We start from the raw sequence: 110585 nt of genomic DNA on the forward strand, positions 1-110585 counted from the left end.
CGCCAGACGCGGGCGGGCGCCTTCAGGTTCTCGGCGACGACGGTCTCCAGGAAGCCGCGGCCGACCGGCGCGGCCGTCAGTCCGGTCGCGAACTCCTCGGCGAAGGCGCGGTCCACGGGGCCCTCGCCGAAGCCCCGCACGGTCTCCCACAGCCCGGTGACGGCCGGTTTGTCGGCGAGCGTCACCGGCACGCCGAGCAGGACGAGTCCGGTCACCCGGTCGGGATACCGCCCGGCGACGATCCGGGCCTGCACGCCGCCGCTGGATCCGCCGACGAGCACGGCCCGTTCGATGCCGACCCCGTCGAGGAAGGCGACCAGGTCGGCGGCGAGTTCCTCGGGGAGATAGCCGTCCGGGGTTTTCTCGGCGTCGCCGTGACCGCGTTGGGTGGGCGCGTAGGCGTGCACGGTGGCGGGCAGAGCGCGAAGGAGCGGTTCGAAGGTCCACCAGGAATCGACGTAGCCGTGGACCAGGACGACCGCCGGGGCGTCGGGCGCGCCGGTATCCGCGTACGGGATCAGCGGCCCGTCCGGCAGTCGTACCGTGCGTACCGCAATGGCACTGGTCATGCCACCGGCCCTCCTTCCGGACGGTCACGTCGGCGTCAGGCTCAGCTCCAGCTTCCAGATCCAGATCCAGATCCAGCCTAGGGAGGGGCGCGGGGTGCCGCAGTCCGGCGGCGGGGCGGTGGTCACCGCGCGGGGCGCCCGGCCGGGGGTCGCCAGCCTCGGTCGAGGATGTCGAAGACTCCCTCGATGACGCCGCCGCGGTCCTGACGGCCGCGGGCGAGGGCCGGGATGTCGAGGACGAACCGGGCGAGGGCCGCGCAGGCCAGGTCGTCGTGGTCGACGCCGAACTCGTCGGCGATGGCCGCGCCGAGACCGGCGGCATGACGGGTCCACATGCGTTCGGCGTACTCGCGCAGCGCCGGCGTGGACTCCACGAGGTGCGTGAACTCCGTGGCCTGCGGGTGCTCCTCGACCGAGGAGCGGAGATCGAGGAAGTGCTGCCGGAGCGCGTCGACGACGCTCTGCCCGGCGGTCCGCTGCCGCACGGCGGCGATCAACTCGGCCTCCCTGTCCTGGTCCTGGTCGAAGACCAGGGCTTCCTTGCCGCTGAAGTGCTTGAAGACGGTGGCGGTCGACACATCGGCGGCGTCGGCGATGTCGCGGATGCCGACGTCGTCGTAGCCGTGTGCCAGGAAGAGCCGCAGGGCGGCGTCGGCGATCGCCTGCCGGGTGACGGCCTTCTTGCGGTCGCGGCGGCTGACGGGAGGCGTGGTCATGAGGGGAGCGTATCCGACAGCCGAACAGATCGCTAAGTAGAACCGTTGTACTTTTATAGCTGTTCTGCTTCCATGGTGACCATGGGCACCAGTGCGACGCACGCCTCCGCCCTTCCGCGCCGACCGACAGGACGGACGACCATGACCTCCCCCACACCCACCTCCCACGCCACCATCAGCGTCATCGGCGCCGGTCCCGGCGGACTGACCTGCGCCCGGATCCTCCAGCGGCACGGCATCGCGGTCAGCGTGTACGACCGCGACCCCGGCCCCCACGCCCGCAACCAGGGCGGCACCCTCGACCTGCACGCCGACAACGGCCAGCTCGCCCTGCGGGAAGCCGGACTGCTCGACGAGTTCTTCGCCCTGGCCCGCCCCGAGGGCCAGGAGATGCGACTCCTCGACCCTGACGCGACGCTCCTCTCCCACCAACTCCCGGCGCCCGACGAGCTGTTCAAACCGGAGATCGACCGCGGCCAGCTCCGCGACCTGCTGCTCGGCTCCCTCCTGCCGGGCACCGTGCACTGGGGCCGCGCGCTCGACTCCATTAGCGGTCCGGCCGCCGGGCCACGGCGCCTGCACTTCACCGACGGCACCAGCATCGGGACGGATCTGGTCATCGGTGCCGACGGCGCCTTCTCCCGGGTACGCCCAGCCCTGTCCCCCGCCACCCCCGCGCACACCGGGATCAGCTTCCTCGAAGCCCGGTTCTCCGATGTCGAGGACCGGCACCCCGAACTCGCCGAACTCGTCGGCGCGGGAAGCGCGCACGCGGCCGACGGCGAGCGCGCCCTGTTCGCCCAGCGCAACAGCGGGAACCACATCCGCGTCTACATCATCCGGCGGGTGCCCGCCGACTGGCTCCGCACCGAGGGCCTGGCCATCGAGGACACCGACGGCATCCGCGCCCTGCTGCGCGACGAGTTCGCCCACTGGTCGCCCCGCCTGCAACAGATGATCTTCAACAACGAAGGCACCTACATCGACCGGCCGATCCTCGCCCTCCCGGCCCCCCACACCTGGACCCCCGACCCGACCGTCACGCTGCTCGGCGACGCCGCCCACCTCATGCCGCCGCTCGGCGTCGGCGTCAACCTCGCGATGCTCGACGCCGCCGAACTCGCCCTGGCCCTGGCGAACTCCGCCACCGTCGCCGACGCCGTCCGCAGCTACGAGACGACCATGCTTCCCCGCTCCACCGAGACGGCGAAGGCCCTCGCGAACGGCGCCGCACACCTGCTGTCCACCGCCCTGGCGGACTTCGACAGCGACAGCGACAAGAACAGTATCGGCGCGAGCAGCAACCGCGTCGGCGGAGAAGGTGTTTGACGGCCCGCACCCGGACGCGTCCGGCGCCACCCGTACGATGACGCGGTGACGAATCGCCGCTCCCTTGGCGCAGGGCCGCAGGACCTCGCGGGTGTCCGCGCCGCCCAGGCCGATCTGCTCGCCGAACTCCCTGGGGTACGTCTCCCCGACATCGACGATCTGCGGACGCGCGGGGTGCTCGGAGCGCACCGCACCGACCGGATCGCCGGGCGCCGCGCCCTCGGCGACGGAGTCGCCCGTACAGCAGCGAACACCACCGGCCCCGAGGATCCCAACAACCGCTGATCCAACGCCCGTTCGGCGGGCCGGACAGCCATGGACGGACGGGTGGACCCCCGGCACGGGGGAGCCGGGGGTCCGATCAGAGCGTAGCGCTGCGCGGCGCCGCGTATCCGGTGGGTGACCGAATCCGTCAGGTTGATTGCCCGGATCCCGGCGGTGCGGCCTCGGCCGCCGCCGTCAGCTGGGTGAGGTCGACCGAGCCCGCGCCGGGCTGCGGGCGCGGCAGCAGGAACCAGAGCGCGGCGAGGGCGACGACGGTGGCGAGGAAGGCCACCGCGCCGGTACGGCCGTGGGCCCAGCGGGCGTGGAACCGGACCGGGTCCTCGATGAGGACCTTCGAGAGCCAGGCCGAGGCCACGGCGACGGCGAGGAGCACGGCGGTCCTGCTCCAGCCGGAGAGCCCGAGACGCTCCTCGGTGAGCAGCAGACAGACCGGCCAGTGCCAGAGATAGAGGCTGTACGAGATCCGGCCGAGGCCGCGCAGCGGGGGGACGCCGAGGGCGCGGCCGAGCGGGGTGTGCGGGGCGCGGGCCAGGGTGGCGATGAGGAGCGTGGCGGCGAGGGCGTGCAGGAAGAGCCCGCCCTGGAACAGGCCAGGGGTGCGCTGTCCTTCGGCGAGGAGCCAGAAGGCGGCGATGGCCGCGGCGCACAGCAGTCCGCAGAGGCCCGCGGCCCGTTCGCCGACCCTGCCCAGGAGGCGGGTGGCGGGGGCGGTGGCCATCAGGGCGCCGAGGAGCAGGGAGAAGGCGCGGGTGTCGGTGCCTTCGTACACCCGGGTGGAGTCGACCGGGTCGGCGAGGGCGATCATCAGGGCGAGCGAGCCCGCCGCACCGGCCGCCGCCACCACCGCCACCCACCGCTCCGCCGAGCCCGTACGGCCGCCCCGGCCGCCCCGCCCACCCCGGCCGGTCCGGCGGCTCCGCCCGGCTGGCAGCGTGATGGCGCCGATGACCAGGGGCCAGAGCAGATAGAACTGCTCCTCGACGGCGATGCTCCACAGGTGGCTGAACACCTGGGTGTCGGACGCCTGCCAGTACCCGGCCTGGTCGGCGATGAAGTGCCAGTTCGCCAGGTTGGCGACCACCCAGGGGGCGTCGTCGAGCGCCTGCCGCAGCAGGGTCGGGGTGCAGAACGCCCAGGCGAGCAGCAGGGTTCCGGCGATCATCGCGGCGAGCGCGGGTACGAGGCGGCGGGCCCGGCGGCCCCAGAAGGCGACGAGGGCGATCTGGCCGTCGTGCGCCCCGGCCTCCTTCAGGAGCAGCCCGGTGATGAGGAAGCCGGACAGGACGAAGAACAGGTCGACGCCGAGGAAGCCGCCGCCGAAGTGGCCGGCGTGAAAGAGCAGCACGCCGAGCACCGCGAGCCCGCGCAGCCCGTCGAGGGCGGCGATGTGACCGGCGCGGGTCGCCGTGGCGGCAGGGGCGGGAGCGAGGGCGAGCGTGGCACCGCTGCCGTTGCGGCGGTGGCGGTGGGCGCGGCGGGAGCGGTGCGGGCTGGTGGTCGGTGTCGGCGTGGCCAAGGGGTCGCCTCGTACTCGTGGGGTGGGGCGGGCGGCGGGAGGGACGGGAGAGGGGATCGGAGGGCCGGGGCCCGACCGGGTGGTGGCCGGGGCCCCTGGCGGACGGCGGTTGCGTGCGGGCGGTCGGCCACGGGGCGGGGCCTTGGGGCCGCGGCGGCTACGAGCAGCCGAGCTGGTTGTAGACCTTCTCGCCGGTCCACGCGCCCTCGGCCCACTTGTCCGCGGGCGCCGGGGTGAAGCCGTACCGCTTGTTCAGCTCCTTGCCGAACCAGTTGGCGAAGGCGGCCGAGCCCTGCTGGCAGGAGTGGATGCCGTCCTTGCTGCGCTGGGCCTTGGCGGCGGAGCTGTCGGTGCCCCAGAGGTCGGCGGCGTCGAGGTAGTGGACGGTCTCCGGGTGCTTGTCGGCGACCGCCTTGGCCGAGGCGGGGGCGCTCTTGATCGCGGCCTGGTTCTTCTTGTAGAAGTCGTCGATCTTGAACGGCGGGGCGGGGACGAGCAGCAGCTCGGCGCCGGTGTCGTTGACGGTCTTGGCCAGGCGTTCGTACCCGGCCTGCTGCTCCTCGGCGGCGCCCCAGTCGTAGGTGGTGATCTGGTAGGCGACCACGTCGGGCTTGAACGTGGCGAGTTTCTTGGGGAGTTCGTCCCAGGTCGGGGCGGCGATCTCGCCGATGACACCGCCGCCGCCCGCGGCGGCCATCGACTGGAACTCGGTGCCGCCCGCCTTGATCGCGGCGCCGAGGGCCGGGGCCTGGGCCTCGGCGATGGAGTCGCCCATCCACAGCAGCTTGCGCGGCTCGCCGGTGCCGGGCTGCGCGCTGCCGTCCTGGGTCCCGGACCCCTTGGCGGCGGCGTCCCCGGCGGCGACGTCCTTCGTGCCGGCGTCCTGGGCGCCGGAGCCGCCGCCCTGGCAGGCGGCGAGGCCGAGCACGGCGACGGCGGCGACGCAGCCGATGCGGGTGGTGCGGATGTTGGAGATGTTGCGGATGCGTCGGATGCCGTGGTTGCCGCGAGGGGTGTTCGTGAGGTTCATGTGGTCCAGTGGAATCGCTCCACCGGGCCTTCGGGAGGCTCGTCACCGGTTCGTCACACGCTCCGAGAGGAGCGGTCATGAAGGACGAACGGCCTGGTCACGCCGGTGCGAGCGGGGGAAGACGAGCTCGGACTCCCGGGGCCACAGCTCGGCGATCTCGCGGGGCAGCGGTCCGCGTTCGGCGGCCTCCAGGGTGGCGACGGCCGCGTCCCGGCTCTCGTCGGTGACGGCGGACGCGTCGCCGTACGCCTGCTCGGCGGTCGCCGTCAGGGTACGGGCCATGGCCGACCGGGCCTTGCTGAGGCGGCTGCGTACCGTCCCCACCGGTATGTCGCACGCCTCGGCGATCTCCTGGTAGGAGGTGATGCCGCTGAAGTGGCGCAGCATCAGCACCAGGCGCAGCTGCGGGGGCAGTTGCTCGATGCCCTGCCAGATCCAGTCGCGCAGGGCGTGCCGCTCGACGATCTGCTCGGGCCGGGCGGGGGCGGCGGCCCCGACGCGGAGTGCCTGGTCGAGACCGGTCAGGCCGGGCGTCTCGCGCGCGGCGGCGCGCAGCCGCATCCGGGCGTTGTTGCGGACGATGGCGCGCAGCCAGGCCCCGACGGCCTCGGGGTCCCGTACGTCGCCGATCCGGCGCAGTGCGGTGAGCACGGCGTCCTGCACGGCGTCGTCGGCGTCCGGTCCCTGGCCGAACAGGCTGAGGGCGACCGCGCGCATGGGCGCCTGATGGCGGGCGAGCAGCAGGCCGAGCGCACCGGCCTCACCGGCCTGGGCACGGCGGGTGAGTGCGGCGTCGGTGAGGAGCGGGAAGGGCGGCATCGTGGTCCGCCTCCGTGGCGGTCGTCGGGACGGGGAGGCCCGGGGCAGGGGACGGGGGCGCAGAAGGTACGGGGCGGGCCGGACGTCCACGGTAGGGGCCGGGCGGAGCGGGCGCCAGGGAGGCAACTCCCGGGCGCCCGGCACCTGTTGCCGTGCGGGGCGGGCGTCTGAAGGGTGGCGCCCGCCCGGCACGGGGGTCGTCAGTCGTCGGCGCGGGTGCCCGTCGCGGCGGCGGCCCGCTCGATGAGCGCGGCGACCTCGGCGGGCCGGGAGACGTAGACGGCGTGGCTGCCGCCGGTCTCCACGACCGTCGCACCGGCCCGCTCGGCCATGGCGCGCTGGGCCGGGGGCGGGATCATCAGGTCGTCACCGGCGACGAGGTAGAAGCTGGGCTTCGCGCGCCAGGCGGGATCCCCGACGGTGCCGCCGAGCGCGTCCAGGCCCCAGGGGACCTGGGAGTCGGCGAGGAAGCGGGCCTCGTCAGCCGGAAGGTCGGCGGCGAAGGAGGCGGCGAACTTCTCCCGGTCGAGGAAGAGGTAGCCGTCGACGGGCGGCAGGATCGGCGGGACGGGGGCGCCGGGCGGCGGGTCGGCGATGAGGGTGTTGACGGACTCGCCCTTGTCGGGGGCGAAGGCGGCGACGTACACGAGCGCGGAGACGAGCGGATGACCCCCGGCCTCGGTGATCACCGCGCCACCGTAGGAGTGGCCGACGAGCACGGTCGGACAGGGCTCGCGGAAGTTCGCTCGGGAGGATGTGACGTGCGTCACGACCACGGGTCGGCAGGCTGGTCCGCTCTCACGCGTCTCGTGTCGTGCGCCCACATCGCGATCTCGACGCGGTTGCGCGCGCCGAGCTTCGCCATCAACGCCGCGACGTGCGTCTTGACCGTGCTCAGGCTGACGAAGAGCTCGGTGGCGATCTCTGCGTTGGTCCGGCCCCGTGCCACCCGCGCGAGCACCTCCTCCTCGCGCTCGGTGAGCGGGTTGACCGGCTGGACCGGTAGCACCGGCTCCCGGTCGGCGAAGGCCGCCAGCAGTCGGCGGGTGACGTTGGGGGCGATCAGCGCGTCCCCGTCGGCCGCCGCGTGGATGGCCTGCACGAGGAGTTCCGGCCCGGCGTTCTTGAGCAGGAAGCCGCGGGCTCCGGCGCGCAGGGCGCCGAGGACGTACTCGTCGAGGTCGAAGGTGGTGATCACGACGACCGCCATCGGGTCCGTGATCTCCGGCCCGGCCAGGCGCCGCGTCACCTCGATGCCGTCGAGCCCGGGCATCCGGATGTCGACGAGGAGGACATCGGGACGCAGCCGGGTCGCCAGGTCGAGCGCCGAGAGCCCGTCCGCCGCCTCCCCCACGACCTCGATGCCGGGTTGCGCGCCGAGGATCATCACCAGACCGGTCCTGACCAGATCCTGGTCGTCGGCCACGACCACCCGGACGCTCATGCCGATGCCGCCACGGGCAGCACGGCCTCGACCACCCAGCCGCCGTCGGGCCCCGGGCCCGCGGAGAGCGAGCCGCCGAGGAGCTGGGCGCGTTCAGCCATGCCCAGCAGGCCGAACCCGGGTTCCGGGGCAGGTCCTGGGCCGGTCCGTCCGTCGTCGCTGACCCGCAGCCGGACGGCGTCGCCCTCCCGGCGTACGTCGATCGCGACGCGGGTCGCGCTCCGAGCGTGCCGTACGGCGTTGGTCAGCGACTCCTGCGCGAGCCGGTAGAGCGCGGTGTCCACGGGGCGTGCCAGCCGGGCGAACGAACCGTCCAGCGAGACCTCGACGGTGGGCGCCGGGTGGGCGCGCGCCAGAGCGGGCAGGTCGGCGAGACCCGGCTGCGGTGCGTACGCGACGGCTTCCTCCTCTTCCTCCTCACGCAGCACCCGGACCATGGATCTCATCTCCTCAAGGGTTCGGGAGGCTTCGGACTCGATCGCGGCCAGGACCTCGGCGGCCTTCTCGGGGTGACTGCCGGCGACCACGCCACCGGCCTGCGCCTGCACCGCGATGGCCGAGACGTGGTGGGCCACGGTGTCGTGCAGCTCCCGTGCGAGCGCCACCCGTTCCTGGTTGCGGATCTCGCGCTGCCGGCGCCGCCAGAGGTCCGCGCGGTAGCGGAAGACCACCGCGAGGGCGACGAGCAGCAGCAGGAGGACGCTCCCGCCGAAGGCATCGGCCCGGCCCGCGGAGGTGGCGTACATCCCGAGCACGGCGACGACGGTCACGAACGCCGTCCCCAGGACGATCTCCCGTCCCGAGCCCCACCGCACCAGGGAGTAGAGCAGGATCAGGGTGGCCATCATGGCGTGGAGGCCGAGGTCGCCGGGGTGCGCGGTCAGCTGGAGGACCGAGAGCAGCCCGGCGGCCCCCCAGCCGGTCAGGACGGCGACGAGGGGGCGGGCCCGCCGCCAGAGCAGGGCGGGCAGCAGCGCCAGGGCGAGCACCGTCACCAGGGGCCGCCAGGCCAGACCCGGCCGCAGGATCCCCTCGACCAGGACGGCGACCGTGAACACGCCCACCAGCATCCAGTCGGGACGACCGACGGGTGGGACGTCAGGAGGCCGCGGCTCATGCCGGAGGGAGCGCCGGAAAGTGGGCACGGGACCAGCCTAGGCATGGTCGCACCCCGGCGTATCGGCCGAAAGAACGAGAGGAGGATCATGCCGTCGGCCGGGCGAACCGGAGCCTCCGGGCCGAGGCGCGCCGCCGCCGGGCTCGGCGATCGTGGACCTGCCGGTCCTCACCGCGACATCGGAGCCCACGATGAGAACACGTCAACCCACCACCACCGCCGCCGCACTGGAAGACCAGCGGATCCCGCTGCGGGCCAAGCTCGCCGCCGCGTGGACGGCCTTCATGTTCCTCTACGCCTACGTGGACATCCTCAACTTCTTCACGCCCGGCGTCGTGAGGGACATCCTCGACGGCAAGGTCTTCGAGTTCGGCCTCTCCCAGACCTTCTCAACCTCGGCGCTGGTCCTCATGGCCGTCCCCATCTTCATGATCGTCCTGTCGACGACGCTGCCCGCCCGGGCGAACCGCGTCACGAACCTCGTCGTGGCCGCACTGTACGTCCCGGTCACGGCGTTCAATGTGGTGGGCGCTTCCTGGCTGTGGTTCTACGGCCTCGGCGTCGCACTGGAACTGATCCTTCTCGCGCTGATCGTGCGGTACGCGTGGACCTGGCCCCGGGTCGTCGCCGAGCACGTCGACCACACCCATCACGCCCATCACGGCGACCACGGCGACCGTCCTGCCCGGTGAGACCCTTTCGCGCGGGCGACGGCACCCCTGGTCAGCGGACGCGGCCCCGGGACTTCAGGTGGACTGCGGGCACCTCCGGGGCCGCCAGGCGGTCGCCGTCGTAGCCGACGACCTCGCCGAAGCGGTCGGACGTCATCCACTGCTCGCGCGCCTCGCGGACCTCCTCGTCCGTACGGCCCACGAAGTTCCACCACATGACGATCTCCTCCTCGAACGGCTCGCCGCCGAGCAGCATCAGGCCCGCGTCGGAGCTCGCCCGCAGCGGGAGTTCGGTGCGGCCGCAGCCCAGGTAGAGCATCGAGCCGGGGAGCACCGGCACGTCGTCGACGTGGACCTCGCCGGACATGGCGAGGACGGCGTACTCGAAGTCCGGGTCGAGCGGCAGCCGGGTCTCGGTTCCGGCGGTGAGCGCGAGGTCGGCGCCGACCAGGGGGCTGTACGTGGTGCCGGGCGAGGCGGCGTCGTCGAGGGTGCCCAGGATGACGGTGGCGGTGAGGCCGGGCGCGGTGACCCGGGGCAGCTCGGCGTGGTGCTGGAAGTGCGGGGCGACGTTCCGGTGGGCGTCGGGCAGGGCGACCCAGAGCTGGGCGCCGTGGAGGTAGCGGGCGTGGGACTTCGGGCTCTCCTCGGAGTGCGAGATGCCCCGGCCCGAGGTCATCAGGCCGAGTTCGCGGGGGCGGACGGCCTGCAGGCTGCCGGTGGAGTCGCGGTGCAGCACCTCGCCCTCGTGGAGCCAGCTGACCGTCTGCAGGCCCATGTGCGGGTGCGGCGGGACCTGCATGCCGGGTTCGTCGGCGATGTCGTCGGGGCCGTAGTGGTCGACGAACACCCAGGCGCCGACCATGCGGCGGCCGAGGTTCGGCAGCAGTCTGCGGACCTCGGTCGATTCGCCGAGCTGGACGTGGCGGGGGCTGAGGAGCTCGCGCACCGGTTCGGCGACGACGAATCCGCGGCCTCCGCAGACCTGGAGGGTGGCCTGGCGGTCGAGATTGCTCATGGCGCTCAACCTATTCCCGTCGGCGCGCGGAGGGGCGCGGACCCACGCCGGAATATTGGTGGAATGTTCAACCACCTGGTGGTGTTGTGAGGACCGTAGGAGCCGGGACCGGGTACGGGAGCGCCGGGGACCGGCCGGATCACGAGTACGGAGAGAGTGGACAGTGAGCGACGAGACGTACTACGAGTTCGGCACGCCGGCCGACCGCTGGGGCCGCGCGCAGCTGTTCTTCGAGGCGAAGGAGTACCTGACCGCGGCGCGGATCCTGCGCGGTCTGGTGGCCGAGCACCCGGACCAGACGGCCCAGCGTCTGCTGCTCGCCCGCTCGTACTACCACTCGGCCCAGCTGTCCAAGGCCGAGGAGGAGCTGCGGGCGGTCCTGGAGCGCGACCCGGTCGAGCACTACGCGCGGCTGATGCTGGGCCGGACCCTGGAGCGCCAGGGCCGGGCGGACGAGGCCGTCCCGCACCTGCGGCTCGCGGCGGCGATGTCCGGCGAGGCCGTCGAGTAGCGCCGTCGAACAGCCGCCGATGAGCCGTCGATGAGCCGTCAAACGGCCGCCGGACCGGCCCGGGCCCCGCAAGGACGAGGCCCGGGCCGGTTCTGTGGGCGGGGCCCGGACCTGTCACGGGACTGGCGGACGTACGCCATCGGGGTGGACACCGGACCCGGGGTTGGGTACCCACGTGGGGTATTCGGTAGGGTCGGGGCGAGCCCCGGTGACGACCGCCGGGCGCGGACTGATCGAGCAGACTTGATCAAGCGGACTTGATCGAGCGGGCGGACGAGCGGGAGGAGGTGTCGGTGGCGTGACCTCACGTCAGGACCGGCTCCTCCGGCGCGTCCGCGCGGGCGGCGCGCTCGCGCATCTGCTGCTCGTCGTGGTGCTCGCGATGGGCGTCTTCGTGATGCACGCGGTCGGCCACCCGGAGGGCTCGGGCGACGGTGCGCACTCCGGCGCCGGTACGGAGGGGATGAGCCACGCGGCCATGGCCGGGCCGGGAACGGCGGACGCCGCACCCGGTGCACGGCCCGGCGCGGACTCCCCCGCCACCGGGTCCGAGGCCCGGCACGCTCCCGCGCCCGCCTCGTCGCACGAGAACGGCACCGGGATGGACATGACCACGCTGTGCGTGGCGGTCCTCGGGGGCTGGCTGCTCGCCGCGCTCGTCCGGGCCGCGCTGCGCCGCCACCGTGACCTGCTCGTCCCGCCGCTCGTCCGGCTCCTCGGCGCCCTGGCCCCGCACGCGCCGCCGCCCCGCCCACCGGACCTCGCTGCTCTGTCGATCCTCCGGGTCTAGGCCGTACCGCCGTCGCGGACGGGCGCCTCGCGCTGCCCGCCGCACCGCCGTACGACCACCCTTCAGGAACGACATCACACGAGGTGTGACCACTCATGCGTGTTTCCACGAACCCCCGCGCCCGCAAGGCCGCCCGCGGGCTCGCCCTGACCGCCGCCGTCGGCGCGGCCGGTCTGCTGCTCGCCGCCTGCGGCGGCTCGGACGGCGACGCCACGAACGGCATGGACCACGGCGCGAAGAACCCCGCCGCGTCGGCATCCGCGTCGGCATCCGGATCCGCGTCCGGATCCGCGTCCGCCGGGACGTTCAACGACGCGGACGTGATGTTCGCGCAGATGATGATCCCGCACCACGAGCAGGCCCTGGAGATGGCGAAGCTCGCCGCCGGGCGGGCCGAGGACGCCGAGGTGAAGCGGCTTGTCGCGGACATCGAGAAGGCCCAGGACCCGGAGATCAGGAAGATGCGGTCCTGGCTGACCGCCTGGGGCGAGCCGGAGGCCCCGACCGGGGGCCACGGCGGGCACGCGATGGCCGGAATGATGTCCGACGCGGACCTGAAGGGCCTCGCCGCCGTCAAGGGCCGGGCCTTCGACCGGAAGTTCGCCGAGCTGATGATCGCGCACCACGAGGGCGCGGTGGAGATGGCCCGGCAGGAGCAGCGGGACGGCGCCGATCCGGCGGCGAAGCGGGTCGCCGACGACGTCGTGCGCACCCAGGCGGCGGAGATCGCCGCGCTGCGGAAGATCCTCGACCGGCTCTGAGCCGAGCCCGCCCCGGCCGTACGGCGGCTCCGCGCACTCCGCGCGGGGCCGCCGCCTTCCCCGTACCCCTGGAACGACAGCCATGACGAAGCCCCGCACCACCCGACCCCGCACCACCCGACCTCTCATCACCCGACCGCGCGCCGCCACGGCGGCCCTCGCCCTCGCGCTCTCCCTCGCCGTCACCCTCACCCTCACCGCCTGCGGCTCCGGCTCAGGTCGCGAGCGGTCGTCGGCGGATGACGGGCACGGCAGCCCGCTCGCCCACATCCACGGCGTCGGCGAGTCCGGCGGAAAGCTCTATGTCGCCACCCACGACGGCCTGTACACGCCGGACGCCGACGGGCGGCCGGTCCGCGTCGGGGAGCGGCGCGACGACTTCATGGGGTTCACCGTGGCCCCCGACGGTCGTTTTCTGGCCAGCGGCCATCCGGCGCCCGGCAGCGGCGGCCCGGCCGACCTCGGGCTCGTCGAGTCCACCGACGGCGGGGTCAGCTGGACCACCCGGTCGCTCGCCGGTGAGGTCGACTTCCACGCCCTCGACACCTCCGCCGACGGCACCGTCCTCGGCTACGACGCCACGAACGCGAAGCTGCGGGTGAGCCGGGACGGTGTCCGGTGGGAGGAGCGGGCCACGCTCAAGGCCCTGGACGTCGCGGTCGCGCCCACCCCCGCCCGTACCGGAGCCCGAGCCGGATCCCGTACCGACTCACCGGCCGGAGCGGCCACCGTCCTCGCCACCACCGACCGGGGCGTGGTGCGCAGCACCGACGGCGGGCGGAACTTCGGCCGTCCCTTGTCGCCGCAGGTGATCGCGTACGTCGACTGGGCCGCCCCGGACGCCCTGTTCGGGGTGGACCCGGACGGGGTGCTGCTGCGCGGCGCGGACGGCGGCGCGCGCTGGACGCGGGTGGGCGTGCTGCCCGGTGGCGCGCCGCAGGCCCTGACGGTCCTGGACGGCCGCCGGATCCTGGCGGCCACCCGGGACGGGGTGTACGCCTCGGCCGACGGCGGCCGGACCTTCACGCTGCGGATGGCGACCGGCGGCGCGCCGGCCGCTTCGTGAGGCCGGGGCTCAGTAGCCGATCCGGACGGCGGTGACGGCGTGGCGGTCGGTGCGGCCGCCGGTCGCCGCGCCGAAGCCGACGAGGACGTTCTTCGGCAGGGTCACCGCCACGTCGATCACCCGGGTGCCGTCGACGCTGATCTGGAGCCGCCCGGTGGTGGTGACGACGGCGTCGACGGTGTGGCTGCCGGAGCGCAGGTTGGGCACCTTGGTGCTGGTGGCCGCGTAGCGGAGGGTGCCGCCGCTGCCGCTGGTGGCGACGGCGACGAAGTTGGCGGAGGGGTCGGCGGCGCCGTTGTCGTAGGTGTCCAGGGTGACGGCGACGCCCGGGAGTCCGCTGTAGCCGAGGCCGCCGCCGCCCGCGCCGAGGGATTTGGGGGTGGCGCGGGCCGCGTCGAGGAGCAGCAGGGCGAGTCCGTCGGCGCCGGTGCCGCCGCCGATGGTGGCGGTGAAGCGGGCCTTGAGGCGGGCGGACGGGATCGCGGTGCCCTGGATCGCGGTGCCGCGCTGGGCGGTGGCGAGGGTGTTGAGCTGGAGGGTGGTGCCGGAGAGGGCGGCGCCGCCGTTGTACGTCCAGCCGTTGGGTCCCGGTGGCGGCACCGCGTAGCCGGGGGAGGTCGCGGTGACCCGGCGGACGGCGTGGATGTCGGTGCTGCCGCCGCTGGCGCCGGTGAAGGCGAGCAGGGCGGTCGGCGGCAGGGCGGCGACGGAGGTGCTGAGCCGCTGGGTGCCGTCGATCGAGACGGTGAGGGTGCGGCCGGTGACGGCGAGGCTCACCGTGTGGCTGCCGGTGCGCAGTTGCGGGATGTTCGTGGTGGTGGCGGCGTAGGTGAGGGCGTCGGCGGTGCCTCCGGTGGCGATGCCGAGGAAGTTGGCGGAGGGGTCCTTGGCGCCGTTGTCGTAGGTGTCGAAGGTGACGGCGACGCCGGGCAGGCCGCTGTAGCCGAGGCCGCCGCCGCCCGCGCCGAGGGCGGCGGGGGTGGTCCGCGCGGGGTCGAGCAGGGCGAAGGAGAGTCCGTCGGCGCCGGTGCCGCCGCCGATGACGGTGGTGAAGGTGGCTTTGAGGCCGTCGGTGAGGACGGGGACGGGCCAGACGGCGGTGCCGCGCTGGTCCGCGGTGGCCTGGGTGAGCTGGAGGTCGCCGCCGGAGATCTGGGCGGTGCCGTTGAGCCGCCAGCCGCCCGCGTCGGGGCCGGGGATCGTGACGCCGGTGCCCGCCGCGCCGGTGCCGGTCAGGGTCTCGTCCTGCGGGCCGTGGCCGTCGTCGGAGGTGAGCTGGTAGGCGGATCTGACGGTGCCGAGGGCGGTGGGAGCGAAGGTGACGGCCTGGTGGACGACGTCCTCGGGGCCGATGACCTGGCCCTCGCTGAGCGGGTTGGAGACCTGGAAGGGCGCGGCGGGCGCCTTGGCCTTGGTGATGGTGAGGGGGATGTTGCCGGTGTTGCTGATGTCGAAGGTCTTGGTGACGGACCGGCCGACCTTGACGGTGCCGAAGTCGGTGGAGGTCGGGGTGACGGTGAGCCGGGCCTCGCCGGTGACGGCGGTGCCCTTGAGGGCGACGGTGGCGGTGCCGTGCTGCCCCGTCACGGTGAGGCTCGCGGTGTCGTCGCCGTTCGCGGTGGGCGCGTAGGCGATCTGTACGGAGACGGACTGCTGGGGCTGGACGACGGTACCGGCGGCGGGCAGCCCGGTGGCGGTGAAGGGGGCGGCGGGCGGGCCGGTCGCGGAGATGGTCTCGGGTTCGGTGCCGGTGTTGGTGAAGGTGGCGCCGAGGGACTTCTCGGTGCTGGTGGCGACGGTCTCGAAGTCGAGTTCGGTGGGGGCGGCGAGCAGTCCTGGCCGGGTGCCGTAGCCGTTCATGCCGACGGCGCTGTCGCCGAGGTCGGTGGTGAAGGTGAGCACGGAGCTGTCGGGTCCCGGCGCGGTCGGCGCGAAGCCGACCGGCACGGTGTAGGTGTCGCCGGTGCGCAGGGTGCGCGGCAGTCCGGTGGGCCGGGCGGTGAAGGCGCTGTCGGCGGGGGTGCGTACGGCGGTGAGGGTGAGGTCGCGGGTGGCGGTGACGGTGGCCTCGGCGCTGCCGGAGGCGCCGACGGCGACCTTGCCGAAGTCGACGGGGCTGCTGGTGAGGGCGGCGTTGGCGGGGCGGCCGAAGCCGATGACGTGGCCGTCGCGGGTGCCGACGTAGATCCGGCCGCCGTCGGTCGCGGGGACGGTGAACTTGGCGGCGGTGCCGATCGGGGCGGACCAGCGCAGCCGCAGGGTGCCGTCGACGGGGACCGGGTCGTACGCGCGGAGCTGGCCGTTGGCGCCGTTGGCGCCGTCCGACGCGATCGCCCAGACGAGGGCGGAGCCGGGGTTGGTGCCGGTGGAGGTGACGACCGGCGAGCCCGAGGTGTAGCCGAACTTCTCGACGCTGCCGCCGGTGTTGCTGAGGGTGGGCCTGCCGTCGCCGGTCAGGCCGTACGCGAAGGCGCGCAGCGGACCGCGCGAGCCGATCGTGTACACATAGCCGCCCTGGCCGCCGTACGCGGCGGGGTGGCCCCAGACCCCTTCGTACGGGCCGAAGGTGCCGAGCACCTGGTCGGTGCCGCCGGGGCCCTGGGCGCGGCCGCCGAGGGCGTCGCGGTCGAGCAGGAAGAGCCGGCCGTCCTTGCCGATCTGGACCAGGAGCTTGGGGTGGGCGCTGGTGCCGAAGGGCGTGGCGGGCAGCGCGACAGGGCCGCCGGAGCCGAGGTCGGTGTCGTTGAGGTCGAGCTGGTTGGCGTTGGCGGGGCTGAAGAAGTCCTGGGCGGAGAGGGTGCCGTCGCTGTTGACGCCGAGCCGGACGACGGACTGGGAGAGCTGGCCGGGCGGCCGGGTGCCGGGTCCTGGGGCGGGGGTGACGCCGTTGCCGGTGGTGACGATGATCCGGCCCGGGCCGTCGGAGACCGGGCCGCCGCCGCTCATCCAGATGCCGGCCATGCCGTTGGCGGAGGAGTCCTCGGTGGCCCACAGGGTGGTGCGGCGGGTGGTGGTGTTGACGCCGAGGACGTAGCCGACGTAGGGGCCGCGGTCGCAGTGCGAGGCGAAGGCCGCGTACACCGAGCCGCCCATCAGGAGCAGGCCGGGGCGCTGGGCGGCGGTCTGCGGGTTGAAGGCGCGGGAGGGGTCGTTGGCCGGGGCCCCGGCGACCTTGACGGGCCAGCCGGAGCGTTCGGCGCCGGTGGCCGGGTCGAGGGCGTGGACGTACCAGCCGGGGTGCTGGGGGTCGGGGCCGTCGTTCACCTTGGCGGTGAGGTAGAGGGTGTCGGTGGCGGGGTCGTGGACGGGGGTGGAGGTGATGCCGATGTTCGGGACCAGGTCGCCGCAGTCGACGGTGGCGGCGGGCCAGGGGGCGCCCATGCTCCGGGTCCAGCGGACCGCCCCGGTGGCCGCGTCCAGCCCGTACACCTTGTTGTTCTCGGTGGCGGCGATCAGGGTGGAGCAGACGACGAGCGGCTGGGCGTAGACCTGGCCGTCGACGGTGGTGGTGAACTGGCGGCCGAAGTCGGAGCTGGACACCTGGTCGGGGGCGAGGCCGGGCTCGTCCTGGTCCCAGCCGGTGCGCAGGGTGTCGTGCGAGACGGTGGGGACGTCGACGGCGGTACGGCGCTCGGCGCGCGGGTCGGCCCCCGAAGCGGCACGCGGGGCGGCCGGGGTCGGGTCGGCGTGCGCGGGCGGCAACAGGCCGCCCAGGGCCAGGAACAGACTGAGCGTCAGACTTCCGAAGAGCGTTCTTCGACTTCCGGCCACCGGGGTCCGCCTTACGTCCGCGCGCGGGGGCGGAGACCTGGTCGGGTCCGCCGAGGCCATGGTGGGGTGACCGGAGCGCCGTTGACCAGGGGTGGTGAGGTGGCGGACACGCGCTTCACTCCCCCGGGTGGCGGGCGGACCTCTGGACGGCGGGATCCGGCACGGGATCGTGTACGAGCCCCGGTACGGGACCTGGCGCGGGTCCCGTACCGGACGCGGTCAGCCCCAGGTGCGGGAGCAGAGGACCAGGCGGTAGCCGTCCGGGTCGGCGACGGTCACCCCGTGCTCGTCCCAGTAGGGGTTGTGCGCGGGCACGCGGCGGCCGCCGTGCGCGACGAGCCGTTCGACCAGGGACTCGTCGACCGGGTGGCCCAGATAGACGACGAACAGGTCGTCGACGGTCGGGGCCGGTTCGACCGGCCGGTCGGCGGCCGGGTCGCGGGTCAGCTCGAAGTGCCAGCCGCCGCCCGCGGGACCGACCATCAGGAGCTGGTGCTCCCCGGGCGCCGGTGCGGTCACGCGCCACTGGACGTCGAGGCCGAGGCCGTCGGCGTAGAAGCGCTCGGCGGCGACGAGATCGCGCGACGGACGGGCGATCCGGATGTGGGCGGCGGCGTCGATCATCGGGCCGTCGCCGTCACTTGGCGGCTTCGAGCGCGGCGCGCCAGACCGGGCTGTCGACGTAGTGGTTGTCGTACTTCTCGGCGGAGGCGGCGATCTCCTTGGGGTCGGTCTCGCCGCGCATCACGCTGCCGAGCAGCCGGAGGTAGTCGAAGCGGCCCATGCCGGGGGTGAAGACGAACAGCACGTCCGCCTCGCTGCCGGGGGCGGCGGCGAAGGCGTGCGGGGTGTGCGGCGGCACGGCGAGGAAGTCGCCCGCCTCGAGGATCTTGATCTCGTCGTTCACGAGCACCTGGAGGGCGCCGCTGATGACGAAGAAGAGCTCGCTCGCCTTGGTGTGGAAGTGGGCGGGCGCGCCGACGGCTCCCTTGGCGAAGGTGGAGCGGTAGCTGGTGAAGCCGTCGGCGGTGCCGTCGGAGTCGGCGAGGAGGGTCATGACGCTGCTGGGGTCGGCGCAGGTCTCGGCCTCGGCGTGCCGGGTGAGCACGGGTGCGTAAGGAGCTTTGGTGGCCTGATCGTTCTGCTGTTCGGTCATGTCGGCGACTTTACGATCTTGGAAGTGAGGCCACCAGTCCATTTGCGCGGCCCGGGTGAAGGACCGTCAGCCGGTGACGGTGTGCACCACTTCGCCGCCGACGACGACGGTCTCGGCGACCGTTCCGGGGATGTCGTCGGGGTCGGCCCGCAGGATGTCACGGGAGAGTACGACGAGGTCGGCGAGCTTTCCGACGGTGAGCGAACCCCGCTCGTGCTCCAGGAAGTTGGCCCGCGCGGAGCCCATGGTGTAGCCCTCGACGGCGGTGGCGACGTCGAGGGTCTCCTCCGGCGTCCAGGCCGGTCCGCCGCCGGGCGCGCGGCGGGTGACGGCGGCGTGGATGCCGATCATGGGGTCCATCTCGGCCACGTTCCAGTCGCTGGAGAGCGCGAGCAGCGCCCCGGCCCGGTGCAGGCTGCGCAACGGCCATGCCTTGTGCCAGCGTTCGGGGCCGATGTTCTCGGCCCAGTCCTGGCCGGGGCCCGCGATGTCGGGTGCGGCGTGCCGGGGCTGCATGCAGGCGGTGACGCCGAGTCGGGCGAACCGGGGGGTGTCGGCGGGGTCGAGGCATTCGACGTGGACGACCTGATGGCGGGCGTCGCGCGGCCCGTTGACGGCGCGGGCGTGGGCGACGGCGTCGAGGACGGTGCGGATGCCCCGGTCGCCGGTGGCGTGCACGAAGCACTGGAAGCCGCGGGCGTCGAGCCGGGCGAGCAGCGCGGCGAACTCCTCGGGCGGGTAGAAGGTGTCGCCGCGGTGGTGGCGGCAGCCCGCGTAGGGTTCGAGGAGGGCTGCGGTGCGCGGTTCGACGACGTCGTCGATGTAGAGCTTGAGCGGTCCGACCCGGAGCCGGTCGTCGGCGAACTCGACGGCCGCCGCGGCGAATTCGTCGAGGTCGGCGTCGGTGGTGCCGCGCGGGTGGAACAGCGCGGCGACGATCCGGGAGCGCAGCCTGCCCTCGGCGCGGGCGCGCCGGAACAGCGCGAGGTCGTCGAGCGAGTTCTGCGGTTCGACGACGGTGGTGATGCCGTAACCGATGGCGTCGTCCAGGCTCTTGGCGAGCCGCCCGTACTGCCGGTCCGGCGACGCCCAGGGCACGCCGAGCGCGGCGAGCGCGCGATGGCCGTCCCTGGAGAGCCCCTTGACGGCGAAGTCCTTGACGAATCCGGTGGGTTGACCGGTCTCGGGGTCGGTGACGGCGGTGCCGAAGGGCAGGTCGGTGCGGTCGGCGCGGACGTCGAGCAGGCGGAGGGCGGCGGTGTTGAGCCAGGCGGTGTGGACGTCGTACGACAGGACGAGGGCGGGGGTGTCGCCGGTGGCGGGGTCGAGATCGGCGGCGGTGGGCATCCGGCCGCCCGGGACGGCCGAGTAGTCGAACGCCTCGGCCTCGATCCAGCCGGCGTCCGGATGATCGGCGCGCCAGGCGCGGATCCGGGCGTGGATCTCGTCGAGGTCGCGGGCGCCCGCGAGTTGGACGCAGGCGTCGTCGGAGCCGAGCCGGACGTGGTTGTGGGCGTCGATGAAACCGGGGAGCACCAGCCTGCCCCGGGCGTCGAGGACGGTGGTGGCGGGCCCCGCCCAGCGCGCGGCCTCGGCGTCGGCGCCGACCCAGACGATCCGGCCGTCGCGGACGGCGAGCGCCTCCGCCTCCCGGAGGGCGGGGTCGACGGTGTGGAGGCGGCCGTGGACGAGGAGGAGGTCGGCGGGGGTGGGGGTGGGGGCGGCGACGGGGGCCGCTGCGGGGTGGGTCATGGGGTGGTGCTCCTGGTGCGTGGGGTGCGGGTGTCGGGGTACGGGGGGCGGGGTACGGGGGTTGGGGTACGGGGCCGGGCGTGGGCTCAGGCGGTGAGGGGGCGGACGGTGCGGCGGGCCAGCAGGAGGTGGACGGCGGCGGCGACCACGGCGCCGAGCAGCGAGAGGTCCGCGCCGCCGAGCGGGGCGACCAGCGGTCCGGTCCACAGCGCGGAGTCGCAGGTGAGGGCGGCGAACACCATTCCGGCGAGGAGCGCGGCGAGCCCGGCGGGGTGCCAGCCGCGCCGGTAGCCGTAGGCGCCCTCGGGCCCGGCGTGCAGGGCGGCGGCGTCGTACGTACAGCGGCGCAGCCACATGTCGGCGAGGAAGACGCCGCCCCAGGGGGCGAACACGATGATCAGGAGGGAGAGGAAGGAGAGCAGCGAGGTGGTGAAGTCGACGAGGAACAGCGCGCCGAGCGACCCGGCCGCGGTGACCGCCCCGCTGACCAGGATGGCGCGGGCGCGGCTCCAGGGGATGCCGAGGACCTGGAGGTTCAGGCTGGACGAGTAGAGCGTGATGATCGAGTTGGTGACGGAGCCGCCGAGCACGAGGGCGAGGAACAGCGGCCGGAACCAGCCGGGCAGCAGTCCTTCGGCGCCCGCGACGGCGTCGGTCATGTCGGCCTGGGTCGCGGCGGCGGCGCCCGCGACGCCGAGTACCACCGAGGAGACCAGGCCGCCGAGGCCGCCGCTCCAGGTGAGGGCCTTGAGGCTGGTGGTACGGGGCAGGTAGCGGGTGTAGTCCGCGGGCATCGGGACGTACGAGAAGGGGCCCGCGAACATCACGACCAGGGCGAGGCTCCAGCCGGCCGCCCCGGGCCCGGTGGCGGGCGCCGCGGTGTCGGCGCCGGGCAGCAGGAAGGCGATCAGGGCGGCGAAGCCGACGGCGAGGACGTAGGCCATCCAGCGCTCGGCCCACTGGACGGTGGCGTGGCCCCACAGGGCGACCGCGAAGGTCAGGGCGAGGGTCACGGCGAGCGCGAGGGCGCGCGGGAGGGGCCCGCCGGGCAGGCCGAGGTCGGTGAGGAAGGCTTCGAGGGCGAGGGTGCCGACGACCGTGTTGACCACCGTGTAGCCGATGCCGACCACCCAGTTGAGCAGTCCGGCGGGCCAGTTGCCGCGCACGCCGAAGGCGGCGCGGGAGATGACCAGGGTGGCGGTGCCGGTGCGGACGCCGCTGAGCCCGGCGGCGCTGATGACGAAGAAGGACAGGCCGCCGAGCACGACGGCGGCGGTGGCCTGCCAGAAGGACAGGCCGAAGGAGACGGCGAGGGCGCCGTTGATGACGTAGGTGAAGGTCAGGTTCGAGCCGAACCACAGCCAGAAGAGGTCCTTGGCGCCGCCGTGGCGTTCGGCGTCGGGGATGGGGTCGATGCCGTGGCCCTCGACCTGGAAGACCTGGTCGCGGGCGGTGGGGGCGGCGGCCGTGGGGGCGGCGACTGCGGCCGTGGGGGCGGCGGCGGGATCGGCGGGCGCGGCCGCTTCGGGCGCCGTGTCGGGTCCTGGCACCTCGCACCTCATCTCGGGAGTCGGAGGGGGAGATCCGGAGGGAGAGATCGCTCCGGGCTCGCGTGGCATGCGTGAACGACACCTCTCGGACGGCGCCCGTGGGGCGACCTTCCTTGAATGACGTTCTAACTCTTTGAACGGCATTCAAGATGGGGGCTGGGTTCAGGCCACGTCAAGACCCCGGACGATTGCGGTTAGGGTCGACCCGTGCGCGGACGGCCGCGGCACGCGGGCGGACAGGCGCACAGGCGGAGAGGACGGGGGCGGGACCGGTGGCAGCTGCGGCGCGTACGGGACGGCGGCGGGACGGCAGCATCACGCGGGAGCGGATGCTGGACGAGGCCATGTCCGCGATCGCCGAGGACGGCCTCGCCGCCCTCACCATGTCGGCGCTCGCCGACCGGCTCGGCACCAGCGGCGGGCACATCCTGTACTACTTCGGCAGCAAGGACCTGCTGCTGCTCGCCGCGCTGCGCTGGAGCGAGGCCGCGCTGGCCGAGGAGCGCCGCGCGCTGCTCGCCCGCAGGGCCGGGGCGCCGCGCCGCCTCGACCTGTTCCTCCAGCTCTATCTGCCGCGCGGCCCGCGCGATCCGCGCTGGACCCTGTGGATCGAACTGTGGGCGCGCATCCCGGCCAACGACGAACTGCGCGCCGCGCAGCGCGAGCTCGACCAGGGCTGGCAGCGGGATCTTGAGGCGCTGCTCACGGCGGGCGTCGACCGGGGCCAGTTCGCCCCCACCGACGTCCCCGCCCGCGCCTCCGAACTCCTCGCTCTCCTCGACGGCTTGAGCACCCGAGTGGTGCTCGGCGCCCCGGCGGGCGGCGACGAGGTGGCACGCGGCGCGCTCGCGACGGCCCGCACGGCGGCGGAACTGCTGGTGCCGCGCGCCTGACTCAGCCGGTCGGCGGGCCGGGCTGGGCCGTGTCTTTGGGGTCAGGCCGGGTCAGTGAGCGGGGTCCGGTGCGTGCGCTCGCAAGGCGGAGGTGGGGGTACCTCCCGCGCCGAAGGCGGCGGGGGAGGAGTCAACGCGGTGGGGGTACCCCGCGCCCGAAGGGCTGCGGGGGCCGTTGGTGAGTGACGACAACGCGGCTGGGGGTACCTCCCGTGCCCGAAGGGCTACGGGGGAGTGCGTGCCGGGCGCCGCGAGCCCGGCATGATCCAAAAGACACGGCCTAGGGCTGCGGTGGCTCCCAGGCGCGCGGCTCGACCGGGTCGAACGGCCAGCCGGGCGCGTCCGGGTGACGGGCCGTCTGCTCCGCGTACCAGAGGATCTGCTCGGTGTGCAGGGCGGGCCGGGACAGCTTGGCGAGCGCGGGGTGGCGCGCGGCGATCGTGCGGGCGAGAGCGAGCGCCGCGGCAGCGTCGTCGGCGGGATCGCCGGGGTGCTCGTGCGGGACGCCGTACCAGGCGGCTACCGCGCGCAGCGAACGGCTGCCCGGGCGATAGCGGTCGGCGTGCCGGTCCAGGACGAGCGGGTCGCAGATCGGGGCGACCCCGGCGGGCAGCCGCTCGGAGAGCGGAGCGAGGCCGTGCCTGCGGAGTTCGGCGTGCAGGGTGCCGAGGACGTGCGGCGCGAACCAGACGACCAGCAAGTGCTTGGCGGCGAGGTGGGCGGCGACGAGACCGGCGAGTTCGTCGAGGGCCTCGATGGGTGGCCTGGGCGGCGGGGATGACGGGGGTGGGGATGGTGGGGGCGGTGGGAGAGGCGGGTGGATCCTGGATCCCATCGTCGGCGCCGGGCCGGCGGCGGGCTGGATACCGGATCCAGTATTCGGATGTTGGATCCGAGATCCAGTATTCGGATCCAGGATGTCGGATCCGGTACGCGGATCTTGGATGTTGGATCCGGTACGCGGATCCTGGACGTCGGATCCAGTACTCGCACCCCGGATGTTGGATCCAACATCCGAATACTGGATCTCGGATCCGATATCCAACATCCAGTCCACAGCCGTCCCGTCGCTCCCCCGCAGCGCCGCCGATCGGATCCGGTCGATCCCCGGCCGATGCCCGGTGGATCCAATGTCCAATGACAGCAACAGCCGCCGGTGCCAGCCCTGATGATCACCCGGCGGGGGCGGACCAGGAGTGGGAGCGTGCGCGAGGTGGAAGACCTCCCAGCCGTGCGCGCCGTGCCGCAGCAGCCCCGTCCCCGCCGGGACCGGGCCGCCGCAGCGGGCGCAGAAGGCGTCGTACTCGTTGGCACGCTCCCCGGGGGTCATCCCTGGCCCGCGCCGTCCCGGTACGCCTCAAGAAGCCGCAGCCACGCCTCGCTCAGCGTCGGATAGGCGGGCACGGCGTGCCAGAGCCGGGCGACCGGGACCTCGCCGGTGACCGCGACGGTCGCCGAGTGCAGCAGTTCGCCGATGCCGGGGCCGACGAAGGTGGCGCCGAGCAGGACCTCGCGGTCGAGGTCGACCACGATCCTGGCCCGGCCCCGGTAGCCGGGGCTGTGCAGCCCGGCCCCGGCGACCGCCTTCATGTCGACGTCGACGGCCCGCACCCGGTGCCCGGCGGCCTCCGCCTCGGCGAGCGAGAGCCCGACGGCCGCCGCCTCCGGGTCGGTGAACACGACCTGCGGGACGGCCGCGTGGTCGGCGGTCGCCCGGTACGGGCCCCACGGCGCGCCGTCGGCCGCCGCCTCGCCGTCCGTGGCCCGGGCCGCGATCGCCGCGCCCGCGATCCGCGCCTGGTACTTGCCCTGGTGGGTGAGGAGCGCCCGGCGGTTGACGTCGCCGACCGCGTACAGCCAGTCGAAGCCGTCGACCCGCAGGCTGTCGTCGACGCTGAACCACGAGCCGGGCTTCAGGCCGACCGTCTCCAGGCCGATGTCCTCCGTGCGCGGCCTGCGCCCGGTGGCGAACAGCACCTCGTCGCCCTCGACATGGTCGCCGCCGTCCAGGACGACGGTGACGGGGCCGGTGCCGCCGTCCCGTACGACGGCGGTGACGTTGACCCCGGTACGGATGTCGGCGCCTCGCTCCTTCAGGGCGGCGGCGACGTGCTCGCCGGCGAACGGTTCCATCCGGTCGAGGATGCCGCCGCCGCGCACCAGCAGGGTGACGCGGGAGCCGAGGGCCTGCCAGGCAGTGGCCATCTCGACGCCGACCACTCCCCCGCCGACCACGATCAGCCGCTCCGGGACCGCCTCGGAGCTGGTGGCCTCGCGGCTGGTCCACGGCCGGGCGCCGTCGAGGCCCGGCAGGTCGGGAAGGACGGCGCCGGTGCCGGTGCAGACGGCGACGGCGTGCCGGGCGGTCAGGACGTGCCGGTCCCCCTCCGGGCCCTCGACGACGACAGTGCGCTCACCGGCCAGGCGGCCCTGGCCGCGGTAGAGGTCGGCGCCGGTGGAGCGGATCCAGTCGACCTGGCCGTCGTCCTTCCAGTCGCCGACGACCCAGTCGCGGTGGGCGAGCACCTCGGCCGCGTCGAGCGGGGCCTCGGCCCGCGCGCGCAGGCCGGGCATCGAGCGGGCCTCGGAACGCACGATGCCGGGCCGGAGCAGCGACTTGCTGGGCATGCAGGCCCAGTACGAGCATTCCCCGCCGACCAGTTCGGCCTCCACCACCGCGGCGGTCAGCCCGGCGGCCCTGACCCGGTCCACCACGTTCTCGCCCACCGGTCCCGCGCCCAGGACCACCACGTCGTACGCGCGCTCGTGCGTCCGCTGATTCTCCACCGCTCGTGTCATGGGGACCAGTCTGCGGGGGTACGCGCCGATCGGCACGGCACACCGTGGAATAGCGCGGCTCGTTCCACCGTTGTGCGGGACGAGTCCCCAGGGGACCGTGAGGCAACCGCCAGGAGACCGAAGGGTAGGAAGCATGAGCACCGTAGAGCTCACCAAGGACAACTTCGACCAGATCGTGGACGAGAACGAGTTCGTTCTCATCGACTTCTGGGCCTCCTGGTGCGGTCCCTGCCGTCAGTTCGGCCCGGTTTTCGAGGCCGCGTCCGAGCGTCACGAGGACCTGGTGTTCGCCAAGGTCGACACCGAGGCGCAGCAGGAGCTGGCGGCGGCGTTCGAGATCCGCTCGATCCCGACGCTGATGATCGTCCGCGACAAGGTCGCGATCTTCGCCCAGCCCGGCGCGCTGCCGGAGGCGGCTCTTGAGGACGTGATCGGCCAGGCCCGCGCGCTCGACATGGACGAGGTCCGCAAGTCGGTCGCCGAGGCGCAGGCGGGCCAGAGCAAGGAGCAGTGACCCCGGGACCACCCCGTACAGATGCGCCGATGGGCAGATGCCCCGATGGGCGTCCTGTCGTCAGGGTGAGTCCGTGGGTGTACGGGCGGTCCGCCGGGTCGGCGGGCCGCCCTCTCGCGTACCGGCGGCCCCGCACGGGGCTTTCCGTATGGGACGGGCCGGGCGGCGCCGGGCCGCGTTCAGCGCTCCAGGACCAGCGCGAGGCCCTGGCCGACGCCGATGCAGAGGGCGGCGAGGCCGGTGCCGGAGCCCGCGGCGGCGAGCTGGTGGGCGACCGCGCCCGCGATCCGGGCGCCGGAGGCGCCCAGCGGGTGGCCGATGGCGATGGCGCCGCCGCGCGGGTTGACCACCTCGGGGTCGAGTTCCGGCCACTCGGCGAGGCAGCCGAGGGCCTGTGCGGCGAAGGCTTCGTTGAGTTCGAAGGTGGTCAGGTCGGCGAAGCCGCGGTCCGCCTTGCCGAGCGCCTTCCGGACGGCCGCCACCGGGCCGAGTCCGAAGAGCTGCGGCTCGATGCCGCTGACGGCGGAGGCCCGGATCCGGGCCAGCGGTTCGCGGCCGGTCTCGCGCAGGCCCGCCTCGTCGACCAGGAGCAGCGCCGCGGCCCCGTCGTTGAGCGGGGAGGCGTTGCCCGCGGTGACGGTGCCGCCGTCGGGGCGGAACGCGGGCTTCAGCTTGGCCAGGGCCTCGATCGAGGTGGTGTCCCTGACGCACTCGTCGCGGGCGAGCTCGATCCCCGGGTACGGCACGATCTCGCCGTCGTACAGGCCCTTGGCCCACGCCTCGGCGGCCTTGCGGTGGCTGGCCAGGGCGAAGGCGTCCTGGTCCGCCCGGCTGAGGGCGTGCTTGTCGGCGACCTGCTCGGCGCCCTCGCCGAGGGCGACGGTCCACTCGGCGGGCATCCGCGGGTTGGTCATCCGCCAGCCGAGGGTGGTGGAGTGCAGCTGCTGGTGTCCGGCGGGGAAGGCCCGCTCGGGCTTCTGCAGCACCCAGGGCGCGCGGGACATCGACTCGACGCCGCCGGCCAGGACCACCGAGGCGTCGCCGACGGCGATCGCGCGGGCGGCCTGGATGACGGCCTCCATGCCCGAGCCGCAGAGCCGGTTGACGGTCACGCCCGGCACCGAGGTGGGCAGTCCGGCGAGCAGCACGGCCATCCGCGCCACGTCGCGGTTGTCCTCGCCCGCGCCGTTGGCGTCGCCGAAGTAGACGTCGTCGACCAGGGCCGGGTCGAGCGCCGGGGTGCGCGCGACGAGCGAGCGCACCACGTGCGCGGCGAGGTCGTCGGGGCGGACGGAGGAGAGCGCACCGCCGAACTTGCCGATCGGGGTGCGGACGGCGTCGACGATGTAGACGTCGCGGATGCTCATCGGTTCTCTCCCACGTGACCTGTGTCGGAACGGTCGGACGGAGAGGCTTGTTCGCCTGGTGAAGAAATCTTCATCCCCGCCGCCACCGAGTCTCCGCCCGCCCCGCGCCTCCTGTCAACGCCCCATGTCAACGCCCCCGGGGTCCCACGGCCCCTCGGACGGCACCGCTCAGGCCGGCCGCGGCTGCCGGGTCAGCGCCGTCAGGCCGTAGTCCAGCTCGCGCCCGTCGACGAGCAGCGCCTCCACCGTCCCGGAGTCGGGGTCGATGTCGGCCATCAGGCCGTGCCCCTCGTAGATCGGGTAGCCGGACTCGCCGGTGCGGCCGGTCGCCTCGACGACCGCCGAGCGGACGGCGCTGTCCGCGACGGAGGCGTCGCCGCGGTTCTCCACGTGCGCCGGGACCAGCAGGATCTCGAACCGCTTCGGGTGTGTGCTCATGCCCCGACGCTAAGCCGACCGGCCGCACCGCGCTCAGCTGGACTCGCGGTGGACCACGGCGGAGGCGAGGAGTTCATGGCGCTCCGGCGCCGCGTCCGGGTCCCGCACCACCCGGTCGACCAGCTCGGCGAGTTCCTTGCCGCCGACCATGTCGATCCGCACGGTGCTGAGCCGGGGCCGCAGCAGCCGCCCGATGACCAGGTCGTCGGAGCCGACGACGGCGGTCTCGCCGGGCACGTCGATCCCGGCGTCCTGGAGCGCGCGCATCAGCAGCATCGCGTACTCGTCGTTGTAGGCGAACACCCCGTCGAGGGCGAGATCACGCCACTTCTCGGCGAGTGCGGCGGCGGGCTCCTCCTCGTACCCGAGCGGCAGCGGTACGACCCTGACGCCGGCGGCACCGGCGGCCTCCCGTACGCCCTCGAGGCGCGGTACGGAGAACATCTCCAGGCCCGGCTCCTCGGGCATCACCACCCCGACGGCGCGGCAGCCGCGCTCCACCAGATGGGCGCCGGCGGCCCGGCCGACCTGGGTCTGGTCCATCACCAGGGCGTGGGTGCCCGCGACCTCCTGCGGGCCGACCGTGATCACCGCGCGGGCGCCGGAGCGGCGCAGCAGTTCGACGCCGGGCGGGGTCAGTTCCACCTGGCCGAGCGAGACCACCGCGACCGGGCGCAGCTCGGCCCAGGCCCGGGCCGCCTCCTCGGCGTCGAGGCCGATGCTGCCGTACTGCACCACCGTGTAGTCGAGCCGTCGCAGCGCCCACTGGAGCTCGTTGAAGAAGCGGCTGTAGAGCGGGCCGATCGGCACGTGCGCGGTGGGCATCAGCACCATCCGGCTGTGGCCGGCGCGCAGGCTGCGGGCCGCCGCGTGGGGCACGTAACCGAGCTCCTCGGCGGCCTCCCGGACCTTGCGGCGGGTGGGCTCGCTGATGCGCACGGCGGCGGTGTTGTTCAGGACGTAGCTCACGGTGGCCCGGGAGACCCCCGCGAGCCGCGCCACGTCGGCGCTGGTGGGGACGGAGTGTCCGGCGGACTGCTTGGGTGACTGGCTCATCGATCCGGCATCTTTCCAGAACGATCCGGCTCAGGGTCTGGCGGATGGCCGGATTCGAGTGCTACACAAGGTTCACACACCTTGCTGACACGTGTCACCACACGTTCACGTCGCTCGTCTCGTACGTCTCGTACGTTTCGGCGCTTTTAGTTCCTTTCGTTCATTTCGCTCCTTTCGCAGTTCTTGCTCCTTTCGCAGTTCTCGTTCATCTTCCGCTCTCGCCCGCCGCATCGGGCGATCACCCCAGGAGGGCACCGTGGCCCTTTCCTCCCCCGGCACGTCTCCCGGCACCACGCCGGACAGCGACGGCTCCGCCTCCCCCGCGGCGGGCCGGCCCACGCGGGGACTGCTCCCGCTGCTGCTGGCCGGAAACACCGCCATGTACGCGCTCTACATCGGCGTCCCCGGACTGCTGCTCGCGCTGCAGATCGAGGACATCGACCCGGCGAACAAGGTGGCCAACTTCGGCCTGATCTCCGGTGTCTCGGCGATCTTCGCGACGGTCTTCAACCCGGTGGCGGGCGCGCTCTCCGACCGCTCGGGGCGCCGCAACCCGTGGATCCTGGCGGGCGGCCTGCTCGCCATACCCGTGATGTTCCTGCTCGGCAGCGTGCACACGGTGCTGCTCGTGATGATCGCCTGGTGTCTCGGCCAGGCCGTGATGAACGTCTACCAGGCCGCCATCACCTCGGTGGTGCCCGACCGGGTGCCGGTCGCCTCGCGCGGCAAGGCGTCCGCCGCCGTCGGCCTCGGCCTGCCCATCGGCTCCACCATCGGCGCCCTGGTCGGCGCCGCCTTCTCGGACCACTACCGCACCGGCTACCTGGTCTTCGGCGTCATCGTGGCCGCCACCGCCGTCCTCTTCACCACCTGCGCCCGTGAGACGCCGATGCCCCCGAAGGCACCGCTGCCGGTCAAGGCGCAGCTGGCCGCCTTCGGCAGCGCCCTGAAGAGCCATGACTTCCGCTGGGCCTTCATCGGCCGTGCGCTGCTCGTGCTCGGCTACTTCGCGGTGGCCGGATTCCAGCTGTACATCCTGAAGGACCACACCGACCTGCCCGCCGGCCTCTCGCCGGAGGAGGCGGTGGCCCTCCTGACGCCGATCAACGGCCTCGCCATGGTGGTCTCCACGGTCCTCGGCGGCTGGCTCTCCGACCGCTACGACCGCCGCAAGCTGTTCGTCGGCGCCTCCGCCGCGCTCGCCGCGGTGGCGCTCCTGATCCCGGCCCTTTCCTCCAGCTGGCCCGCGATGATCGCGTTCTCCGCCGTCAACGGCCTCGGTTTCGGCTGCTACATGGCGGTGGACACGGCGCTTGTGACCATGGTGCTCCCGAAGGCCGAGGACGCCGCCCGTGACATGGGTGTGCTGAACATCGCCAACGCCGGTCCGCAGATCGTGGCGCCGTTCGTCGCCTCGGTGATCGTCTCGATCAGCGGCGGCTACACCGCGCTGTTCCTGGTGGCCGCGGTGCTCTCGGTGCTCGGCGCGCTCGCCGTGCGGCCCATCCGCAGCGTGCGCTGATCCCAACGGCCGTAGCCCGTACGGTACGGCCCCGGGCGGCGGCACTCCGAACGGTACGACAGGCCCCGGGACAGCGGGTTCTGACGTACCGTTCGGTGCATGGACGACGCTTCGATGGTGGGACTGCTCGGCCGGGTGACCGGCACCGTCGGGCCCGGCCTCGTCGGTGAGGTGATCGTCCGGATCCGGGGCGGCGCCGAGCACTTCCTCGCCTACCCGGCCTCCGCCAAGGAGCGGATCGAGACCGGCACGGTGGTGACGGTGGTGGAGCATCTGCCGCCGCGCACCGTCTATGTCACAGCCCTGTACGACAGTTGACCGATCCATTGAGCGCCGGCCGCACCGGGCGCACACTCCCTTCACCGGAACCGCACGGCTCCGGTGAAGGGGGACCTGTCCATGACCCTCTGGATGCTGACGGGCGCCGCGGTCGGCGCGGTCGTCGTTCTGATCGGTCTGTTCAAAATGATGTGGCGCGTCGCCGAGCCCAACGAGGCGCTCATCATCTCGGGTTCGAACCACAAGACGGAGGGCCTCGGCGAAGGCATGGGCTTCCGCATCGTCACCGGCCGGGGCACGCTCGTGACGCCCGGCGTCCAGGCGGTGCGCAAGCTGTCGCTCGACCTCAACGAGACCCAGCTGTCGGTGGAGTGCGTCACGCACCAGGGCATCCCGCTGAAGGTGCGGGGTGTCGTCATCTTCAAGGTGGGCGACGACTTCGTGTCGATCGCCAACGCCGCCCGCCGTTTCCTCGACCAGCAGAAGCTGATGTCGGAGCGGGTGCACATCGTCTTCGCCGGTCATCTGCGCGCCATCGTGGGCGGGTTGACGGTCGAGGACATGATCCGGGACCGGGAGAAGCTGACCGGGCAGGCGCGTTCGGCCTGTGGCACGGAGATGGAGAAGCTGGGTCTGATCGTGGACTCCCTGCAGATCCACGAGATCGAGGACCCCACGGGGTACATCAAGAACCTGGCCGCCCCGCACGCCGCCGCGGTGCAGCGGGACGCCCGGATCGCCCAGGCGGAGGCCAACCGGCGGGCCACCGAGGCCGAACAGCAGGCCGCGGCACGGATGTCGGAGGCCACCAGGGACAGCGAGATCCTGCAGGCGGGCTACCAGGCGGAGCGCGACCAGGCCGCCGCGAAGGCCCGGCAGGCCGGGCCGCTGGCCAACGCGGCGGCGCGGCAGCAGGTCGTGGTCCAGGAGACCCGGGTGGCCGAGCTGGAGGCCGACCGCAAGGAGCAGCAGCTCCAGGCGGAGGTCCGCAAGCCCGCCGACGCGCAGGCGTACGAGCAGCGGACGCTGGCGGCGGCCGAACGCGACGCGCGGATCCTGGCCGCCGAGGCCGAGGCCCGCAAGACGGAGCTGGCGAGCGCGGCGGCGGCCGCGGCCACCCGGCTGACGGGTGAGGCGGAGGCCGCGGCGGCGCACGCCAAGGGTCTCGCGGTCGCCGAGGCGACGCGGGCGAAGGGGCTCGCGGAGGCCGAGTCGATCAAGGCGAGGGCCGCGGCGCTCGCCGAGAACCAGGAGGCGGTCGTCGCGCAGCAACTGGCCGAGAAGTGGCCGGAGATCGTCGGGGCGGGTGCGGCGGCGTTCGGCAACGTGGACCAGATGGTGCTGCTCAACGGCGCCGACGGGATGTCCGAGATGTTCGCCAAGGCGCTGACCATGGGAGGTACGGGGCTCGGTCTGGCCCGTCAGCTGCTCGCCACCATGGGCCCGCAGGCTCCCGGCGCGACTCCGGCGGCGGCACCGGCCGCGGTGCCCGCGCCGCGCACCGAGGAGATCACGGTCGGCGGCGACGCGTGACAGCCTGACGGCGAGGAAGGCGAGGAAGGCGAGGGGCCCGATGCGCATGGCGCACCGGGCCCGCTCGTGTCACCACGCCGTTCGCGTCGTTCGCGTTCGTCGGGTCGTGGTCGTGGTCGTGGGGGTCGTCCGGGTCGGGATCAGTTGTGCCCGAACTTCCGTTCCTTGCGGTGGGACGGGACGTCGATCACCGGGCGGGGCGCCTCGGGTGCCGTGGAGCCGCCGGACTCCTTCGGAGCGGTGCGCTCCTGGTACCCATGGCCTCCGGTGCGAGCACCCTTGTTGACCCGGGTCTGTTTCTTGGCCACGATCGTGCCTCCTCTTGGCTCTCGTCCCAGGCTCGCACGGGGGTACGAAAGCTGCATGTCAGGCAGCGGGGGCGGGTGCTCCCCGCGCGAGCACGGGCCACAGGGCCGGGTCCTCCCAGCCGAGCGCCCAGAGCGCGGTACGGGTGACGCCGTGGCGGCGCAGCACGGGCAGCTGGCCGGCGACACCCTGGGCGTCCTGGTACCAGACCTGGCGGTTGCGGCCGCGGTCGTCGGTGTATCCGAAATACGGACTACTGGATACCGGATCCAATCGGTACGGCGCCTTCCGGGCGCGCCGCAAGGTCTCCGCCTCCTGCCAGGTGACGTGGGCGGCCCGCCCCGCGCGCGTGCCGTCGGCGGCGACCGCCCAGTCCCAGCCGTAGGAGGGCAGCGCGAGTTCGATGCGGTCGGCCGGGACCAGCTTGGTGGCGTGGGCGAGCACCTCCTCGTACCAGGCGGTGGAGGAGAGCGGTCCGGGGCCGCCGCTCGCCCAGTGGAGGTTGTAGCCCATGATCCGCAGCAGGTCGACGGCCTTGCCGAGGGCCGGGTAGTCCCAGACCCGGCCGCTGACGCGGGTCTGCGGCGACACGGTGACGACGCAGGTCTTCGCGCGCGCGTGCAGCCGGGCGCAGACGTCGGTGACCAGGGCCGCGTAGCCGTCGCGGACGGCGGCATAGGTCGCGTCGTCGGCGGTGGTGAAGGTCTCGTAGTCGAGGTCGAGGCCGTCGTAGTCGCCCCGGGCGGCGGTGGCGAGCAGCGCGTCGGCGTGGGCGGCCCGCCGGGCGGGGTCGGTGACGACGGCGGCGAGGACGCCCTTGCCGAGGGCTTCGTTGACGGTGGGCACGACCTTGATCCCGGCCCGGTGGAGCCCGTCGACGACGGTCCGGTCCTCAGCGCCGGGGTGGGTGGCGACGGTGGCGTCCGCCTGGGCCTCGTACCAGAACGGGCTGACCGTGTGCAGCTGGTCGGCGTGGCGCAGAGCGTCCTGGTAGGCGACGGCCTGGTCCCAGAACGGGAGCCAGGCGGAGACGGTGCGCCGGGCGGGCGCCGGGTCGGGGACGGCGGCGGGAGCGGCCGGGGCGTCCGGGTCCGGGGCGGCGGGGGCGGCGGTCGCGTGAGCGGCGGTGGCGGTGGCGGTCGGGGCGAGCGGCAGGAGCAGGGCCGCGAGGACGGCGGCGAGGGTGGTGCGCATGGGTCCGAGCCTGCGGATCCGGTGCGCGACACGCCCGGCGTGCTGGGCCGTTCAGACGCTACGGTGCCCGGATGACGATGCCGATGCCGATGAATTCCACGACCGAGATCGACCCGCACGCGATCGGTCCGGTGCGCACCTCGTACGCGCCCGCGCACGACGGCGACCCGGATCCCGGGGAGATCGTGTGGACCTGGGTGCCGTACGAGGAGAACGACGGGCGGGGCAAGGACCGGCCGGTCCTGGTGGTCGCCCGGGAACCGGAGGGCACGCTGCTCGCCGTCCAGCTGTCGAGCAAGCGGCACGACCACGACCGGGAGTGGGTGGCGATCGGCGTCGGGCCGTGGGACGCGGAGCGGCGGGAGTCCTGGGTGGACCTGGACCGGGTGCTGCGGGTGCGGGAGTCGGGGATGCGGCGGGAGGCGTGTGCCCTGGACCGGGCGCGGTTCGACCGGGTGGTGACCCGGCTGGTCGAACGCTACGGCTGGAGCTGAGCCGACTGTTCCTCCTGGCCGAGGACCCGGCGGAAGGCCTCGATGACGGTCCGGCCCGGGGAGCGGTCGAGGATGCCGAAGGCGATCTCGTCGAAGTGGCGGGCGAACCGTCCGTCGCCGGTGAGCAGCCCCTTGAAGGCGCCGGCCACGTCGACGGGGTCGTTCTGGAAGACGCCGCAGCCCCAGGCGCCGAGGACCAGCCTGCGGTAGCCGTGGGCGGCGGCGGTCTCCAGGACCCGCTCGGCGCGGCCGGCGAGGGCCCCGGGGACGCGGTGGGCGAGCTCGGGGGTGCGGCGGCGGATCACCCCGGCGTTGGGCGCGGGCGAGGTGAGGAAGCCGACCAGGACGGGGGCGTCGAGCAGGACGCCCCGGTCGTCGCGGAACACGGGTACCCCGGGCGAGTGAATGACCCGATCGGTGTAGAAGGCGTCCCGTTCGGCCCGGTGGTGCTCGTAGTAGGCGGGGGCGCGCAGCAGGGTGGCGTAGAGCGCGGAGGAGCGGCAGAGCGCCTCCTCCTGGGCCTGGGCGCCGTTCACGTACCCGCCGCCGGGGTTGCGCGCGGAGGCGAAGTTGAGCACGGCGACCGGCGTGCCCGGGTCCTCGCCGAGCATCCGGCGGGCGGCGGCGACGCTGCTCTCGCCGGTGACGGTGAGGCGGCCCGCGCCGTCGGTGCCGGGGGTGACGGGGACCGGGTCGGGGCCGTGCAGCCGGGTTCCGGCCAGTGCGGCGGCGAGGGGCTCCGCGAGGCTCACCGTGCGGCCGTCGGGCGCCGTGTAGCGGCCGTCCGCGACGATCCGCTCGTTCTCGCGGGCCAGGGCCCGCAGTCGGGTGCTCATGTCCAGGAAGCATGATCGCCGCCGGTGGGCGGCGGCAACGCATTTTCCGCCGTGTCCCCGCGCGTTCACGGGCGCGCCGGACGAGGCGCTCTTGCACGCCCGTGCCGGGTGGCTTTAGGTGGAAGCAACGCTTTCCCAGGAGGTGGAGCGATGACGACGCCGTCGTCGGGCGGCATACCCCGGGGTGGCCCTCCTCTGACCGAGGAGCACGCCGAGGACCTGCTGCGATGTATCTGTTTCAAGACCGGCCCGCCGCGTGTGGTGGGTGCCGAGCTGGAATGGCTCGTGCACGATCTGCGTGACCCCCGCCGCCCCGTCCCGCCGTCCCGGCTGGCCGCGGCGATCGACACCGTACGGGCGCTGCCACTGGTGGCGGCCCTCACCTTCGAACCCGGTGGGCAGCTGGAGCTCAGCTCGCCGCCCGCCGCCTCCCTCATGGAGTGCCTGGACTCGCTCGCCGCCGATCTGCGCGCGGTGCGGGCGGCGCTCGCCCCGCTCGGACTCGGCCTCAGCGGCTACGGGGTCGACCCCTGGCACGCGCCACGCGCGCGCGTGCTGCGGGAGCCGAGGTACGACGCCATGGAGCTGGCCCTCGGCCGGACCGGGCCCTCCGGCCGGGCCATGATGTGCGAGTCGGCGTCGGTGCAGATCTGTCTGGACGCCGGTCTCGACGACGACGGGCCGCTCGGCTACCGCAGCCGCTGGCGGCTCGCCCATCTGCTCGGTCCCGTCCTGGTGGCCGCGTTCGCCAACTCCCCGGTGCACGGCGGGCGACGGACCGGCTGGCGGTCGACCCGGCAGGCGCTGTGGACGGACCTCGACCCGCGGCGGGCGCTCGCGCCGCCGCCGGACGGGGAGCCGCGCGCCGAGTGGGCGGCGCACGTCCTGGACACGCCGGTGCTGTGCGTACGGACCCCGGAGGGGCCGTGGGCGGTGCCGGAGCGGCTCACCTTCCGGGAGTGGCTGCGCACCGGTCTGCCGCGTCCGGCGGACGCCGACGATCTGCGCTACCACCTGACCACGCTGTTCCCGCCGGTACGGCCACGGGGGCATCTGGAGCTGCGGATGATCGACCAGCAGCCGGGCCCGGACGGCTGGATGGTGCCGCTCGCGGTCACCACCGCGCTGTTCGAGGACCCGCGGGCGACGGAGGCCGCGCAGCGGGCGGTGGCCCCGCTCGCGGCGCTCGCCGGGGACCGGCCCGCACCGCGCAATCCGCTGTGGATGGCGGCGGCCAGGGACGGGCTGGCCCGTCCGGCGCTGCACACGACGGCGGTGGCGGCGTTCGAGGCGGCCCTGGAGGCGCTGCCGCGGACCGGGGCGACGCCCGAGGTGGTGGCGGCGGTGGCCGCGTTCCACGAACGGTACGTGCTGCCGGGCGGCTGCCCGGCCGACGAACTTCTGGAGGTCGCGTCATGACCGCGCCGGACACCACGGCCGCGCCGGAGTCCACCGACGCTCCCGACGAGGCGGCGCTGCGGCAGCGGGCGACGGCCGCCCTGAGCACCGCCCGGGACCGCACCGCGCTGCTCACCTCCTGCGTGGAGGACGGCGAACTCACCGCGCAGCACTCGCCGTTGATGTCCCCGCTGGTGTGGGACCTGGCGCACATCGGCAACCAGGAGGAGCAGTGGCTGTGGCGGGCCGTGGCGGGCCGTGCCGCGCTGCGCCCCGAGATCGACTCGATGTACGACGCGTTCGAGCATCCGCGGGCCACCCGGCCCACGCTGCCGCTGCTCGCGCCCGCCGAGGCGCGGGCGTACGCGGCGGACGTCCGGGACCGGGTGCTCGGCGTCCTCGACGGGACGCGCCTGGAGGGGCGTCCGCTGGTGGAGTCGGCGTTCGCCTTCGGGATGATCGCCCAGCACGAACAGCAGCACGATGAGACGATGCTGATCACCCATCAGCTCCGTACGGGTCCGGCCGCGCTGTCCGCCCCTCCCCCGCCGGTCGCCGTGGATCCGCCCGTAGCGTCCGAAGTCCTCGTCCCCGGCGGTCCGTTCACGATGGGCACCTCCGACGAGCCGTGGGCGCTGGACAACGAACGCCCGGCGCACACCCGGATCGTGCCGTCGTTCCTGATCGACACGGTCCCGGTGTCCAACGGCGCCTATCTGGCGTTCATGGCCGACGGCGGCTACCGCGACGAGCGCTGGTGGGACCCGGCGGGCTGGGCGCAGATCCGTGAACACGGCATCGAGGCCCCGCTGTTCTGGCGGCGCGAGGGCGGCGGCGAGTGGACGCGCCGCCGGTTCGGGGTGACCGGGGCGGTCGACCCGGACGAGCCGGTGCTGCACGTCAGCTGGTACGAGGCGGACGCCTACGCGCGCTGGGCCGGGCGGCGGCTGCCGACCGAGGAGGAGTGGGAGAAGGCCGCCCGGCACGACCCGGCGGGCGGCCGGTCGCTGCGCTATCCGTGGGGTGACGCCGAGCCGGGGCCCGAGCACGCGAACCTGGGCCAGCGGCACCTGGCGCCCGCGCCGGTCGGCAGCTATCCGGCCGGGGCGTCGCCGCTCGGGGTGCGGCAGTTGATCGGTGACGTGTGGGAGTGGACGGCGAGCGACTTCCTGCCGTACCCGGGCTTCCGGGCGTTCCCGTACAAGGAGTACTCGGAGGTGTTCTTCGGGCCGGAGCACAAGGTGCTGCGGGGCGGGTCCTTCGCGGTGGACCCGGTGGCCTGCCGGGGCACGTTCCGCAACTGGGACCTGCCGGTGCGGCGGCAGATCTTCGCCGGGTTCCGCACCGCCCGGGACGCGGAGCCCGCCTGATGTGCCGTCATCTCGCCTACCTGGGACCACCGGTGGCGATCGGGGAGCTGCTGCTCGAGCCGCCGCACTCCCTGGAGCACCAGTCCTGGGCGCCCCGTACGCAGAGCAGCGGGGTGGTGAACGCCGACGGGTTCGGCGTCGGCTGGTACGCGGCCGGGGATCCGGTGCCGGCCCGCTACCGGCGGGCGGCGCCGATCTGGGGCGACCTGTCGTTCGCCGACCTGGCCCGGGTGGTGCGCACCGGGGCGCTGCTCGCCGCGGTGCGGGGCGCCACCCTGCCGGGGGCGGACGGGGAGGCCGCGGCGGCCCCGTTCGCCGCCGACCGGTGGCTGTTCAGCCACAACGGGGCGGTGCCGGGGTGGCCGGACGCGCTGGTGCCGGTGGCGGCGACGCTGTCGGCGGCGGAGCTGCTCGGTCTGGCGGCGCGCACCGACTCGGCGCTGGTGTGGGCGGTGGTGCTGCACCGGCTGCGGGCCGGGGCGGCGCCGGGGCCCGCGCTCGCCGCCACCGTGCGGGAGGTGGACCGGGCGGCGCCCGGCGCGCGGCTCAATCTGCTGCTCACCGACGGCGCCGTCATCGCCGCCACCACGTGGGGGAACTCGCTGTGGACGCTGACCTGGCCCGGCCGGACGGTCGTGGCCTCGGAACCGTACGACGCCGATCCGCGCTGGACCGAGGTGCCGGACCGCACGGTCCTCACCGCCGACCGCGACGGCGTCACCCTCACCCCGATCGAGGAGCACGCCCCGTGAGCCCGTTCCAGCTGACCCGCACCCTCGCCGAGGACGCCATGGAGGCCGCGCTGCGCGCGGACGTGCGTCACGGCCTCACCCGTACGCCCAAGGAGCTGCCGCCGAAGTGGTTCTACGACGCGCGGGGCAGCGAGCTGTTCGACGAGATCACCCGGCTGCCCGAGTACTACCCGACCCGGGCGGAGCGGGAGATCCTGATCGCCCGGGCCCCGGAGATCGCGGCGGCGACCGGCGCCAGGACCCTGGTGGAGCTGGGTTCGGGCTCCTCGGAGAAGACCCGCCATCTGATCGACGCGCTGCTGCCGGGCCTTGAGGTGTACGTGCCGGTGGACGTGAGCGAGTCGGCGCTGCGCGGGGCGGGCGAGGCGCTGGTCGCGGAGCGGCCGGGGCTGCGGGTGCACGCCCTGCTCTCCGACTTCACCCAGGGCATCGAGCTGCCGGAGACGGCCGGGCCGCGCCTTGTGGCGTTCCTCGGCGGCACCATCGGCAATCTGCTGCCCGCGGAGCGGCGGGAGTTCCTGCGCGGGGTGCGCGGGGTGCTCGCGCCCGGCGACTCGCTGCTGCTCGGCACGGACCTGGTGAAGGTCGAGGCGACGCTGGTGGCCGCCTATGACGACGCCGCCGGGGTGACGGCGGCGTTCAACAAGAACGTGCTGGCCGTCGTCGACCGGGAGCTCGGCGCCGACGCGAACCCGGACGACTTCGACCATGTGGCGCGGTGGGACCGCGAGAACGAGTGGATCGAGATGCGGCTGCGGGCCCGGCAGGCGCTCACGGTGAAGATCCCTGAGCTGGATCTGCTGGTGCCGTTCGAGGCGGGTGAGGAGCTGCGGACGGAGGTGTCGGCGAAGTTCCGTCAGGACGGCGTGCGCGACGAGCTGGCGGACGCGGGCTTCTCGCTCGCGTGCTGGTGGACCGACACGGCGGGACGGTTCGCGCTGTCCCTGGCGGCGGTCGGCTGAGCGGGGATCCCGGGCAGGGCCCTGGCGACGGGTGTCGGCGGGGCCGCCGGGAGCCGGTGGGCCACGGCGGGAACGGTATCCGGAGCGGAAACGGGATCCGGAGCGCGAACGGGAACGGGAACCGGATCCGAAGCGCGAACGGGAGCCGGCGCCGGAGCCAGGGTCAGGGCGACGGCGGCTTCGGCGGCGCGGGCGAGGGTGCGCCGGTCCGGATACTGGATCGCGGATATCGGATCCAATATCCGTATCTCGGCGACCAGTCCCCGCGTCGTCGCGATCCGCCACAGCGACGCCCCGAGCGAGTCCTCGCCGACGAACCCGGCCGGACCGACGGGCCAGTAGTCGATCCGTACCGGCTGGACATCGGATCCACTGTCCACCGCCGCCTGGAAGGACGCCGGACGGAACGCGCCACGGGCCCGGCCGCACCAGGTGGAGCCCTCCGGGAAGACGATCACCCGGCCGCCGGACGCGAGCGCGCCGGTCATCGTCGCCACCGTGGCGGGCAGGCTCCGCAGCCGGTCGCGGTCGATGAAGACGGTCCCGCCGAACGCGGCGAGCGCGCCGAGCAGCGGCCAGCCGCGCACCTCCCGCTTGGCGAGCATCCGGCCCGGCAGCACGGCCGCGATCAGCGGGATGTCCAGCCACGAGATGTGGTCGGCGACCACGAGCAGCGGCCCGGAGGGCGGCACCGGACGGCCGGTGACGCGCAGCCGCACCCCGAAGGCGCGCAGCACGGCCCGGCACCAGAAGCGCACCAGGGTGAGCCGCGCGGCGGCGGGCAGCGGGGCCGTCAGCGGGGCGAGCAGCACCCCGGTCAGGACCGTGGTGAGCCCGGTGACCAGCCGGAACACCCCGGCGGCGGTGCCGGCGCGCGGGGCGTCGGCACCGGGGTGGGCGGCGCACCGGTCCGGGGTGCAGGGCGCCGTGGGCAGCCACGGCGAGGGAGCGGTCGCGGTGCTCACTGGGCCGGGGCGAGCGACAGGAAGTGGCGGAGGTAGCGGGGGTTGGTCCGGCGCAGCGAGAGCAGCACGAACAGGTCGGCGACGCCGAAGTCGGGGTCGTGGGCGGGCGCGCCGCAGACCCAGGCGCCGAGCCGCAGGTAGCCGCGGAGCAGCGGGGGCAGGTCGGCGCGGCCGCCGGCGGCCGGGGCGGCGCCGTCCGGGGTCCACAGCCGGTGCGGGGTGACCCAGTACTCCTCGGGGGCGAGGTTCTTGGCCTTGACCGTCTCCCAGGTGGTGGCGGCGAGGGTGCCGCCGTCGGCCAGCGGGACGGAGCAGCAGCCGGACAGCCAGTTGTGCCCGGTGCGGGTCATGTAGCGGGCGAGCCCGGCCCAGACCAGCGCGATCACGGCGCCGTTGCGGTGCGCGGGGTGCACGCAGGAGCGGCCGACCTCGACCATGTCGTGGCGGATCGGGGCCAGCCGGGCGAGGTCGAACTCGCTCTCCGAGTAGACCCGGCCGGCGATCGCGGCGCGCTCGGGCGGCAGCACCCGGTAGGTGCCGACGACCTCGCCGGTGTCCTCCTGGCGGACCAGGAGGTGGTCGCAGTAGGCGTCGAACTCGTCGCTGTCGAGGCCGGGCTCGGGGCCGTCGAGCCGGGCGCCCATCTCCCCGGCGAACACCAGGTGCCGCAGCCGCTGCGCGGCCCGCACGTCCTCCTGCGTCGTGGCCAGACCCACCACGTAGCGGGGCTCGGGCGCGGTGTCGGGCCGCGGCTGGGCCGGGACGGCGGTGAGCGTCGCCTGAGCGGGTCCGGCGATGGGCTGAGCGACGGGTACGGCGGCCATGACGGGCTCCTCCGACGGTACGAACGGGGACGGTCTGAGCCGGGCCGTGCGAGCGGTGGCCCGGCCCTTTACTAATTCCGTGACCGACTTGATTCGACGTGACCGGACGGGGGCCGATGGGTGTGGGGGTGCTGAATGGTGGGCTGAGCGGCGCGCGGCCGGTACGGCCCGCGCCGCCTGGGCCCGCTACTCGGCGAGCGCGTCGGTGATCTGCTCGGAGGCGTCCTGAGCTGCGCGCTTGGCGTTCTCGCCGGACAGGACGGCCGTCATGTAGGGCTTGATCGGGTTGTCGGCCTCGACGTCGGCCCACTGCGGGGAGTTCGGGGTGGCCCGGCCGCGGGCGGTCGCGGCGGCCATCGTGGCGGTGGCCTCCTGGCCGGAAACCACCGAGGCGAGGGATGCCTTGTTGGGCGCGTAGTTCATGGCGCGGGCCAGTTCGCCCTGCCACTTCTCGCCCGCGAGCGCCTTGACCACGTCGAGCGCGGCGGCCCGCTGGGGGGCGTTCTCCGGGATGATCAGGTCGGAGCCGCCGGTGAAGACGACGCAGGGCTGGCCGGCCTTCTTGCCGGGTATCGGGAAGAAGCCCAGCTTGTCCTTGAGGCCCGGGTTGGCCTTGGTGATGGCGGCGATGGCGCTGGGCGCGGCGATGATCTGGGCGACGTCGCCCTTGGCGAACATCTCGGCCTGCGGCGGGGTCTGCTCGTCGGCGTTCTTGGGGCCCTTGCCGAGGGCCTGGAGGCGCTTGTAGAAGTCCATGCCGCGCAGGGCGGCCGGGCTGTCGAGGGCCCCGGCCCAGGCGCCGCCCTTGTCGACGGCGAGTTCGCCGCCCTCCTCCCAGATGAAGCCGGAGAGGGTGTACCAGTCCTGTCCGGCGAGGTAGATGCCCTGGGTGTCGGAGTCGTTCAGCTTCTCGGTGTCGGCGAGCCAGGCGTCGCGGTTCTTCGCGGGCTTCACCCCGGCCTCGGCGAACAGGTCCTTGTTGTAGATGACGATGCGGCTGGCCGCGTACCAGGGGATGCCGAACTGGGCGCCGTCGATGCTGCCGGGCTGGGCGAGACCGGGCAGCCAGTCCTCGCTGCCGAGGTCGCGGACCGACTCCAGGGTGAGGTCGTAGAGCTTGTCGGTGTCGGCGTACTGCGCGACCTGGGTGTTGCCGACCTCGATGACGTCGGGGCCGCCGCCGCCCTTGATGGCTTCGGTGACCTTCTTTCCGATGCCGGTCCAGTCCTGGATGGTGACGTTCAGTTCGACGCCGTCGTGCTCCTCCTCGTACGCGGCGGTGAAGCGCTGGAGGAAGTCGTCGCTGACGCTGTCGCGCATCAGCCAGATGTTCACCGTGCGGGTCGTGCTCCCGCCGCCGGGGAGGAGTCCGCAGCCCGCCAGGGAGAGGGCGGAGACGACGGCGAGCGGGCAGACGAGACGACGGTTGTTCACGTGGGTCACCTTCAGCGTTCCAGTGCGTGGAGTCCGGTACGGACCAGGCATGGGGTGTCGACCCGACGTGTTGGGGGGGACCTGAGGGGAGGTTCGCGCGGGTATGTGGCCTGGATTCTGGTCTGGACCAAAGCGGATGGTCAAGTCCTCTGCCACGCCCCGCGCGGCGCGGCCACGGACGCGGACGTGTCGCGCGGTCCGCCGCCCTGGGGCACGGTGGAGGGAAACCGAGCACGCCCCGATGACCACCCGAGGAGTCCTGCTCCCATGTCGAACCACACGTATCGCATCACCGAGATCGTCGGCACGTCCCCGGAGGGCGTCGACCAGGCCATCCGCAACGGCGTCGAGCGGGCCGCGCAGACGCTCCGCGGCCTCGACTGGTTCGAGGTGACGGAGGTGCGCGGCCACATCGTGGACGGCGCGATCGAGCACTACCAGGTGGGCCTGAAGGTCGGCTTCCGCCTGGAGGACGGCGACTGAGCGACTGGGCCGCCCCCGGCCCGGTCGGGGCGGATCAGGTCCTGCCGTCCTTCTCCTGCGCGTCCTTCAGCGCCTCGGAGCTCGCCGCCCAGCGGGCCCGCACCACGGTGAAGCCCGCCTCCTCGGCGGCGTCGCAGACCAGTTCGTCGTCGTCGACGAGGAACCGGATCTCCCGGTCCCTGGCCAGCCGTCGCAGCACCTCCAGCTTGGTCTGCCGGGCCGGGCGGAAGTCCCGGTCGCGCCGCATGTGCACCGGGCCCTCGGGCAGGTCGTGCGCGGCGAGCCAGGCGAGGGTGTCACGGCGGCAGCGCTCCGGCCGGCCGGTCAGATACACGACGTCGCAGTCGGTGCCGGACTCCCGGCACAGCTCGACGCCGTCCGCGAGCGGCGGGTCCGCGGGCGCGGCGGCGAAGAATCCGGCCCAGTCGCGGGGCTTGCCCTCCAGGAAGTGCTGCCGGTGGGCGGTGGAGGCGAGCGTGTTGTCGAGGTCGAAGACGGCCACGGGCCTGGATCCGGCCTCGGATGCGGGTACGGATGCGGTCGCGGACGCTGGTACAGGTGCACGTACGGGTTCGGGTCGGGTCACTCCCCCAGCCTAGGCAGCCGGGGCCGGGCGGGAATCCTCGCCGCCCCGGGACGTTGAACCCTGGTGTGAGCCCCATGACGACGAACCCCCTGGCCGGCATCCGATTCTCGGTCCTCGACCGCTCCCGCACCCGGGACGGCGAGGACCCGGGCGTGGCGCTGCGTGCCACGGTCGCGCTGGCCAAGGAGGCGGAGGCCCTGGGCTATCACCGGTTCTGGGTCGCGGAGCACCACAGCGTGCCGGGGGTGGCCGGGTCCGCGCCGACCGTGCTCGCCGCCGCCGTCGCCGCCGCGACCTCGCGGATCCGGGTGGGCACGGGCGGGGTGATGCTGCCCAACCACCAGCCGATGGTGGTGGCCGAGCAGTTCGGCGTCCTGGAGTCGCTGTTCCCGGGCCGGATCGACATGGGGCTCGGCCGGTCCGTCGGCTTCACCGACGGCATCCGGCGGGCGCTCGGCCGGGACAAGGACGACGCGGACCGGTTCGGGGAGCAACTCGACGAGCTGCTCGGCTGGTTCACCGGCGGGCAGACCGCCCATCCGCAGGTGCACGCGCGGCCCGCCGAGGGCCTGCGGGTGCCGCCGTACGTCCTCGCCACCGGCGAGGGCGCGGCCATCGCGGCGAAGGCCGGGCTGCCGCTGGTGATCGGCGATCTGCGCGGCCGGGCGCGGGTCCAGGAGGCGATCGAGGGCTACCGGTCCGCGTTCACGCCCTCCAGCTGGTCCGCCGAGCCGTATGTGATCGTGGCGGGCACCGTGCTGGTCGCCCGCACCGACGCGGAGGCGGCCCGGCTGCTGAAGCCGGAAGCCTGGTCGATGGCGTGGTCGCGGACCCGTGGGGTGTTCCCGCCGCTGCTGCCGCCGGAGGCGATCGAACGGTTCGAGCGGGCCGAGGGGCCCGAGGGGTCCGGGCTCTCGGAGAAGCAGCGCGGGTTCTACGAGGCGGGGCTGCGCGGGCATGTGTACGGGACTCCCGAGCGGGTCGCGGCCGAGCTGGCCCGGGCGGTGACCGGGACCGGCGCCGACGAGGTCCTGGTGACGACCAGCACCCACGACCGGGACGCGCTGCTCCGCTCGTACCGCGAGCTCGCCCGGCTGGCGGGTCTGACCAGCACGAACGTGGTGACCGGCGGGTAGAATCGGCGGATGCGCCACCCCGAGACCCCCGCCCCGCACGCCCGCCCCGGCACCGCGCCGGGCGATCGTCCCGCAGGCGGCGGTCATGATCCGTTCGTCCGGGTCAGGGGCGCCCGGGAGCACAATCTGCGGGGCGTGGACGTGGACATCCCGCGTGACGCGCTCACCGTCTTCACCGGGGTGTCGGGATCCGGCAAGTCGTCGCTCGCGTTCGGGACGGTCTTCGCGGAGGCGCAGCGCCGCTACTTCGAGTCGGTGGCGCCGTACGCCCGGCGGCTGATCCACCAGGTGGGGGCGCCGAAGGTGGCGGAGATCACCGGGCTGCCGCCCGCCGTATCCCTCGAACAGCGCCGGGCCGCGCCGAACGCGCGGTCGTCGGTGGGCACGGTGACCACGCTGTCCAACTCGCTGCGGATGCTGTTCTCCCGCGCGGGCGCCTATCCGCCGGGCGCGGAGCGGCTCGACTCGGACGCCTTCTCCCCCAACACCGCCGCCGGGGCCTGCCCTTCGTGCCACGGACTCGGCCGGGTCCACGACACCAGCGAGGAACTCCTCGTCCCCGACCCGGGGTTGTCGATCCGGGACGGCGCCATCGCGGCCTGGCCGGGCGCCTGGCAGGGCAAGAACCTGCGGGACGTGCTCGACACCCTCGGGCACGACGTGGACCGGCCGTGGCGCGAGCTGCCCGCGAAGGACCGCGAGTGGATCCTGTTCACCGACGAGCAGCCGGTCGTCACGGTCCACCCGGTCCGGGACGCCGGACGCATCCAACGGCCCTACCAGGGCACGTACATGAGCGCCCGGCGCTACGTCCTGCACACCTTCGCCGACTCCAAGAGCGCCACGCTGCGGGCGAAGGCCGAGCGGTTCCTGAGCAGCGCGCCGTGCCCGGTGTGCGGGGGCGGCAGGCTGCGCCCGGAGGCGCTGGCGGTGACGTTCGCGGGCCGGACGATCGCCGAGCTCGCGGGCCTGCCGCTGACCGGGCTCGCCGAGATCCTGACCGGCCACCGGGGCTCGGAGACGGCCCGGGTGCTCACCGAGGACCTGGTGGCGCGCATCGGCACGGTCACCGAACTCGGCCTCGGCTACCTCAGCCTGGACCGGGCGACGCCGACCCTGTCCAACGGCGAACTCCAGCGGCTGCGGCTCGCCACCCAGCTGCGGGCCGGTCTGTTCGGGGTGGTGTACGTGCTCGACGAGCCGTCCGCGGGCCTGCACCCGGCGGACACCGAGGCGCTGCTCGTGGTCCTGGACCGGCTGAAGGCGGCCGGCAACACGGTGTTCGTGGTGGAGCACCACCTGGACGTGGTGCGGCACGCCGACTGGCTGGTGGACGTGGGCCCGCGGGCCGGGGTGCACGGCGGTCTGGTGCTGCACAGCGGCCCGCCGGAGGGCCTCGCCGAGGTCGCCGGATCGGCCACCCGGCGCTTCCTGTTCGACCGGGCGCCGGTGCCGGAGCGCACCCCGCGCACCCCGTCGGGGTGGCTCTCGGTGGGCCCGGTGACCCGGCACAACCTGCGGGGCCTGGAGACCCGGTTCCCGCTCGGCGCGCTCACCGCCGTCACCGGGGTCTCGGGCTCGGGAAAGTCGACCCTGGTCGGCGCGCTGACCGAGCGGGCGGGGCGGGACCCGGCGGTGGCCCGGGTGGTGACGGTGGATCAGAAGCCGATCGGCCGGACCCCGCGCTCCAACCTGGCGACGTACACGGGTCTTTTCGATGTCGTACGGAAGCTGTTCACGGCCACCGAGGAGGCGCGGGCGCGCGGCTACAAGGCGGGCCGGTTCTCCTTCAACGTGCCCGGCGGGCGCTGCGAGACGTGTCAGGGCGAGGGGTTCGTCTCGGTCGAGCTGCTGTTCCTGCCAAGCACCTACGCGCCCTGCCCGGACTGTCACGGTGCCCGCTACAACCCAAAGACCCTTGAGGTCAGGCTGCGCGGTCTGACCATCGCCGAGGTGCTCGACCTGACGGTGGAGGCGGCGACCGCGTTCTTCGCCGACGACCCGACGGCGGCCCGGGTGCTGCGCACCCTCCTGGACGTGGGGCTCGGCTATCTGCGGCTCGGCCAGCCCGCCACCGAGCTGTCGGGCGGCGAGGCGCAGCGCATCAAGCTGGCCGCCGAACTCCAGCGCCCGCGCCGGGCGCACACCCTGTACGTGCTCGACGAGCCGACCACCGGCCTGCACCCGGCCGATGTGGAGGTGCTGATGGAGCAGTTGCACGGGCTGGCCGACGCGGGGCACTCCGTGGTGGTGGTCGAGCACGACATGGACGTGGTGGCGACCGCCGACCGGGTGCTCGACCTCGGCCCGGGCGGCGGCGCGGCGGGCGGCCGGATCGTGGCCGAGGGCACCCCGCGCGAGGTGGCGCGGTCGGCGGGCAGCCGTACCGCGCGCTACCTCGCCGCCCGGCTCGACGGCTGAACCGCCCCGGCCGTCCGCCCCCGGCCGGCCGCCCCAGGCGCTACCGGCGGCCCGCCGTGCGCTGGGCGCGCAGCCATTCCTTGTTCATGGCGGCGATCGACGGCAGCGGGATGCCCTTCGGGCAGGCGGTGGCGCATTCGCCGGTGAGGGTGCAGCCGCCGAAGCCCTCGGCGTCCATCTGGGCGACCATGTCGAGGACGCGGGTCTCGCGCTCGGGGGCGCCCTGCGGGAGGACGCCGAGGTGGTTGATCTTGGCGGAGGTGAAGAGCATCGCGGAGCCGTTGGGGCAGGCCGCGACGCAGGCGCCGCAGCCGATGCACTCGGCGTGCTCGAAGGCGAAGTCGGCGTCGGCCTTGGGGACGGGGGTGGCGTGGGCCTCCGGGGCGGAGCCGGTGGGGACGCTGACGTAGCCACCGGACTGGATGATCCGGTCGAAGGCGGTACGGTCCACCACCAGGTCCTTGACGACCGGGAAGGCCGCCGCCCGCCAGGGCTCGACGTCGATGGTGTCGCCGTCCCGGAAGGAGCGCATGTGGAGCTGGCAGGTGGTGGTGCGCTCGGGGCCGTGGGCGTCGCCGTTGATGACCAGGCTGCAGGCGCCGCAGATGCCCTCGCGGCAGTCGTGGTCGAAGGCGACCGGGTCCTCGCCGCGCAGGATGAGGTCCTCGTTGAGGGTGTCCAGCATCTCCAGGAAGGACATGTCGGGCGAGACGCCGTCCACCTCGTAGGTGGCCATGGTGCCGTCGGCGTCGGCGTTCTTCTGGCGCCAGACGCGCAGGTTGAGCTTCATGCGTAGCTCCGCTGGGTGGGGTGGACGTACTCGAAGGTGAGGGCTTCCTGGTGGAGCACCGGGGCGCCGTCGCCGCCGAACTCCCAGGCGGCGGCGTAGCTGAACTCCTCGTCGCGGCGGGCGGCTTCGCCGTCCGGGGTCTGCGACTCCTCGCGGAAGTGGCCGCCGCAGGACTCGGCGCGGTGCAGCGCGTCGAGGCACATCAGCTCGGCGAGCTCCAGGTAGTCGACGATCCGGTTGGCCTTCTCCAGGGACTGGTTGAACTCCTCGCCCACACCAGGCACCTTGATGCGGCGCCAGAACTCCTCGCGGATCTCGGGGATGCGCTGGAGCGCCTTGCGCAGGCCCTCCTCGGTGCGGGCCATGCCGCAGAACTCCCACATGAGTTCGCCGAGTTCGCGGTGGAAGGAGTCGGGGGTGCGGTCGCCGTCGACGGCGAGGAGGAGGTGGAGGCGGTCCTCGGTCTCGGCGAGGACGTCCCGTACGGCCGGGTGGTCGTCGGTGACGGGCTCGGCGTGCGGGTGGCGGGCCAGGTAGTCGTTGATGGTGGCCGGCAGCACGAAGTAGCCGTCGGCGAGGCCCTGCATGAGGGCGGAGGCGCCGAGCCGGTTGGCCCCGTGGTCGGAGAAGTTGGCCTCGCCGATGGCGAACAGGCCGGGCACGGTGGTCTGGAGGTCGTAGTCGACCCAGAGTCCGCCCATCGTGTAGTGCACGGCGGGGTAGATCCGCATCGGCACCTCGTACGGGTTCTCGGCGGTGATCCGCTCGTACATGTCGAAGAGGTTGCCGTACTTCTCCTCGACCTTGGCGCGGCCCATCCGGCGGATCGCGTCGGCGAAGTCGAGGTAGACGCCCTGGCCGCCGGGGCCGACGCCGCGGCCCTCGTCGCAGACGTTCTTGGCGGCGCGGGAGGCGATGTCCCGGGGGACGAGGTTGCCGAAGGAGGGGTAGATCCGCTCCAGGTAGTAGTCCCGCTCGTGCTCGGGGATCTGGCCGGGCGGCCGGGTGTCGCCGTGCGCCTTGGGGACCCAGATGCGGCCGTCGTTGCGCAGCGACTCGCTCATCAGGGTGAGCTTGGACTGGTGGTCGCCGGTGCGCGGGATGCAGGTGGGGTGGATCTGGGTGAAGCAGGGGTTGGCGAAGTACGCGCCCCGCCGGTGGGCCCGCCACACGGCGGTGGCGTTGGAGTTCATGGCGTTGGTGGACAGGTAGAAGACGTTGCCGTAGCCGCCGGTGGCGAGGACGACGGCGTCGGCGTAGTGGGTGGAGATCTCGCCGGTCACCAGGTCGCGGGCGACGATGCCGCGGGCGCGGCCGTCGACGACGATCAGGTCGAGCATCTCGGTACGGGCGTGCATCTCGACGTTGCCCGCGGCGATCTGCCGCGACAGCGCCTGGTAGGCGCCGAGCAGCAGCTGCTGGCCGGTCTGGCCGCGGGCGTAGAAGGTGCGGGAGACCTGGACGCCGCCGAAGGAGCGGGTGTCGAGCAGCCCGCCGTACTCGCGGGCGAACGGGACGCCCTGGGCGACGCACTGGTCGATGATCTCGACGGAGATCTGGGCGAGGCGGTGCACGTTGGACTCGCGGGCGCGGAAGTCGCCGCCCTTGACGGTGTCGTAGAAGAGGCGGTGCACCGAGTCGCCGTCGTTGCGGTAGTTCTTGGCGGCGTTGATGCCGCCCTGCGCGGCGATGGAGTGGGCCCGGCGCGGCGAGTCCTGGAAGCAGAACTGGACGACCTGGTAGCCCTGTTCGGCGAGCGTCGCACCGGCCGAGCCGCCGGCCAGGCCGGTGCCGACGACGATGATCCGGTGGCCGCGGCGGTTGGCCGGGTTGACCAGCTTGGCCTCGAAGCGGCGGGTGTCCCAGCGGTCCGCGATGGGTCCCGCGGGGGCGGCGGTGTCGGCGAGCGGGGCGCCGAGCACGTAGTCGGTGTCGGTCATGTCAGTTCACCACTCCGGTCATGACGCCGACGGGTACGGCGATGAATCCCGCGGTCAGCGTGACCGCGAGGGCGTCTGCGAGGAACTTCAGGGCGCGCTCGCGCCGGGCGCTGCCGACGCCGAGGGTCTGGGCGGCGCTCCAGAAGCCGTGCCGGACGTGGAGTCCGACGGCGAGCATGGCGACGATGTAGATGACGTTGCCGTACCAGGTGGAGAAGGTGTCGATGACGTTCTGGTAGGGCTTGCCGTCCTCGAAGCCGCCCGCGTGGACGGTGCCGGTGGTCAGGTCGAGGACGTGCCAGACGATGAAGAGGCCGACGATGATCCCGCCCCAGCGCATGGTGCGGGTGGCGTAGGACGCGCGCCTGCGGCGGTGCGCGTACGCGACCGGGCGGGCCCTGATGTCGCGCCTGCTGAGCTGGTACGCGGAGACGGCGTGCAGCACCACGGCCGCGAGCAGCACGATCCGGGCGATCCACAGGCCCCACTGGTGGTGCAGCACGGGCGCACCCATGACGCGCAGCCAGTGGGCGTAGCCGTTGAACTCCTCGGGGCCGAAGAAGACCTTCAGGTTGCCCGCGACATGGGCGACCAGATAGGCGAGCATCAGCAGGCCGCTGACGGCCATCACGGTCTTCTTGCCGATGGTCGACGCCCAGAAGCCGCGCCGGGGCGGGGCGGGTGGTGGTGCGGTCGTCCGTCCGGACTTGGTTGCCAGAGCCATGCAAGCGACGGTAGGGCCGAAGGGCCCGAGTGGTCCAAGACATGGTTCGGCTCATCTCGATAGGTCAGGACTATGAAGCGAGGTAGCCTGGTGTCATGCAGTTCCAGCAGCTCCTGTACTTCGTGGCCGTCGCCGAGACCCGTCACTTCACCCGCGCCGCCGAGCGCGTCCATGTCTCGCAGCCCTCGCTCTCGCAGCAGATCAAGGCCCTGGAGCAGGAGCTGGGCGCGGAGCTCTTCAGCCGGGCCCGCGGCAACATCGCGCTGACCGACGCGGGCGAGGCGCTGCTCCCGCTGGCCCGCCGGATCCTCGCCGACACCGACACCGCGCGGCACGAGGTGCAGGAGCTGGTGCAGCTGAAGCGGGGCCGGGTGCGGCTCGGCGCGACGCCCAGTCTGTGCACCGGGCTGCTGCCGGACGTGCTGCGCGAGTTCCACGCGCTGCACCCGGGGATCCGGCTGCTCATCGAGGAGGGCGGCTCGCACGACCTGGTGCGCGAGCTGGCCCGCGGGGCGCTCGACCTGGCCCTGGTGGTGCTGCCGCTGCCGACCCCGTCGCCCGCGCTGACCACGGTGGAACTGCTGACCGAGGACCTGGTGGTGGTCTCCTCGTCCTCGGCGCCGCCGCCGCGCCGCCCGGTGCGGATCGCGGACCTGCGCGACCAGCCCCTCGTGATGTTCCGGCACGGCTACGACCTGCGGGAGCTGACCGTGGCGGCCTGCCGGGCGGAGGGCTTCGAGCCCTCGTTCACGGTGGAGGGCGGCGAGCTGGACGCGGTGCTCGGTTTCGTACGGGCCGGGCTCGGCCTCGCCGTGGTCCCGGCGATGGTGGCCGCCCGGGCGGGCCGCGATCTGCGGGTCACCGCCCTGGCCCGGCCGGGGCTGCGCCGGACGATCGCGCTCGCGCACCGCAGCGACGTGGCGCCGCCCCGGGCCGCCCGGGAGCTGCAGAAGCTCCTGACGGCCTCCAGGCGGCCCGTCGCCGGGGCCTGAGCCCGAAAGGCCCGGGCCGCCCCGGCCCGGGGCCGCTACACCGCGTCCGCCAGGACCAGTGTGCGGATCCGGTCCGGGGCGCCGGGGCGGGCGTAGTACCAGCCCTGGGCGGTGTCGCAGCCCAGCTCGCGCAGCTGCTGGGCCTGGGCGCCGGTCTCGACGCCCTCGACGGTGACGGCCAGCTCCAGGCTGTGGGCGAGTTGCACGATGCCCTCGACGATCTTGATGTCGACCGGGTCGGCCGGGTGCTGCTGCATGCCCTGGGTGAAGGACCGGTCGAGCTTGAGCACGCTGACCGGCAGCCGCCGCAGGTTGGCCAGGTTGGAGTAGCCGGTGCCGAAGTCGTCGAGGGCGATGTCGACGCCCATCTCGGCGAGCTGGCGCAGCGGCTTCAGCAGGTCGTCGTCGGCGCCGATCAGCGCCGACTCGGTGACCTCCAGGCACAGCGCGCCGGGTTCGAGCCCGGAGCGCTCCAGGACGTCGACGGTCTCGGCGACCAGGCCCGGGTGGTGCAGCTGGGTCGGCGAGAGGTTGACGTTGATCCGCAGCGGTCCGGTGGCGGGGTGCCCGCCGGGCGCCTCGTCCTGCCAGAACCTGGCCTGCCGCACCGCCTCCTGGAGCACCCAGCGGCCGAGCGGCACGATGAGGCCGGTGTTCTCGGCGAGCGGGATGAACCGGTCGGGGCCGAGCACCCCGTGCTGCGGGTGGCACCAGCGGACCAGCGCCTCGGCGCCGTGCACGCTGCCGTCGCCGAGGTGCACGAGCGGCTGGTACTCGATGAAGAACTCGCCGCGCTCCAGGGCGGCGGGCAGCGCGGTGGTGAGCCCGTGCCGGGTGATCGCCCGGGCGTCGGCCTCCTCGTCGGCGTACTCGAAGCGGTTGCCGCCCGCCGACTTGGCCCGGTACATGGTGATGTCGGCGCTGCGCAGCACCTCGGCCGGGGTGCGTTCGCGGGCCGGGCCCTCGACGACGCCGACGGAGCCGCGGACGGTGAGTTCGCGGCCGTCGACCCGGACCGGGGTGGCGAGGGAGGCGAGCATCCGGTCGGCGAGTTCGGCGACCTTGCGCTCGCTGCCGGGTCCGGTGGTGAGGGCGACGAACTCGTCGCCGCCGAGCCGGGCGACCATCTCGCCGGGGGCGGTGACGCAGCTCTGCAGCCGGTCGGCGATCTCCACGAGCAGCCGGTCGCCGGCCGAGTGGCCGAGGCTGTCGTTGATCACCTTGAAGCCGTCGAGGTCGAGGTAGCACAGGCCGAAGCGGTCGTCGCCGGACGGGCCGAGGGTCTTCTCCAGACGCTCGAAGAACAGCGTCCGGTTGGGCAGCCCGGTCAGCGCGTCATGGGTGGCCTCGTAGCGCAGCCGCAGATTGAGCAGCCGCCGCTCGGTGGTGTCCTCCAGGAGGGCCAGCTGGTACTGCGGCGCCCCGGCGGCGTCGCGCAGCAGCGAGACGGTGAGGTTGGTCCACAGGACGGTGCCGTCGGCGCGGTAGTACGGCTTCTCCACCCGGTACGAGTCCCGTTCGCCGCGCACGAGTTCGTCGTACAGGCGCCAGACGTGCGGGCCGTCCTCGGGGTGCACCCACTCGACGATGTTCCGGGTGAGCACGGTCTGTTCGAGGCCGCCGAACATCCGGGTGAGGGTCTCGTTGACCTCGAGCACGTTGCCCGCGAGGTCGGCGACGCCGATGCCGATGGCGGCGCCGTCGAAGACCGCGCGGAAGCGGCTCTCCGTGGCGTGCAGGGCGAGTTCGGCGGCGCTGCGGGCGGAGAGCGCCGAGTGGGCTATGGACTCCTGCTCGCTCAGGGTGCGTTCGCGCAGCGCCTGGGCGAAACCGGCGGCGACGGCGTGCTGGAGCCGGGCGCAGCGGGCCCGCAACTCCTCGGCGGAATGGTCCTGTTCGTCGCCGCAGTAGAGCACCAGATAGGCGTCGACGACGCCGAGGCTGCGGGCCAGGGCGTCCGGGTCGGTGCAGTGCGCGGCGACCAGGGCCTGGCCGACCCGGTGCGCGGGCGCGGTGTCGAAAGGGCGGGCGTGCAGCGCGGCGCACAGCTCGCGGGCGGGCGGCAGCAGGTGCCGCTCGAACTCCTGCCGGGTCATCGACGTGGCGGTGACCGGGTAGACGGCCCGGCTCCAGATGGTCACGAACCGCCTGAGTCTGTCCTCGGGACCGTCGGCGTCGGCCACCGGGGCGGCGGGCTGGGAGGGGACCTTCACGCCTTGCGCCCCACCCCGGCGAACCCGGAGAAGGCGAACGGGTCCTCCTCCTCGTCCGTGTCGGTGCTCTCGGGCCGCCACAGCGGCATGGCGACGACTCCGGGGTCGAGGAGTTCGGTGCCGGTGAAGAAGCGGGCGATCTCGTCGTGGGAGCGCATCACCAGCGGGTTGCGGATGTCGCGGTAGACGCCGACGGTGCCGGCGGCGCGTTCCTGGGAGACCGGGATGCCCTCGTACGAGGCGTGGGTGAGGACCAGCAGGCTGCCGGGGGCGAGCGCGTCGAGGAGTTCGGCGACGGCCTGGTAGGGCTCGTCCGCGTCCTCCAGGAAGTGCAGGACGGCGACGAGCAGCAGGGCCACCGGGCGGTCCAGGTCGAGCAGTTCCGCCGTCTCGGGGCTGTGCAGGATCTCCCGCGGCTTGCGCAGGTCGGCGGCGACCACGGTGGAGCGGGGGTCGCCGTCGAGCACGGCGCGGCTGTGGGCGACGGCGACCGGGTCGTGGTCGACGTACACCACGCGGGCCTCGTCGCTGGCGGCCTGGGCGACCTCGTGGACGTTGCCGAAGGTGGGTATGCCGGAGCCGATGTCGAGGAACTGGGTGACGCCCTGGCCGACGGCGTGCCGGACGGCGCGGCGCATGAAGGCACGGTTCGCCTGCATGATCTTGGGCAGCCCCGGCAGGAAGTCCATCGCCTTGCGGGCCGCTTCCCGGTCCACTTCGAAATTGTGCGAGCCGCCCAGATAGAAGTCGTACATTCGGGACACGCTCGGCACCGAGATATCGATGCCGGGCGGAGCCCAGGCGGGACGCTCCATCAAAGTCTCCAACAAGTCGCCGTGGGGATGCGGCCAGGTGTTCGCGGCCTACGTTCGAGCTGAGGCTACTGATCGCCCGCCGAGAGAGCGAGCAGAAACGGAAATTGGCGATCCGTTCTTGGTCACACGCCATTGGCACGTGCTCGGGGTAAGGAAGAGTTCACGCCTTCAGGCCGTGCAAATTCACGTGCATATGGTCGTGCGGATCCCGCACGGGCCTTACGCCGCAGCCGGAAGGCCCTGACAAGGGCTTCGGCGGCCCCAACGGACGCTGACAACCGGCCAGTTGTCGCACATTGAACCGATCGTGCGGCGACGTCAGCCGATTCACAGTCAATCCCCCGCAACGGTCCGGGCCTTGGCGCGTTGGGCAGCGCGTGACACGACACGCTCGGAGGAAACGTCAAACCAATGCACCCCGAGATCCGCTCCATCCGGGGAATCCGGGGCCGTTCCGGCCCCCGTCCGCCCCTCGGATGCCGAGGCTGCTCGGCGTGTCCCTCCTGCCTCAGAACGGCTCCGCCCGCCCCGGGCCCGCCCGCCGCCGGCCGGCCCGGCGCGCGGCGCGCCTCGTCCGGCCGCTCGCGGCCGCCGCGCTGGTGTGGCTGCTCACCGCGCCCGCCGAACCCGCGACCGCGGACGCCTGCGCCTCGGCGTCGACCGGCCCCGGCGGCGTGAGCGCGGTGGCGGTCGCGGGCCACGGGCACTGCCCGCGGCCCCCGCACCACCACCCTCATCCGCCGCACCCGACGCATCCGCACCCGACCAAGACGCCCGAGCCCACGCCCGAGCCGACCGAGACGTGCAAGCCGACACCGACCCCCACCCCGACCCCGTCGCCGACTCCCACGCCGAAACCGAGCCCGAGCAGGACCCCGGTGCCGACCCAGCCGCCGCCGACGCCCGAGCCCACCAGGCCGCCGCCACCGCCGAAACCCCGGCCGGTGCCCGCGCCCCCGGCGAAGCCCGTACCGGCCCCACCCCGGCCCGTACCGCCACCGCCGCCCGCACCCGAGCCCGAGCCGCCGAACCCGGCTCCGGCGCCCACGGTGCGGCCGCGTCCGGCCACCCCCGTCGCCCTGCCGCACTACCGGCGGGCGACCCGGGTGAAGCCGAAGAGGGCACCCGACGTGCTCTCCACGACCCTGCTGATCACCGCCCCCGCAGTGCTCGCGACCGCGATCCTGCGCCCCCGCTCCCGTTGAGCCCAGGTCTTCCGGAGGAATCCCTTGTCCGAATGGGTAGTGCTCACCCTCGCGATGGCCGCGGCGTGCGCCGTCGTGCTGACCATCGTGGTCATCAACAACCGCCGGGTCCCCGACGACGACGATCCGAACGAGACACCCGACGTCATCGAGTACATGACGATGATGATCGGCGTGGTCTACGCGATCGTCCTCGGCCTCGCCATCGCCGGTGTCTGGGAGGCCCGCAGCGCCGCGCAGGAGACCGTCCGACAGGAGGCGCAGGCGCTGCACGAGGTGTCCGAGCGGGTCGAGGTGTACCCGCTCGCGCCGCGCGAGCGGATCAGGGCCGACGTCGACGCGTACGTCCGGTACGTGGTCCAGGACGAGTTCCCGTACATGTCGGAGCACGGTGAGCTGAGCGAGCGCGGCACCGAGCTGCTGCAGAAGGTGCGGCGCAGCGTCACCGACTACCAGCCCGCCAACGACTTCGAGGGGCAGGCGTACCAGCCGCTGGTGGACCAGGTCGGGGTGGCCGACGACGCCCGCGGCTCCCGGGGGCAGAACGCCGGGGCCACCATGCCGGGGGTGGTGTGGTTCGGCCTGATCATCGGCGCCCTGGTGACGGTGGGCCTGATCTTCACGCTCCAGATCAGGCGCACCGGACGGGAGTTGCTGCTCGCCGGACTGTTCAGCGCGCTGATCGCCTTCCTGCTGTTCCTCATCTGGGACTTCGACTCACCGTTCAGCCGCGGCATCGCGGCCACATCGGCGCCGTTCGTCGATCTGTTCCCGCAGATCAGCGGCTGAGGCCCGACACGGCACTGCGCCGCGCGGGTGACCTTGGTGCCCCATTCGCACGTCTGGGATCGCGGCTGTGATAGTGCGCTCCTAGCGTTTCGGGCAACGAGGGGCATGTCCTGCCTCTGCCGTGGATATCCGGTCCGCGGCTGCTCCTCGGGGACCCGGAGGATCCACCATGCGCGCGATACGTGCCGCTTCCACCGCTCTGCTGGGGGCGGCCGGCCTCGCCCTGGCCGCCCCCTTCGCCGTGCCCGCCGTCGCCGTCGACGGCGCCCCGGCGCCCCGCGCCAAGGCGGTGGGGGACTTCACCGTCTCGCCGTCGACGGTGGCGCCCGGCGGCCGGATCACGCTCAGCGCGCCCGGCTGTTCGAGCACCGCCACCGCGTCGGCGGGCATCTTCGACACCGCCACCATCGCGCCGGGCTCCGCGGTCACCGCCACGGTCGACGCGGACGCCAAGCGCGGCGCGGTCTACACGGTGTCGTTCAACTGCACCGGCGGCGGCCAGGGCACCGTCGACCTGACCATCAGCGGCGGCACCAGCCCGACGCCCACCGCCCGCTCGACGGTCCTGACCACCCCGCGCGGGGTGCAGGGCGGCCTCGGCGGCTCCTTCGACGGGGCCGGCACCTGGACCTTCGCCGCGGGCGGGGCGATGGTGCTCGCCGCGGCGGCCGGGGTGGCCGTGGTGGTCCGCCGCAGGTCGTCGTCCGACGGCCGCCGCCACTGACCCGGCCTGCCCGCTCCCCCGTACCCGGCTCGCGGTACGCCCGTCGCCCCCGGACCCTGCACAGGGTTCGGGGGCGACGGGCGTGACGGGCCGGGGTCGGGCCGGCCGGGCGGTTCCGAGCGGTCAGACCCCGGCGCCGGACGTACGGCGACGGCGGGCGATGAACACGCCACCGCCCAGCGCGGCGGCGGCGACCAGGCTGCCGCCGACCGCCATCTCGGTGGAGCTCGGCGCGAGCGCGCCGCCCAGACCGCCCTGCGCGCCGCGGCCCGGCAGGACCCGGAACGGGTGGGTCACGACGCTGCTGTTGTCGCTGCACTTCACGGCCAGGTTGTACTGGCCGGGGGTGGCGTTGTTGAAGATGCGGGCGATCCCGCTGGACAGCCCGTTGGAGTTCACCGAGAGGCTGGTCTCGGGGAACGCGTTGGACGTGACCGTGCCGCCGTGCCCGCAGCCCTTGGCGGTGATGGTGATGGTCGAACCCGCATGCACGTCGTACGGATTCACGGTGACGTTGGTCGGCCCGTTGGTGGCGGTGGCGAGGGGGGCCGCGAGCCCGAGCGCCGCGAAAGCGGTCGCCGTCACCGCCAGAGTGCGTGCAGCACGCATGGTGGAACCTCCAGTGGAAGACGCCCCAAAGCGGTGCTCCGGGAGATTCGACGAGTACGCCTTCCATGACGAACCATCACAAGTGGCGAGGATCGCCGCATTTCGGAACTGGGCCACCCTGGTGAGCCCGGGCACCGGCCGAACGGGGGGTGGAATCTGACGGACCCGCAGGTCACACCGGGTCAGAACGATGATCGGATGATGACTCGGATGGCTGATCACCCGTTCCCCGGCCCCCGCGACGGCCGACACCCGTTCGCTCCGCCCGGAGCGCCGGTTCGGCGCGACGCCCTTACCGTTCCCGTGACGCGGTGACGCCACCAAGGGAGAACGATGAGCCCCAAGGACTTCAGCCTGTTCGACGCCGCCAGAAGACGCCAACCCTGGGGCGCGCTGGCTCTCGTCATGCTGTCCGGCCTGGCCATGATGCGCAACGGCACCGGCTTCGACGCGGGCCCGCCGCAGCCCGCCGCCGCGGCCCGTCCGGTCGCCCGGCCGGTCGCGCCCGCCGCGACGGCCGCCGCGGTGCAGACACTGCCGTACGCGCCGGCCTCGCGCATCCGGATCCCGGCGATCCGGGTGGCCGCCCCGATCATGGACGTCGGCCTGGACCAGAACGGCTGGATCGCCGCGCCGCCGCCCCAGGACCGCAACTTGGCGGGCTGGTACCAGAACGGCATCTCGCCCGGCCAGCGCGGCACCGCGGTGGTCGTCGGCCATGTCGACAACATGACGGGGCCCGCGGTGTTCTACGGCCTCGGCTCGCTGGAGAAGGGCCAGCACATCGAGGTCGACCGGTACGACGGGCGGGTGGCGCTGTTCGAGATCTATGGGGTCGAGGTCTACGACAAGAACGACTTCCCCGGCGTGCAGGTCTACGCGGACACCGGGGAACCGGAGTTGCGGGTCATCACCTGCGGCGGCGGCTACTCGCGGTCGCGCGGCTACGACGGCAATGTGGTGGTGTACGCGCGGATGGTGGGCTCGCGCTAGCGGCGGACGTCCGCCCGTACGGGCGAGTGAGCCGAAGGGCGCCGTGGGTGTCGAAAGGGAGAGCGCGCGGAGGTCCCGAGGTACGAGGGACCGAGCACGGTCGACCGTCGACACACGCTGAGGCGCCCGGAGGCGAACCGAGCCACAGGAAGAAGGCCCCGACACCGAAAGGGTGTCGGGGCCATCGCGTGCGGGCCGTGGGTACGGTCAGCGGCGCGGGACGGTGATGCTGTAGCCCTGGTCGAGGAGTTGGGGCAGATAGCGGTTCAGCGCGGCGACGGTGTGCGAACGGTTGCCGCCCGCGTCGTGGTTGAGCACCACGACCCCGGGGCCCGCCCCGTCGAGCACCCGGCGGACGATGCTGTTCGTGGGCGGCTCCTGCCAGTCGAGGGTGTCCACGGTCCAGGCGAGCGGCTCCATGCCGAGTTCGGCGCCGATCTCGAACGACAGCCGGTTCCACGCCCCGTAGGGCGCGCGGTACCACAACGGCGGTGCGCCCAGGGCCTGTTCGACGACGTCGCTGGTGGCGCCGAGCTCCTGGCGGATCCGGGACGGGCGCAGTTTGGGGATCAGCGGATGGGACCAGGAGTGGTTGCCGACGATGTGGCCGTCCGCCGCCATCTCCTTGAGCAGGTCCTGGTTGTCGACCGCCATCTCGCCGCAGACGAAGAACATGGCGCGGACGCCGTGGCGGCGCAGGGTGGCGAGGATGTCCGGGGTGTAGCGGGGGTCGGGTCCGTCGTCGAAGGTGAGCACCATCGAACGGCCGACGCCGGTGAGATGGAGGAAGGGCCGGGTCCTGACCGGCGGGACCGCACGCCGGAAGGCGGGCGGCGCGTAGCCGGTCATCGGCTGGAGCCGGTACGCGGCCGGGCGCAGCCGCGCGGCTTGCGCCTGGGCCCGCGCCTGGGCCTGGGCCTGGGCCTGGCTCTGCGCCTGGGGTCCTGCGGCGGGGGCGCTCGGCCGTACGGGCGGGGCGCCGGGACCAGGACCGGGGCCCGCGGCGGCTTCCGGGGCGGCCCCGGGGGCGCTCATCCGGTCGGTGGCGAAGACCCCGACGGCGGCGGTGGCGCCAAGGGCGGCGGCGATCCGCAGCAGCGACCGGCGCCCCGTGGTCTGCTCATCCTTTTTCATGACCAATGGTGCGAACGGTGGACCCCGGCCGCCCCGCAGCGACACCGGCCCGTGAACCGAAAACACCTGATGAGCCGATAGCCTCGGGGCGTGAGTGGATTCGAACGAGGTACGGACGGTCCGAAGGTGATCGTCGCCGGGGTCGACGGTTCGTCGTCCTCGCTGCGCGCGGCGTCGTACGCGGCGGGGCTCGCCCGGCGGCAGAACGCGCTCCTGGCACTCGTGTACGTGCAGCCGGTGCTCGCGGCGGGCCAGTCGATGGGGGCGCCGATCGCCGGTGCCACCGAGGAGATCGCGGACGGCCTGGTGGCCGAGATCCGGGAGTCCGCGGAGCGGGTCAAGGACATCTTCCAGGTCCGCTGGGAGTTCCACACCTTCCGCGGTGACGCCTACGCGGGGCTCGTCACCGCCGCCGACGAGCTGAAGGCGGACGCGGTGGTGGTCGGCGCGTCGGAGTCGGCCGGGCACCGGATCATCGGCTCGGTGGCGGTGCGCCTGGTGAAGGCGGGCCGCTGGCCGGTCACGGTCGTCCCGTAGCACCCGGCCGCCCCGGCCCGCCGTGACCCGGCCCGTACGGCCGCCCGCTACTCCCCCATCACCAGGCCGTCCTTCGCCGCGCCCCGGTCCAGGACCACCCGCCGGATCGCGTCGCGCGGTTCCGTGTACCGCTCCTCGCCCTTCTTGATCGCGGCGTTGAGGTTGACCACCCGGCCCCGGCCGGTGTCGAAGAACTGCGGCACGAACTCGGCCTTGGTGACCTGCCACCGGGCGCCCTGGGTGGCGGGCGGCGAGAAGGTGAAGCGGGCGATGGAGCCCTGGTTGCCGCGCCCGTCGTGCTCGCCCGCGTAGTTGATCATGTCTCCGGCGATCTGGTCGCCCATGCCGTAGACGATCCAGGTCCCGTTGACCTTCTCGTAGGGCTGCGGGACATGGGCATGGGTGCCGATGATGACGTCGATGTCGGGGCGGCCGCCGGTCCGCGACGCGGTCAGCGCCCGGCCCAGGGTCAGCTGGCGGTCGTCGGGCTCGGGCTGCCACTCGGTGCCCCAGTGGATCGAGACCACGACGACGTCCGCCCCGGCCTTCCGGGCGGCCCGGGCGTCGGCGACGATCTTGTCCTGGTCGATCAGGTTGACCGCCCAGGGCTGGCCGTCGGGCAGCGGATACCCGTTGGTGTCGTAGGTGTAGGCGAGCTGGGCCACGGTGGCGTGCCCGGCCTTGAGCAGGGTGGGCCGGGCGGCCTCGGCGGCGGTACGGGCCGAGCCCGCGTGCTTGACGCCCGCCTTGTCGAGGGCGTCGAGGGTGCGCCGCAGGCCGCCCGCGCCGTCGTCCAGGGTGTGGTTGGAGGCGGTGGAGCAGGAGTCATAGCCGGTCTCCTTGAGCGCGACGGCGACTTCCGGCGGCGACTTGAAGGCGGGGTATCCGGTGTAGGGGCCGCCCTCCTCGCCGTACACCGTCTCCATGTGGCAGATCGCCAGGTCGGCCTGCGAGACGACGGACTTGACGCCCGCGAACATCGGCCGGAAGTCGTAGCCGGAGCCGCCCGCGTCGGCGGCGGCCTGCCGGATGATCGAGTCGTGCGGCAGCACGTCGCCGGAGGCCACCAGGGTGAACGGGGTCGGGGCGGAGGCTCCCCCGGGCGCGGCGGGCCGCTGGGCGGCGGGGCTCCCGCCGGAGCGGGCGGGGGTGGCCGCGGGCCGGTCCTGCGCGGCGCGGTCGGCACCGGCGCAGCCGGCGGTCACGGTGAGCAGGAGGACGGCGAGCGCGGCCGTGCCGGTACGGGTGCGAGGGGTCATCTGCCGGGACTCCGCTGGTTCGTAGGATGAACATCTGTTCCTGTGAATTGACAGCGAAGAAAAGCCCCAGTCAAGGGCCAATGCCGCATTCGACGCGAAACCCGCTGAATCGGACGCAGTTCCTCCGCCCACCCGCTCGCCGCACCACTCGGCGCACCGCTCGGCGCTCCGCTCGACCGTTCGTCGCACGGCGCGGTCGGCGCCCTGTCGCCCGTCTCCGGGATGCGTTCACATACGGCGCATGACGACCGCACCGACGGCGCCGCCGATGCCCTCGGCGGCCCGAGCCACCGCCCCCGCCGCCGCCCGGGCCACCGCTCCCACCGCCGACGAGCGGGCCATGCGGACGCTCCAGCGCGAGCACGGCCCGGCCCTGTTCTCCTTCCTGCTCGGGTTCACCCAGGGCGACCGGCAACGCGCCGAGGACCTGGTGCAGGAGACCCTGGTGCGGGCCTGGCTGCACCCCGAGGTCTTCGACTCCGCCTACGAGTCGATGCGCCCGTGGCTGTTCACGGTGGCCCGCCGCCTCGCCATCGACGCCCGCAGGTCCCGGCTCTCCCGGCCCAACGAGATCGGCGACGACCTGCTCGCCACCACCCCCGACCCGGCCGACGTGACCGAGTCCGCCGTCGCCGCGCTCGACGTCCGGGAGGCGGTACGGGGCCTGCGCCCCGAGCACCGGGCGGTCCTCGTACGGATCTACTTCCACGGGCTCACCGTCAACGAGGCCGCCGCCGAGCTCGGCATCCCGGCCGGGACCGTCAAGTCCCGTTCCCACTACGCGCTGCGCCAGCTCGGCCACCGGCTCCCCGGCTACCGGCCGTCGGGCCGTCGCGGCCCCGTTGCCCGGGTCACCACCGGCGCCCCACAATGACGCCCGTGACACCGACTCCCGAGGCGCCGCTGACCCTCGCCGCCGCCGAGAAGATCCTCGCCGACAACTTCGCGCCCTGGGTGCTCGACCTGGGCCTGTCCGTGGCCTCCGTCGAGGGACAGCGGGCCGTGCTGCGGCTGCCCTGGTCCGACCGGCTGGCCCGGGAGGGCGGCGGGCTCTGCGGGCAGGCCCTGATGGCCGCCGCCGACACCGCCACGGTGCTCGCGGTGGCCGCCGCCCGGGGCGGGTTCGTGCCGATGACCACCGTCCAGCAGTCCATCAGCTTCCAGCGCCCGGTGACCGGTTCGGACGTCCTGGTCCTGGCCCGGCTGACCAAGGCGGGCAAGCGGATGGCCTTCGCGGACATCACCATGACCGCCGAGGGCTCCGACGAGCCCGCCGCGCACGCCACGGCGGTGTACGCGCTGCTCGGCTGAACCGAGCGGTCCGCGACGGCACCGCCCCGGCCGCCGGAACCTCGGCGTTCGCCCTCATCCCGCCACGTTCCCCGATTCACCCCTGTCACACGGCTCCCACCAGCACCGATGCGCCGGGGGAACGTGTCCGAATCCACCCGGGCCAGTTGAGCGAACTGCCCCCGCGCGCGCCCTTCTCGGAGGAGGCTCGTCACGGGGCCTCGCCAGACACGTCCGGGAGAAGGTGGAAACGGTGCTGCCCGAAAGCACGAACGGCGCCGCTGGAGGCGGCGGACTCGCCGTCCCGATGGACTGGCTGTGCGCCGAGTACGTGGCCGACGACGTGCTGCGCGCCAGCGGCCTGGTGACGCCCGGCACGCTGGAGTTCCGGGCCGGGGTGCAGACCCTCGCCCTGACCGTGCTGCTCGGCGGCGCGGGCCCGGACGGCTGGCTGCGCCGTACCGCGCACGACCACCCCTGGTCCTCCTGGGTGGACGAACGCCTGGCGGCGGCCGCCACCGGACTGCCCGGGCCCGGGCTCGCGCCCGGCCTCGCCGAGCCCGATCTGGCGCTCGCCCGGGACACCTGGCGACGGCTGCGCGACACCGAGCTGCGGGCCGCCGACCTGGCCGGGCTCGCGGGGCTCGGCGCGGTGGACGAGGACCGTCAGGTCTGGCTCCCCGCCTGGCAGTTGGGCGTGGCCCTGAGCCACCTGGCACTGCATCTGTGCTGACGTACGTCAGCCGTGCGGCCCGGGTCCGTCAGCCGTTCGGCCCGGGCCCCTCAGCCGCGGGCCCGGCGCATCAGCAGGTCGCGCAGCTCGCGGGCGTGCCGCCGGGAGACCGCCAGCACCGTGTCGCCGACCCGGACACTCGTCGCCCCGGCGTCGAGCCGCAGTTCGTCGATGCGGCCGAGCGCGACCAGATGGCTGCGGTGGATCCGGACGAAGCCGTGCGCGGCCCAGCGCTCCTCAAGGACCGAGAGCGGCACCCGCACCAGATGGCTGCCCTGGTCGGTGTGCAGCCGGGCGTAGTCGCCCTGCGCCTCCACGTACGCGATGTCGGCCACGGCCACGAAGCGGGTGACACCGCCGAGTTCGACCGGGATCTGCTCGGGCGCCGCGCCACCGGCCGGCTCCCCCGCCACCGGACCGCCCGTGGGCTCGGCACCGGGCCCGGTCCCGAGGCCGGTCCCCGCTGCCGGAGCGGCGTGCACCAGGTCGTGCACCCGGCGTACGGCCTCGGCGAGGCGCTCGCGCCGTACCGGCTTGAGCACGTAGTCCACCGCCTCCAGGTCGAACGCCTGGACGGCGAAGCCCTCGTGGGCGGTGACGAAGACGATCAGCGGCGGCCGGGCGAAGCCGCCGAGCAGCCGGGCCAGGTCGAGACCGCCGAGGCCCGGCATGTGGATGTCGAGGAAGACGACGTCGATGCCCTCGTCGGCGCCGGGGTCCGCGCCGACCGCCCGGCCGATCCTGCGCAGCGCCTCGGTGGCGTCGCCCGCGCCCTCGGCGCAGCGCACCCGGGGGTCGGCCCGCAGGAGGTAGAGGAGTTCCCCGAGGGCCGGCGCCTCGTCGTCGACGGCCAGTACGCGCAGCATGCGCGGGAGTCTATTTCAGCGCCGGGCGGCGCCCGTCCGGGGCGTCGCGCACGCGGCTCACGGGGCTACTTCAGGAGCTTGGAGAGGCGGCGGTCGGCGAGCGGCCTGCCGCCGGTCTGGCAGGTGGGGCAGTACTGGAGCGAGCTGTCGCTGAAGGACACGCTGCGGATGGTGTCGCCGCACACCGGACATGCCTCACCGGCCCGTCCGTGCACCCGCAGACCGCTCTTCTTCTCGGCCTTCAGGCGCCCGGCGGCCAGCCCGTGGGAGCGTGCGACGGCCTCGGCGAGCGTGTCGCGCAGCGCGCGGTACAGGGTGGCGGTCTCGTCGGCGGTGAGGTTCTGGGTGGGCTTGAACGGCGACATCCTCGCCGCGTGCAGGATCTCGTCGCTGTAGGCGTTGCCGATGCCCGCGACGAGGCTCTGGTCGCGCAGCGCGCCCTTGAGCTGGCGGCGTTCGGGGGCGAGCAGGGCGGTGAAGGCGGCCAGGTCGAAGTCGTCGGCGAGCGGGTCGGGGCCGAGCCGGGCGACGCCGGGCACGTCGGCGGCGGCGCGCACCACGTACACGGCGAGGCGTTTGGTGGTGCCCGCCTCGGTGAGGTCGAAGCCGTCGCCGCCGGTGAGCGCGACCCGGAGGGCCAGCGGGCCCTTGCCGGGCTTGGGCGGCCCGGACGGCAGCACGTCCTGCCAGCGCAGCCAGCCGGCCCGGGCGAGATGGGTGACCAGGCGCAGGGCGCCCGCCGGGCCCTCGGTGCCGAGGTCGAGGAACTTGCCGTGCCGGGCGACCTCGGTGACCCGGGCCCCGTCGAGCGCGGTGACGGGTGGGTCGTACGTCTTGAGCACGCTGATCGCGACGGGCAGCACGCGGGCGATCTCCTTGCCCACGAGCCGCGCGTCCAGGAACTCGCGCAGTGCTTCGACCTCGGGCAGCTCCGGCATGTCCCCACCCTGCCGTACGGGCGGGGCGCCCGCGCGCCGGACGCCCCGGGGCGCCGCCCCGCTACTCCCCCGGCTCCGGCGGCAGGCCCGGCTCCGGCGGTTCGGTGGCGAACTCGCACCACACGCATTTGCCGCCGCCGCGCGGTTCGACGCCCCACAGGTCGGAGATCCGGTCGACGAGCAGCAGGCCGCGCCCCGAGACGCCGGACTCCCCGGCCTCGCGGCGGCGCGGCAGGGCGCTGGAACGATCCTCCACCTCGACCCGGAGGCGCCGTTCGGGCCCGGCGAGCATCCGCAGGGTCACGATGGCGCCGCCGTCGGTGTGCATCAGGGCGTTGGTCATGAGTTCGTCGGCGACCAGCTCGATCTCGTCGGAGCGGCTGCCCGCGCCCCAGGCGCGGACGGCGGCCCTGATCATGTGGCGGGCGGAGCTCAGCGCCTCCGGGTCGTTCTGTCCGACGTGCTGCTGGAGGCGTCCGCCGGTCTGCGGCAGGGCTCCCTCGCGGCGCAGCAGCAGGATGGCCACGTCGTCCTCGCCACCGCGCTCGTCGACCACCTCGCACAGGTGGTCGGCGAGTTCCTGGAGGTCGCCGGGGCCGCGCTTGACCAGTGACGACAGCCACTGAAGGCCCTCGTCGAGGTCGGCGCCGGGCTTCTCGACCAGACCGTCGGTGTAGAGCAGCAGGGTCTGGCCGGGGTCCAGCTCGACGGTGCTGACCGGGTAGTCGAGCCGCCCGAACTCGGCGGACAGGCCGAGCGGCAGGCCGCCGTCGACGGGCAGCCGGTGGGCGCTGCCGTCGCGGTCCTGGACCATCGGGTCGACGTGTCCGGCCCGGACGATCTGGACGAGTCCGGTGCCGGGGTCGGCCTCGGCGTAGGTGCAGGTGGCGAAGCGTTCGGTGTCGAGCTCGTGGAGGAAGACGGAGGCCCTGGCCATCACGGTGGCCGGGGTGTGGCCCTCGGCGGCATAGGCGCGCAGCACGATCCGCAGCTGGCCCATGACGGCGGCGGCGTGGGTGTCGTGGCCCTGGACGTCGCCGATGACGGCGCCGACCCGGCCGCCGGGCAGCGGGATGATGTCGTACCAGTCGCCGCCGATGTCCCGGCCGAGCCGGGCGGAGCGGTAGCGGACCGCTATCTGGGCGCCCGGCACCTCGGGGATCCGGCGCGGCAGCATGGCCTGCTGGAGGCCCTCGGCGAGGTCGTGCTCCTGCTCGTAGAGCATGGCGCGCTGAAGGCTCTGGGCGATGGAGCTGCCGAGGGCGACGAGCAGGTTGCGCTCGTCGGCGCTGAAGCCGGTGCGGTCGCTGTAGAGCAGGCCGAGGGCGCCGATCGGGCGGGCCTGGGCGATCAGCGGCAGATAGGCGGCGGAGGTGATGCCGAGGCCGCTGATGTGCGGCCAGAGGATCGGGTAGGAGGCAGCGAAGTCCTCGGGCGAGTCGATGAAGCGGGGGCGCAGGGTGCGGACGACCTCGCTCATCGGGTACGGCTCGTCCACCCGGGTGAACCGGGTGCCCGGCACGAACGCGCCGTCGGGTCCCTCGGCGACCAGATGGATGCGGCCGGCCTCCAGGAGGCCCATGACGAGGCTGGCGGCGCCGAAGTGGTCCATGCCCTGGGAGTCGTTGAGCAGGTCGATGATGTCCTGCACGGTGCGGGCGTGCGCGAGGGCGGCCGTCATGCCCTCGACGATGCTGGTGCGCTGGCGTCTGCCCTCGTCAAGGCCGAGCCGGGCGGCGGACTCGGTGAGCTCCTCGGAGGCGTCCCTGACGATGCCGACGATACGGACCGGGCGCCCGGTGGCGTCCCGCTTGACCAGGCCCTGGGTGTGGGTCCAGCGCTGGACGCCGGAGCGGGTGCGGATACGGAAGTAGGCGCCGTAGCGCTCGCTGCCGTCCTTGAGGGCCTGGGTGACCAGGGTGTCGAGGCGGCGGCTCTCGTCGGTGAGGACGCGGCTGCCGAGGGTGCTGGGGTCGTCGTCGTACTCGCCGGGCTCCATGTCGAAGACGTTCAGCGCACCCTCGTCCATGGTCATCCGGCCGGTGAGCAGGTCCCAGTCGAAGCTGCCCATCCCGAATTCCTGGCCGAACTCATGCAGGAAGCAGCACCCCTCGGCCGTCTCCCCGCCCCCTCTGCCCGCAGTCATGGGGCCAAACTAGGCGCCCGTACGCCCGCTCGCACGGCGAAGATCGGCACAGCTTGGCAACAACGCGCGGGTCAGCCCTCGAAGGTCTCCGGCTGCTGGGGCACCGGGTCGCCCGGCAGCACCTCGTCGAAGGACGGCGGCGGCTCGGGCGGCGGCGGCTCGCCAGGACCGTCGGGGACGGCCGGGGCGTCGGGCGGGTCGGGCACCGCGGGCACGTCGGGGTGCGGCGCGGTGGTCCCGTGGTCCGGTACGGGCGGGGCGGCGGGCTCCTCGGAGCGCTGCGGCTCGCGGGGCGCGGCCGGGGTGTGGTGCGGGACCGGCGGGTGGCCGCCGGTGGCGGGCGGCCGCGGGGCCGGATCGCCGTCGGGCACCGGATCGGGCGGGTTCGCGACCAGGTCGCAGGAGGCCGGGTCGCACGGCGGGAGCACATCGGGCCTGCGGTCCTGCTCGCCGTCGGAGCCGGTCCTGCGCTCCAGCCAGGTGTTGTCGGCGGCGCTGGCGATGACCAGGCTGCCGACCACGCCGGTGGTGGGGGTGATGACGACGACCCGATCGGGGCGGTAGCCCGCCCAGGGCTCGCCGGTGGCGGCGGCGCCCTCGGCGGTGGCGGCCGGGGAGCGCAGCGGGTTGCCGCAGGCGCAGCGGACGCGGGGGGTGCCGTACTCGTCGACGAGGACGGCGGTGCCGGCCTGGAGGACCGTCTGGAAGGCGGTGGCCCGGCCGTCGGCGAAGCCGTGTCCGGTGACCCGGGTGTCGGCGCGGAGCAGGACCGGGGTGAGGCCGCGCAGCCAGCCGCCGAGGTTGTTCTCGGGGATCCCGGCGGACTCGGCGAAGGCCCGGGCCTTGGCGGGTTCGGCGGCGAGGTAGGCGGCCTGCTGGTCGACGTTGCAGCTGGCGACGGAGCGGGTGCCGCCGTAGAGGCCGGGGGTGGCGCCGGTGAGGGTGCGTCCGGCCGGGACCGGGTCGGTCACGCCGGTCACCGGCGGCGCCTCCTGGCTGACCGGGACGCCCTCCTGGGCGGTGGACGCGGTGAAGGGGGCCGGGCCCTGGGACCCGGCGGGCTGGAGCAGCACCTCGCGGGCGGGTGCGGCGGCGGGGTTCTGCTCGGCGCCGGGTTCGCCCGGGTCGCCGCCGGAGCAGCCCGCGAGGAGCAGGGTGGCGGCGGCGAGCGCGGCGAAGGTGCCGAGGAGGGGGCGGGGGGCGGGTCCTGGCCGGTCCTGGGGCCGGTGGCGGCGCGTGGCGCGACGCGGGGCGCCGGGCCCGGGTGAGGTCCGTCGTCTGGATGCGTCGCGCACTGAAGCTCCCACCGGTCGCCGCGAGGTCGTTCTCTCGGAGGTGTCGTTCTCTCCTGTCTGCCGCAGTGGGCGCCCGGCCGCAATCGGGGCGCGTCCATCCGGCGCCCGGCGCGCCCCGAAAGCCCACTTGAACACGTTCAGGGAAGCCTCTAGGCTCAGCCACGACAGCCTTGAACGCGTTCAAAGGAGCGCGTCGGCGGGTGTCGGCGGGTTTCCGCTTCGTCCCGGGGGGGGTGCCGGTCCATGTCCGTCCTGGTCGGCCTGATCGTGCTGCTCGGCATGCTGGTGATCGTGCCGCTGGGCCTGCGGCTGCTCGACGGGCCGCGCCCCGCGAGCCTGCGGCTGCTCGGCCGGGCCTGGCCGCTGCTCGCCCTGCCCGGCGCGGTCTCGCTCTGGCTGCCCCGCGGCCCGCTCGCGGTCGCCCTGGCCGGCTGCTACGCCCTGGCCACCCTGGCGCTCGCGCTGCACGCGCCGGTCCGGCTCGCCCGCACCCGCTCGCTCGCCCCGGCCGAGATCGCCGCGCTCACCGCGCTCGCCACCCCGGCCGTCGCGGGGCTCGCCCTGGTCGCCGAGCGCGGCGGGCACACGCTGTTCGGCTTCGAGCCCGGCATCCTCGCGCTGACCGTCCCGCACTTCCACTTCGCGGGCTTCACCGCGGCCCTCGTCGCCGGTCTGGTCTGCCGGGCGGCGGACGGCCGGGCCACCCGGTTCGCCGCGCTCAGCGTGCCGCTCGGCACCCTGCTCGTCCTGCTCGGCTACTTCGTCGACGACTGGGCCGAACTGGCCGGGGCGGTGGTGCTGACCACCGGGATGTGGGCGGTCGCCCTGGTCACCTGGCGGGAACTGCGGCCCGGGGCGCCGGACCGGACCACCCGGGCTCTGCTCGGCACCTCCGCCGCGATCCTGGTCGCCACCATGCTGCTCGCGCTCAGCTGGGCGCTCGGCGAGGCCACCGGGCTCCCGCACCCCAGCCTGACCTGGATGGCCGCCACCCACGGCCTCGGCAACGCGCTCGGCTTCGCACTCTGCGCGCTGCTCGCCTGGACCCGCACCGGGAGCATCACCGCCCTCACCCGTACGACGCGCCCCACCTGTACTGCTGACCCCGCCCGTACCGCTCGTACCGCTCGTACCGCTCGTACCGCTCACCGAACGGAGCTCCCGGCATGACCCGTCTCATCCGCAGCCTCTCGGACGTCCCCGCTCCGGCCACCGCCACGGGCGACCTCAACTACCGCGAGGTCGGCGCCAGCCGGGTGCGGCCGCTGCCCGGCGGCTATCACCATCTGCACCACAGCGTCCGGGTCGGTGAAGGGCCCGCCGCCTACGCGACCGCCGGGGACGCCGTGACCACCTGGGCCATGCACCGGGCGAGCGGCGCCACGGTGACCAGCCGCGCCCGGCGGGCCGCGCCCGGCGTCACCCTGGAGGTCTCGATGGGCCTCGGGCCCGTGCACTTCGTCGCGCCCTGCCGGGTGATCTGGACCGCGTACACGGAGAGCGAGACCGGCTTCGCGTACGGCACGCTCGACGGCCACCCCGAGTGCGGCGAGGAGTCCTTCGTGGTGGATCTGCGCCCGGACGGCTCGGTGTGGTTCACCGTCACCGCCTTCAGCCGCGCCGCCGCCTGGTACACCCGGCTCGGCGGCCCCGTGGTGCGTGCCCTCCAGCTCGGGTACGCCCGCAGGCTCGGCCGCACCCTGGCGCGGCTGGTCCGGACGGCCGAAGCCGGACGGGGATAGGGCACGCCCTAAGCCGGGCCGGTCGGGCCGCCCGGCGTTAGGCTCCTTCTGTACCTCCGTAAGCCATCCCCAGGAGGCGGGAATGAGCCAGTACGACGAGTACACCAGCCCCTCGCAGGCCGAGGGCGAGCGCCTCGAAGAGGACATGGACGCGGCCCAGAAGTCGCATCTCCATCCCATGACCACTCGCACCACACCGTCCCAGGCGGAGGGGGAGCGGTCGGCGGACGACGGCGACGAGAAGAGCTGACGGCCGCCGTCCCGCCCCCGCGCCCACCTCTGCCCTGACGGCGTACGGCGCCGGACGCGATGGAGTGGTTCACCGCACCCGACCAGTGGCTGAGCCGGATCGTGTTCCAACGGGGGCTCGCCGGTCTGTACACCGTCGCGTTCCTTTCGGCCGCGCTGCAGTTCCGCGCGCTGATCGGGGCGCGCGGGATGCTGCCGGTCCCGGACCATCTGCGGCGGGTCCCGGCCCGGCGGGCGCCCAGCCTGTTCCGGCTGCACTACTCCGACCGCTTCTTCGCGGGCGTCGCCTGGGGCGGCGCCGGACTCGCCCTCGCCCTCGCGGCGGGCGCGGGCGACGCGGTGCCGCTGCCGGTGTCGATGCTGCTCTGGCTGGTGCTCTGGGGTCTGTACCTGTCGATCGTGAACGTCGGGCAGACCTGGTACGCCTTCGGCTGGGAGTCGCTGCTCCTGGAGACCGGCTTCCTCGCGGTGCTGCTCGGCAACGACGACACCGGGCCGCCGGTCCTGGTGCTGTTCCTGCTGCGGTGGCTGCTGTTCCGGGTGGAGTTCGGCGCGGGTCTGATCAAGATCCGGGGCGACCGCTGCTGGCGTGACCTCACCTGTCTCTACCACCACCACGAGACCCAGCCGATGCCGGGACCGCTCAGCTGGTTCTTCCACCACCTCCCCCGGCCGCTGCACAAGGTCGAGTGCGCGGCCAACCACGTCGTCCAGCTCGGCGTCCCGGTGCTCCTGTTCACCCCCCAGCCGGTGGCGACCTTCGCGGCCTGCCTGATGATCGCCACCCAGCTGTGGCTGGTCCTCTCCGGCAACTTCGCCTGGCTGAACTGGCTGACCATCGTCCTCGCGCTGTCCGCCGTGGACACCACCCTGCTCACCGGCACGGGCTCCGTCCCGGCCGCCGCCCACCGCGAGGCACCGCTCTGGTACGTCGTCGTGGTGTGCGCCGCCACCGCCCTGATCCTCTTCCTGAGCCGCCGCCCGGCCCGCAACCTGCTCTCCCGCCACCAGGCCATGAACCGCTCGTACGACCCGCTGCACCTGGTCAACGCGTACGGCGCGTTCGGCTCGGTCGGCCGGATCCGCGAGGAGATCGTGATCGAGGGCACCGACGAGGTGACGGCGCCGCACCCGGGCACGGTGTGGCGGGAGTACGGCTTCAAGGGGAAACCGGGCGATCCCCGGCGCCTGCCCCGGCAGTTCGCGCCGTACCATCTGCGGCTCGACTGGCTGATGTGGTTCGCGGCGCTGTCCCCCGGCTACGCCCGCGACTGGTTCGGGCCGTTCGTCGAGCGGCTGCTCGCCGGGGACCGGGACACCCTGCGGCTGCTGCGGCACAACCCGTTCGCGGCCGCGCCGCCCACGTACATCCGCTGCCGGCTCTACCGCTACCGGTACACGACCTGGGCGGAGCTGCGGGCGACCGGGGCGTGGTGGCACCGCACGCCGGTACGGGAGTATCTGCCGCCGGTACGGCTGCGCGACCTGCGCGACCCGTGAGGCGGCACGCCCGTGCCCCCGGCCGCTCGGGGGCGGCACGGGGGCACGGGGCGATGACGGTGAAGCTCAGCCGGGGAGCGGTCGGCGGGCGGCCGGCCGTCGGCGGCGGACGGTCAGTCGATGCCCTGCAGGATGTGCGGCTCGGCGAGGTCGTCCTCGTAACCGGCCAGCCGGATCGGTGCGGAGCGGGCCCACACTTCCAGGCTGCCCAGCTCGCCGGACCGGCCGGTCCGGGCGGTCCGGACGGTGGGTTCGACGGGGCTCTGCTCCTGCTTGGTCTCTGGTGTCACCGCGCACTCCTTTGTGTCGCGTGCCAATGGGGGTCAAGGGCCGTTCGGTCGCGGTGGCGCCGTTCTGCGGGCGGGATGCGCGGCCGTGTCGGGCCAGTCCCCAGGCCGGTTTCAGGGGGTTCGGTGAAACCCCGATGACCGACCGTGGACATCAGATTAACCAGATGAGCGCGCCAGCGCTCTATGGCGCACAAAAGTGTGACGCGATCGGGTGACTCTGGCCCGTTTCCCCTGCTCGGGAACGGTGGACCGGAACCCCGGCCGTCGCCGGGGCCCCGTCGTCACCAGAGAGCGCGGGACCGGAGTCCGGGTCACCACTTGCCGGGCGCGTAGTCCTTCATGAAGACGCCGTACAGGTCCTCGCCGACCTCGCCGCGCACGATCGGGTCGTAGACCCGGGCCGCGCCGTCGACCAGGTCCAGCGGGGCGTGGAAGCCCTCCTCGGCGAGCCGCAGCTTGTCATAGTGCGGGCGCTCGTCGGTGATCCAGCCGGTGTCGACGGAGGTCATCAGGATGCCGTCGCTCTGGAACATCTCCTGCGCGCTGGTCCGCGTCACCATGTTGATCGCGGCCTTGGCGGCGTTGGTGTTCGGGTGCCCGGCGCCCTTGTAGCCGCGGTTGAACACGCCTTCCATCGCGGAGACGTTCACCACGTACGCCCGGCCGCTCTTCGCCTCGGCCGCGGCCCGTGCCATCACCGGGCGCAGGGCGCTGATGAGGATGAACGGCGCGGTGTAGTTGCAGAGCTGGGTCTCCAGGAGCTCGATCGGCGAGATCTGGTCGATGGTCTGCACCCAGGTGTTGGTGTCGACGACGTCCGGGACCAGGCCGCCCGCGTCGATCGCGGTGCCGTCCAGGTGCCGCTCGATGCTGGCGTTGCCCGCGACGAGCGCGAGGTCGGCGACCGCCTGCGCGTCCAGGCCGCTGGTGCCCAGCGGGAGCGCGGCGATGCCGTCGACGGCGCCGGAGTTGAAGGCGCCGATCACCTGGTGGGCGGGCAGCTCACCGGCGGGCAGCGGCGCGGACTCGCCGTCGACCAGGGCCGCGTAGGCGGCGGGCAGCCGGCGCACGGTCTGGGTGGCGTTGTTGATCAGGATGTCGAGCGGTCCCGCGGCGGCGACCTGCTCGGCCAGGGCCACGGCCTGCGCCGGGTCGCGCAGGTCGATGCCGACGACCTCCAGGCGGTGCATCCAGTCCGCGGAGTCCTCCATCGCCTTGAAGCGGCGGATGGCGTCCTTGGGGAAGCGGGTCGTGATGGTGGTGTGCGCGCCGTCGCGGAGCAGCCGCAGCGCGATGTACATGCCGATCTTGGCGCGGCCGCCGGTGAGCAGCGCGCGCTTGCCGGTGAGGTCGGCGCGGACGTCGCGCTTGGCCCGGTTCAGGGCCGCGCAGTCCGCGCAGAGCTGGTGGTAGAAGTAGTCGACCTCGACGTAGCGGCTCTTGCAGGTGTAGCAGGAGCGGGGGCGCTGGAGTATGCCCGCGATCCGGCCCGCCTCGGTGATCGAGGACGGCAGGATGCCCTCGGTCTCGTCGTCGATGCGCTGCGCGGAGCCGGTCGCGGTGGCCTCGGTGACCGCCTTGTCGTGGGCGGTCTTGGACGCCCTGCGCTCCTGGCGGCGGCGCTGCTTCACGGTCCGGTAGATCCCGGCGGTGGCGCGGCGGACGGCGATGGCGTCGGGGTGGTCGACCTCGATCTTGTCGAGCTCGTCGAGCACCGCGAGGCAGACGGCCAGGCGCTCGGGGTCGATGCCCGGCCCGTGGTCCTGGGATTCTTCGGTCACCGTCATGGCCTTCGTGCTTCCTCGATCGTTCGCGCCGCCACCGGATTCACGGACGGGTTTCGAAGACGCAACTTTACGGAGCCGAGGGCCGCCGCTCCAAACGCGATCCCGGGGCGTGGTCGAACACACAGTCGCCGCACAGGCCGCCGGTCGGTGTCCGGTAGTAGAGGCAGCAGCTGGTGCGGCGCAGCGCGGGGCCGCGCACGGTACGGGCCAGGAGCGGGTCCTCGAAGAGTCCCTGGACCAGGGCGGCGGCCCGTTCGGCGACCTCGGGCCGCCGCTCGGCCCTGGCCCAGCGGGTCAGCTCGCGCAGCGCCCCGGCGAGCGCGGAGCCCGCGTTGCCCCACAGCAGCCGCGGGCTGATCGCGGTGGAGCGGGCGAAGGCGGCGTGCAGGGGCACGAGGTGGGCCTCCTGGACGGCGGCCCGGAGCTCGGCGACGGTGGCGGGGCGGGTGCCCCGCTCCTGGCCGGGCACGCACTCCTGATCGGGCACGTTCTCCTGATCGGCCGCGCCGTCGCCGGGGCCCGCCCACCAGAGGTCGTCGGGCGAGGTGAGGGCGCCGTCCCAGTGCAGGGTGGCGGGCGACAGGTCGGGGAAGCGGCCGTACAGGGCGGCTGGCCCGAGCGCGGTGGACCAGAGGCGGGCGGCGAGGCCGAGCTGGGCGATGGAGGCGCCGACCCGGCGTTCGCGGGCGCCGAGCCGGGCGGTGACCCGGTCGACCCGGGCCCGGAGCGCGGCGGCGCCGTCCGCGTCCGGGTCCCCGGCCGCGTACACCCGCGCGAGCGGGAGGTGGGCGGTGGTGCCGGGGGCGGGCGGGGTGGTGCGCAGGGCGAAGAAGCCGCCGATCCGTGCGCTCTCGGCCAGGTCCACCAACGGTCCTCCCCTAGATGCCGTACGCCAGAGTATGGACGACAGGGTACGGGCCAATGTGGCCCGGCCCGGTGGCGTACTGGCTCGGAATCGTGCCGTCCAGGAGCGTGCGAAGGCCCGGCACGCGCCGCCCGCGAGCGCCGTTAACGGCGCATTCCACCCTGTCTGACCTGCGACGGCGTACATCCGGGGGTGTACGCGGGCCGCGCGTACTGCGTTCGCCGTACGGCCGATCGCGTCCCCAGGGACGACGACGGGAACGCCCCCGAAGAGCGATCGTGGAGAGATGAGCCCCCTCCTGCTGTCCGTTCTCCTCTCCCTGGTCTCCGCCGTCGCGTACGCGGCCGCGGCGATCGTGCAGGAGCGGGTCGCGGCGTCGGCCGAGGGCCCGCGGTACGCGCCGGTGCGCCGACCGGCGTGGTGGGGCGCGGTGCTCCTGAACGGCCTCGGCGCGGCGCTGCACGTGGCGGCCCTCGCGTACGGCCCGCTCAGCCTGGTGCAGCCGCTCGGCGCCCTCACCATCGTGTTCGCGCTGCCGATGGCGGCGCTGTTCGTGGGCCGCCGGGTGGGGCGGACGGCGTGGCGCGGCGCGGTGATGGCGACGGTCGGCCTGGCCGGGCTGCTGAGCCTGACCGGCGGCTCGGACGGCCATCCACTGGCCGACGCCGACCGGCGGCTGCTCGCCCTCGTGACCTTCGGCGCGGTGGCGGTGCTGTTCCTGCTGGCCCGGGTGGTGGGCCGCTCGGTGCTGCGCAGCGTGATCCTGGCGACGGCGGCCGGGGTGGCGTTCGGCATCGCCTCGGTCTTCACCAAGGCGGTCGCCGAGGAGTGGACGGCGGGCGCGCCGCTCGCCGAGTGGACCAGCCTGCTGACGCTGTCCGCGCTCGCGGTCACCGGCCTGCTGCTGTCCCAGGCGTCCTACCGGGGCGCGGGTCTCGCCGCGCCGCTCGCCACGGTCACCGTGGTCAACCCGGTGGTCGCGGCGGCGGTCGGCCTGACCCTGTTCGGCGAGTCGTTCCGGTACGGGGCGGCGGGCACCGTCGCGGCGCTGATCTGCGGCGCGGTGGCGGCGGGCGGCCTGGTGCAGCTGACCCTGGACCGGCTGGGCCGTGCCGACGCGGGCGAGCACCCCCAGGGGTCGGCCCGGGGGTCGGGGTCGGGGTCGGCCCGGGAGTCAGATGGAGACGCCGCGGGCCCTGAGGTAGGCGAGGGGGTCGATGTCGGTCCCGTACCCGGGTCCCGTCCGCATCTCGAAGTGGAGATGCGGTCCCGAACTGTTGCCGGTCGACCCTGAGCGGGCGATCCGCTGGCCGCTGACGACCCGCTGGCCCTCGCGCACGCTGAGCGCCGAGAGGTGGCCGTACTGGCTGTAGCGGCCGTCCTCGTGCCGGATGACGATCTGGTAGCCGTACGCACCGCCCCAGCCCGCCGAGACCACCTTGCCCTCGGCGACGGCCCGTACCGAGGTGCCGGTGGGGACCGGGAAGTCGACGCCCGTGTGATAGCCGCTGGACCAGGAGGAACCGGCCTTGCGGTAGCGGGTGCCGATGTCGGTGTCGGCGACGGGGGCGGTGAACCGGTCGCGCTCGGGGGCGGGCGCGGGCTTCGGCCTGCTGACCGGCTTGGCGGCGGGCTTGCTCGCGGGCCTCGTCACGGGCTTTGCCGCGGGCCTGGTCACCGGGTGGGCGACGGGCTTGGTCACCGGCTTGGCGACCGGCGGCTTGGCCGGGACGGGCTTCGTCGCGGGCGGCTTCACGGGGGTCTGGACCGGCGGCTTGGCCGTGGACTTCACCGGCGGCTTGGCCGAGGGCTTCGCGGTGGGCGGCTTCGCGGTGGGGGGCTTCGCCGGGGCGGGCGCGGGCGCGGTCATCCGCAGGGTGAGGCGCTGGCCGGGCAGGATCAGGTCGGGGTCGTCGCCGACGACGGTGCGGTTGGCGGCGTAGAGCCGGGGCCAGCCGCCCCGCACCTGCTCGTCGCGGGCGATCTTCGACAGCGAGTCGCCGGGTGCGACGGTGTACATCTCGCGGACGGTCGGCACCGAGGTGGCCGTGGCGCCGGAGGCGGGGGTGCGCTGCGCGGGTAACGCGGCCTTCTTGGCGCGCGGGGTGTCGCTCAGCGGGCGCGAGCGCTCGGTCTGCGGGGCGAGGTCCGGGGCCGCGCCGCCGCGCTCGAGGCCGGCGCGCGGGCCGCAGGCGGGCCAGGCGCCGGGGCCCTGGCCCTTGAGGACGCGCTCGGCGACGGCGATCTGCTGGTCCTTGGAGGCGAGGTCGGCGCGCGGGGCGTAGTGGGTGCCGCCGTACTCCTCCCAGGTGGACTGGGAGAACTGCAGGCCGCCGAAGTAGCCGTTGCCGGTGTTGATCTGCCAGTTGGCGGAGGACTCGCAGGACGCGAGTTTGTCCCACACGTCGAGCGCGGCGGCGTGCGCGGGGCCCGCGCCGATCAGCGGCAGGGCCATGCCCGCACCACCGGCGGTGACGAGCGAGGCGCGGTTGATCCGGCCCGGCTGGTGGCGGCGGTGCTTCCCACGTACGGCCATGGGGTCCCCCTCGAACGCATCGGCAGTCGCCCACGGTAGGGGCTGGCAACGGTGCGTGACAAGGGCTTCGGCGAGTCCGGTCGCAGCCGGGCCGGTCAGGCCCCTGATCCGCCCAAGGGGCCGGGCTGCGGCTGGGGTTCGGGATCCGGTACGGGTACGGGGTTGGGCGGCGGGACCGGCGGCGGCGAGGGCGGCGGTACGGGGGACGGCGGCCCGGGCGGCACCGGTCCTGGCGACGGCAGCGGGTCGGGGATCGGGGGTTGGGTCATGGTGTGCCTCCCGGGGTGTGGTGGCGGACGCGGGGCCCGGCGGGCGGGGCGCCCGGCGGGGGCGGGACGGCCGGGGCCGGCCCGGCTCCAGCGTCCCCCCGTCCGGGTACCCCCGCGCGCGGGACCCATGCGTTCGGGTGGCGCCCGCACGCATGGGTCCCGGCGCTCACCAGAGTTCCGGGCTGGCCTTCAGCTGGCTCTTGGCGGCCCGTACGACGTCCTCGGGCGCGGCCGGGGCCTCGTCGGGGTGCCGTTCGGCCCACTTCACGGCGTACGGGCAGAGCGGCACGACGGGGACGCCCTCGGCGGCGGCCGTCCGGTAGAACTCCCGGACCAGCGCCCCGGCGACGCCCTTGCCCTCGTGGGTGGCCTCGACGACGGTGTGGACGGCGACCAGGGCCTTGGGCAGGCCCTCGGCGTCGAGCACGAAGTAGCCGACGAACCCGGCGTAGTCGCCGTCGTCGAAGGCTTCGAGCCGCCCCTGCGCCCGGTCGTCCCGGATCGTCAGGCGCCGGTCCGCCCCCGCGGTCCCTGCTGCGTCAGCCATGTGTGGGCCTCCCTGTGCGTCCGGACGGTCGGGCGTCCGGGCTCTCAGGCCCGCGCGGACGGCGCGGACCCCTGCGCTACGGCGTACGGCGGGCGCACCGCGCCACCGCCCGGTGTGGGCTCGGCGGGATCGCCCCCGAGCTCCACGATGCGGTTCTCGGCGTCGACGTGCACGACACGGGGCACGAGCGCCCGCGCCTCGGCGTCGCTGACCTGGGCATAACTGATGAGGATCACGAGGTCCCCGGGGTGCACCAGATGGGCGGCGGCGCCGTTGATCCCGATCACGCCGGAGCCGCGCTCGCCCTCTATGACGTACGTCTCCAGACGGGCGCCGTTGTCGATGTCGACGATGTGGACGAGCTCGCCGGGGAGGAGGTCGGCGGCGTCCATGAGGTCGGCGTCGACGGTGACGGAGCCGACGTAGTGCAGGTCGGCGTGGGTGACGGTGGCGCGGTGGATCTTGGATTTGAACATGGTGCGGAACATGGAATCGCTCCTGAGTGAGGCTCCCTGCCTGCGTTTTTGCAGGTCAAGTGCGGTCGCCCAGCTTACAGGGCGGTGCTTGTCCGGGGCTGGTCCGGCGGGACTTCCGACCTGATCCGACCGCACGGGCCCCGTGCGGCGCTGCGGGAGCCCGCGGGGCGGGCGGGAGGCGACGTCCGGGGGAACAAGTGGGGGTTCGCCTGCGGGCGTCGCGTCCGTTCCGGCACCGTGGGGGCGTCCCCCTCACCGCGCCGAGGAGTCGCATCGTGACCACGACGTCCACCACCGCCGCCGCCACGTACTGGGAGCCGCTCTGGTCGCGGGGCCGCCGCTATCGGCGGCTCGGCGACGCCGAGGCGCGGCTGATGGAGGACCGGCTCGGCCCCGGGCGCGGCCGGGCGGCGCTCGACATCGGGTGTGGTGACGGTGCGCTGGCCCGGCAGCTGGCCGGGCGCGGGTACCGGACGACCGGTGTGGACTGCTCCCCGAGCGCGCTCGCGCTCGCCGCCGCGCAGGGCCCGGGGGCGGGGACGGGGACGGGTGGCGAACCGGTGTGGCGGTGCCTGGACTTCGTGGCCGACGACCTCGGGGCGCTGCCGGAGCCCGCTTACGCCGTGGTGACCTGCCGTCTGGTCGTCCGGTGGATCGACGACCTGCCGGCCTTCCTCGACCGCGTGCGCGGCCTCCTCGCTCCCGGCGGCACGTTCTGGGTGGTCACCGAGATCGCCGGCCGCCGCGAGGCCGACGACCCCGTGCGGGACCACGGCATCACCCCGGCCCGGGCCGAACTGCTCACCGCGGGCTGGTCCACCGTCCGCACGGCAGACCTCGACGTCCTGCGCTGCTACGCCCTGCGCCCCTGATCCACGCGCCGCTGCGCCTCTTCGAGCCCGGCCTGCCACCGCCTGGCGCCTTCCACCGGCCGCTGGTGGCCGCACTCGACGACGTTGCCCGCCCGGTCGACGACTTCCGCGAAGCACTCACCGTTCTCGATCCAGACGGCGACGTTCTCGATCCCCGCCGCCCGGTCGTCGTCGTCCACCCAGAAGGAGGTGGAGAAGGCCAACTCGTCGCCGTTGTAGTCGGATCGGACGCGGAACGTCTCGTCCGGCCTCAGCCATCGATCCTCGCCCAGGGGCTCGAGCCACATGACGAGCCAGCCCTTGGAACCGTTGTGGACATCCATGACAGCCATGTCCGCAACCCTAGAGGGTTGTCCGGTCGCTCTTGCCGAGTCCCGCGAACCCGGGGGCGGCGGGGGAGCCCGGACGGGTTGGCGTGGTCGAGGACGAGGTAGAGCGCGCGGGGGCGCAGGTCGTCGGCGCGGGCCTTGGCGATGCGCTCGGCGAGGTCGGTGAGGTCGATGCCGTCGGGGCCCTCCGCGACCGGCACGACCGGCACGACCGGCAGGTCGAGGAGCCGGGCGGCGCCGGTCAGGCCGATGCAGGCGGGGCTGACGGAGAGCAGCACGTCCCGGCCGTCGCGGCGCAGCGCGCGAAGGGTGAGGAACAGGGCCTCCGGGTCGACGTGGATGCGTTTGTCCAGGCTGAGTTGACGGGTGATCAGCTCATGACTGAAGCCCTTGGTGCGGCCGTACTGGAGCAGGGGGCGGCGGACCTGTTCCTCGGTGCGGCCGAGGTCGTCGCGCAGATGGCGGTGCTGCTGTGGTGAACCACCGCCGTGGGGCGGTCCCTCGTCTGGTCGTCCGGGTGGACGGCGGCGGCCTGGGTGGCCGACGCCGTCCTCGGAGCGACCTTCGTGGCCGTGGAGTTCCGGGCCGCGGACCCGGTGGTACCGCCACGGCTGCTGCGCGACCGGACCCTGACACCGGCCGTGGTCGCCTCGTTCGCGCTCGGGCCCGCGATGTTCGCCGCGCCCGCCCTGCTCACCCGGTACTTCCAGGACGCACGCGGTCACGCACCGGCCGTCGCCGGGCTGGCGACCCTGCCAATGATGCTCGGACTGCTCGCCGCCACCACGGTCGACGGCCGGCTGGTGTCCGCGCACGGACACTGGAAAGCGCCCGGCGGCCTGAGCGGCCCGGCGGACCGGGCCGCCCGGGTCACTTCTTGGCGGCCGGCGCGGGCGGCGTCGGCGGGTGCGGCGGCTCGGGCAGCCCGGCGGGCAGGCAGGGCGGGATCGGGCCCTTGGGGACGACCGGCTTGATCACGTCGAACGAACCGGGCTTGCCGCGCTCGGCGTTGGGGAATCCGATGATGATGCTCCGGCCCCGGGGGATCTTGTCGGGCTTGATGAAGAGGACGGTCTTGCCGTTCTCCTTCGCCAGCCGCGTGGCCATCGTCGCCGGGTCCTCCGTCGGGACGGAGCCCTTCGGAAGCGCGGGGGGAGCGGGCGGGTTCGGCAGGTTCTTGGCCCCCGGCGGGACGGTGGGCGTGCCGAGCGGCGGCTTGCCGCTCTTCGGGCCGGGGAAGTTCTCCCAGGGGACGGTGCACTTCGGGTCGCCCGTGTACACCTGGACGTGGACACCAGCCTTCGCCATGTCCTGTTCCAGGGCATTGATGTCGAGCTTGGCGTCCGGCTGGGCGATGGTGAGCTTGACCCCGCCGTCCTTGACCTGCTCCACGGTGTAGGCGGCGGCCGTCCCGGCGGGCAGCAGGGTGAGCGCGACGGCTCCGGCCGCGGCGGCGATTCCGGCCGGTACGGCGATGCGCACGCCACGGCGCCTGCGCCGCCTCACCGTCTCGTCCTGGTGCGACTGGGAAAGCAGACTGGTCATCAGATGGTCCTCACGCTGGGTCCGTCGGCCGGCCGGGAAGTCGCGCGCTTCCGGCACCGGCAGCATCCGACGCAGCGTCCGCAGGTCGTCGTCCTCGTTCCGGTTCATCGCGCTCCCCTCTCGTTCGGCTTGACCGCTTCGGTGCGGTCATCAGCTGTCTGCCGTTCCACGGCGACGGGTTCCAGGTTCGGGACAAGATTTTTTCGGGCCAGTTTCTCCAGCCGCCGACGGGCCCGGGACAGCCGCGACCGTACGGTGCCGACAGGCACCCCGAGCGCCTCTGCGGCCCCCGCGTAGTCGAGCCCGGCCCACACGCACAGCGCCAGGACCTCGCGGTCGCCCCGGGAGAGCCGGTCCATGACCTGCTTCACCGCGGCGATCAGCTCCTGGTCCTCCAGGCGTCCGACCAGTTCGTCGGCGAAGTCGGGCAGCAGCTCGGGAGCGGGCATCCGCTCCATCAGGGCCTGGTGCCGCCGGGTCACCCGCCACCGGCGGTGCATCACATGGTGGGCGATGCCGAGCAGCCAGGGCAGCAGGCTGCCGCCCTCGGGGTCGACCTTGTGGCGCAGCCGCCACGCTTCGAGGAAGACGAGCGACGTGCAGTCCTCGGCGGTCGCCCAGTCACCGGCGAGCCGGAAGCAGTGGTTGTACACGGCCTTGCCGTGTTCTCTGAACAGCACGTTGAACGCGCCTTCGTCGCCGCCGCGCACGCGGGCTCTGAAACCTGGATCCATGTCCACCTCTGCCACTTCGGGACTCAGGGGTTCCCTGTGAGGCCGGTCACGGTCACACGGAAGGTGGCGCGGTAGTCGGCGGGCGAGGTGCCGACGTGCCGGTGGAAGGCGGCGCGGAACGCGGCGGGGCTGCCCAGGCCGGACAGCCGGGCGATCCGTTCGACGGGGGTGGTCGTGGTCTCCAGGAGTTCCCGCGCCCAGTCGATCCGGGCGGCGGTGAGCCAGGCCATCGGGGAGGTGCCGGTCTCCTCCTTGAAGCGGCGGATGAACGTCCGCCGTGACATGTGGGCGCGCGCCGCCAGCTCGTCGACACCATGGCGTACGGCGAGTTCGCCGAGCAACGCGGCCCGCAGCGGGGCGAGTTCGTCACCGCGCTCCGGGGGCCGGAAGCGGTCGATGAACTGGGCCTGCCCGCCGGGGCGTTGCGGCGGGGCGACCAGGTCGCGGGCCCGGGCGTTGGCGACGGCGGCGCCGTGGTCGCACCGGATGATGTGCAGACAGAGGTCGACGCCCGCGGTCACCCCGGCCGAGGTGAGGATGGAGCCGTCGTCGACGAACAGCTGGTTGGGCCGGACGTCGACGCGCGGGTGACGGGCCTTCAGCCGGGCCGCGTACTCCCAGTGGGTGGTCGCGGGGCGGCCGTCGAGGAGTCCGGCGGCGGCAAGCGCGAACGCCCCGGTGCAGATGGACACGAGGCGCGCCCCGCGCGCGTGTGCCGCGCGGAGCGCCGCGAGGACCGGTGCGGGCAGGGGTGCCTCGGGGTGCTCGTACCCCGGTACGACGACGGTGTCGGCCACCCGCAACGCCTCGGGCCCGGCGGGCGCGCCGACGGTGAACCCGCCGCTGACCACCGGCCCGGCCGAAGGGTCGGCGCAGACGGTCACCTCGTACCGCGTGCCGCTCCCGAACGCCTGGACCGGGATGCCGAGATCGAGCGGGAGGACACCCGGGAGCGCGAGGACGGCGACGCGGTGGGGAGTGGGGACGGCCGCCGATTCGCTGTCGCTCGGGGGCCTGGGCGCGGGCGCGGTCGGGCGGCGGGGCGCGGGGGTCGGCATGGCACGATGCTAGCGATGACCGGCCCGCGTGCCACTGTCGGGGCGGACGGCCCGCTTCCTATCGTTCGGGCATGGACTTCACACTCGAACTGCCCACGGGACCGCTCGCCGAGGCCGTCCTCACCACCGTCCGCGAGACCGAGACCCTTCCGGTCGCCAACCACAGCGTGCGGACGTTCTTCTTCGCCGAGATCCTGGCGGCCCGCGAGGGATGCCTGACGGACGCCGCGTACGACCGTGAGCTGCTGTTCGCCGCCACCGTGCTGCACGACCTCGGCACCGGCACGCTCGCCAAGGGCGCGGCCCGCTTCGAGGTCGAGGGCGCGGACCTGGCGGCGGAGCTGCTGCGCCGTCACCAGGTCCCGGAGGCGGACGTGGACCGGGTGTGGGAGGCGATCGCGCTGCACACCTCGCCCGGCATCGCCGAGCGGCGCGGTCTGCTCAGCTACCTCACACGGGAAGGTGTGGGCATCGACTTCGGCCGCCGCGCCGACGTGGCCGAGGAGCACCAAGCCGCGATCCACCATGCCTATCCGCGGCTCACCATGGTGCGTTCCCTGGTCGACGCGATCGTGGAGCGCGCCGCCCGCTCGGACGCGGCGGCGCCGCGCTACGCACTGCCCGGCGAACTGCTCCGGGAGCGCGCGGCGGACGGTGTGACGGGGCTTGAGCTGGCGGCGGCGAGCTGTCCGTGGGGTGAGTGACGGCGATCGCCCCGGCCGGTCCGCCCTCAGGGGCGGGGCGCGGTCTCCCGGGTGTGGACCTCCAGGGCGGCGCGGACGGCGGATTCGACGGCTCCCTCGATCCAGGCCGGTTTGACCGAGGTGTGGCAGCCCGCGAAGTGCAGCGGGCCTTCCGCGGTGGCGACGTCGGGCAGCAGTTCGGTGTGCTGGCCGGGCAGGAGGACGGACGCCTCGCCGTACGCGTAGGGGTCGCGCATCCAGGACTGGGTGCGTCCCATGCCCGTGTAGAAGACCTCGACGCGCTGCCCGTACACGTCCTGGACCCCGCCGAGCGCCTTCGGGTAGCGCTCCTCGTCGTCGAGGGCGTCCCACTTCAGGGCGTCGTCGGCCCAGCTGTACGACGCCAGCAGGACGCCGCCGGGGCTTCCGGGCACGGGGTGGGACGGCTCGAACATGAACCGGTTGGCGTTGTCGCTGGTCGAGCCGCCGCCGATGACCTGGGCGGCTTCGGGCTGGTCGCGTAGGGCGGACCGGTGGGCGGCGTAGTGCGCGCGCTGGCCCGCGGTGATGTGGCCCGGCGGCACGGAGGGGTGAGCACCGAGCAGGGAGCCGTCGCCGGGGGTGGCCCCGCGCCGGTACCGCTCGTACAGGCCGGGGCTGATGGCATCGAGCTCGGTCTTCCAGTCCGCCTCGTCGAACTCCCACCAGCGGCGGGAGAATTCGAGCAGCACCTTGGTCGCGGCGTCGTAGTGCAGTTCGGTCACGGCCCTCCGCTTGCCGTACGAGAGCGCGGGGGTGAAGGTGACGTGGCGCAGGCCCGCGAAGGGGACGGTGATGATGGCCTCGTCGCCGGTGAACGACTCGCGGACGACGGTGCCGTCGCGCCCTTCGGAGACCGTGTGGACGGTGACCCCGCCGCGCGCGCCGTGTTCGACCCGCACGGCGCGGCGGTCCAGGCGGACGACGTCCGCCACCTTCGCGTACAGCGCGTCGGCCAGCGTCGCCGTGCCGTCGGGCAGCTCGTAGAAGGCGGTGTCCGGGCTGATCAGCGCGGCGGACAGGAAGCTGTGGACGAAGGAGAGGTGGAGCCGGGAGGTGACGTTCTGGACGGTGCCGACGAGGTCGACGGTACGTGCGTCGAGTCCGGCCTCCTCGGTGAGGTACCGGTACATCGACCAGTCGCCGTACCGCTGGAGCACGGCGGCCCAGCCCTCGACCAGGGCGCGGCCCTGCTTGCCTTCGATGAGGGAGCGCGCGGGCCCGAGCGCCGCCCGGTAGATCTCGGCCGCCGTGGTGTCCAGGTGCTTCTCCGGCACGCCGAAGGTGCGGTTCAGGGTCCGGGGCCGCCGCTCGTACTCCGAGCGGCGGACGCGGACGCCGTTGGCCTGGATCCAGGTCCGGTTCGCGGGCCTGCCCGAAGAGTCCACGTCGGTGAGGTAGAACCGGCGGCGGCGCAGCCCGAGTCCGTCCATCAGGCCGGTGACCAGCGGGTGGCTCTCGGGGATGCGCATCGCGCCTGCTTCCGCGTACTGGCGGCGGTCGGCGAAGGGCTGCGCGGCGCCCTCGTGGCCCCCGGTGCGGAAGGTCTTGATGCGGCCGCCGACCCTGTTGCCGTTCGCCTCGACGACCGTCACGTCGTGTCCGGCACGCCGGAGCAGGTCCGCCGCGACGAGGCCCGCGGGCCCCGCGCCGACGATCAGGACCTTCTTGCGGCGGCGCCCGCGCGGGAGTCCGTCGTGGAGCAGGATCCTGGCGTAGCCCGGGACGAGCGGTGCGTCGTGCTCGTCAAGGACCAGGATGGCCCGGGCGACGGCGAGGCACGTCTCCCAGGAGGCGGCGGGAGCCTGCGGAGCGGGCCGCCCCGGAGGCGTGCCGGGCAGGGCCGTGGCCGGTGAGGCGCCGGACAGCGCGGTGACGAGGGCGGCGGCGCCGGTGGTGGCGACCACGGCGCGCCGGGTGAACGGTGTGTGCATGCCCGCACTCTTGGCGACGGCGACGGCCCCGCCGCGCGGGACACACACGGGCGTCCGGAATTCACCGCCACGTGGCCGCCGTCGCGTCCGCCGTGCGGCCGAGGTGTGAAGTGCGCGGCGTGCCCGGCCTGCCTTCCCCGCTCGTCCCGGCCGGGATCGCATCATGACCCCGCCGCCGGTCGCCGGCCGGCCGCGTGAGTGGGGAAGCGGGGAGGATCGGGAGTGCTTGTGCTGCAGCGGTTCCGCTACCGGGTCGACACCGTGATGGGACGGGGCGCCCCCGCCCTGTTCCTCGTGCTGGCGGCCCTGTGCTGTCTGTTCGCCGTCCTGAACGGCCTGACGCTGCTCCTGTTCGCGCCGGACGGCATCCGGCCCGCGGGCGCGCGTTCGTCGGTGTGGGCCGGATTCCTGCGAGTGCTCAGCCCGGCTCTGCTGGTGAAGGACCGGGGATCGGCCCCGTACCTCGCCCTCGCGGTCGTGATGGCCTTCAGCGGCATCATGCTGATGAGTGCTCTCATCCCGGTCATCAACGCCGGTCTGCACAACCAGCTCGCCCGGCTGCACGCCGGAAGGTCCCCCGTCGTGGAATCGGGTCACACCGTGATCCTCGGCTGGTCCTCCCAGGTGCATGTGCTCATCGCCGAGCTCGTCGAGGCCGACCGGGGCCGCCGGCGCCGCTCGTGCATCGCCGTCCTCGCCGCCGGGGACCGCACCCGGATGGAGAACGAGATCCGGGAGCGGGTCCCCGCCCTCGGCGGCACCCGGGTCGTCTGCCGGACCGGGGACCCGGCCGACCCCCAGGACGTGTCGCTCATGCATCCCCAGCGGGCCCGCTCCGTGATCGTCCTGGCGGCCGAGGAGGACCGTCCCGACCTCGGCGTCATCAGGTCGCTGCTCGCCGTGGCCAGGGCCCGGCACGAGCCGGACACCGGCCCGTTCGTCGTCACGGGGATCGAGGACCACCAGAACCTCGCCGCCGCGCGCCTGGCCGGCGGCCGCCGCTGCCGGGTCGTCAGCACCCAGGGCTTCATCGCCCGGCTCATGGTGCAGAGCAGCCTGCAGTCCGGACTGTCCGACGTCTACACCGAGCTGCTGGACTTCGCGGGCCACGAGCTGTACACGAGCCGCCATCCGGAACTGACCGGACGCCGGTTCGACGGCATCCTGCGGGCCTTCCGCGCCTCCACGGTCATCGGGCTGCTCCGGCCGGACGGCACCATCCTGATGAACCCCGCCGGGGACACCCGCGTCGGCGCGGGCGACGATATCGTCCTCATCAGCGAGACCGCCACCAGCATCGCCCTGCTGCCCGAGGTTCCCGAGCTGCCCGAGGTGCCGCGCCCCGGGGTGCCCACTGCCGCGCGCAGCGGCCGCAGCGTCCTCGTCCTCGGCCACAACCACCGGCTCACGGACATCGTCGAACAGTTCGCCGCCCATCTGCCGACGGGGTCACGCGTCCATGTGGTCGCCGACGCGCCGGACCCGGTCGACGACGCCTACGAGGCCGGTCTGGAACTGACGACCCAACGGGCGGACACCACTCGGCGCCACGTCCTGGAGGGCCTCCGCGTGGAGAAGTACGACCATGTGATGGTTCTCGGCCCCGACGACCACGACCCGCGCGGGGCGGACGCCGGGACGCTCACCACGTTGCTCAACCTGCGCGACCTGGCGGGGGACGAACCCCCGCCGTACACCCTGGTGACCGAGATGACGGACGACCGCAACCGTGTCCTGGCCCAGGCCGCCCGGCCCGACGACCTGATCGTCAGCAGCAACCTGCTCAGCCTGCGCCTCGCCCAGATCTCCGAGAACCCGCATCTCGACCGGGTCTTCGACGAACTCTTCGCCCCCACCGGCTGCCAGATCACGCTGCGCCCCGCGGCCGACTTCGTGCCTCTCGGCCGGCCGGTCGGCTTCGGCACCGTGATCGAGTCCGTCCGGGGCCACGGCGACCTCGCCATCGGTCACCGCCTCGCCCGCCACGTCGGTGAGCCGCCACACCACGGCGTCCGGCTGAACCCGGACATGACCGCCACGATCAGCTACGCCCCGGAGGACCGGATCGTGATCCTGACCTCGACCTCGGTCATCCCGCCCGACTGAGCGGGGAGGGCTGGTGGTTGCCGGGGGCGGGCGCGGGGGGCTTCGGGGCGTGGCCGGCCCCCGCGCCGACGGGGTGCGGGCAGGGCCGGGGCGTGGCCGGCCCGCGCCGGATGAGGGCGCGGGGCCGGATGGGACGGTTCGCGGGGCGGCCTCAGCGGCGGGCCCCGCGGCGCTCACTTCAGTGCCAGTACTTCATGTCCGTACGTCCTCCCCCGTGGTGGCGCGCAGCGTCACCTCGAAGCGGTCGAGTCCGCGCAGGGTGAGGTTGCGCCGGTGCCGTGGTTCCGCGACCGCCCGTGCGCCGGGGTGATCCGTGGCGAGGGTCCCGAGGACCGATCCGGCGAGCCGGATCGCCATGGACGCGCCGAGGCAGGCGTGGGCGCCGCGGCCGAACCCGAGGTGCGGGTTGGGCGCGCGGTCGAGTCGCAGCTCGGAGGGGTGGTCGAAGCGCGCCGGGTCGTGGTGTCTGGGGGCGCCGTTGGCGCGGGTGGAGGCGCGGGTCGCGTGGGGGACGTTGTTGCGGCGGTTCCCGGATCTGCGGCTGGCGGATCCGGCGGAGGAACTGACGCGGCGGGAGGGGATTTTGCGGGGGATGGCGAAGCGGTGCGGGTGCGGGTTGCGGGTCGTCGGTGGTGCGGGTCGTCGGTGGTGCGGGTCGTCGGTGGTGCGGGTCGTCGGGGCCTCCGTGGGGGTGGGGGTGTCCGGACTGTCGAGTCCGCCGTGCTGCGCACGAGCTCCCTCGCCTTTACGTCCGGACACCCCCACCCCCACTCCGACCCCGACCCCCTCCCGCCGGACCCCTGGCAACCGGGCCCGGGTGGGTGGGCCCCCGCCCCGCCGGACGGGGAGGGTGAGGGTGGGTGGGGAAGGGGGTGGGTGGGGACCCGTCCACCGCTGGCTGGGGTGGGTGGGGGCCGTTCGTCGTACGGGGAGCGTGAGTTGGGGTCAGGGGGTGTGGCGGAGGGCTGAGGCGTAGGCGTCGTCCGGGTCCAGGCGGCGGAGTTCTTCCGCGATGAGTTCGGCCGTCGTGCGGACCTTGAGGGCCATCACGCGGCTGGGCTGGCCCGGGATGGAGAGGTGGGCGACCGGGCCCTCGGGGCGGTCGATGCGGATCTCGCCGTCCGGGGTGCCCATGCGGACGGCGGTGACGACGGGGCCGTCGGTGACGACCCGCTCCACCGGTACGCCGAGGCGGTCGCCGAACCAGCGGGAGAGGAGTTCCGCGCTCGGGTTCTCCGCCTCGCTCTCCACCGCCGCCGAGGTCACCGTCGCGCCTGCCTGGTCGAGTGCCGCCGCCAGCAGCGAGCGCCAGGGGGTGAGGCGGGTCCAGGCGAGGTCGGTGTCGCCCGGGGCGTAGGAGGCGGCGCGGGTCGCGAGGGCGGCGATCGGGTCCTCCATCGCGTAGGCGTCGGTGATCCGGCGCTGGGCGAGGGAGCCCAGCGGGTCCCGGCTGGGGACCTCGGGCGCGTCGACCGGCCACCAGACGACGACCGGGGCGTCCGGCAGCAGCAGCGGCAGGACCACGGAGTCGGCGCGGCGGGCCACCTCGCCGTGCAGGCGGAGCAGGACGGTCTCGCCCGCGCCCGCGTCGGTGCCGACCCGGACCTCGGCGTCGAGGCGGGTGACGTTGCGGGCGCGCGGGGCGCGGGCGTGCCGGGTGATGACCACCAGGGTGCGGGACGGATGTTCGCGGGACGCCTCGTTCGCGGCCTTCACCGCGTCGTAGGCGTTCTCCTCGTCGGTCACGATGACGAGCGTGAGGACCATGCCCACCGCCGGCGTGCCGACGGCGCGGCGGGCCTCCAGGATCGCCTTGTTGATCTTGCTGGAGTTGGTGTCCGTGAGATCGATCTTCATGACCGGCACCGGTCCCTTCCGTCGCATGCCCGCGTCCGCGGCTCGCCCCGCTCTCCCGTCAAGCCCCGAGCGGCGCGGAATCTTCCCTGATCGGGATCTTCTCCGAACACTACTCAGGTTCCGGGCGGCGCTCGTCCCGGGCACCGGGTTCAGGACTCGGAGACCGCCAGGACCAGCTTGCCCCGGGTGTGGCCCTCGCTGTTGAGGCGCCATGCCTCGGCCGCCTCGGCGAGCGGCAGGACCCGCTCCACGAAGACGGTCAGGCGGCCCTCGTCCGCGAGCGCGGCCAGGGTCGCCAGCCCGATGCCGTCGGGGCGCACCCAGACGTAGTGGCCGCCGAGCGCCGCCGCCCGGTGGTCGGCGATGGACGCGAGCCGCCGGGCCGAGCCGAGGAGTTCGACCGACACGTCGAGGGACTCGCCGCCCACGAAGTCGAGCGCCGCGTCGATCCCGTCCGGGGCGAGGGCGCGGACCCGCTCCGCGAGCCCGTGGCCGTACGCGACGGGTTCGGCGCCCAGTTCGCGCAGGAACTCGTGGTTCGCGGGGCTCGCCGTGCCGATGACCCGGGCGCCGCGGGCCACCAGAAGCTGGACGGCGAGCGAGCCCACGCCGCCGGCGGCGGCGTGCACCAGGACGGTGTCGTCGGGTCCGGCGCCGACCCGGTCGGCGGACTGCAGCGCGGTGAGTCCGGCGAGCGGCAGGCCCGCGGCCTGTGCCCAGCTGTACGAGCGCGGTTTGCGGGCCAGCATCCGGACCGGGACGGCGACCTGCTCCGCGTAACCGCCGTGCTCGGCGCTGTCCTTGCGGATGTAGCCGATGACCTCGTCGCCGGGGGCGAACTCGGTCGAGTCGAGGCCGTTGCGGCCGACCACCCCGGCGATGTCCCAGCCGGGGATCATCGGGAAGTGGCTGACCATGATCGGGTCGAGGCCGCCGGCCGCGAGTTTCCAGTCGACCGGGTTCACCCCGGCGGCCCGGACCTGGACCAGGACCTCGCCGGGGGCCACCTTGGGTTCGGGCAGCTCGGTCAGGGCGAGGGCGTCGGGGCCCCCGTACGACGGCAGTGTGATGGCCTTCACCGGGTCAGTCCTCCGTGTCGCGCGGGTCGGTGCCGTGCTCGTGCGCGGCGGGATCGTGCGTGGTGTGGTCGTCCGAGGTGTGGTCGTCGGTGGCGCCGCTCTTGGGGTGCCGGGCCGTCCGGTCGTGGCCGTTCGTGGCGGCGGGCCCGGGCGTCTCGCGGGCGGTGGTGTGCTGCGGTTCGGGTTCCTCGGGTTCCGGAGCGCGTACGGCGTCGGCGCGGCGGCCGACCACCGCCGCGGCGGCCAGCGCGGCGCCGACGAACGCCGTGGCGACCACCCAGGGGCGGTCCACCACATGCCCGGTGGCGTGGTCGAGCGAGAGCCGCCCCGCGCCGGTGATCCCGATCGCGGCGGCGGTGAAACCGAGGAACGCGGGGTACTCGTAGCCGCCGCCCATCGCGAAGAACCCGGCCGGGGCGTGCACGGCGACCGCTCCGGCCATCGCCCCGGCCGCGGCGGCTCCGGCCGCCGGGGTGGCCAGGCCGAGGGCGAGCAGCGCGCCGCCGCCCGCCTCGCCGAGTCCGGCGGCGACGGCGCTCTGCCGCCCCGGGTGGAAGCCCATCGCCTCCATCGAGCGGGTGGTGCCCTCGATTCCTCCGCCGCCGAACCAGCCGAACAGCTTCTGGGCACCGTGCGCGACGAGGACGGCCCCGGTGCCGGCCCGCAGCACGAGCAGCCCGAGGTCACGGCGGTTGAAAGCGGTCATGGGGTCTCCCGGGTCGGCGGTACGGCGGTACGGGCACGGGGTGCCGGGTGCGGGCGGTCCGGTCGCGGCGGGCGCGCCCCGTACGGCGGGGGCGTCCGGTGCGCGTCCGGCGCGGTCCTGCTCCTCCACTCTGCTCCGTACCGCCGGACAACCCTTCGCGCTGTTCGTCCATACAGGTCATCTTTTGCGGCGTACGTCCGGTGCTGCTTGAGTGAGAGCGCCGATCACGGGCCGATCGGTGCCTCGGCGACGCGAAGGAGTGTGGGGACGGATGACCGCTGGAACCGCAGAGCCGCCCGGGACCGCCGCGCTGCGTGCCCGGGTGAGGGAGCTGATGCCCCGGGCGAAGGAGGACCTGGCCCGGCTGGTGGCGCTGCGTTCGGTCGCCGATCCGCGTCAGTTCCCGCCCGAGGAGTGCGCGAGGACCGCCGACCTTCTCGTCGACGCGTTCACCGAGGCGGGTCTGCGGGACATGCGCCGGGTGCCCACGCCGGACGGCAGCGACGCGGTGGTCGGGCACGCGCCGGGCCCCGAGGGCGCGCCGACCGTGCTGCTCTACTGCCACTACGACGTGCAGCCGCCGCTCGACGACGCGGCCTGGCGGACCCCGCCGTTCGAACTCACCGAGCGGGACGGCCGCTGGTACGGGCGGGGCGCCGCCGACTGCAAGGGCAACATCGCCATGCACCTGACGGCGCTGCGGGCCCTCGGCGGCGGCGACGGCGGCCCGGACCGGGGGTTCCCGGTCTCGCTGAAGTTCGTCGCGGAGGGCTCGGAGGAGCAGGGCACCGGCGGACTTGAGGAGTTGGTGGCGCAGCGGCCCGATCTCTTCGCCGCGGACTGTCTGTTGATCTGCGACACCGGCAACTTTGCGCGCGGGCTGCCGACCGCGACGACCTCGCTGCGCGGCCTCACCGACGTGGTCGTGACCGTGTCCACGCTCAAGGGCGCCATGCACTCCGGCATGTTCGGCGGCCCGGCCCCGGACGCGCTCGCCGCGCTGATCCGGATCCTGGACAGCCTGCGCGACGAGGCGGGCGACACCACCGTCAAGGGCCTCGCGTCGGACGGCATCTGGGAGGGCGTCGACTATCCGGCCGAGCAGTTCCGGGCCGACGTCGGCGCGCTCGACGGGGTCGCCCTGCTCGGCAGCGGCACGGTCGCCGACGCCCTGTGGGCCAGGCCCGCCGTCACCGTGCTCGGCATCGACTGCCCGCCGGTGGTGGGCTCGTCGGCCGCGGTGCAGGCGTCGGTACGGGCCCGGGTCAGCCTCCGGGTGCCGCCGGGCATGGACGCCGACGAGGCCCGGTCGGCGCTCACCGAGCATCTGCGGGCGGCGGCCCCGTGGGGCGCCCGGGTGGAGGTGACGCCGGAGAACGCGGGCCAGCCGTTCCGGGCGCGCACCGACGGCAACGCGTACCGGACCCTGGCCGCCGCCTTCCGGGCGGCGTACGGGAAGGACATGGTCACGGCGGGGCAGGGCGGGTCGATCCCGCTGTGCAACGTGCTGGCCGGGCAGTTCCCCGACGCCGAGCTGGCGCTGATCGGGGTGGAGGAGCCCGGCTGCCTGATCCACGCGCCCAACGAGAGCGTGGACCCGGAGGAGATCGAGCGGATGGCGCTGACCGAGGCGTTGTTCCTGAGCACGTACGCGACCCCGCTCTGACGGGTGCGCGGCAAGACAAGCGGCAACAGTGGAGGACCGTGATGACCGAGACCCATGAGCGCCCCCCGCACGACGGCCCGTCGGGCGGCGCCCGCGACGACGACCTGCCGCCGGGACCGCTCGGCATGCTGGCGGGCAACGCCTGGCAGGCGCTGCTGCTCGCCGGGATCGCCGCGCTCGTGCTCGGTGTCCTGGTGCTGGTGTGGCCGGGCGCCTCGCTCGTCGTGGCCGGTGTGCTGTTCGGCCTGTATCTGCTGTTCAGCGGTGTGATGCAGCTGATCGCCGCGTTCGGCACGCACGCCAGGACCTCGCTGCGGGTGATGGCCTTCATCAGCGGCGCCCTGTCGATCCTGCTGGGCCTGTTCTGCTTCCGGGGTGCGATGCAGTCGATCCTGCTGCTCGCGCTGTGGATCGGGATCGGCTGGCTGTTCCGCGGCATCACGCAGACCGTGGCGGCGGCGTCCGACGAGCGGATGCCCGCGCGCGGCTGGCAGATCTTCCTCGGCATCGTGAGCGCGCTCGCGGGTGTGGTGCTGATCGTGTCGCCGCTGGAGTCGGCGGCGGTGCTGACCCTGATGGGCGGGATCTGGCTGCTGGCGGTCGGCGTGGTCGAGATCGTGACGGCCTTCCAGGTCCGCTCGCGCGCCAAGCACATCCCGCCCGGCGTCTGACCCCGCCCCCCGCGCCGCCCGGCCCGTCCGCCCCGCCCCGGCTCCCCCGCCGGGGCGTCGGCGTGTCCGGCCTCGTCGTGTCCGGCCTCGTCGTGTCCGGGGCGCGGGGCGGCTGTCGCCGGTGGCGGTCGGGGCCCGGCGGGGTCCGGCCGCGCCGCGCTGCGCTACATTTTGCCGGTCCTTGACCGCGATCAGCCACGATCCTTCCCTCCCGGAGCCGGCACCCCATGAGCGACATCCTCAACGGCCTCGGCCGCACCACCGCGTACGGCGCCGTCGGCGTCGTCCTGCTGATGCTCGGCATCCTCCTCGTCGACCTGCTGACCCCGGGCAAGCTCGGCCGGCAGATCTGGGAGGATCGCAATCGCAACGCCTCGATCCTGCTGAGCTCCGCGCTGCTCGGCATAGGCGGCATCGTGTTCACGGCGATCTGGACGACGTACGACGACTTCGCCAAGGGCCTGGTCTCCACCGCCGCGTTCGGCCTGCTCGGGCTCGTCCTGATGGCGGTCGCGTTCCTGGTGGTCGACCTGGTGACCCCGGGCAAGCTGGGCGCGACCCTGGTCGACCCGGAGCCGCACCCGGCGGTCTGGGTGACCGCCTCGTGCAACCTGGCCGTGGCGGCGATCGTCTCCGCGTCCATCGCGTAGTTCGTGGTCCATCGCGTCGTTCCTACCGGCGGTCGGTGAGCACCTCGGCCAGCCGGTCGGTGAAGCCGGTCAGCCAGTCGAGCATCGGTCCGCCGCGGGCGACCCGGAACCCCTGGCGGCGGCCCCAGAAGGACGCCCGGACGGCGTGGAACTGGGCCCAGCGCCGGACGCGTTCGCGGTCGAGCTCCGCCGCCTCGGCGAAGACGTCCACCACGCGGTGGGCGGCCTTGCGCAGGTCGTCCGCCTCGATGAGGGTCAGCGCGCGGGACTTCAGCAGGGTGCCGCCGTCGTAGGCGGGATCCCCCACGTGGCCCTTGGGGTCGACCGCGAGCCACGGCTCACGGTCGGCCCGCAGGATGTTGCGGGCGTGCAGGTCGCCGTGGATCAGGGTGTCGGGCTGGGTCCTGCCCAGGTCGTGGACGGTCGCCAGGGCGGCGTCCAGCGCCTGGCGCGACAGGGTGTGCGGCAGTTCCCCGGCGTCCGCGCGCAGTTCCTCCTCCCAGGCGCCGGCCTGGTCCCGCAGCCGGGGCAGGCCGGGTGGCGCGGGGACGGCAAGCCGCCGGGCCAGCCGGGCGGCGACCGTGACGACCTCGTCGCCGTCCTCGACCTCCGCCAGGGTCGTCGGCCGGACCCGCTCCAGGAGCATGGCGTACCGCTCGTCGGCGCGCTCGTGCAGCAGGACGGCACCGCGCCCGCGCCACGCGGCGAACGCGTCCGGTTCGTGGACGTTGCCGGGATGCGGGAACGACACCTTGAGGACGGCGCTCTCCCCGGTCCGCCGCCGGACCGGGACGATGACGCCGACGCCGCCGTGCATGACCGTGCCGTCCGGCACACACCCCCAGCGGTCCAGCAGGTCGGCCACGATCCCGGGCAGTTCGGCGAGCCACGCCGCGCCCGCGTCCCCCTCGCGGTCGACGGTGCTCCGTACGAACTCCTGCGGCAGTGCGGTCATCCCGGCACCCTACGCGGCGGCCCGGCCGGTTCCACCTCCAGGTAACGGCGGTGGCCCGGGCCCCGGTAGAGGAGGGCGTCCCAGCCGAGCGGGGCGAGGGCCTCGGCGCAGGCGGTGAGGGCGGTGTCCGCCTGGTGGGCGGCGCCGGAGCCGGGTGGGCCGACCCAGCCGACGACGGTCGTGCCCGGGCGCTCACCGGGGGTGACCCGGTAGCCGGTGGCGACCCGGGTGCCGGCGGCGTCGACGGCCGAGGGCGGCTGCTTCGCCGCTTCGAGGGCCAGGGCCACCGCCCGTACCGGCTGGCGGAGTTCCCATTCGGCGGGGTGGGCGGCCGGATCGCCGCCACCCTGCCGGTGGGTCAGCCGCCGGATCTGGAGCAGCCCTTCGAGCGCGGCACGCACCTCGCGCGAGCGCTGGTCGGCCGCTTCCGGTGTCCCCGGTGGCGGTGGTCCTTCGCCGGTCGCCGCGGTGAAGGTGCCGCTCACAGCAGGCGCCGGATGTCGCCGCGGACCCGGTAGAAGCCGCCGGACGCCGGGTGCAGCGCGTCCACCACATAGCGGGCGCCGGGCTCCCTGATGGCGCGCGGGAACTGCACGAACCAGCCCTGCTGGTAGCCGTCGCTGAGCACCCGCACCCGGGTCCTGCCGCTGTCCTGGAAGCACTCCACGACGACCGATCCGGCCGGGGCGGCGCTGACCGCGTCGACGGCGGCGACGGTGGTGGCGGGCGTGTGGACCGGCAGGGCGGCGGCGAGCTTGATGTCCTGGGCGACCGGCACCTCGCCCTGCTGGGCGGCGGTGATCGCGGCCTCGCTCGCGTCCACGCAGACCAGCGAGCCGTCGGTGGTCACCAGGTAGAGCCGCTCGTCGTGGTACTGCATGGAGAGCGCGGAGCCGCCGCCGGTGCCCAGCTTCCACAGCCGGGTGCCGTCCTCGGCGAAGCAGTAGACGGACGAGGCGCTGTCCCCGGCGAAGACGAACCGGCCGCCGGGCGAGGTGGCGCACGAGTAGACCACGCTGTCGCAGCGGTAGACCGCCTCGGTCGCGCCGTCCTTCTTGGCGAGGCGGTGCACCGCGCGGCGGCCGGTGCCCGCGTAGACCGCGGTGTCCTCCTGCCAGCCGAACAGCACGCCGCCCTCCAGCGGGGTGTGCCAGCGCTCCCGGCCGCCCTCGGGGGCGTGGGCGGTGACGCCGCGGCTGTCGCCGTAGAAGACGGCGGTGCCGTCGGCGCGCACCATCCAGGCGTGCTCGCCGCGGCCGCCCTGGGACCACTGGTGCTCGTCCTCGTGGTCGATGACGGTGAGCCGGCCGGAGCGGTCGGCGACGTTGAGCACGCCTTCGTGGATGTCGAGCCAGAAGATGTCGACGTCGGCGGCGATGTCGTAGGCGGCGAAGGGCAGTTTGCCGGAGAGATCGTAGACCCGGCCGTCGTCGCAGCCCGCGTAGATCCAGAAGTCGTCCGCGACCAGGCACTTCACGCCGTCGGGCAGGCTGTAGCGGGCCAGCACCTCGCCGGTGTGGCCGAGGGTGAAGACGTCGCCCGCCTGGTTGCCCACCCAGAGCCGGTCGTCGTCGACGTGGATGCCGAAGGCGGCCGAGCCGGTGCGGAAGCGCCACAGGACCGGGGCGACGGCGCGGGCGGTGGAGGGCGCGGAGGCTACGGCGCGCCGGGTGACCGAGCGCGGCGCGCGCTGTCCCTGGACCGCGGGCGCGTATCCCTTACGGACTTTCTCCCCTATCTTCCGGGCCGCCGCGGCCTGCGCCTTCTCGTGCGTGGGGAAGGTCGAGAGCTGCGTCTGCCCGGCCGCGCCGATCCGTCCGTAACGGACCGACACCACCGTGCCGTCGACCGTCACTTCGTAGAACTTGTGGGCGCCGCCGTCGTCCTGCGACAGCTCCAGATAGGTCTTCGTCGTCATGTGCGAAACGGTAGGGGCAGCCACTGACAACGCCTCCTGATCCGGTCCCGGGGCGGGTCGTGAGCAGTCCGGACCGGTGCCGGACAGGGACCAAAGTCCGTCCGATTCGGGACTTTGGTCGTCGCATTCCGGACATTAACCCCTGTGAACATAGATCCGATGATCATCCGACGCGTCGTCACCTCCGTTCCGTCGGGGCGAGGGACAACCGGAAGGGCCTCATGACCGAGCGACCGAAGCGGCCCCTGCCCGTGCGCGTGCGTTTCCACGCCGACGGCATACCGATGGACGACCTGTTCCGCGCCGACCCGGCGGCGCCCACCGCGACCCTGGACGCGGTCCCCCACCCTCCGGCCGAGAGGTCCCGGCCGGAACGGACCCGGGCCACCGACCCCGGCGGTTCCGGCGGTTCCGGCGGTTCCGGCGGTTCCGGCGGTTCCGGCGGTTCCGCCGGTTCCGGCGACGGGCCGCCGCTGCGGCCGCCGCCCGAGGAGCCCGACCTCACGGAACGGGGCGGCGCCGCCCTGCCCGGCTGGTGCGCCGTGCTCGTCGGTCTGACCGCCGTCGGCGCGGCCGCCGCCATGCTGTGGCGGACCGGTGGTCCGCCGCGCGCTGACCGGCTGCTGCCCTGGGAGTGGGGCGCGCTCGCGGGCTGCGCCGTGGTCACCGTGGTCGCCTTCGGCGGCCTGACCCGGGGCCGTACCGGATCGGCCTGGGTGCTCTCCCTGTTCGGCCGCTACCGGGGCAGCGTGCGGCGCACCGGCCTGGTCTGGATCAGCCCCTTCGTGCTGCGCCGCCGGATCGACGTGCGGCTGCGGCACTGGCGCAGCGAGCCGATCGCCGTGGTCGACGCGGAGGGCGCGGCGCTGCGGGTGGTGGTCCTGGTGGTGTGGTCGGTACGGGACACCGCGCGGGCGCTGCTCTCGGTGGACGACCATCTCGACTATCTGCGCGAGCAGGTGGAGGCGGCCACCGCGCGCGTGCTGTCCCAGTTGCCCGCGGACGCGTTCCGCGGCGACGGGCCGACGCTGCGCGACGCGGAGGCGGTCGGCGCCCGGCTGACCCGGCTGCTCGCGGCCGAGTGCCGTCCGGTCGGCGTCGCCGTGTTCTCGGCGCAGCCGACCCGGATCGAGTACGCGCCGGAGGTGGCGGCGGCGATGCGGCGGCGGCAGATCGCGGCCCTCGACGCCAAGCACCGGGACTCGGTGCTGACCAGTGTGATCGACGCCGTGGACGACACGGTGACCCGGCTGACCAGCCGCGGTCTGGTCGATCTCGACGACTTCGAACGGCAGGCCCTGGTCAAGGACCTGACCGTGGCCTTCTACACCCGACGGGGCGGACTGTCCGATCAGAGTCAGGAGTGAGTGCACAGTGACAGTGAACGACACGGCCAGCAACGCGAGCGAGGACACGATCGGGACATCCGGCCGGGACGGCGACACGCTGGAACTGCGGGTCCCCGGCTTCACCGACGAGACGGCGGCGGCCGGCTGCGACTGTCCCGGCTGCGCGGCCGCCCGGGCCGCCGCCCGCGCCGGGCGCGGCGGCGCGCCCGCCACGTTGCGCGGGGTGCGCTGCGCGGTGGTGGCGACGGTGGGCGCGGTGGCGCTCGCGGGCACCGGCGCGGGCACCGCGGCGGCCGAGCCCGCGCCGTCCCACGCGGGCTGGGACGGCTCCCGCTACTGGTTCAAGAGCGAGTCGGGTTCCTGGCGTTGGACCAGCCACCGGGACGTGTACGAGCGGCGCGCGGGCGGCGCCAAGGCGTCCGCGGGCGGGTCCCAGGCGGCCCGCCCGGCCGGGAAGTCCGGCGGCGGCCGGACCGGCGAGCCGGTGTTCCGCGGCAAGCAGGGCTGGGACGCCACGGACCGGGTCTACTGGTTCCGCAGCGGCGGCCACTGGTACTGGACGAGTCACCGCTCGAAGTACGAGCAGCGCACCGGCCGGCACGGCGGCGGGGGCGACTCCGGCACGGCCAAGCCGGGCAACCGGCCCGGCGGCGGGGGCGGGAACACCGGTGGCACGGTCACCCGGGGCTGGACGACGCCGGTCTCCTCGTACGTCTTCACCGGCTACTACGGCCAGCGCGGCGCCTGGTCGAAGGGCTACCACACCGGGCAGGACTTCGCGGTGCCGACCGGCACCACGGTCCGCGCGGTGGGGCCCGGCCGGGTGGTACACACCGGCTACAACCGGAGTTACGGCAACGAGGTGGTGATCCGGCACGCCGACGGGCGCTACACCCAGTACGCCCATCTCTCCCGGATCGAGGTGTCGGCGGGGCAGAGCGTGTCGGGCGGGCAGCGGATAGCCCGGTCCGGCGCGACCGGCCGGGTGACCGGCCCGCACCTCCACTTCGAGGTGCGGACCTCCCCGTCGTTCGGTTCGGACGTCAACCCGCTGGCGTATCTGCGCGGGCACGGCGTACGGGTCTGACGACCGCGCGGCGGCCCGTCCCCCCGCCCGGGCCGCCGCGGCGCACCGGATCACGCGGACAGGTTCTCCTTCGGCGCGGGGTGCTCCGTCGCCGACAGGTTCTCCTTCAGCGTGATCCGACCCTTGCGCAAGGTGGCCAGGCGGGGCGCCCGGCGGGCGATGGCGCTGTCGTGGGTAACCATCACGAAGGTCAGTCCGCGTTCCTTCCAGAGCCCTTCGAGCAGGTCCACGATCTCGTCGCGCATCGACTCGTCGAGGTTTCCGGTGGGTTCGTCGGCGAGCAGCACCTTGGGCTCCTTCACCAGGGCCCGGGCGATCGCCACCCGCTGCTGCTGGCCGCCGGACAGTTCGGACGGCAGATGACCGGCGCGCTCGCCGAGGCCCACCGAGTCCAGGGCCGCAGCGGCGCGCAGCCGCCGTTCGGCGGTCCGGACGCCGAGCGGCACGAGCGCCGTCTCCACGTTCTCCTCGGCGGTGAGGGTGGGGATCAGGTTGAAGCTCTGGAAGACGAACCCGATGAGACGGCTGCGCAGATCGGTGAGCCGCCGCTCCGAGACGGTGGCGAGGTCGGTGCCGTCGAGCAGCACGCTGCCGGAGGTCGGCCGGTCGAGGCCGCCGAGCATCTGCAGCAGGGTCGACTTGCCGCCGCCGGTGGGGCCCTGGATGACGAGCCGGTCGCCCTCGGCAATGGTGAGGTCGACGCCGTCGAGCGCGTCGACTCTCTCCTGACCTCGGCGGTACTGCTTGGTGACGCCGGTGAGTTGATACATGACTGGGTGACTCCTGGGTACGGGTGGGGATTTCGGCGAGGGCCCGGGCGGTGCGCGGCCGGGCGGTGCGGCCGCCCGGGCTACTCGACGCGGCGCAGCGCGTCGGCGGGGCGCAGCCGGGCGGCGCGCCAGGCGCCGAAGGCGCCCGCGACGAGGCCGCCGCCGAGGGCGAGCAGTACGGCGAGGCCGACGGTGGTGAGGCTGACCGGGGCGGTGAGGGCGATGTCGAGGGTCTTGCCGAGCGCCTGGGTTCCGCCGCCGCCCGGCCCGCCGCCGATCGCCATCCGACCGCCGCCGCCTCCGGCCGGGCCGCCGAAGGTGCCCGCGCCCATGCCGAGCTGGGCGGTCAGGGTGGGGGCGGCGGCCGTGATCAGATAGGCGCCCGCCAGACCGACGGCGATGCCGAGGGCGCCGCCGATCAGTCCGTTGACAAGGGCCTCGCCGACGACCTGGCGGGTGACCCGGCCGCTCTTCCAGCCGAGCGCCTTCAGAGTGCCGAATTCGCGGACCCGGCGGCTCACGGCGGCGGAGGTGAGCAGTCCGGCGACCAGGACGGCGGCCAGCAGCACGGTGTACGAGAGCCAGCGGCCGACGCTGCCGGCGAGCCCGGCGGCGGTGTCGAGGGAGCCGGAGACCGTCTTGGCGAGGTCGGCGGAGGTGGTGACCGTGGTGCCCGCCACGTTCTTCTCGATGGCGGCCTTGACCGCGTCGATCCGAGTGGAGTCGGTGGCCTTGACGTAGACCGTGGTGACCTTGCCCTGGGCGTCGGCGAGGGTCTGGGCCTGCCGGAGCGGCAGGTAGACCTGGGCGTTGGCCTGGCCGCTGTCGGCGGTGGCGACGCCGATCACCGCGTACTTCACGCCCTTGACGGTGAGGTCCTTGCCTACGGCGAGGCCCTCCTGCTTGGCGTAGGCGCTGTCGAGGACGACGACCTTGGCGTCGGTCTCGGTCTTCGCGAAGCCGCGGCCTGCGGTGATCCGCGAGGTGGTGAGCGGGCCGAGGTCGGGGGCGGTGACGTCGGTCCCGTACAGGGTGAAGGAGTTGACGTCGAAGGCGGCACCGCCGCCGGTCACCGTGTCCCCGGGCCCGCCGGAGCCACCGCCCGGCCCGGTGGCCCGGCCGCCGCCGCTCTGGCCTTCGGACTGCCCGCGCCGGATCTCACCGCGCTTGAAGTCGCCGTTGATCTTGAGGTCGATCAGGCTGAGCCCGCCGACCGCCTTGGCGACCCCGGCCTGCTCGGCGACCGTCGCCACGGTCGTGTCCGCGAGGCTCTGGAAGCCCTGCACCATCACCCGGTCGCTGCTCTGCGACGCGCCGTCGTCCCGCCCCTTGAACTCGAACCGGGGGCGCTGCGCCTGCTGTCCGGCCTTGGGTTCCGCACGCGCCTTGGTGACGGTGAGGTCGGTGCCGAGGCCGTACAGCGACTCCAGGACCTTGCCCTGGGCCCTGGTCATCCCGGCGGAGACCGAGTTGACGACGATGACCAGCGCGATGCCCAGGGCGAGCCCGGAGGCGACGACGAGCGCCGCTTTTCTGCGGCGGCGCAGCTCGCGCCGGAGGTAGGTGAAGAACATGGGCGCGACGGTAGGAGCGGCGGGTGATGGCCGGATAAGGCCCGGGTGAGAGCGCGATGAGAGTCCCTGAAGGCGCCCGCCGGATCCGGGATGTTGGATCTTGGATCCGAGATGTTGGTACGTGATCCAAGATGTTGGATACGTGATCCGAGACGTTGGATACGGATGGTGGATCCGGGATCCGGGATGTCGGATGTCGGATGTCGGATCCGGGATGTCGGATGTCGGATGTCGGATCCGGGATGTTGGATACCGGATACCGACGGAGGTCAGGTCCCGGCCGTCCGACAGGGTGTCAGTCCCGGCCGTACGCCAAGGGGTCGGCGAGCACCTCGCGCAGGACCAGGGCCGCCGCGCCCCGGGCCGCGTCCGCGGTCATGGTGGCGGGGCGCAGCCGGGTGCGGGCCGGGTTCCAGAGTCCCGAGACGACCCGGTCGGCGAGTTCGGCCGAGGCGGCGGGGGCGAGCCAGCGGAAGAGCCGGGGGTAGCCGCCGCCGAGGACGACGGCCTGCGGGTCGAGCAGGTTGACGGCTCCGGCCAGGGCGACGCCGAGCATCCGGCCCGCCTGGTCGAGGGCGGCGAGGGTGCGCTGGTCGCGTTCCTCGGCGCGCCGGACCAGGGCGTCGAGGCCGGGTGCGCCGGCCGCGCGCAGCAGTGCCGGGAGGCCCGCGTACCGCTCCAGGCAGCCGTGCGAGCCGCACCGGCAGCGGGGGCCCTCGGGGACGACCGGGAGGTGGCCGATCTCGCCCGCGAACCCGTGGGCGCCGCGCAGCAGTTCGCCGTCCAGGACGATCGCGCCGCCGACCCCGGTCTCCCCGGTGACGTGCAGGAAGGTGTGGATGCCCGCGAGGTCGCCGAACCACAGCTCGGCGAGGGCGGCGACGTTGGCCTCGTTGTCGGAGCCGACCGGGAGCGCGGGGGCGCCCGCCGGGCGGGCGGCGGTGAGCGCGCGGGCGAACAGGGTGTCGGCGTCGACCCGGTTCCAGCCCAGGTTGGGTGCGTGCTGCACGGTGCCGCGGGAGACCAGGCCGGGCAGCGCGAGCCGTACGCCGATGGGCCGCAGGTCCGCGGCGGCGGCCTCGTCGAGCACCCGGGCGGCGACGGTGGCGGCCCGTCGCAGCACCTCGACGGGCGCCAGGGCCCGGTTGTCCAGCGGTACGGTACGGCGCATCCGGGCGGCGCCGGTGAGGTCGGCGACGCACACGGCGACGTAGTCGACGTTGAGTTCGACGCCGAGTCCGGCCGGTCCGGTGCGCGCGGCCCGCAGGACGGTGCCGGGGCGGCCGGCCTGGCCGCTGAAGGTCTTGCCCGACTCGATCAGGAGGCCGCGTGCCAGGAGCTGTTCGACGAGCGAGGAGACCGCGGCCCGGGTGAGGCCGACGCGTGCGGCGACCCCGGCGCGGGTGATCTCGCCACTGTCGTGGACGGTGCGCAGCACGAGGCTGAGGTTGCGGCGGCGAATGCCCGCCTTGTCGGCCCTCGGCTCCGTGGGGTCCTGGTGGCTGCGGCTGTTCATGGTGCGCAGAGCCTAACCGCGGTGGGGGCGGAACGACCCGTACCGCATCAGTAGGTTCATTCATCGAACCTTTCGGGTTAGGCTCGGGGCCGCACCGCACCAACCTGGGGAAAGGCAGTATCGCGATGAGGATTCTGGTCGTCGGAGCCGGCGCGACCGGTGGCTATTTCGGCGCCATGCTGGCCCGCGCCGGGCAGGACGTCACGTTCCTGGTCCGGGCGGGGCGCGCGGCCGCGCTGCGGGAGCGGGGTCTGCGGGTGGTGGGCCGGGACGAGGAGTGGCGGATCCAGGCGGAGTTGGTGACGGCGCCGGAGCTGGCCGCCGCGCCCGCCCCGTACGATCTCGTGCTGCTCTCGGTGAAGGCGACCGCGCTGGCGGCGGCGCTCGACGACCTCGCCCCGGCGGTCGGTCCGGACACCGTGATCCTGCCGCAGCTCAACGGCCTGGCCCATCTCGACGTGCTCAATGCCCGGTTCGGGCCCGCGCGGGTGCTCGCCGGGGTGGCGAAGGTGGTCACCACGCTCGACGACACCACCGGGGACATCCTGCGGCTCGCGCCGCTCGCCCAGCTGGAGTTCGGCGAGCAGGACGGGGTGGAGAGCGCGCGGGTACGGGAGTTGCGGGGCATCTTCACGGGCGCCGGGATCGACGCGCGGGTGCCGGAGCACGCGGTGACCGCGATGTGGCACAAGTGGGCGTTCATCACGGCGTTCGGCGCGGTCACCAGTCTGACCCGGGGCACGGTCGGCGAGGCCAACGCGGTGCCGGGCGGTACGGAGCTGGCCACCGCGCTGCTCGACGAGTCGGCCGCGGTGGCGCGGGCGGCCGGGCATCCGCTGTCGGAGGCCGAGCGCGGGGCGAGCCTCGGCGTGCTGACCGCGCCCGGTTCGCCGATGGTGCCGTCGCTCTACCGCGACCTGGTGGCCGGGCGGCCCACCGAGGTCGAGCACCTCTTCGGCGATCTGGTGGACCGGGCCCGGGGGCTGGGCGTACCGACGCCGCTGATGGATCTCGTGACCCTGCAGCTGCGGGTGGCCCAGGCGCGGGCGGCGGCCTAGGGCTTGTCCGGCCGGTGCCGGGGCCGGTCCTGCTGCTCTCCCGGACCGGTCAGGGGGCGACGAAGAGGCGGGGGAAGCGTGGGCCGAGCCAGGGCTTGCGGCCCCAGGCGAGCGCGCGGCCGGTGGCCATCACCGGGACCGGGTCGATCCGGCCGAGGGCCATCAGGAGGAACGCCACCGGCTCGGTGAGCACCGTGCAGTCGGGCCGGGCGAAGGGGCCGGGCTCGGCGGCGACGGCGCCGTCGGCGATCACCACGCCGAACTCGGCGCCGCCCCACAGCCGGACCCGGTAGCGGGCGGTGAGTCCGGCGAGCGCGGCCGGGTCGGTGACCCGGGGCATCACGGTGGTCATGAACGGCAGGGTCAGTTCCACCCGGGCGCGGTCGAGCATGTGGCGGCGGCCGAGCGCCCTGGCCAGGTCGTAGCCGTGGCCGAGCATGTGGGTGAGCAGATAGCCGCCGAGGCGGGCCCGGTCGAGCGGGCCGAGCGGGGTCTCGACGACCTCGTCCGCCGCTTCGGGTCCGGCGTTCTCGACAGCGTCGAGGAAGGCGAGGGCCTGGTCGTGGATCAGCTCGGCGAGCGGCCCGGCGGACCGCTCGGGGAAGGCCGCGAGGGCGACCTCGTTGGCGGCGGCGAGACTCTGCGGGGTGCCGTCGCCGTACGGGCGGGCCTCGCCCGCCGCGAGGTCGGCCATCAGCCGGTTGGCCTGCCCGAGATGGGCCGCGGCCTCGCCGAAGGTCCAGGCCGAGCGGGGCACGGGACCGCCGGTGCCGGGGGCGGCGAGCACGAGGTCGGCGATCTCGCGCGCGGTGTCGCGTATCGCCGTGTCAAGCCCGTCCGGCAGTACTCCCATGGCGCCCAGCTCCCCGGTCCCGTGCCCGGTCCTTCCACGCGGACCGGGCTGATCAGGGCGCAAGAGTAGGGGCTGACCCCGGCCGCTGCCCAGAGGTGGGCGCGGCCGGGGCCAGGGCTGGGCCCGCCACGCGTACGGGCCGGGGTCAGGCGCGCCGGAGTCGCAGGGTGACCAGCTGGAAGGGGCGCAGCTCGATCAGGACGTCGGCGCCGTCGACCCGCACCTCGCCGTCGGCGCCCTCGCGGACCCGTTCCAGGAGGTCGCAGCGGCTCGCGCCCGCGAGGTCGAAGCCCGCGGTGAGCCGGGTGCGGGCCCGGCCGCCGCGCGATTCGTAGAGCCGGACGACGACGTCGCCGCTGCCGTCGTCGGCGAGCTTGACGGCGCTGGCGACGACGGCCTCGTCGGCGACGGTGACCAGCGGCCGCACCTCGGCGGTGCCGGGGACCCGGCGCTCGGGCTGGTTGATCCGGTACCCCTCGCGGACGGCGTCGCCGACGCTCGCGCCGGGCACCAGGGCGTGCCGGAAGCGGTGGACGCCCTGGTCGGTGCGGGGGTCGGGGAACCGGGGCGCGCGCAGCAGCGACGCCCGGACGGTGGTGGTGGTGGTCCCGGCGTCGTCGGCGCGGACGGTCCGGGTCACGTCATGGCCGTAGGTGGAGGCGGTGACCAGGGCGATCCCCCAGCCGGGCTCCTCGAAGTGCACGAACTTGTGGTTGCACGCCTCGAACTTGGCCGCCTCCCAGCTGGTGTTGGTGTGGGTGGGCCGGTGCAGATGGCCGAACTGGGTCTCGGCGGCGTAGCGGTCGGTGTGCAGGTCGAGCGGGAAGGAGGTCTTGAGGAACTTCTCGGTCTCGTGCCAGTCGACCTCGGTGCCGAGGTCGAGGCGCTTCTCCCCGGCGGCGAGGGTGAGGGTCTGGACGGCGGTGGAGGAGCCGAAGGAGCGGGTGACCCGCACGGTGACGGTGCCGGGGGTGTCGGTGACGACGGTCACCTCGTCGGCGTCGGTCAGGTCGGTGACGGTGTTGCGGTAGAAGCGGTCGACGTCCCAGGCGTCCCACATGTTCGGGAAATCAGGGTGGAGTTGGAGCAGATTGGCCGCCGCGCCCGGGGCGACGGCCTCCCGGCCGCTGTCGAGGTCGAGGAGCGAGACGACGAGCCCGCGGCCGTCGACGGTGACCCGGAGCAGTCCGTTGTCGAGGACGTGGCCGCCCTCGGCACGGCGGGCGACCGTGCAGCGCCCGACGGCACGGTCGGCCGGGTCGGCGGCGGGCCTGGCGCCGCCCGCGGGGACCCCGGCGCGCGGGTGCGGGGCGCTGTTGAAGACGACCTCGGCGCCGCCGTCCGCCACCGGGTCCCCGGCGAGGGCGCGTTGGGCACGGTCGATGACGGCGGTCAGTTCCTCGGCGATCCGGCCGTAGGTGGCCTCGGCCTCGCGGTGCACCCAGGCGATGGACGAGCCGGGCAGGATGTCGTGGAACTGGTGGAGCAGGACGGTCTTCCAGATCCGGTCCAACTCCTCGTACGGGTAGGGCAGTCCGGTCCGTACGGTGGCGGTGGCGGCCCACAGCTCGGCCTCCCGCAGCAGGTTCTCGCTGCCCCGGTTGCCCTGCTTGGTGCGGGCCTGGCTGGTGAGCGTCGCCCGGTGCAGTTCGAGGTACAACTCACCCACCCACACGGGCGGTTCGGGATATTCGGCCTGGGCCTTGGCGAAGAACTCGGCGGGGCGCTCCCAGCGTACGGTCGGCGATCCTTCCAGGTCGCGCAGCCGGGCCGCCTTGGCGATCATCTCGCGGGTGGTGCCGCCGCCCCCGTCACCCCAGCCGGTCGGGGCGAGCGAATGCCGGGCGCGGCCCTTGTCCTTGAAGTTGCGGACGGCGTGGGCGATCTCCTTGCCCTTCATGGAGCAGTTGTACGTGTCGACGGGCGGGAAGTGGGTGAAGATCCTGGTCCCGTCGACGCCCTCCCACCAGAAGGTGTGGTGCGGGAAGGAGTTGACCTGGCTCCAGGAGATCTTCTGGGTGAGCAGCCACTTCGAGCCGGCCTCCTTGATGATCTGCGGCAGTCCGCCCGCGAAGCCGAAGGTGTCGGGCAGCCACGCCTCCTGGTTCTCGACGCCGAACTCGTCGAGGAAGAACCGCTTGCCGTGCACGAACTGACGGGCCATCGCCTCCGAGGACGGCATGTTGGTGTCGGACTCGACCCACATGCCGCCGGCCGGGACGAACCGGCCCTCGGCGACGGCCTTCTTCACCCGGGCGTACACCTCGGGCCGGTACTCCTTGATCCACGCGTACTGCTGGGCCTGGGACATCGTGTAGACGAAGTCCGGCTCGTCCTCCAGGAGCGCGGTCATGTTGGCGGTGGTGCGGGCGACCTTGCGGACCGTCTCGCGCAGCGGCCACAGCCACGCGGAGTCGATGTGGGCGTGCCCGACGGCGCTGATCCGGTGCGCGGAGGGTTCGGCGGGCGAGGCGAGGACCTCTTCGAGTTCCGCGCGGGCCGCGGCGGCGGTGCCGTTCACGTCCTGGAGGTCCAGCGCGTCCAGGGCCCGTTCGACGGCGCGCAGCAGGTCCCAGCGGCGGGCGCCCTCCACCGGCAGCTCGGCCATCAGCTCGCCGAGCACCTCCAGGTCGGTCACCAGGTTCCACACGGTCTCGTCGAAGACCGCCAGGTCCATCCGGGCGAGCCGGTACTGCGGCCGGTCGCCCGCCGTGTCCAGGTCACCCAACTCGGTCGGTAGGAAGGGGTGGTAGTCCAGAATCACCGGATTGGCGGCGGCCTCGACGTGCAGCAGCACCTCCTCGCCGCCGACGGCGGGCGCGGCGATCCGCACCCACTGGTTGCGCGGGTTGAGGCCCTTCACCGGGCTGCCGTCCGGTCGGTAGACCAGGCCCTCGCACTGGAAGCCCGGCATGTTCTCGTCGAAGCCGAGGTCGAGCAGCGCCTCCACGGTCTTCCCGGCCCACTCGGCCGGGACGGCCCCGGACACGGTCAGCCAGCAGGTGCTCCAGGGCGCGCCCCAGGCGTCGCCGACGGCGATCGGGGTACGGGGCGCGGCGAGGCCGTCGGCGACCGGGACGGGTTCGCCGGGGGCGGTCCAGACGCTCACGTCGAGCGGGACGGACGCCGGGTACACGGCGGGGCGGACGCGTTCGTCCAGGACCCGCCGGAGCCGGGACTCGACGAGGGTGCGGTCGTCATGCATACGGGACTCTCCGAGATGTCCGAAGGGGTGCGGGGCCGGGCGGTGCGGGTGGGGAGCCGGGGCCGCTAGGGCGTGTTGCGAAAGTAGCGCCGTCCGCCCGAAGGGCGGGCCCCGCGGCGTCTGGTGCGTGCGATCGCAAGGCGGAGGGTCGTCCTCGTACCGGGCGTACTCGGACGATCCCGACAACGCGGCGAGCGCGCGTGCCAGGCGTCGCGGGGCAGGCGGGACTTTCGCAACACGCCCTAGGGGCTCAGCGGGTCGGTGCTCAGCCGGTCGGGGTCCGGCGGGGGCCGAGGGCGTCGGCGGTGACGAGTTCGGTGATGCCGCGGGCGGCGAGGTGGTCCGGGTCGGTGGCGCGCTCGGCGAGGACGGTGGTGGGGCGGGCGCCGGCCGCGGCGAGCCGCATGAACGCCTCGAACACCGGGCCGCCGGGTGCGCAGGCCGAGCGGCGGGCCGGGTCCCCGTCGACGACGAGCGCGGTGGTGCGGGGCGCGGCCGGTACAGGGCGCGCCCGGGCCTCGGCGACGGCGTCGGCGAGTGCGCGCCCGGCCGGTTTCACGGTCCGGTCGCTGGTCAACAGGCCGAGGCCGTATTCCAGTTCGGGGAAGTCGGCGAGGTCGCGGGACACGTCGTGGGAGCACCACCACGTGATACCCCACAGATCGGGGCAGTCGAGCGCGGCGGC

Annotated in this window: 105 protein-coding genes and 1 pseudogene (2 of these 106 cut by a window edge); 44 read left to right on the forward strand and 62 right to left on the reverse strand. The window is 73.9% G+C overall.

Annotation, left to right across the window (positions count from 1 at the left end):
- Positions 1-569, reverse strand: partial view of an alpha/beta fold hydrolase gene (locus tag ACIPXM_RS25395; RefSeq protein WP_401659476.1) — the 5' portion only. It extends 304 nt beyond the left edge of the window; the window shows 569 of its 873 coding nt (coding positions 1-569); the start codon lies at positions 567-569; its stop codon lies off the left edge, out of view.
- A 122-nt stretch (positions 570-691) separates the two neighbouring features.
- On the reverse strand, positions 692-1285 hold the full coding sequence (locus ACIPXM_RS25400; protein WP_401659479.1) for a TetR/AcrR family transcriptional regulator: 594 nt from the start codon (positions 1283-1285) through the stop codon (positions 692-694).
- 141 nt (positions 1286-1426) lie between these two features.
- Here ACIPXM_RS25400 and ACIPXM_RS25405 point away from each other — a divergent pair, with 141 nt between their 5' ends.
- Complete coding sequence (locus ACIPXM_RS25405) at positions 1427-2614, forward strand: FAD-dependent oxidoreductase (protein WP_401659482.1); 1188 nt, start codon at positions 1427-1429, stop codon at positions 2612-2614.
- Between the two features lie 45 nt (positions 2615-2659).
- Complete coding sequence (locus ACIPXM_RS25410) at positions 2660-2899, forward strand: hypothetical protein (protein ID WP_401659485.1); 240 nt, start codon at positions 2660-2662, stop codon at positions 2897-2899.
- A gap of 127 nt (positions 2900-3026) precedes the next feature.
- Here ACIPXM_RS25410 and ACIPXM_RS25415 read toward each other — a convergent pair whose 3' ends face one another.
- The 6 genes from ACIPXM_RS25415 to ACIPXM_RS25440 form a co-directional block, all read right to left on the reverse strand.
- Positions 3027-4415, reverse strand: coding sequence for an acyltransferase family protein (locus tag ACIPXM_RS25415; RefSeq protein WP_401659487.1), 1389 nt, complete (start codon positions 4413-4415; stop codon positions 3027-3029).
- Positions 4416-4572: 157 nt separating this feature from the next.
- A complete protein-coding gene (locus tag ACIPXM_RS25420; RefSeq protein ID WP_401659490.1) occupies positions 4573-5445 on the reverse strand; it encodes an SGNH/GDSL hydrolase family protein in 873 nt (290 codons plus the stop codon).
- Positions 5446-5520: 75 nt separating this feature from the next.
- Complete coding sequence (locus ACIPXM_RS25425; RefSeq protein ID WP_401659493.1) at positions 5521-6264, reverse strand: RNA polymerase sigma factor; 744 nt, start codon at positions 6262-6264, stop codon at positions 5521-5523.
- A 200-nt stretch (positions 6265-6464) separates the two neighbouring features.
- The gene (locus ACIPXM_RS25430) at positions 6465-7034 is read right to left on the reverse strand and encodes an alpha/beta hydrolase (protein WP_401659496.1); all 570 of its coding nucleotides are present in this window, start codon (positions 7032-7034) and stop codon (positions 6465-6467) included.
- Positions 7031-7708 carry a response regulator gene (locus ACIPXM_RS25435; protein ID WP_401659499.1) on the reverse strand — a complete coding sequence of 226 codons (678 nt, stop codon included), beginning with the start codon at positions 7706-7708 and terminating at the stop codon, positions 7031-7033. The genes ACIPXM_RS25430 and ACIPXM_RS25435 overlap by 4 nt, the downstream gene beginning before the upstream one ends.
- A complete protein-coding gene (locus ACIPXM_RS25440; protein ID WP_401659501.1) occupies positions 7705-8766 on the reverse strand; it encodes a sensor histidine kinase in 1062 nt (353 codons plus the stop codon). The genes ACIPXM_RS25435 and ACIPXM_RS25440 overlap by 4 nt, the downstream gene beginning before the upstream one ends.
- A gap of 250 nt (positions 8767-9016) precedes the next feature.
- Between ACIPXM_RS25440 and ACIPXM_RS25445 the strand changes: the two genes are divergently transcribed.
- Positions 9017-9517: a DUF6326 family protein gene (locus ACIPXM_RS25445; RefSeq protein WP_401659504.1), complete on the forward strand. Its 501-nt coding sequence runs from the start codon at positions 9017-9019 to the stop codon at positions 9515-9517.
- 31 nt (positions 9518-9548) lie between these two features.
- Here ACIPXM_RS25445 and ACIPXM_RS25450 read toward each other — a convergent pair whose 3' ends face one another.
- Positions 9549-10514 (reverse strand): pirin family protein, encoded by a 966-nt coding sequence (locus tag ACIPXM_RS25450; RefSeq protein ID WP_401659506.1) that lies wholly within the window; start codon positions 10512-10514, stop codon positions 9549-9551.
- Positions 10515-10677: 163 nt separating this feature from the next.
- On the opposite strand from ACIPXM_RS25450, the gene ACIPXM_RS25455 reads away from it, so the two are divergent.
- From ACIPXM_RS25455 to ACIPXM_RS25470, 4 genes are all read left to right on the forward strand, one after another.
- Entirely contained in the window at positions 10678-11025 is a 348-nt protein-coding gene (locus ACIPXM_RS25455) for a tetratricopeptide repeat protein (protein ID WP_401659509.1), read from the forward strand.
- A gap of 298 nt (positions 11026-11323) precedes the next feature.
- Complete coding sequence (locus tag ACIPXM_RS25460) at positions 11324-11815, forward strand: hypothetical protein (protein WP_401659512.1); 492 nt, start codon at positions 11324-11326, stop codon at positions 11813-11815.
- 95 nt (positions 11816-11910) lie between these two features.
- A complete protein-coding gene (locus tag ACIPXM_RS25465; protein WP_401659515.1) occupies positions 11911-12576 on the forward strand; it encodes a DUF305 domain-containing protein in 666 nt (221 codons plus the stop codon).
- An 82-nt stretch (positions 12577-12658) separates the two neighbouring features.
- Positions 12659-13642 (forward strand): F510_1955 family glycosylhydrolase, encoded by a 984-nt coding sequence (locus ACIPXM_RS25470; protein WP_401659518.1) that lies wholly within the window; start codon positions 12659-12661, stop codon positions 13640-13642.
- Between the two features lie 9 nt (positions 13643-13651).
- Here the strand turns inward: ACIPXM_RS25470 and ACIPXM_RS25475 are convergent, their stop codons facing one another.
- From ACIPXM_RS25475 to ACIPXM_RS25495, 5 genes are all read right to left on the reverse strand, one after another.
- Complete coding sequence (locus ACIPXM_RS25475) at positions 13652-17413, reverse strand: choice-of-anchor D domain-containing protein (RefSeq protein ID WP_401659521.1); 3762 nt, start codon at positions 17411-17413, stop codon at positions 13652-13654.
- Between the two features lie 219 nt (positions 17414-17632).
- Positions 17633-18037 (reverse strand): VOC family protein, encoded by a 405-nt coding sequence (locus ACIPXM_RS25480; protein ID WP_401659523.1) that lies wholly within the window; start codon positions 18035-18037, stop codon positions 17633-17635.
- 13 nt (positions 18038-18050) lie between these two features.
- Positions 18051-18569 carry a cupin domain-containing protein gene (locus ACIPXM_RS25485; protein WP_401659525.1) on the reverse strand — a complete coding sequence of 173 codons (519 nt, stop codon included), beginning with the start codon at positions 18567-18569 and terminating at the stop codon, positions 18051-18053.
- A 66-nt stretch (positions 18570-18635) separates the two neighbouring features.
- On the reverse strand, positions 18636-20321 hold the full coding sequence (locus ACIPXM_RS25490; protein WP_401659527.1) for an amidohydrolase: 1686 nt from the start codon (positions 20319-20321) through the stop codon (positions 18636-18638).
- An 86-nt stretch (positions 20322-20407) separates the two neighbouring features.
- Complete coding sequence (locus ACIPXM_RS25495; RefSeq protein WP_401659861.1) at positions 20408-21736, reverse strand: purine-cytosine permease family protein; 1329 nt, start codon at positions 21734-21736, stop codon at positions 20408-20410.
- 464 nt (positions 21737-22200) lie between these two features.
- Between ACIPXM_RS25495 and ACIPXM_RS25500 the strand changes: the two genes are divergently transcribed.
- Positions 22201-22764, forward strand: a complete 564-nt coding sequence (locus ACIPXM_RS25500) for a TetR/AcrR family transcriptional regulator (protein ID WP_401659863.1) — start codon at positions 22201-22203, stop codon at positions 22762-22764.
- Positions 22765-23044: 280 nt separating this feature from the next.
- On the opposite strand, the gene ACIPXM_RS25505 is transcribed toward ACIPXM_RS25500, so the two are convergent.
- Positions 23045-23599 (reverse strand): hypothetical protein, encoded by a 555-nt coding sequence (locus tag ACIPXM_RS25505; protein WP_401659529.1) that lies wholly within the window; start codon positions 23597-23599, stop codon positions 23045-23047.
- Between the two features lie 491 nt (positions 23600-24090).
- The gene (locus ACIPXM_RS25510; protein WP_401659532.1) at positions 24091-25563 is read right to left on the reverse strand and encodes a dihydrolipoyl dehydrogenase family protein; all 1473 of its coding nucleotides are present in this window, start codon (positions 25561-25563) and stop codon (positions 24091-24093) included.
- A gap of 133 nt (positions 25564-25696) precedes the next feature.
- On the opposite strand from ACIPXM_RS25510, the gene trxA reads away from it, so the two are divergent.
- Positions 25697-26077 carry a thioredoxin gene (gene trxA / locus ACIPXM_RS25515; RefSeq protein WP_401659535.1) on the forward strand — a complete coding sequence of 127 codons (381 nt, stop codon included), beginning with the start codon at positions 25697-25699 and terminating at the stop codon, positions 26075-26077.
- A gap of 179 nt (positions 26078-26256) precedes the next feature.
- Here the strand turns inward: trxA and ACIPXM_RS25520 are convergent, their stop codons facing one another.
- The 3 genes from ACIPXM_RS25520 to ACIPXM_RS25530 form a co-directional block, all read right to left on the reverse strand.
- The gene (locus tag ACIPXM_RS25520; RefSeq protein WP_401659537.1) at positions 26257-27444 is read right to left on the reverse strand and encodes a thiolase family protein; all 1188 of its coding nucleotides are present in this window, start codon (positions 27442-27444) and stop codon (positions 26257-26259) included.
- 168 nt (positions 27445-27612) lie between these two features.
- The gene (locus tag ACIPXM_RS25525; protein WP_401659540.1) at positions 27613-27882 is read right to left on the reverse strand and encodes a hypothetical protein; all 270 of its coding nucleotides are present in this window, start codon (positions 27880-27882) and stop codon (positions 27613-27615) included.
- A gap of 33 nt (positions 27883-27915) precedes the next feature.
- Positions 27916-28938 carry a LacI family DNA-binding transcriptional regulator gene (locus tag ACIPXM_RS25530; protein WP_401659543.1) on the reverse strand — a complete coding sequence of 341 codons (1023 nt, stop codon included), beginning with the start codon at positions 28936-28938 and terminating at the stop codon, positions 27916-27918.
- A gap of 256 nt (positions 28939-29194) precedes the next feature.
- Here ACIPXM_RS25530 and ACIPXM_RS25535 point away from each other — a divergent pair, with 256 nt between their 5' ends.
- From ACIPXM_RS25535 to ACIPXM_RS25545, 3 genes are all read left to right on the forward strand, one after another.
- Complete coding sequence (locus ACIPXM_RS25535) at positions 29195-30460, forward strand: MFS transporter (RefSeq protein WP_401659546.1); 1266 nt, start codon at positions 29195-29197, stop codon at positions 30458-30460.
- Positions 30461-30559: 99 nt separating this feature from the next.
- Positions 30560-30778 carry a hypothetical protein gene (locus ACIPXM_RS25540; protein WP_401659549.1) on the forward strand — a complete coding sequence of 73 codons (219 nt, stop codon included), beginning with the start codon at positions 30560-30562 and terminating at the stop codon, positions 30776-30778.
- A gap of 81 nt (positions 30779-30859) precedes the next feature.
- A complete protein-coding gene (locus tag ACIPXM_RS25545) occupies positions 30860-32272 on the forward strand; it encodes a flotillin family protein (RefSeq protein ID WP_401659551.1) in 1413 nt (470 codons plus the stop codon).
- Between the two features lie 140 nt (positions 32273-32412).
- Here the strand turns inward: ACIPXM_RS25545 and ACIPXM_RS25550 are convergent, their stop codons facing one another.
- Both ACIPXM_RS25550 and ACIPXM_RS25555 read right to left on the reverse strand, forming a co-directional pair.
- Positions 32413-32580: a hypothetical protein gene (locus ACIPXM_RS25550; RefSeq protein WP_401659554.1), complete on the reverse strand. Its 168-nt coding sequence runs from the start codon at positions 32578-32580 to the stop codon at positions 32413-32415.
- A 58-nt stretch (positions 32581-32638) separates the two neighbouring features.
- Positions 32639-33772, reverse strand: a complete 1134-nt coding sequence (locus tag ACIPXM_RS25555; RefSeq protein ID WP_401659557.1) for a glycosyl hydrolase family 18 protein — start codon at positions 33770-33772, stop codon at positions 32639-32641.
- A gap of 71 nt (positions 33773-33843) precedes the next feature.
- Between ACIPXM_RS25555 and ACIPXM_RS25560 the strand changes: the two genes are divergently transcribed.
- Positions 33844-34266 carry a type II toxin-antitoxin system PemK/MazF family toxin gene (locus ACIPXM_RS25560; RefSeq protein WP_401659560.1) on the forward strand — a complete coding sequence of 141 codons (423 nt, stop codon included), beginning with the start codon at positions 33844-33846 and terminating at the stop codon, positions 34264-34266.
- Here ACIPXM_RS25560 and ACIPXM_RS25565 read toward each other — a convergent pair.
- Positions 34251-35102 carry a TIGR02452 family protein gene (locus tag ACIPXM_RS25565; RefSeq protein WP_401659563.1) on the reverse strand — a complete coding sequence of 284 codons (852 nt, stop codon included), beginning with the start codon at positions 35100-35102 and terminating at the stop codon, positions 34251-34253. The two genes, ACIPXM_RS25560 and ACIPXM_RS25565, sit on opposite strands and share 16 nt — an antisense overlap.
- A 150-nt stretch (positions 35103-35252) precedes the next feature.
- Here ACIPXM_RS25565 and egtA point away from each other — a divergent pair, with 150 nt between their 5' ends.
- Genes egtA through egtD form a run of 4 tightly spaced genes read left to right on the forward strand, consistent with a single transcriptional unit; the run spans position 35253 to position 39584 of the window.
- Complete coding sequence (egtA, locus tag ACIPXM_RS25570; protein ID WP_401659565.1) at positions 35253-36521, forward strand: ergothioneine biosynthesis glutamate--cysteine ligase EgtA; 1269 nt, start codon at positions 35253-35255, stop codon at positions 36519-36521.
- Entirely contained in the window at positions 36518-37870 is a 1353-nt protein-coding gene (egtB, locus tag ACIPXM_RS25575; RefSeq protein WP_401659567.1) for an ergothioneine biosynthesis protein EgtB, read from the forward strand. Before egtA ends, egtB begins: the two co-directional genes overlap by 4 nt.
- The gene (gene egtC, locus ACIPXM_RS25580; protein WP_401659570.1) at positions 37870-38622 is read left to right on the forward strand and encodes an ergothioneine biosynthesis protein EgtC; all 753 of its coding nucleotides are present in this window, start codon (positions 37870-37872) and stop codon (positions 38620-38622) included. The genes egtB and egtC overlap by 1 nt, the downstream gene beginning before the upstream one ends.
- Positions 38619-39584, forward strand: coding sequence for an L-histidine N(alpha)-methyltransferase (gene egtD / locus ACIPXM_RS25585; RefSeq protein WP_401659573.1), 966 nt, complete (start codon positions 38619-38621; stop codon positions 39582-39584). Before egtC ends, egtD begins: the two co-directional genes overlap by 4 nt.
- On the opposite strand, the gene ACIPXM_RS25590 is transcribed toward egtD, so the two are convergent.
- The 3 genes from ACIPXM_RS25590 to ACIPXM_RS25600 form a co-directional block, all read right to left on the reverse strand.
- Positions 39479-40549: a 1-acyl-sn-glycerol-3-phosphate acyltransferase gene (locus ACIPXM_RS25590; RefSeq protein ID WP_401659576.1), complete on the reverse strand. Its 1071-nt coding sequence runs from the start codon at positions 40547-40549 to the stop codon at positions 39479-39481. The genes egtD and ACIPXM_RS25590 overlap by 106 nt on opposite strands.
- Positions 40546-41373: a GNAT family N-acetyltransferase gene (locus tag ACIPXM_RS25595; RefSeq protein ID WP_401659579.1), complete on the reverse strand. Its 828-nt coding sequence runs from the start codon at positions 41371-41373 to the stop codon at positions 40546-40548. Before ACIPXM_RS25595 ends, ACIPXM_RS25590 begins: the two co-directional genes overlap by 4 nt.
- Positions 41374-41559: 186 nt before the next feature.
- The gene (locus ACIPXM_RS25600) at positions 41560-42807 is read right to left on the reverse strand and encodes an extracellular solute-binding protein (protein WP_401659581.1); all 1248 of its coding nucleotides are present in this window, start codon (positions 42805-42807) and stop codon (positions 41560-41562) included.
- A 267-nt stretch (positions 42808-43074) separates the two neighbouring features.
- Between ACIPXM_RS25600 and ACIPXM_RS25605 the strand changes: the two genes are divergently transcribed.
- Positions 43075-43290 (forward strand): dodecin, encoded by a 216-nt coding sequence (locus ACIPXM_RS25605; RefSeq protein ID WP_401659584.1) that lies wholly within the window; start codon positions 43075-43077, stop codon positions 43288-43290.
- Between the two features lie 34 nt (positions 43291-43324).
- Here ACIPXM_RS25605 and ACIPXM_RS25610 read toward each other — a convergent pair whose 3' ends face one another.
- Complete coding sequence (locus ACIPXM_RS25610; RefSeq protein ID WP_401659587.1) at positions 43325-43792, reverse strand: hypothetical protein; 468 nt, start codon at positions 43790-43792, stop codon at positions 43325-43327.
- A 158-nt stretch (positions 43793-43950) separates the two neighbouring features.
- On the opposite strand from ACIPXM_RS25610, the gene ACIPXM_RS25615 reads away from it, so the two are divergent.
- Together ACIPXM_RS25615 and ACIPXM_RS25620 are read left to right on the forward strand one after the other, a co-directional pair.
- Positions 43951-45012 carry an LLM class flavin-dependent oxidoreductase gene (locus tag ACIPXM_RS25615; protein ID WP_401659589.1) on the forward strand — a complete coding sequence of 354 codons (1062 nt, stop codon included), beginning with the start codon at positions 43951-43953 and terminating at the stop codon, positions 45010-45012.
- A gap of 9 nt (positions 45013-45021) precedes the next feature.
- Positions 45022-47433 carry an ATP-binding cassette domain-containing protein gene (locus tag ACIPXM_RS25620; RefSeq protein ID WP_401659591.1) on the forward strand — a complete coding sequence of 804 codons (2412 nt, stop codon included), beginning with the start codon at positions 45022-45024 and terminating at the stop codon, positions 47431-47433.
- Between the two features lie 40 nt (positions 47434-47473).
- On the opposite strand, the gene ACIPXM_RS25625 is transcribed toward ACIPXM_RS25620, so the two are convergent.
- Genes ACIPXM_RS25625 through ACIPXM_RS25635 form a run of 3 tightly spaced genes read right to left on the reverse strand, consistent with a single transcriptional unit; the run spans position 47474 to position 50887 of the window.
- Positions 47474-48223 carry a succinate dehydrogenase/fumarate reductase iron-sulfur subunit gene (locus tag ACIPXM_RS25625; protein WP_401659594.1) on the reverse strand — a complete coding sequence of 250 codons (750 nt, stop codon included), beginning with the start codon at positions 48221-48223 and terminating at the stop codon, positions 47474-47476.
- Positions 48220-50163, reverse strand: a complete 1944-nt coding sequence (locus tag ACIPXM_RS25630; protein ID WP_401659597.1) for a fumarate reductase/succinate dehydrogenase flavoprotein subunit — start codon at positions 50161-50163, stop codon at positions 48220-48222. The genes ACIPXM_RS25625 and ACIPXM_RS25630 overlap by 4 nt, the downstream gene beginning before the upstream one ends.
- Before the next feature lies 1 nt (position 50164).
- Positions 50165-50887 carry a succinate dehydrogenase gene (locus ACIPXM_RS25635; RefSeq protein ID WP_401659600.1) on the reverse strand — a complete coding sequence of 241 codons (723 nt, stop codon included), beginning with the start codon at positions 50885-50887 and terminating at the stop codon, positions 50165-50167.
- A gap of 95 nt (positions 50888-50982) precedes the next feature.
- On the opposite strand from ACIPXM_RS25635, the gene ACIPXM_RS25640 reads away from it, so the two are divergent.
- Complete coding sequence (locus tag ACIPXM_RS25640) at positions 50983-51879, forward strand: LysR family transcriptional regulator (protein ID WP_401659603.1); 897 nt, start codon at positions 50983-50985, stop codon at positions 51877-51879.
- 35 nt (positions 51880-51914) lie between these two features.
- On the opposite strand, the gene ACIPXM_RS25645 is transcribed toward ACIPXM_RS25640, so the two are convergent.
- Positions 51915-54092 (reverse strand): putative bifunctional diguanylate cyclase/phosphodiesterase, encoded by a 2178-nt coding sequence (locus ACIPXM_RS25645; protein ID WP_401659606.1) that lies wholly within the window; start codon positions 54090-54092, stop codon positions 51915-51917.
- On the reverse strand, positions 54089-54907 hold the full coding sequence (locus tag ACIPXM_RS25650) for an SAM-dependent methyltransferase (RefSeq protein WP_401659608.1): 819 nt from the start codon (positions 54905-54907) through the stop codon (positions 54089-54091). Before ACIPXM_RS25650 ends, ACIPXM_RS25645 begins: the two co-directional genes overlap by 4 nt.
- Positions 54908-55401: 494 nt before the next feature.
- Between ACIPXM_RS25650 and ACIPXM_RS25655 the strand changes: the two genes are divergently transcribed.
- The 3 genes from ACIPXM_RS25655 to ACIPXM_RS25665 all read left to right on the forward strand — a co-directional run bounded on the left by ACIPXM_RS25655 (position 55402) and on the right by ACIPXM_RS25665 (position 57625).
- Positions 55402-56112, forward strand: coding sequence for a hypothetical protein (locus tag ACIPXM_RS25655; protein ID WP_401659611.1), 711 nt, complete (start codon positions 55402-55404; stop codon positions 56110-56112).
- A 24-nt stretch (positions 56113-56136) separates the two neighbouring features.
- A complete protein-coding gene (locus tag ACIPXM_RS25660; RefSeq protein WP_401659614.1) occupies positions 56137-56901 on the forward strand; it encodes a hypothetical protein in 765 nt (254 codons plus the stop codon).
- Positions 56902-57070: 169 nt separating this feature from the next.
- Positions 57071-57625 carry a hypothetical protein gene (locus ACIPXM_RS25665; RefSeq protein ID WP_401659617.1) on the forward strand — a complete coding sequence of 185 codons (555 nt, stop codon included), beginning with the start codon at positions 57071-57073 and terminating at the stop codon, positions 57623-57625.
- A gap of 123 nt (positions 57626-57748) precedes the next feature.
- On the opposite strand, the gene ACIPXM_RS25670 is transcribed toward ACIPXM_RS25665, so the two are convergent.
- Positions 57749-58234, reverse strand: a complete 486-nt coding sequence (locus tag ACIPXM_RS25670; protein ID WP_401659620.1) for a hypothetical protein — start codon at positions 58232-58234, stop codon at positions 57749-57751.
- Between the two features lie 333 nt (positions 58235-58567).
- Between ACIPXM_RS25670 and ACIPXM_RS25675 the strand changes: the two genes are divergently transcribed.
- Positions 58568-59227, forward strand: coding sequence for a class F sortase (locus tag ACIPXM_RS25675; protein ID WP_401659623.1), 660 nt, complete (start codon positions 58568-58570; stop codon positions 59225-59227).
- Positions 59228-59434: 207 nt separating this feature from the next.
- Here ACIPXM_RS25675 and ACIPXM_RS25680 read toward each other — a convergent pair whose 3' ends face one another.
- On the reverse strand, positions 59435-60361 hold the full coding sequence (locus ACIPXM_RS25680; RefSeq protein ID WP_401659626.1) for a polysaccharide deacetylase family protein: 927 nt from the start codon (positions 60359-60361) through the stop codon (positions 59435-59437).
- 90 nt (positions 60362-60451) lie between these two features.
- Between ACIPXM_RS25680 and ACIPXM_RS25685 the strand changes: the two genes are divergently transcribed.
- On the forward strand, positions 60452-60898 hold the full coding sequence (locus ACIPXM_RS25685; protein WP_401659629.1) for a universal stress protein: 447 nt from the start codon (positions 60452-60454) through the stop codon (positions 60896-60898).
- A gap of 47 nt (positions 60899-60945) precedes the next feature.
- Here the strand turns inward: ACIPXM_RS25685 and ACIPXM_RS25690 are convergent, their stop codons facing one another.
- On the reverse strand, positions 60946-62157 hold the full coding sequence (locus ACIPXM_RS25690) for a CapA family protein (RefSeq protein ID WP_401659631.1): 1212 nt from the start codon (positions 62155-62157) through the stop codon (positions 60946-60948).
- Between the two features lie 268 nt (positions 62158-62425).
- On the opposite strand from ACIPXM_RS25690, the gene ACIPXM_RS25695 reads away from it, so the two are divergent.
- The 3 genes from ACIPXM_RS25695 (at position 62426) to ACIPXM_RS25705 (ending at position 64180) form a co-directional block, all read left to right on the forward strand.
- Positions 62426-63031 (forward strand): sigma-70 family RNA polymerase sigma factor, encoded by a 606-nt coding sequence (locus ACIPXM_RS25695; protein WP_401659866.1) that lies wholly within the window; start codon positions 62426-62428, stop codon positions 63029-63031.
- The gene (locus tag ACIPXM_RS25700) at positions 63028-63468 is read left to right on the forward strand and encodes a PaaI family thioesterase (RefSeq protein ID WP_401659634.1); all 441 of its coding nucleotides are present in this window, start codon (positions 63028-63030) and stop codon (positions 63466-63468) included. The genes ACIPXM_RS25695 and ACIPXM_RS25700 overlap by 4 nt, the downstream gene beginning before the upstream one ends.
- A gap of 232 nt (positions 63469-63700) precedes the next feature.
- Complete coding sequence (locus ACIPXM_RS25705; RefSeq protein WP_401659637.1) at positions 63701-64180, forward strand: hypothetical protein; 480 nt, start codon at positions 63701-63703, stop codon at positions 64178-64180.
- A gap of 50 nt (positions 64181-64230) precedes the next feature.
- Here ACIPXM_RS25705 and ACIPXM_RS25710 read toward each other — a convergent pair whose 3' ends face one another.
- The 4 genes from ACIPXM_RS25710 to ACIPXM_RS25725 all read right to left on the reverse strand — a co-directional run bounded on the left by ACIPXM_RS25710 (position 64231) and on the right by ACIPXM_RS25725 (position 69425).
- Positions 64231-65046 (reverse strand): LytR/AlgR family response regulator transcription factor, encoded by an 816-nt coding sequence (locus ACIPXM_RS25710; RefSeq protein ID WP_401659639.1) that lies wholly within the window; start codon positions 65044-65046, stop codon positions 64231-64233.
- A gap of 65 nt (positions 65047-65111) precedes the next feature.
- Entirely contained in the window at positions 65112-65984 is an 873-nt protein-coding gene (locus ACIPXM_RS25715; RefSeq protein ID WP_401659642.1) for an Fpg/Nei family DNA glycosylase, read from the reverse strand.
- 61 nt (positions 65985-66045) lie between these two features.
- Positions 66046-68055: a SpoIIE family protein phosphatase gene (locus tag ACIPXM_RS25720; RefSeq protein ID WP_401659869.1), complete on the reverse strand. Its 2010-nt coding sequence runs from the start codon at positions 68053-68055 to the stop codon at positions 66046-66048.
- A 146-nt stretch (positions 68056-68201) separates the two neighbouring features.
- Positions 68202-69425, reverse strand: coding sequence for a DUF6777 domain-containing protein (locus tag ACIPXM_RS25725; protein WP_401659644.1), 1224 nt, complete (start codon positions 69423-69425; stop codon positions 68202-68204).
- A 243-nt stretch (positions 69426-69668) separates the two neighbouring features.
- On the opposite strand from ACIPXM_RS25725, the gene ACIPXM_RS25730 reads away from it, so the two are divergent.
- The 4 genes from ACIPXM_RS25730 to ACIPXM_RS25745 all read left to right on the forward strand — a co-directional run bounded on the left by ACIPXM_RS25730 (position 69669) and on the right by ACIPXM_RS25745 (position 72916).
- Positions 69669-70595: a YndJ family protein gene (locus tag ACIPXM_RS25730; RefSeq protein WP_401659646.1), complete on the forward strand. Its 927-nt coding sequence runs from the start codon at positions 69669-69671 to the stop codon at positions 70593-70595.
- Positions 70592-71167, forward strand: a complete 576-nt coding sequence (locus tag ACIPXM_RS25735) for a DUF1990 family protein (RefSeq protein ID WP_401659649.1) — start codon at positions 70592-70594, stop codon at positions 71165-71167. The genes ACIPXM_RS25730 and ACIPXM_RS25735 overlap by 4 nt, the downstream gene beginning before the upstream one ends.
- Before the next feature lie 82 nt (positions 71168-71249).
- Complete coding sequence (locus ACIPXM_RS25740) at positions 71250-71417, forward strand: hypothetical protein (RefSeq protein WP_401659652.1); 168 nt, start codon at positions 71250-71252, stop codon at positions 71415-71417.
- Between the two features lie 59 nt (positions 71418-71476).
- Positions 71477-72916, forward strand: a complete 1440-nt coding sequence (locus ACIPXM_RS25745) for a lipase maturation factor family protein (RefSeq protein WP_401659654.1) — start codon at positions 71477-71479, stop codon at positions 72914-72916.
- Between the two features lie 113 nt (positions 72917-73029).
- Here the strand turns inward: ACIPXM_RS25745 and ACIPXM_RS25750 are convergent, their stop codons facing one another.
- The 3 genes from ACIPXM_RS25750 to ACIPXM_RS25760 all read right to left on the reverse strand — a co-directional run bounded on the left by ACIPXM_RS25750 (position 73030) and on the right by ACIPXM_RS25760 (position 75858).
- Positions 73030-73206 (reverse strand): hypothetical protein, encoded by a 177-nt coding sequence (locus ACIPXM_RS25750; protein ID WP_401659656.1) that lies wholly within the window; start codon positions 73204-73206, stop codon positions 73030-73032.
- Between the two features lie 311 nt (positions 73207-73517).
- On the reverse strand, positions 73518-74993 hold the full coding sequence (locus ACIPXM_RS25755; protein WP_401659659.1) for an SDR family NAD(P)-dependent oxidoreductase: 1476 nt from the start codon (positions 74991-74993) through the stop codon (positions 73518-73520).
- A gap of 67 nt (positions 74994-75060) precedes the next feature.
- A complete protein-coding gene (locus tag ACIPXM_RS25760) occupies positions 75061-75858 on the reverse strand; it encodes an IucA/IucC family C-terminal-domain containing protein (RefSeq protein ID WP_401659661.1) in 798 nt (265 codons plus the stop codon).
- A 286-nt stretch (positions 75859-76144) separates the two neighbouring features.
- Between ACIPXM_RS25760 and ACIPXM_RS25765 the strand changes: the two genes are divergently transcribed.
- The gene (locus tag ACIPXM_RS25765) at positions 76145-77152 is read left to right on the forward strand and encodes a DMT family transporter (protein ID WP_401659664.1); all 1008 of its coding nucleotides are present in this window, start codon (positions 76145-76147) and stop codon (positions 77150-77152) included.
- Here the strand turns inward: ACIPXM_RS25765 and ACIPXM_RS25770 are convergent.
- The 3 genes from ACIPXM_RS25770 to panD form a co-directional block, all read right to left on the reverse strand.
- Entirely contained in the window at positions 77033-78394 is a 1362-nt protein-coding gene (locus ACIPXM_RS25770; RefSeq protein WP_401659667.1) for a transglycosylase family protein, read from the reverse strand. The genes ACIPXM_RS25765 and ACIPXM_RS25770 overlap by 120 nt on opposite strands.
- A 435-nt stretch (positions 78395-78829) precedes the next feature.
- Complete coding sequence (locus ACIPXM_RS25775; protein WP_401659670.1) at positions 78830-79210, reverse strand: GNAT family N-acetyltransferase; 381 nt, start codon at positions 79208-79210, stop codon at positions 78830-78832.
- Positions 79211-79254: 44 nt separating this feature from the next.
- On the reverse strand, positions 79255-79698 hold the full coding sequence (gene panD / locus ACIPXM_RS25780) for an aspartate 1-decarboxylase (RefSeq protein WP_401659673.1): 444 nt from the start codon (positions 79696-79698) through the stop codon (positions 79255-79257).
- Positions 79699-79961: 263 nt separating this feature from the next.
- Between panD and ACIPXM_RS25785 the strand changes: the two genes are divergently transcribed.
- Positions 79962-80558, forward strand: a complete 597-nt coding sequence (locus tag ACIPXM_RS25785) for a class I SAM-dependent methyltransferase (protein ID WP_401659676.1) — start codon at positions 79962-79964, stop codon at positions 80556-80558.
- Here ACIPXM_RS25785 and ACIPXM_RS25790 read toward each other — a convergent pair.
- Entirely contained in the window at positions 80540-80890 is a 351-nt protein-coding gene (locus ACIPXM_RS25790) for a hypothetical protein (RefSeq protein WP_401659679.1), read from the reverse strand. The two genes, ACIPXM_RS25785 and ACIPXM_RS25790, sit on opposite strands and share 19 nt — an antisense overlap.
- An 83-nt stretch (positions 80891-80973) precedes the next feature.
- Between ACIPXM_RS25790 and ACIPXM_RS25795 the strand changes: the two genes are divergently transcribed.
- Entirely contained in the window at positions 80974-81366 is a 393-nt protein-coding gene (locus ACIPXM_RS25795) for a hypothetical protein (RefSeq protein WP_401659682.1), read from the forward strand.
- A 391-nt stretch (positions 81367-81757) separates the two neighbouring features.
- Here ACIPXM_RS25795 and ACIPXM_RS25800 read toward each other — a convergent pair whose 3' ends face one another.
- From ACIPXM_RS25800 to ACIPXM_RS25810, 3 genes are read right to left on the reverse strand one after another with little or no spacing between them, the layout of a single operon-like run.
- Positions 81758-82540 (reverse strand): hypothetical protein, encoded by a 783-nt coding sequence (locus ACIPXM_RS25800; protein ID WP_401659684.1) that lies wholly within the window; start codon positions 82538-82540, stop codon positions 81758-81760.
- On the reverse strand, positions 82537-83166 hold the full coding sequence (locus ACIPXM_RS25805; RefSeq protein WP_401659686.1) for an RNA polymerase sigma factor: 630 nt from the start codon (positions 83164-83166) through the stop codon (positions 82537-82539). Before ACIPXM_RS25805 ends, ACIPXM_RS25800 begins: the two co-directional genes overlap by 4 nt.
- A gap of 23 nt (positions 83167-83189) precedes the next feature.
- Complete coding sequence (locus ACIPXM_RS25810; RefSeq protein ID WP_401659689.1) at positions 83190-84224, reverse strand: GlxA family transcriptional regulator; 1035 nt, start codon at positions 84222-84224, stop codon at positions 83190-83192.
- A 71-nt stretch (positions 84225-84295) separates the two neighbouring features.
- Between ACIPXM_RS25810 and ACIPXM_RS25815 the strand changes: the two genes are divergently transcribed.
- The gene (locus ACIPXM_RS25815; protein WP_401659691.1) at positions 84296-84928 is read left to right on the forward strand and encodes an HD domain-containing protein; all 633 of its coding nucleotides are present in this window, start codon (positions 84296-84298) and stop codon (positions 84926-84928) included.
- A gap of 26 nt (positions 84929-84954) precedes the next feature.
- Here the strand turns inward: ACIPXM_RS25815 and ACIPXM_RS25820 are convergent, their stop codons facing one another.
- On the reverse strand, positions 84955-86880 hold the full coding sequence (locus ACIPXM_RS25820) for an FAD-dependent oxidoreductase (protein ID WP_401659694.1): 1926 nt from the start codon (positions 86878-86880) through the stop codon (positions 84955-84957).
- A 222-nt stretch (positions 86881-87102) separates the two neighbouring features.
- On the opposite strand from ACIPXM_RS25820, the gene ACIPXM_RS25825 reads away from it, so the two are divergent.
- Positions 87103-88986: a potassium transporter TrkA gene (locus ACIPXM_RS25825; RefSeq protein WP_401659697.1), complete on the forward strand. Its 1884-nt coding sequence runs from the start codon at positions 87103-87105 to the stop codon at positions 88984-88986.
- A 192-nt stretch (positions 88987-89178) separates the two neighbouring features.
- Here ACIPXM_RS25825 and ACIPXM_RS25830 read toward each other — a convergent pair whose 3' ends face one another.
- The 4 genes and pseudogenes from ACIPXM_RS25830 to ACIPXM_RS25845 form a co-directional block, all read right to left on the reverse strand.
- Positions 89179-89745, reverse strand: a complete 567-nt coding sequence (locus tag ACIPXM_RS25830) for a hypothetical protein (protein WP_401659700.1) — start codon at positions 89743-89745, stop codon at positions 89179-89181.
- Positions 89746-89931: 186 nt separating this feature from the next.
- Positions 89932-90843 (reverse strand): glucose-6-phosphate dehydrogenase assembly protein OpcA, encoded by a 912-nt coding sequence (gene opcA, locus ACIPXM_RS25835; RefSeq protein WP_401659703.1) that lies wholly within the window; start codon positions 90841-90843, stop codon positions 89932-89934.
- 149 nt (positions 90844-90992) lie between these two features.
- A complete protein-coding gene (locus ACIPXM_RS25840; protein WP_401659706.1) occupies positions 90993-91922 on the reverse strand; it encodes an NADP-dependent oxidoreductase in 930 nt (309 codons plus the stop codon).
- A 184-nt stretch (positions 91923-92106) separates the two neighbouring features.
- A pseudogene (locus ACIPXM_RS25845) lies at positions 92107-92628 on the reverse strand (DoxX family protein); the annotation flags it as partial.
- 271 nt (positions 92629-92899) lie between these two features.
- Here ACIPXM_RS25845 and ACIPXM_RS25850 point away from each other — a divergent pair.
- The 3 genes from ACIPXM_RS25850 to ACIPXM_RS25860 all read left to right on the forward strand — a co-directional run bounded on the left by ACIPXM_RS25850 (position 92900) and on the right by ACIPXM_RS25860 (position 95615).
- Positions 92900-94294 (forward strand): dipeptidase, encoded by a 1395-nt coding sequence (locus ACIPXM_RS25850; protein ID WP_401659709.1) that lies wholly within the window; start codon positions 92900-92902, stop codon positions 94292-94294.
- Between the two features lie 41 nt (positions 94295-94335).
- Entirely contained in the window at positions 94336-94965 is a 630-nt protein-coding gene (locus ACIPXM_RS25855) for an HdeD family acid-resistance protein (RefSeq protein WP_401659713.1), read from the forward strand.
- A gap of 227 nt (positions 94966-95192) precedes the next feature.
- Positions 95193-95615: a DUF350 domain-containing protein gene (locus tag ACIPXM_RS25860; protein ID WP_401659716.1), complete on the forward strand. Its 423-nt coding sequence runs from the start codon at positions 95193-95195 to the stop codon at positions 95613-95615.
- Between the two features lie 22 nt (positions 95616-95637).
- Here the strand turns inward: ACIPXM_RS25860 and ACIPXM_RS25865 are convergent, their stop codons facing one another.
- From ACIPXM_RS25865 to ACIPXM_RS25875, 3 genes are read right to left on the reverse strand one after another with little or no spacing between them, the layout of a single operon-like run.
- Positions 95638-96570: an aminoglycoside phosphotransferase family protein gene (locus ACIPXM_RS25865; protein WP_401659719.1), complete on the reverse strand. Its 933-nt coding sequence runs from the start codon at positions 96568-96570 to the stop codon at positions 95638-95640.
- Complete coding sequence (locus tag ACIPXM_RS25870; RefSeq protein WP_401659722.1) at positions 96567-97055, reverse strand: hypothetical protein; 489 nt, start codon at positions 97053-97055, stop codon at positions 96567-96569. The genes ACIPXM_RS25865 and ACIPXM_RS25870 overlap by 4 nt, the downstream gene beginning before the upstream one ends.
- A complete protein-coding gene (locus ACIPXM_RS25875) occupies positions 97052-98488 on the reverse strand; it encodes a WGR domain-containing protein (RefSeq protein ID WP_401659725.1) in 1437 nt (478 codons plus the stop codon). Before ACIPXM_RS25875 ends, ACIPXM_RS25870 begins: the two co-directional genes overlap by 4 nt.
- 221 nt (positions 98489-98709) lie before the next feature.
- Between ACIPXM_RS25875 and ACIPXM_RS25880 the strand changes: the two genes are divergently transcribed.
- Both ACIPXM_RS25880 and ACIPXM_RS25885 read left to right on the forward strand, forming a co-directional pair.
- Positions 98710-99855 carry an SPFH domain-containing protein gene (locus ACIPXM_RS25880; protein ID WP_401659728.1) on the forward strand — a complete coding sequence of 382 codons (1146 nt, stop codon included), beginning with the start codon at positions 98710-98712 and terminating at the stop codon, positions 99853-99855.
- 7 nt (positions 99856-99862) lie between these two features.
- Positions 99863-100924, forward strand: coding sequence for a M23 family metallopeptidase (locus tag ACIPXM_RS25885; protein WP_401659731.1), 1062 nt, complete (start codon positions 99863-99865; stop codon positions 100922-100924).
- 50 nt (positions 100925-100974) lie between these two features.
- Here the strand turns inward: ACIPXM_RS25885 and ACIPXM_RS25890 are convergent, their stop codons facing one another.
- From ACIPXM_RS25890 to ACIPXM_RS25900, 3 genes are all read right to left on the reverse strand, one after another.
- Positions 100975-101694, reverse strand: coding sequence for an ABC transporter ATP-binding protein (locus tag ACIPXM_RS25890; RefSeq protein WP_401659734.1), 720 nt, complete (start codon positions 101692-101694; stop codon positions 100975-100977).
- Positions 101695-101774: 80 nt separating this feature from the next.
- Positions 101775-103268 (reverse strand): ABC transporter permease, encoded by a 1494-nt coding sequence (locus ACIPXM_RS25895; RefSeq protein WP_401659737.1) that lies wholly within the window; start codon positions 103266-103268, stop codon positions 101775-101777.
- A 295-nt stretch (positions 103269-103563) separates the two neighbouring features.
- On the reverse strand, positions 103564-104784 hold the full coding sequence (locus ACIPXM_RS25900) for an ROK family protein (RefSeq protein ID WP_401659740.1): 1221 nt from the start codon (positions 104782-104784) through the stop codon (positions 103564-103566).
- A gap of 125 nt (positions 104785-104909) precedes the next feature.
- Here ACIPXM_RS25900 and ACIPXM_RS25905 point away from each other — a divergent pair, with 125 nt between their 5' ends.
- On the forward strand, positions 104910-105842 hold the full coding sequence (locus tag ACIPXM_RS25905; protein ID WP_401659743.1) for a ketopantoate reductase family protein: 933 nt from the start codon (positions 104910-104912) through the stop codon (positions 105840-105842).
- 49 nt (positions 105843-105891) lie between these two features.
- Here the strand turns inward: ACIPXM_RS25905 and ACIPXM_RS25910 are convergent, their stop codons facing one another.
- From ACIPXM_RS25910 to ACIPXM_RS25920, 3 genes are all read right to left on the reverse strand, one after another.
- Positions 105892-106695, reverse strand: coding sequence for a maleylpyruvate isomerase family mycothiol-dependent enzyme (locus ACIPXM_RS25910; RefSeq protein ID WP_401659746.1), 804 nt, complete (start codon positions 106693-106695; stop codon positions 105892-105894).
- Positions 106696-106840: 145 nt separating this feature from the next.
- Positions 106841-109900: an alpha-mannosidase gene (locus tag ACIPXM_RS25915; RefSeq protein WP_401659749.1), complete on the reverse strand. Its 3060-nt coding sequence runs from the start codon at positions 109898-109900 to the stop codon at positions 106841-106843.
- A gap of 265 nt (positions 109901-110165) precedes the next feature.
- Positions 110166-110585, reverse strand: partial view of a glycosyl hydrolase gene (locus ACIPXM_RS25920; protein ID WP_401659752.1) — the final stretch only. Its footprint extends 867 nt past the window's final position; the window shows 420 of its 1287 coding nt (coding positions 868-1287); the start codon falls outside the window, past its right edge; it ends in the stop codon at positions 110166-110168.

It is taken from the genome of Streptomyces sp. NPDC090025, from assembly GCF_044748125.1.
GTDB lineage: Bacteria > Actinomycetota > Actinomycetes > Streptomycetales > Streptomycetaceae > Streptomyces.

Coding starts and splice junctions, on each gene's coding strand:
- ACIPXM_RS25675 (WP_401659623.1), top strand. CDS start 58,568: ATGAGCCCCAAGGACTTCAGCCTGTTCGACGCCGCCAGAAGACGCCAA.
- ACIPXM_RS25730 (WP_401659646.1), top strand. CDS start 69,669: ATGTCCGTCCTGGTCGGCCTGATCGTGCTGCTCGGCATGCTGGTGATC.
- ACIPXM_RS25555 (WP_401659557.1), bottom strand. CDS start 33,772: ATGCGCACCACCCTCGCCGCCGTCCTCGCGGCCCTGCTCCTGCCGCTC.
- ACIPXM_RS25435 (WP_401659499.1), bottom strand. CDS start 7,708: ATGAGCGTCCGGGTGGTCGTGGCCGACGACCAGGATCTGGTCAGGACC.
- ACIPXM_RS25735 (WP_401659649.1), top strand. CDS start 70,592: ATGACCCGTCTCATCCGCAGCCTCTCGGACGTCCCCGCTCCGGCCACC.
- egtC (WP_401659570.1), top strand. CDS start 37,870: ATGTGCCGTCATCTCGCCTACCTGGGACCACCGGTGGCGATCGGGGAG.
- egtB (WP_401659567.1), top strand. CDS start 36,518: ATGACCGCGCCGGACACCACGGCCGCGCCGGAGTCCACCGACGCTCCC.
- ACIPXM_RS25895 (WP_401659737.1), bottom strand. CDS start 103,268: ATGTTCTTCACCTACCTCCGGCGCGAGCTGCGCCGCCGCAGAAAAGCG.
- ACIPXM_RS25890 (WP_401659734.1), bottom strand. CDS start 101,694: ATGTATCAACTCACCGGCGTCACCAAGCAGTACCGCCGAGGTCAGGAG.
- ACIPXM_RS25855 (WP_401659713.1), top strand. CDS start 94,336: ATGACCGAGACCCATGAGCGCCCCCCGCACGACGGCCCGTCGGGCGGC.
- ACIPXM_RS25625 (WP_401659594.1), bottom strand. CDS start 48,223: ATGAAGCTCAACCTGCGCGTCTGGCGCCAGAAGAACGCCGACGCCGAC.
- ACIPXM_RS25510 (WP_401659532.1), bottom strand. CDS start 25,563: ATGACACGAGCGGTGGAGAATCAGCGGACGCACGAGCGCGCGTACGAC.
- ACIPXM_RS25815 (WP_401659691.1), top strand. CDS start 84,296: ATGGACTTCACACTCGAACTGCCCACGGGACCGCTCGCCGAGGCCGTC.
- ACIPXM_RS25615 (WP_401659589.1), top strand. CDS start 43,951: ATGACGACGAACCCCCTGGCCGGCATCCGATTCTCGGTCCTCGACCGC.
- ACIPXM_RS25465 (WP_401659515.1), top strand. CDS start 11,911: ATGCGTGTTTCCACGAACCCCCGCGCCCGCAAGGCCGCCCGCGGGCTC.
- ACIPXM_RS25850 (WP_401659709.1), top strand. CDS start 92,900: ATGACCGCTGGAACCGCAGAGCCGCCCGGGACCGCCGCGCTGCGTGCC.
- ACIPXM_RS25425 (WP_401659493.1), bottom strand. CDS start 6,264: ATGCCGCCCTTCCCGCTCCTCACCGACGCCGCACTCACCCGCCGTGCC.
- ACIPXM_RS25650 (WP_401659608.1), bottom strand. CDS start 54,907: ATGGAGCGTCCCGCCTGGGCTCCGCCCGGCATCGATATCTCGGTGCCG.
- ACIPXM_RS25900 (WP_401659740.1), bottom strand. CDS start 104,784: ATGAACAGCCGCAGCCACCAGGACCCCACGGAGCCGAGGGCCGACAAG.
- ACIPXM_RS25485 (WP_401659525.1), bottom strand. CDS start 18,569: ATGACCGAACAGCAGAACGATCAGGCCACCAAAGCTCCTTACGCACCC.
- ACIPXM_RS25775 (WP_401659670.1), bottom strand. CDS start 79,210: ATGGCTGACGCAGCAGGGACCGCGGGGGCGGACCGGCGCCTGACGATC.
- ACIPXM_RS25605 (WP_401659584.1), top strand. CDS start 43,075: ATGTCGAACCACACGTATCGCATCACCGAGATCGTCGGCACGTCCCCG.
- ACIPXM_RS25765 (WP_401659664.1), top strand. CDS start 76,145: ATGAGCCCCCTCCTGCTGTCCGTTCTCCTCTCCCTGGTCTCCGCCGTC.
- ACIPXM_RS25880 (WP_401659728.1), top strand. CDS start 98,710: ATGACCGAGCGACCGAAGCGGCCCCTGCCCGTGCGCGTGCGTTTCCAC.
- ACIPXM_RS25865 (WP_401659719.1), bottom strand. CDS start 96,570: ATGACCGCACTGCCGCAGGAGTTCGTACGGAGCACCGTCGACCGCGAG.
- ACIPXM_RS25565 (WP_401659563.1), bottom strand. CDS start 35,102: ATGAGCACCCGACTGCGGGCCCTGGCCCGCGAGAACGAGCGGATCGTC.
- ACIPXM_RS25450 (WP_401659506.1), bottom strand. CDS start 10,514: ATGAGCAATCTCGACCGCCAGGCCACCCTCCAGGTCTGCGGAGGCCGC.
- ACIPXM_RS25490 (WP_401659527.1), bottom strand. CDS start 20,321: ATGACCCACCCCGCAGCGGCCCCCGTCGCCGCCCCCACCCCCACCCCC.
- ACIPXM_RS25400 (WP_401659479.1), bottom strand. CDS start 1,285: ATGACCACGCCTCCCGTCAGCCGCCGCGACCGCAAGAAGGCCGTCACC.
- egtA (WP_401659565.1), top strand. CDS start 35,253: ATGACGACGCCGTCGTCGGGCGGCATACCCCGGGGTGGCCCTCCTCTG.
- trxA (WP_401659535.1), top strand. CDS start 25,697: ATGAGCACCGTAGAGCTCACCAAGGACAACTTCGACCAGATCGTGGAC.
- ACIPXM_RS25695 (WP_401659866.1), top strand. CDS start 62,426: ATGCCCTCGGCGGCCCGAGCCACCGCCCCCGCCGCCGCCCGGGCCACC.
- ACIPXM_RS25915 (WP_401659749.1), bottom strand. CDS start 109,900: ATGCATGACGACCGCACCCTCGTCGAGTCCCGGCTCCGGCGGGTCCTG.
- ACIPXM_RS25720 (WP_401659869.1), bottom strand. CDS start 68,055: ATGGGCAGCTTCGACTGGGACCTGCTCACCGGCCGGATGACCATGGAC.
- ACIPXM_RS25670 (WP_401659620.1), bottom strand. CDS start 58,234: ATGCGTGCTGCACGCACTCTGGCGGTGACGGCGACCGCTTTCGCGGCG.
- ACIPXM_RS25745 (WP_401659654.1), top strand. CDS start 71,477: ATGGAGTGGTTCACCGCACCCGACCAGTGGCTGAGCCGGATCGTGTTC.
- ACIPXM_RS25875 (WP_401659725.1), bottom strand. CDS start 98,488: ATGACGACGAAGACCTATCTGGAGCTGTCGCAGGACGACGGCGGCGCC.
- ACIPXM_RS25710 (WP_401659639.1), bottom strand. CDS start 65,046: ATGCTGCGCGTACTGGCCGTCGACGACGAGGCGCCGGCCCTCGGGGAA.
- ACIPXM_RS25810 (WP_401659689.1), bottom strand. CDS start 84,224: ATGCCGACCCCCGCGCCCCGCCGCCCGACCGCGCCCGCGCCCAGGCCC.
- panD (WP_401659673.1), bottom strand. CDS start 79,698: ATGTTCCGCACCATGTTCAAATCCAAGATCCACCGCGCCACCGTCACC.
- ACIPXM_RS25500 (WP_401659863.1), top strand. CDS start 22,201: ATGCTGGACGAGGCCATGTCCGCGATCGCCGAGGACGGCCTCGCCGCC.
- ACIPXM_RS25790 (WP_401659679.1), bottom strand. CDS start 80,890: ATGGCTGTCATGGATGTCCACAACGGTTCCAAGGGCTGGCTCGTCATG.
- ACIPXM_RS25860 (WP_401659716.1), top strand. CDS start 95,193: ATGAGCGACATCCTCAACGGCCTCGGCCGCACCACCGCGTACGGCGCC.
- ACIPXM_RS25700 (WP_401659634.1), top strand. CDS start 63,028: ATGACGCCCGTGACACCGACTCCCGAGGCGCCGCTGACCCTCGCCGCC.
- ACIPXM_RS25800 (WP_401659684.1), bottom strand. CDS start 82,540: ATGAACCGGAACGAGGACGACGACCTGCGGACGCTGCGTCGGATGCTG.
- ACIPXM_RS25690 (WP_401659631.1), bottom strand. CDS start 62,157: ATGACCCCTCGCACCCGTACCGGCACGGCCGCGCTCGCCGTCCTCCTG.
- ACIPXM_RS25420 (WP_401659490.1), bottom strand. CDS start 5,445: ATGAACCTCACGAACACCCCTCGCGGCAACCACGGCATCCGACGCATC.
- ACIPXM_RS25770 (WP_401659667.1), bottom strand. CDS start 78,394: ATGGCCGTACGTGGGAAGCACCGCCGCCACCAGCCGGGCCGGATCAAC.
- ACIPXM_RS25665 (WP_401659617.1), top strand. CDS start 57,071: ATGCGCGCGATACGTGCCGCTTCCACCGCTCTGCTGGGGGCGGCCGGC.
- ACIPXM_RS25640 (WP_401659603.1), top strand. CDS start 50,983: ATGCAGTTCCAGCAGCTCCTGTACTTCGTGGCCGTCGCCGAGACCCGT.
- ACIPXM_RS25470 (WP_401659518.1), top strand. CDS start 12,659: ATGACGAAGCCCCGCACCACCCGACCCCGCACCACCCGACCTCTCATC.
- ACIPXM_RS25910 (WP_401659746.1), bottom strand. CDS start 106,695: ATGGGAGTACTGCCGGACGGGCTTGACACGGCGATACGCGACACCGCG.
- ACIPXM_RS25505 (WP_401659529.1), bottom strand. CDS start 23,599: ATGGGATCCAGGATCCACCCGCCTCTCCCACCGCCCCCACCATCCCCA.
- ACIPXM_RS25560 (WP_401659560.1), top strand. CDS start 33,844: ATGACGATGCCGATGCCGATGAATTCCACGACCGAGATCGACCCGCAC.
- ACIPXM_RS25740 (WP_401659652.1), top strand. CDS start 71,250: ATGAGCCAGTACGACGAGTACACCAGCCCCTCGCAGGCCGAGGGCGAG.
- ACIPXM_RS25520 (WP_401659537.1), bottom strand. CDS start 27,444: ATGAGCATCCGCGACGTCTACATCGTCGACGCCGTCCGCACCCCGATC.
- ACIPXM_RS25820 (WP_401659694.1), bottom strand. CDS start 86,880: ATGCACACACCGTTCACCCGGCGCGCCGTGGTCGCCACCACCGGCGCC.
- ACIPXM_RS25545 (WP_401659551.1), top strand. CDS start 30,860: ATGACCCTCTGGATGCTGACGGGCGCCGCGGTCGGCGCGGTCGTCGTT.
- ACIPXM_RS25635 (WP_401659600.1), bottom strand. CDS start 50,887: ATGGCTCTGGCAACCAAGTCCGGACGGACGACCGCACCACCACCCGCC.
- ACIPXM_RS25525 (WP_401659540.1), bottom strand. CDS start 27,882: ATGAGCACACACCCGAAGCGGTTCGAGATCCTGCTGGTCCCGGCGCAC.
- ACIPXM_RS25595 (WP_401659579.1), bottom strand. CDS start 41,373: ATGGCCGCCGTACCCGTCGCTCAGCCCATCGCCGGACCCGCTCAGGCG.
- opcA (WP_401659703.1), bottom strand. CDS start 90,843: ATGAAGATCGATCTCACGGACACCAACTCCAGCAAGATCAACAAGGCG.
- ACIPXM_RS25715 (WP_401659642.1), bottom strand. CDS start 65,984: ATGCCGGAGCTGCCCGAGGTCGAAGCACTGCGCGAGTTCCTGGACGCG.
- ACIPXM_RS25755 (WP_401659659.1), bottom strand. CDS start 74,993: ATGACGGTGACCGAAGAATCCCAGGACCACGGGCCGGGCATCGACCCC.
- ACIPXM_RS25630 (WP_401659597.1), bottom strand. CDS start 50,163: ATGACCGACACCGACTACGTGCTCGGCGCCCCGCTCGCCGACACCGCC.
- ACIPXM_RS25530 (WP_401659543.1), bottom strand. CDS start 28,938: ATGAGCCAGTCACCCAAGCAGTCCGCCGGACACTCCGTCCCCACCAGC.
- ACIPXM_RS25805 (WP_401659686.1), bottom strand. CDS start 83,166: ATGGATCCAGGTTTCAGAGCCCGCGTGCGCGGCGGCGACGAAGGCGCG.
- ACIPXM_RS25480 (WP_401659523.1), bottom strand. CDS start 18,037: ATGATCGACGCCGCCGCCCACATCCGGATCGCCCGTCCGTCGCGCGAT.
- ACIPXM_RS25445 (WP_401659504.1), top strand. CDS start 9,017: ATGAGAACACGTCAACCCACCACCACCGCCGCCGCACTGGAAGACCAG.
- ACIPXM_RS25620 (WP_401659591.1), top strand. CDS start 45,022: ATGCGCCACCCCGAGACCCCCGCCCCGCACGCCCGCCCCGGCACCGCG.
- ACIPXM_RS25905 (WP_401659743.1), top strand. CDS start 104,910: ATGAGGATTCTGGTCGTCGGAGCCGGCGCGACCGGTGGCTATTTCGGC.
- ACIPXM_RS25405 (WP_401659482.1), top strand. CDS start 1,427: ATGACCTCCCCCACACCCACCTCCCACGCCACCATCAGCGTCATCGGC.
- ACIPXM_RS25680 (WP_401659626.1), bottom strand. CDS start 60,361: ATGAAAAAGGATGAGCAGACCACGGGGCGCCGGTCGCTGCTGCGGATC.
- ACIPXM_RS25540 (WP_401659549.1), top strand. CDS start 30,560: ATGGACGACGCTTCGATGGTGGGACTGCTCGGCCGGGTGACCGGCACC.